Here is a 111,829-nt window from a genome sequence, read left to right on the forward strand (position 1 = left end):
AGCGCGGGACGGATCTCTGGGAGGTGGGCGGAGCGCTGTACGGATCTCTGGGAGGTGGGGGGAGCGCGGGACGGATCTCTGGGAGGTGGGCGGAGCGCGGGACGGATCTCTGGGAGGTGGGCGGAGCGCTGTACGGATCTCTGGGAGGTGGGGGGAGCGCGGGACGGTCGCTACGAGGTGGGGGAGCGGTACAGGCCGCGCCTACGCGGACCTGCTCTCCAACTTCCATGGCTTGCTGATGAGCCTACGGCCGAGGTCGGGGTCCGCAGGATGGGCCATCCCGACGCGGAGTCATGTTCGGCATACCTTCGGTATACCGCCGGACGATACTGTTCCCGCCTCGATGATCGTCGCCAAGGGAACCAAGCTCATGATTCGCTACATCGGTTGCGTGCTGTTACTGGTAGCGGCGCTGTTCGGCCCGGCAAGTCCGGCAAGCGCCGCCGCACTTCCTGGAGAGAAGGCGAACTACGTCGTCTCCTTCGGATCACTGCACGAAGCCTCCGGAAGCAGCTGGGTGCGTCTGGGCACCTACAGATTCACCTCCAACGGCCGGGTACGCAGCGACACCTGGGCCTGGAGCCAGACCGCACCGGCCGCCCGCGTCGGCACCGGCACCGTTCCCGGTGGAAAGTGCTCCGGCACGTCGACCACCGTAAGGCCGTGCGACATCAAGACCGCCAACGGGTTTCTCTCCCCTGCGACAGAGATCAGAGCGGGGTCCTTCACGATGCACGCCGACGCTTCCGGAGGTCAGTACGTCAACATCGCCTGGGACCAGACCGCGTGGCGCACCGAGGAATGGTGGGTCGAAACCGCGCCTGACGGTACGTACGCGCGCCTGACGTTCAAGTACGCCCGCGAGTTCACGCATGGTTACGGCTACGGCAGCAACGCCGGATTGACCGTGCGGCGGCCGATGGAGGCGGTGCTCGGGCATGACGCGCCGCTGACCATGACCTATCACCGCGCGACCAAGGGGAGCATCGCGTACGTCGACAGGACCTGGAACATGGGCCAGTACATCCGATGCACGAACACGACCTGGTGCCTGACCTACAAGACCGCATCGACGAGCAACTGCAGGTGCGCGGCGCCGTACGACAAGGACCAAAGCCTGCAGAACTACATCCAGCAGGTGACGAGCAAGGACCGCCGTGACACGCACTGGCACTGGTGCAGTTGCCTGGCGAAGGGCAGCCAGTGCTACAAGGGCAACTCCCATGTCTACCCGTTGCTGCAGATCATCGATGACAAGGCCAGGTGGCGTGGCTGGGTCGGAGCCGAGGCTTCCTTCTACCCGTACGACGACCAGGCGGATCCTCGTCGGCACGACATGCTCTCGGTCTTCCGCGTCACTGAGTGGGCTTGACGATGTCCGCAGGCGGCACCCCGATCAAGCAGGCGCGACCATAAAAGCCCAGCTCAGACACTCACCGAGGAGGAGCTGCATTCCGTGGGAACGGCCCACCGACAAGCTGGCCGCGTTCGCGCCCCGGCCGGCAATGGGTCGCCGAGGTCCCAGCCTCCCGGTTTGGTCGGCGAGCCTTCATCGATATCACGCCGGTCACCACTCCAGCCGACGCCCAAGCCCACCAGCAGGGTCGGAAACGAGCAGACCACTCCCGCACGCTCCGCCTGCAACCGCGGCGGCGGCACCACTGGTCAGGTTCGAGGACCCGGCACGCGAGGACCGCGCGTTCAGGATCCAGTCGTTGGCCGGTGACGACCAGTCCGAGCTCGTCGAGTCGGCAGAACGTAGTCAGATCGGGGCGGGCGAACGCATCTAAGCGCTCGCCGACGGTGGCGTCGGGCACGTCGAGGTCTTTCAGGATGAGCGTGTAGGAGCCTTTTCCTCGGGAGACCTCGACGCCTATCGGCTCATCGACGCGCCGGCTCCAGCCCCCCTTGATCTGGTGAAGAGCCGCTTGAGGCCGCGACCGTACCCTCAGCTGCTGGGAGTAGGTCGTCTGTCGAGGGATCCCGCGATTACGGCCGCTGGCGGAAGCTGATGCGCATCAGTCGGCTGTCGGCCCAGTCTTCGAGCCGTGTCGGCCGGATGGTGCCGGGGTCGTGGGGCTGATTGAGATCCGCGACGATCTCCGCCAGCACGGCCTGACGCTCGGCTGGGTCGGTGACCGGCGTGGCCCGTGCGGGCAGATCTGCGGGGACCCCGTTTTTGAGGTGGAAGGTGAAGTTGGGATTGGCGAGAAGGTTCGCATGCCAGTCGGTCGCAGCCCCGCCCGCGCCGCTACACAGGTAGGTTGTGCCCGCGGCGCGGTAGAAGAAGATCTCGATGCGGCGTGGTCGGCCGGTGCGGCGCCCCAGCGTCGTGATGTCGATGATCCGTTCTCTGGTGCCCGCGGCGGGGGTGATCTCGATGGCTCGCCGGATGGGATCGGGCAGATGGGACAGAGACGCGTCCCGTGCGGAGTCGTTCGATCCGGTCGTGTCTGGAGTGCTCATGCGGTCTCGTTCTGAAGAGCGGGGCCGAGGAGGAGTCCACCGTCGATGACGTACTCCGAACCGGTGATGAACGACGCGTCCGATGACGTGAGGAACAGGAGAAGACGGGTGACGTCGGTCGGCTCTCCGAGGCGGGGGATGGCGAACGGCTCGGGCGAGTAGAAGTCGGCGATTGCCGCGGTGGCGCCGGCTGCTGGTTCGTGGATGAAGGAGGTCGCGATCACGCCGGGGTGGATGGTGTTCACCCGGATGTGGTCGCGGCCGAGTTCGAGTGCTGCCGTTTGGGTGAGACCTCGTACCGCCCACTTGCTGGCGACGTACGGCGCGTAGTGAGCCGTGCCGCCCAGGCCCATGGTCGAGGCGATGTTGACGATGGCTCCCCCTGCCGCGCGGCGCAGAGCCGGGGCGGCGACCTTGATGCCGAGGAAGGTCCCTGTGAGGTTGATGTCGAGGATGCGCGACCACGTGGCCTGCTCCGTGTACTCGATCGGCGCCGGCGGGTTCTGGACGCCAGCGTTGTTGACGAGCACGTTCAGGGCGCCGAAGGCGCTTTCGGCGGCTAGCACAGCGGCGGACCACGAGCTCTCGTCGGTGACATCGAGGCGGGTGAAGTGAGCACGGGTCCCGAGTTCGTCGGCGAGAGCGGCGCCCCGTTCGGCGTCGATGTCGCCGATCACCACGTTCGCTCCCTCCGCGTGAAAGGCGCGTACGTGGCTCGAGCCCTGGCCGCCGGTCCCACCGGTCACGAGCACGGTCTGGTTGTCGAAGCGGTTCATCAGATGTTCCTTCGGTACGGGGTGACCGACCGGGATCTTCAGTGATGAACGCCGGCCGATGGTGAGCCGAGTGGCTCACCACTGCCCTGACACTAGATCGGTGGCAATGGTGAGTCAAGCCACTCATCTTGTATGCTCGGTCCATGAGCAGGGCCGTGACGACGTACCACCAGCGTGTCGCCCAGGAGAAGCGCGCGCTGATCGTGACGGCCGCGACCGCACTGTTCCTCGAGTTGGGCTACGACCGGACGTCGCTGGCGCGGATCGCAGAGCGCTCGGGCGTTTCGCGGGCCACCTTGTTCAAGCAGTTTCCGAGCAAGGCTGCCCTGTTCGACGCCATCGTCACCGAGTCCTGGGCAACCGCTGACGAAGAGGATCCTCCGCCGGCGGGCAACATCGTCGACGGGCTCAGCACCATCGGTCGCCGCTACGCCGAGCTGTTGAGCCGCCCCCAGATGACCGACCTGTTCCGAATCGTCATCGCCGAGCTGCCGCGATTTCCCGAACTCGCCAATGCGCAGTTCTCGCGCGGGAAGATGCCCTACTTCGAGTCCGTACGCGGCTACCTCCTTGCCGAGCAGGAGGCGGGAACGGTGCGGGTCGAAGACGTGGAGCTCGCAGCCACCCAGTTCCTGGGCATGATCTCCAACTACGTCTTCTGGCCGACGCTCCTCGTGCCGGGCTGGGAGGTGAGCGCCGAACGCGTCGCTCAAGTGGTCGACGAGGCCGTCCACACCATCGCCGCCCGGTACGCCGCGCCTGGACCAGGGCCGTCCACCCACGACTGACCCCGCCGACCGCGACTGAGTCCCACCGCCACCAAAGGAGCGGCTGCCTGAGCAACCGAGTCTGTCGGCTCCGAGGGCGTTCGCGGGGTATCCCCGGGGCGGACACCGAAGGAGGGAGTGCAGATGTGTTCACCCACCTTGACCAGCCTGGCACCAGCACGGCCCGACAAGAGTCTCAGCGGCGGGCCCACACCTCCACGGCTCCGCTCTGGGGTGGAAACTGTCAACGACATCATGAGGGGCTGCCCAAGACCCGCGGGCCCAGGCCCGCGGCTACACCCTCAGTTGTGAAGAGCCCGATGTCCGGCGTCGCCGATCATGACAGCGAGGCTTGAGGCCGGCCTGGGCACTGTCATTTCGATCAGCGTCTTGATCGACGATTTGGGCGATCAGGCCCATCCTGGTGAGGGCCCACCGCCGGGGAGCGATCGAGTACCAGGTTGTCGGTGGCGCATGGCATGCTGCCTGACATGGCGGGAACCGATCCAGCACCTGTGACCTTGATCCTCGGCGATGAGGAGTTGCTGGCCGACCGGGCAGTGAGTGGTGTCGTCGCGGCGGCGCGGGCGGCCGACCCCGGCTCGGACGTGCATGATCTTGTGGGGGGCAAGGTCACGACCGGTGAGCTCACGCAGCTCACCTCGCCTTCGCTCTTCGGGGATCGGTCCGTGGTGGTGATCCGGTCCGCTCAGGATCTGCCGAAGGACGTCATCACCGAGATCGTGGCCTATACCAAGCAGCCTTCCGACGACACTGTGATGGTGCTGTCCCATCCGGGTGGGGTGAAGGGGAAGGCGCTGGTCGATGGGGTGAAGAAGGCCGGGGCCAAGGTGGTCACGGTCAACAAGGTCACCAAGGCCGGGGAGCGGCTCGACTTCGTCAAGGGGGAGTTCAAGCGGGCGGGGCGGAACATCTCCGCCGACGCGGCCCAGGCGTTGCTCGACGCGGTGGGGAACGATCTGCGGGAGCTGGCGGCGGCGTGCAGTCAGCTGGCGTTCGACAGCGAGGACAAGACGATCGGTGCGGCGTCGGTCGCTCGCTATCACAAGGGGCGGGCCGAGGTCACCGGGTTCAACGTGGCCGACTCGGCGATCGAGGGGCGGCTGGCCGATGCTCTGGAGCAGTTGCGGTGGGCTCTGGGCACCGGGGTCGCGCCCGTCCTGCTGGTGAGTGCGCTGGCCGGTGGGCTGCGGTCGCTGGCGAAGGTCGGCAGCGCGCCGCGCAACCTCCGGGGTGGGCAGCTGGCCAGTCATGTCGGCATGCCGCCGTGGAAGGTGGACCGGGTGAAGCGGCAGCTCAACGGCTGGGGGCCGGAAGGGCTGTCCAGGGCGATCCAGGCCGTGGCCAGCGCCGATGAGCAGGTCAAGGGCGGGGGAGCGGATCCGGCTTACGCGTTGGAGCACACGGTCCAGGTCATCGTGGCCAACCGGACAGGCCGGTAGGCGAACGATCGCCATTTAGGCCGTTCCGACGAGTGTCGGCCGGGCTGGGTGCGTGGTTGGGCCGATGTTCGAGTCCGGGGTTGTTGAGTCTGCGGGCGGATATCGAGCTGAGGTATGTCGGGTGTGTGGGCAGGCGTCGGGCCGGGGTCGGTTGGGTGTGGCGGTAGGGGGCTGGTCGGCTTGCGCGCGGGGGTCAGGTCAGCTGGGGGTTTCCGCGTGGAGGAGCAGCCGTTTGAGGAGGCCGTCCAGGAGGGCCTGGTCTTCGGGGGGCAGGGCGTTGACGACGGAGGCCTCCGCCTCGGCGCGGATCGTCATCGCGTCCGTCCATAGTTCGTGACCCTTCGGCGTGAGTTCGATGTCCACCCGGCGCCGGTCATCCGTGCTGCGCACCCGCCGTACCAGTTCTGACCGCTCCAGCGTGTCCAGCCGGCCCGTCATCCCGGCCGGTGAGAGCAGCAGGTCTGCGGCGAGTTCGGACGGTGTGGCGGATCCGCCGCGCGCCACCAGGCGGTGCAGCGTCTCGAACTCGAAGTCCTGCATCCCCACCTCCGCCAGCGCTGCCTCCTTGGTGTGGGCCACGTGTTTCACCAGGAACTGCAGGCGGGTCACGATCGCCTCCACCCGCTCGTCGAAGGGCGCCTTGCCGCGCCAGCGGGCCAGGTGGCGATCGACGGAGTCGTCCATGGCCGGGATCATATGCCAGCAAGTATTTCGTTGACGAAACATTAGCTGGCGAAATATTGTCTCGAGGCATGACGTACCGGCTTCTGATTGGACGATGCCTGTCGGCTCTGGCCACGGCGCTCATCCCGACGACCCTGACCCTGGCGGTGTTGCGGGCCACCGGCGACGGTGGGGCGGTCGGGATCGTGCTGGCGAGTGAGCTGGTTCCGATGCTGCTGCTCCTGCCTGTCGGGGGTGTGCTGGCCGATCGGTTCAGGCCCGAGCGGGTCGTGCTGCTCGCGGACCTGACCCGGTGCGTGTCGCAGGCCGCCATCGCCGTTGAACTGCTCCTGGGGTTGAATCGCCTGCTCGACCTGGCGTTGTTGTCGGCCCTGGCGGGGGTGGCCATCGCGTTCGGGAGCCCGGCCGTTCCGAGGCTGGTGGTGGCGGTGGTGCCCGGTCCGGACAGGTTGCGGATGAACGCGCGCATCGGCGTGGTGACGAGCCTGTCGTCCGTGGCCGCCCCCGCGATCGCCGGCACGATCACCGTCACCGCCGGGCCCGGCTGGGCGGCGGGGGTGACGGCGGTGCTGTTCGCGTGCTCGGCGGTGACCCTTGGAGGGATCCGCACGGCAGGAGCGGCTCGCGCCGAGCGGGGTGCGGGCCACCGCCAGGCGCCAGAGGGTAAGGCTGTCGCGGGTCGGCGAGGGCCTGTCAGGGGGCGGGCGGTTTCGGCGTTCGGGCGGGATCTCGCCGACGGGTGGCGGGAGGTCAGGATACGGCCCTGGTTCCTGGCCTGTGTGCTCGGGCACGGGGTGTGGCACTTCATGGCCGGGTTGTTCCTGACGCTCGGACCGGTGACGGCCGTGCAGGGGCTGGGGGGCGAGGCGAGCTGGATGGTGATCGTGCAGAGCGGGACCGTGGGGATGGTTCTGGGGGTGTTCGCCGCTCCCCGGTTGCCGATCCGGCGGCCGCTGGTCGTGGTGCAGGTCGGTGCCGCGTGCTATCTGCTGCCCATGATGGCCCTGGCCGGGCCGGCGCCTGTCGTGGTGCTGGCCGGGGCGTATTTCGTGGCGATGTTCGGGCTGGGGGTGCTCAGCCCGCTGTGGGAGACGGTGGTGGCCGAGGAGATCCCGGAAGGTGCCCTGGGGCGGGTGCGGTCGTTCGATCAGCTCATCTCGTTCGCGGCGCGGCCGCTCGGGCTCGCGGTGGCGGCGCCGCTGGCCGGGGTGACCGGGGTGGCGGCGATGGCGTTGGTGGGTGGGGTGCTGGTCGCGGCCGCCAACCTGGCCGCGATCGCCTGGTCGAGGCCGCCGGCGACGGCCGGACCGCGATCGCCGGTTTCGAGCCTGAGGGATTGAGGACGCGCCTCGGGAGTGGGAGACAAGGGGGCCGGGTGGACATTGCGGGGGTGGGAGGGGTTGGGGCGGGGGTCAGGGTGGCGTAGTGGGAGGGGGTGGGGCGCGGGTCGGGGTGGCGTAGTGGGAGGAGTTGGGGCGCGGGACCGGGGTGGGGTTCGGGGAGTAGGGGTGCGGGCCCAACGGGTGCGGGTGGGTCAGGTGAGGGCGGCCTCGCGTACCACGCCGTCGCTGATCTCCAGCACCCGATCCGCCAGCGTCATCAGGCTCGGGTCGTGCGTCGCCACCAGCGCCGTGACCCCCTCACTCCGTACGAGCGCCCGCAGCAACTCCATGATCTGCCGCCCCGTCTGCGAATCCAGCTGCCCCGTGGGCTCGTCCGCCACCAGCAACCGGGGCCGGTTGGCCAGGGACCGGGCGATGGCCACCCGCTGCCGCTGCCCCCCGGACAGCTCGTACGGCCGCTGGTTGACGTGCTGTTCCAGCCCCACGAGGGCCAGCAGCATCCGTACGCGGGCCTCCCGCTCCTCCACCGGCATCCGCAGCAGCCGCATCGGCACCCCCACGTTCTCCGCCGCCGACAGCACGGGGATCAGCCCGAACGACTGGAACACGAACCCCACCACGTCCCGGCGCAGCGCCAGCAGCTCGTCCTCGGACATGGCCGTGACCTCGTGCCCGTTCACCACGACCCGCCCGGCGTCCGATTTGTCCAGGCCGCCGATCTGGTTGAGCAGGGTCGTCTTCCCCGACCCCGACCGCCCCCGGACCGCGACCAGCTCCCCGGGGAACACCGAGAACGACACGTCCCGCAGCGCCACGACCTCCTTGGGCCCGGTCCGGTAGACCTTGCGCAGCCCTTCCACCACGACCAGGGGCGAATCAGTCACTTGAGGGCTCCTCTCGGGCGGGCCACACGCCGATGTGGTCGGATTCGAGCTCGAGGCGCACCCGGCGCTCCATCTCGAGGGCGTTCATGAAGTCGCGGGGCAACTGCAGCCGCCCCACCCGGTCGAGCACGGCGTACTCCTCGGCGATGATCTGCCCCTCCGCGTCCTCGCGCCGCAGCGTCTCGCTGCTGGTACGCCCGTCGCGGATGCCCACCGTACGGTCCACCTGCTCCGACACCAGCGGGTCGTGCGTCACGATGACCACGGTCACCCCCAGCTCCCTGTTGGCCTTGCGCAGCGCGTCGAACACCTGCTCCGACGTCTCGCTGTCCAGCTCGCCGGTCGGCTCGTCGGCCAGGATGAGCTGCGGCGAGTTGGCGAGGGCGACGGCGATGGCCACGCGCTGCTGCTCCCCGCCGGACATCTCGGGAGGCTTGCGGCCGGCGCAGGAGGCGACGCCGAGCAGCTCCAGCAGTTGGTCGGCCCGTTCCCGCCGCTGCCTCGCGGTGCCGGTCCCGGACGAACGACCGCCGCCCGCCAGCTTCATCGGCAGCTCGACGTTCTCCCGGCCCGTCAGGTACGGCAGCAGGTTCCTGGCGGTCTGCTGCCAGATGAAGCCCACCACCGACCGCCGGTACCGCAGCCGGTCGCGCGCGCTCATCGACAGCAGGTCCATGCCCGCCACCCGGGCCACCCCCGCAGTCGGAACGTCCAGCCCGGACAGCACGTTGAGCAGCGTCGACTTGCCCGACCCCGACGCCCCGACGATGGCCACCAGCTCGCCCTCGTCGATCACCAGGTCCAGCCCCTGCAGGGCGACGACCTCGACGCCTTCGGTCTTGTAGATCCGTACGAGGTTGTCGCACACGATGTGCGCGTCGCCGCCGAAGGCGGCCTTCTTCCGCGTGGCCTTGGCTTCCAGCTCTGACAGGGTCGGGTTCATGTGAGGTCCCCCACTCGAAGGACGGCGCCGAGGCTGCTGCGGCGGCTGATGGCGGTGTGCGCGTACGCACCGAGCACGGCCACGGCGGCCAGCCCGGCCGCCAGCGCGCTCGGCAGGAACAGGTCGAGCGAGTAGTCGCCGACCGGCAGGTCACCGGCGTACGGCGACAGGTCCACGCCGGGCCCGAGCGCGGCCGGCAGGCCGAGGCCCAGGCCGAGCCCGACCAGCGCGGTGACGAGGATCATGGGCAGGATCTCCAGCACGGTCAGCCGTTGCGCCTGCCGCTCCGACAGGCCCAGCGTACGCAGGAACGACACCGACCTGGCCCGCTCGGCGGCCCCGATGACGAGCGACAGCACCACGGCGATCAGCGCGTACGCCGCCAGCGCCCCCGTCACCACGGCCAGCGTCCACCGGACGGTGCTGGTCAGCGGATCGTCCTGGATGGACCCCAGGGCCGCCTCCTGGGAGGTGACGGTGGCCGACGGGACCAGCCGTTCCAGCGCGGCGAGCGAGGCGTCCCCCTCGATCAGCAGGGTGTTCGGGGCGAGACGGAGTTGCACGCTGGGGGGCACGACCATGAACTTGCCCTTGGCGTAGAAACCGGGCACCGACTCGATCAGCCCGCGCGTGGCCAGCTTGAGCCGGGACTGCCAGCCGATCTCGAGCGTGCCCCGCCCCCGCAGCTCGGGCGAGACGAGAGCACCCCCGTCGGACAGCGCGGGCAGGCCGATGGGGGCGTCACCCAGGATCCGGCGCCACTGGGCCACGTCCACGGCGATGGCCTCAGCCCGCTCCGCGCCGTACCCGACTTGCACCCGGCCCGTCTGCGCGAGCACCACCTGCTTCACCCCGGGGAGCCCGCGGATCCGCTCGATCGCGGCGGGCGGGATCTCGACCTCCGAGGTGATCCTGATCGGCGCCCCCACCTCCTGCCAGGACGCCAGCCGCTGCGTGCCCGCGATCCCGTCGGACACGACCGCCGCGAACACCGACACGCCCAGCGCGGGCAGCAGGATCAGCACCGGCAGCACGCTGGCGGAGCGCGCCCTGGCCGCCCTGGTCAGCCCCAGGAACGGCACGGCCGCCCGGCCGCGCGAGGTCAGCCGGACGAGCAGCCGCAGCGGGTACGGGTAGCAGCGCAACGTGATCAGCGCCGCCGCGACCGTCAAGGCGATCGGCACCACCAGCAGGAACGGATCCTGCCCCGCCGAGGTGCTCAGCCCCCTGGCCCGCAGCAGGTACGCTCCCGCCAGCGCGAGCACCACGACCAGCACCTCCAGCGTGACTCGCCGGGCGGTGGGCCGGGCGGCGGCCACGTCGTCGCGCCGCTCGTGCAGCGGCCGGCGGTGGACCAGGGACGGCCGCACGGCGGCGAACCCGACGGCGACGACCACCACGATCACCGGCCCGGCGTGCACGATCGACAGTATGGGCCCGGGCACGAGGTACGACAGCGCGTACCCGGCCAGCGCCCCCGGCGCCACGGCCAGCCCGGTCAGCGCCGCCGCCGTGCCCGCCACCTGCCGCAGCGACCCGCCGCGCGCCCGCGTCAGCGACAGCGTGTGATCCAGCTTGTCGGCCAGGAGCTGCACGGCCAGCACGATCACGCCGAGCGCCACCGCCAGCAGCCCGCCGAGCACCAGGTACATCACGGTCTGGGCGGTGAACAGCTCGGCCAGGAAGTCGTGGAGCAATTCGGGCAGCCCGGTCTCGACGTGGTACCGGCTGGCGGAGCCCGCGGACTGCAGCGCCACGACCCGGTCGAACTCGGTCACCGCCGCCTGGAGGGCGGGCGCGGCCAGCGCGCCGGCCGCCTTCCCGTCGACGGGCAGGACCCAGCGATAGGTCAGGTGGCGTCCCTCGCCGCTGAGCTCGGTCAGCCCGGCGTCGGACATCAACGTGGTGATGTGCTTCACATGGTCCTGGCCGCCGGGTGGCTGCTGCTCGATGACGTGCAGGACGTCGGCGTTGTGAGACCAGTAGCGGTCGCCGGGGTCCTTGGCGCGGAAGACCCCGACGATCTTCACCGCGGCGTAGTCGTTCTCGCCGACGATCGTCGTCTGGCCCAGCCGCAGGTCCATCTCGCCCAGGGCCTCCTCGACGATCCCGACCTCGAAGACGGGGATCGTCTCGCCCTCGTGGCGCATCGTGGCGGGCGCGCCGGGCGCCTGTCCCCGGACCCAGTCCACGCGCCGGTCGGCGTCGGAGAGCCAGCCCAGGTTGATGAAGGCCCCGCCGCTGGTGCCGGCGATCGGCGTGAGCGTGGTCTTGGCGCTCATGTGGCCGGAGGCCCGCGTCAGCGGGCGCAGGTCCGGGGGCAGGATCTCGCGCCAGAGGCGCTCGCGGGAGTCGAACTGACTGCGTTCGCGCAGGTCCTCCTCGCGCGAGCCGGACGCCACGGCCACGGTCAGGTCGGCCTGCAAGGCGGGGGCGGCGGTCAGCGAGCGGCGCAGCGCCTCGTCGTACGACGCCTGCGTGGCCCTGGGCAGGCCCGCGACCAGCAGGCAGGCGCTCAACGTCAGCACGAAGAGCACGGCCACCGTGCCCAGGTGCACCCGCGCGAGCAGCCAGGTCCTCACTGTTCCTCCCGAAGGCCGAGCCCTTGCCTGCGCAGGTTGCGTGCCAGCCCGGCGACGATCGCGAACAGCACCCCGGCCACCAGCGCCAGCATCGCGCCGGTGACCGCCCACGGAATGTCCAGCACCACGTCCGGCGTGACGGCGGCGGCCTGGCCGGTCAGCACGATGTGCGGCACCACCAGCACGCCGACGACCACGGCCAGCCCGGTGCCCGCCGCCAGCGACAGCCCGATGACGAACGCCTGCTCCATGGCCAGCATCCCGAACACCTGCCTGGAGCTGACCCCGAGCGCCCGCAGGATCGCGAACTCGGCCATCCGCTCCCGCGCCGCGACGGCCGCGTTGACCAGGAACCCGAGCACCGCGAACACCAGCGCCGCCAGGAACCCCAGCATCAGCGCCCCCTGCAGCCCGCTGGCCAGCGGGTCGTCCCGCAGCGTGGCGGCCAGCTGCTGCTGGTCGAGCGCGGTGACGTCCCATTCGGGGTGGTCCTTGAGCGCCGCGGCGGCGGTCGAGGCGTTCCCCGCCGCCAGCCACCATTCCGTGGCCGGCCTGGGCGGTTGCGCGGCGGCCAGCTCGTACGCCTGCATCGTCCCCCAGTCGGCGAGCACGGCCTTCTGCCCGGCCGCGGTGGTCGGCATCGTGTCCACCACTCCGACCACCTTGACCGGCAGCACCCTGCGGTCGATGCTGGCCCGCCCGACCTGCCCGACGCCCAGCTTGAGCGAGGCGGCCAGGTCGGCGGTCAGCACCACGGGCATCGGCCCCGGCTCGGGGCCCCGGACGAAGGGGGCCGCCGTCGAGCGGGTCACGCTCATCGTGAGAGCGGGCACCGCCACGTCCTGGCCGTCGGCGCTCAGGCCGGTCACCTCCAGGTTCGCGGTGCCCTCCGGCGCGCCCGCGACCAGGCCGCGCAGCGACAGCGGGTACGTGATCGTGCCGCTCCGCCCGGCCAGCGGGCGCAGGTCCACCTCGACCCGGTTCTCGCCCGGCTTGAGCACGCCGAGCGACACGTCGCGCCAGACGCCGAGCGCGTCGGACACCACCAGCCGCAGCGACATCTCCGCGCTCGCCTCGGCGCGCAGGGTCAGCGTGGCCGGCCGTCCCGGCAGGTCCAGCCTGCCCGCCTGGTCGCCTGCCAGCGCTCTGGCCAGCTCCCCGACCGGCTGCGCCGACAGGTCGGGACGCAGGTGGAACAGCTCGCCCAGCTTGGCCGCGTCCAGCGCGAGCAGCAGCGCGCTCTCGCCGCTGACCTCGGTCTGCCCGCGGAATGCGGGGGAGGCGGCGGTGATGCCAGGCAGGGCGGTGAACGCCGTGCCGCGCCCGAGCGCCCCCAGCTCCGGCCCGTCCGGCGGCCCCGACAGCCGCAGGTCGGCGCCGGCCTGGTGGCGGGCCTGGTCGAGCTGAGAGGAACGCCAGGTGGACGCGGTGGCCAGGGACACGATGCCGATCGCGATGGCCATGGTGAGCAGCAGCGCCGGCCCGGCGTACTTGAGCGGCCGCCGGCTCACCTGCCACGCCCCGAGCGCGGGCGCGAGCGTGGGCCGGCTGGAGGTCAGCCGCTCGGCCAGCTTCGAGATGCGCGGCACCAGCCGCAGCCCGAGCATGCCGCCGGTGAGCAGGGCCAGGGCGGGCCCGGAGATGATGAGCGGGTCGATGCCGAGCCCGCCCGCCGCCGTCGCGGTCACGGGCGCGCCGTAGCGCTGGAGCTGCCAGATGGCCAGCCCGGCCACGACCAGCAGCGCCAGGTCGGCGCCCGCCCGCTCGATCAGGCCCCGGCCGCCGCCGCGCCCGCGCGCCGACTGCTCCTCCACGTACGTACGCCGCGCGCCGGCCAACGCGGGCAGCACCAGCAGCACGGCCGCGGCCAGTGCCACCCCGAACGACACGAGGTACGTGCCCACGTCCGCCTCGGGCGCCAGCCGCACCCCGGAGGACCTGATCCAGGGCAGCAGGTTGACCAGCGCGAGCAGCGGCGGCCCCAGGAACGGTGCCACGATCGCGCACGGGAGCGCCACGAGCAGCGCCTCCCCGCCCGCCAGCGCCGCCAGCCGCATCGTGCCCGCGCCACGGGAGCGCAGCAGCGCCACCTCCATCCGCCGGTGGTCGGCCAGCAGCCGCGCGGTGAGCATCAGCGCGTACGCGGCCAGCAGCAGGAGCTGCAGCACCGGGATCAGCATGGTGGAGCGTGCGACCAGCGAGGCGGTGTCGAGCTGGGTGAGCATCTCGGGCAGGTGGCCGGCGGCCACGCAGCTCGGGCAGCCGCCCGCCTTCAGCCGCTCCCCGATCCGGGCGATCGCCCCGGCCAGCGGCCGCAGCTGCTCGGGCGTGAGGGCGCGCAGGTCGGGCACGGCGGTCCAGGTCGCGTTGACGCTGGTCGCGAAGCGCGCGACGAACGTCTCGCGCGCCACCATGAGCGGCCCGTACGTGGTGAAGTCGCCGCGCTCGACCCCCCGGCTGAGCAGCTGCTCGCCGGCCCAGCGCTCGCCGAACGGGTCGTTGAGCTGGAAGACGCCCACCACGCGGACCTTGACCGGTCGGGGGTCGAGCCGGCCCCGCGTGGTGAACTCCTGTCCCACCTCGAACCCGGTCGCCGAGGCCGCCGACAGCGAGATCGCCGCCTCGACCGGCTCGTCACCCGGCTTCGGCCAGGCGCCGGCGACGAGCCGGGCCTGCCGGTCGAGCCCGTCGTAGCTGCCGAACCTGAGCAGTTCGGGCAGCTCGCGGCCCTCCTGGCCGGGCATGGTGTAGGAGTCGGAGCGGAAGCTGGTGGTGACGGCGGGCGGCTCGGTGTAGGCCCGGCCGAGCTCGGCGCGTACGGCCTGGTCGAACTTCGGGAAGGTCTCCGCCGTCACGGGCGCGCTGATGGTGGCCGCGGTCTGCCGGTACGAGGCCGTCTCCATCGTCCTGCGCACACCGGCGTCGGCGATCGAGGAGGCGTACATGGTCAGCGCGACCAGCGTGGTCGTGGCCAGCAGGATCGAGCCGAACGCGGCCAGGAGGAGCAGCGGCTCGCTGAACGCCCTCTTGACGACCAACGGCCCCCGCATGTGTCCCCCTTCGCCCGTTTAGTGCACCTTCGAGCACATCTTGGGCGAGGGGCAAGGCGATCTTTGTAACGGTGACGCACCCGATATGGCGGTGTGATATCGAAACCGTGACAAAAGAGCCGCAAAACCCAAAAACGCCGCACCCCCGTGGGAGTGCGGCGTTATCTGTCGCCGGGTTGCTGGGCTCGGCCTACTTGGCGGCCAGCGCCGCGGCCTGCTTGGCGATCGCGGACTTGCGGTTGGCGGCCTGGTTCTTGTGGATGACGCCCTTGCTGACGGCCTTGTCGAGCTGACGGGCGGCCACCCGCTGCAGCGCCACGGCCTGCTCGGTGTTGCCCTGCTCGGCGGCCTCGCGGAACTTCCGGACGGCCGTCTTCAGAGAGGACTTGACCGCCTTGTTGCGCAGGCGAGCCTTCTCGTTCTGCTTGTTGCGCTTGATCTGGGACTTGATGTTCGCCACGAAGAAGCCTCGGTGAAAGTCTGGTGATGGATGGGGCGCGCGGGCTCGAGAGAGGGCGCGCCACACGCAGTTACCCAGGGTACCAATAACTCAGGCGGCTGCTCAAATCAACGCCATAGTGTCATGTACTCGTGCCAATCCTCTTCCGTGGCCGCGAAGTCCACGTAGAGGGCGAGGCCGAAGAGCTCGCGCCGGCTGCCGTGGCCGGTCAGGGCCAGGCGGGCGCCCTCCGCCGCCATCGCCACGCTCTCGGCGTTGTCGAGCCATGGTACGCCGTGGTCGTGGTAGGCGGGTGCGCCGATGTACAGGGCTTTGGAGGCGGGGACCAGGTCGAGGGCGAGGCTCGCCTGGCGGGCCACGTAGCCGCCGTAGAGGGACTGCGTGGGGGTGAAGGAGTCGTACGTCATGATCGCGACCTGGTCCACGCGGTCCACGACCTGGCCGAAGTAGCCCTCGGACCAGTACTTGTCGTGGCCGAGGAGGGTCCGGGCGGTGAGGCGCATGCCGGCGTACGGCTCGATCTGCGGGACCGAGGTCGACAGGAGCTTCGTGTGCTGTCTGGTGCGGTCGAGGAGGTCGAGGAACTCGGTGTCGCCGTCGCCGATGGGCTCGAAGTTGTAGTGGATGCCGTCGTAGCCCTGCTTCATGATGGCGGCCACGCCGGCCAGGACGTTCTCGCGGGAGTTGGGGTCGTCCAGGTCGAGGCCGTTCTTGACGGCCTGGCCGAGCCAGGCGGAGACGCGGATGGCGGGGAGCTGCTTACGCATCCATTGAATGAAATTTCCGGCGTTGGGATATTTGGCGGGATCTAAGCGGCCATCCCACTCAAAAGGGCCCGAATGGACGTACACATCCTTGACGCCGGTGGCGCGGAGGCGTACCGCCAGCTGCTCGACGTCGCGCTCCGTGCGGCGGCCGTCAACCCAGGCGTGGCCCAGCCAGAGGGCGTCGTTACCGGTGCTCTTCGCCCAGGCTGCCGGGGCACCGGTAAACTGGAGGCGGAGCGCCGCGGCGAGGAGGCCGACCAGCGCGACCACGATGACCAAGGCAAGCGCGAGCAGGCGCAGGCCGCGGCGAATGACGGTTCGGGCAATCACCCGGGCATGTCACCATGAAAGACTGCTTGACCTCAACCCTGTCGAAACGGACTTCGGTGCGCACTCAGCCTGGCCAGACCGACCCCGCGTTGATCCGCAACTTCTGCATCATCGCGCATATCGACCATGGCAAGTCGACCCTTGCCGACCGGATGCTGCAGATCACCGGCGTGGTCGACGACCGTTCCATGCGTGCCCAATATCTCGACAGGATGGACATCGAGCGCGAGCGGGGCATCACGATCAAGTCGCAGGCCGTCCGGCTCCCGTGGGACGGCCACGTGCTCAACATGATCGACACCCCCGGGCACGTCGACTTCACCTACGAGGTGTCCAGGTCGCTGCAGGCGTGCGAGGGCGCGATCCTGCTGGTCGACGCGGCCCAGGGCATCGAGGCGCAGACGCTGGCCAACCTCTACCTGGCCATGAACGCCGACCTGCACATCATCCCCGTCCTCAACAAGATCGACCTGCCGGCGGCGCAGCCGGAGAAGTTCGCCGAGGAGCTGGCGGGCCTGATCGGCTGCGACCCCTCCGACGTGCTCAAGGTGTCGGGCAAGACCGGCGAGGGCGTGCGCGAGCTGCTCGACCACGTGGTCGCGACCGTGCCCGCGCCGGTCGGGAACGCCGACAAGGCCGCCCGGGCGCTGATCTTCGACTCCGTCTACGACACCTACCGCGGCGTGGTGACGTACGTCCGGGTCATCGACGGCCACCTGGGCAAGCGCGAGCGCATCCTGATGATGTCCACCAACGCCACCCACGAGACGCTGGAGATCGGCGTCATCTCCCCGGAGCCCAAGCCGGCCGAGCTGGGCCTGGGCGTGGGCGAGGTGGGCTACCTGATCACCGGCGTGAAGGACGTGCGGCAGTCGCGGGTCGGTGACACCGTCACCTCGTCGGTCAAGCCCGCCACGGACATGCTGGCCGGCTACGAGCACCCGAAGCCGATGGTGTTCTCCGGCCTCTATCCGATCGACGGCGACGAATATCCCGAGCTGCGCGAGGCGCTCGACAAGCTGCAGCTCAACGACGCCGCGCTGGTCTACGAGCCGGAGACCTCGGCGGCGCTCGGGTTCGGGTTCCGGGTCGGCTTCCTCGGGCTGCTGCACATGGAGATCGTGCGCGAGCGGCTGGAGCGCGAGTTCGGGCTGTCGCTGATCTCCACGGCGCCCAACGTGGTCTACCGCGTGGTCATGGAGGACGGCAAGGAGCTCACGGTCACCAACCCGTCGGAGTTCCCCACGGGGGGCAAGATCGCGCAGGTCTTCGAGCCGGTCACCAAGTCCACGATCCTGGCGCCGGCCGAGTTCATCGGCGCGATCATGGAGATCTGCCAGGGGCGGCGCGGCCAGCTCCTCGGCATGGACTACCTGTCGGAGGACCGCGTCGAGATCCGCTACACGCTGCCGCTCGGCGAGATCATCTTCGACTTCTTCGACCAGCTCAAGTCGCGCACGCGCGGTTACGCCTCGCTCGACTACGAGCCGGCCGGCGAGCAGGAGGCCGAGCTGGTGAAGGTCGACATCCTGCTGCAGGGCGAGCCGGTCGACGCCTTCAGCGCCATCGTGCACAAGGACAAGGCCTACGGCTACGGCGTCGACATGGCGAAGAAGCTACGCGAGCTGATCCCGAGGCAGCAGTTCGAGGTGCCGATCCAGGCGGCCATCGGCGCCCGGGTCATCGCCCGCGAGAACATCCGCGCCATCCGCAAGGACGTGCTGGCCAAGTGCTACGGCGGCGACATCTCCCGTAAGCGCAAGCTGCTGGAGAAGCAGAAGGAAGGCAAGAAGCGGATGAAGATGGTCGGCCGGGTCGAGGTGCCGCAGGAGGCCTTCGTCGCCGCGCTGTCCACCGACTCCGGCGCCGTCGACAAGGCCAAGAAGTAGCCGCCGCTACAGGTTGAGGACGGCCGGCGTCCGCGCGAGCGAGCGCCAGCGGCCCTTCGGGTCGTCGACCAGACGGCGGGCGTCGAGGTCCATCAGGCCGCCGACGCCCGTCAGCTCGGCGGCCAGCTCGCCGTCCGGCCTCCTGAACTCCTGCCGGACCCGATACGTCTTCCCCTCGCCCCACTCGAACGCGCACGTCACCTCCACCTCGTCGCCGCCGCGCAGCTCGCGGTGGTAGCGGATGGTGTTCTCCAGGGTGACGGGGCCGAGGCCGGTGCCGCGCAGGTCGTCGACGTCGATGCCGGCCGCGCGCAGGCACTCCCAGCGGGCGTGGTCGCCGTACTGGTGGTAGACGGCGCTGTTGACGTGGCCCTGCGTGTCGAGCTCGTAGCCGCGTACGGCGATGCGTACCGAGAAGGTCATGTCCGTTCCTCCAGCCAGGTGTGCGATTTGGCGGTGAGGTAGCGCAGGCCGTCGTCGCCGATCTCCACCCACTCGCCGCGGGCCCATCCGCCCGTCGTCTGCGGGGCGAACCCGTGCCGCTGGAACAGCGCCGACGCCTCCTTCTGGGTGAGGCCGCGCCGCCCCCACTCCTGGATGACCCGCGCTGTCCGCTCGTCCTCGCCCGCCTCCTGCTCGTCGCCCAGCGCGGCGGCCAGCTCTTCCAGCCCGCGCGCGATGAGCCGCAGGGAGGACTGAATCTTCGGGACGTCCATCTCATCGCCCATCGATCGGTAGCGATTGCCTTCCGATCGTAGCGACTACCCTGAAAGCATGGAAGTGGTGCAGACGGCGCGAATGGTCCTATCTCGGGTCACGGCCGACGACTTGGACGCGGTGCACGAGATCCATTCCGACCCGCGTACGAGCGTGTACCACCCCAGCGGCCCCGTGACCGACCTGGAGTCGAGCCGCGCCATGCTCGAACTCTGGATCGACGACTGGACCGAGCGGGGAATCGGCTACTGGGCCGCGCGGCCTCTGGGGGAGCCGCTCGTGCTCGGCTTCGGCGGGCTGCGGCGCGCGATCGTGGACGGGGACGAGGTGCTGAACCTGTACTACCGATTCCGGCCCTCGGCATGGGGGCACGGGTACGCGGTGGAGCTGGTTCAGGCCGCCCTCCAGATCGGCAAGGAGCTGGGGACGGTCGTGGCGGTGATCCGGGACATCAACGAGCCGTCGCGCAGGGTGGCCGAGCGGGCCGGGATGCGGAGGGACCGTACGATCCCGTACGGCGGGGTGCCGAGCGACGTGTACGTGGCCTGAGCTCCCGTAACCTCCCTTGCCTCCGTTACCTCGCCTTGCCCGCCGAACGCGCCCGCCACACGTAACCCGCCAGCACCACCGCGCTCACCGCTGCCTGGGCCGCCAGGAACGGGCCTGGAGAGGCGGGCTGGGAGGCCAGCGCCATGGCGGTCGGGAGGCATCCGAGCAGGGCCAGATCCGGCCCGGTGGCCGCCCAGAAGATCGGCCCGGTCGGGATGGAGCCGCCCGGGGTGTCGATGACCGGCATCGAATGGTCGACCGGGGCGCGCCTGGCCATCCGCAGGGCACCGGCGGCCAGCGTGGGCGCGGCCAGCGGCCCGAACAACCACCACGCTACGGGAAGGCCGGTTGCCGCGTCCTCGGTCAGGGCCGTCCCTGAGGACAGGTCGTGGACGACGGCCGGGGCGTGGGCCAGGGCTGCCCCCGATGACGCGTCGTGCGCCAGGGCCAGGCCCGCCAGCGCCATGGCCGCCCACGTCCCGCTGAGCAGCGCGGGCAGCACCGCCCGGGCCGCCAGCGCCGGGCGGTGGCCCACCCCGATGAGCCGGGCCAGGGCCGGGTTGTCCGCGTCCCTGCGCGCCCCGGACGTGCTCGTCGCCGCCACGGCCAGCCCGCCCGCCAGCACGGCCGCGCCGAGCACCGCCGGGGAGGCGCCCGCCTGGGCCAGGACCAAGGGCAGCGCGGCGGTCGCGGCGATGGCCGCCAGCCGGCCGGGCCTGCGGCCCAGGCGGCGCCAGTCGTGCCAGGCCAGCGCGAACGGCGCGGGCATCGACGGCCAGCGCCGGGAGCCCAGCTTCCTGGCCCGCCAGTGGTTGTCCTCGGCGATCCAGGTCAGCGCGCCGGGGTCGAGGGACATGGTCGCGCTCGCCACGTGGCCGGCCCGGGTCGAGGCGGTCACGAGGGTACGGGTGGGGATCCGGCCGAGCGAGGCCGACGCCTGCCGTACGAGCAGGCCGGCGGCCACGGCGGCAGCGGCCACGGCGGCGGCCAGAGCCGTCAGGGGCGCGCTCGCGGCGACCGCCAGCACCGTACGCAGCTGCCCGCTGACCGCCACCGCGGACAGCACCAGCAGCGCCGCGATCGCGCCGGTCAGCCAGAGCTGCCACGACTGGGAGACCTGCCCGAGCACGGCCAGCGCCATCCCGCCCACGCTCGCGGACACGCCGAGGGCCAGCGCGCCCAGAACCCGCCACACCAGGTGGTCGGGCGCGCCCAGCACTGCCAGCATCCCCATCCCGAGCAGCACGCCCATCGCCACGGCGACCGTGCACAACATCCGTGCCGGCCGGGCCAGCAGCAGCCGCCGATCCAGCGGGGACATCAGCAGCCAGGAGGCGTCGGGGGCGGGCAGCAGCACGGGCCCCGCCGAGCGGGCGACCGCCAGGAAACCGGCCACGGCCAGCGCCAGCAGCACCACCCCCGCACCCATGCGGGCGGGATCGACCGGCCCGGCCAGCCCGGCGAACACCCCGGACAGGGGCCGGCCCGCCACGGCCACGAACAAGACCAGGCAGAACACGGTGACGTAGCGGTCGAGCAGGCCGGCCGGGGCACGACCCTTGGAACGCAGGTAAGCCCGCACGGCCCGTACGCTGCCGACCGACTCGCTCATACGGCGGCCTCCCAGGCCGGGACGCGGCGGGACACGCTCACAGGGGCACTTCCCGGCCCCGGGATCCCGCGGAACGGGTGCCGGCCGGTCATGCGGGTCCTTCCCGGCTCCGGGATCCCACGGAACCGATCCCGGCCGGCCATGCGGGCACTTTCCGGCCCGGAGGTGCCACGGAACCGATCCCGGCCGGTCATGCGGGCACCCCGGACGGCGAGACCCGGCGGGCTCGGGTGGCCAGGCCCTCGTCGTGCGTGGCCATGACGACGGTGCCGCCCTCGTCGGCGTACTCGTCGAGCAGGTCGGCCAGGCGGGCGCGGAACCCGGCGTCCAGGCCGCGCTCCGGCTCGTCGAGGAGCAGCAGCGTGCTCGGCCTGAGCAGCGCGGAGGCCAGGGACAGACGCTGGCGCTGGCCGGTGGACAGGTTCAGCGGCGGTGCGTCGGCCCGCTCCACCAGCGCGAACTCCTCCAGCGCCGCGTCCACCGTCATCCGGGCCCTGGTGTGTACGGCCCCCATCAGCTCCAGATGCTCACGCGCGGTGAGCCCCGGATACCAGGCCGGCTCGTCGCCCAGCAGCGCGACCCGGCCCCAGAAGCCGGCGTCGTCGACCGGCGGCCGCCCGAACACGCGCACCTCGCCGGAGGTGGCGGGCTGGAGCCCGGCCAGGCAGCGCAGGAGCGTGGACTTGCCGGATCCGTTCGGGCCGACCACGGCCACGATCTCGCCCGGTGACACGGTCAGCTCCATGCCCTTGAGCACGGGATTGCCCCCGAGCTCGACCGTGAGGTCGTCAACGCGAATGATCGATTCGTACACCGTTCGAGCGTATCCAGCCACGAGCTTGATCGCGTACGGCGCGGTGGCGGCGGGCCCGGGAAGCCCGGCTGCGCAAGGGATTCTGTCGGTGCCACCGTCTACCTTCTGTTCCGAACACCTGTGCGACTGGAGGGTGACGTGATTGCTTCTGAGCGATTCGAGCGTGCCGCGGTGCTGGGGGTGGCTGTGGCCGAGGAGACTCGGCGGCTGCTGAAACTCCACCTGGGGGAGGGTGAGGAGGGCGAGGACGGCACGGTCCTCGTCGACGTGCCCTATCCCGACGCGGTCGTGGTGACGGCGCTGCTCGACGTGGCGGCCGAGTGCTTCGGCGAGCGAGGAGGCTCGGTCGAGGAGACCAGACAGGCGGCGTTGGAGACGTTGTTACAGCTGGCCGGCTTCGACGAGGAGTCCCAGCTCAACCGGGGTTGACCAGGCCGTGCCGATAGGCATAGGTGACGGCCTGGGCCCGGTCGCGAAGGTGGGCTTTGGCGAAGAGGTTGTTGATGTGGGTCTTGACGGTGGCTTCGGTGATGTAGAGGCGGGTGGCGATCTCGGCGTTCGACAGGCCCTCGGCGATGAGAGCCAGCACCTCGCTCTCGCGCGGCGTAAGCCCGTCGGGCGCCCCACCACGGCGTGCGTCCGGGACTGCGGGCGGACGCGGGTGCAGGGCCGGAGCCGGAGCCGGAGCCGGAGCCGGGCCGGGGCCGACGGTCGCGGACGGGCGCGGGTCAACGCTTGCGGAGGGGGCTGGCGATCGAGGGGCAGGCGATTGGGGCGGGGTGGCCCGGGTCGGCGGGGGTGGCGTGGTTGGGGGTGGGGACATCGTGTCGAGGAGGCGGCGTTGGACCGTGGGGTCGAGCTGGGCGTCGCCGCGCATCACCGTGGCCACGGCCGAGGCGATGTCGTCGGCGTCCGCGTCCTTGGTGAGGAAGCCCCGCGCGCCCGCCCGCAGCGCGGCGAAGACCGAATCGTCATCCGAATACGTGGTGAGCACGACGACCTGGGTCTCCGGGTACGCGGTGCGGATGCGGCCGGTGGCCTCCACACCGTCCATGCGGGGCATGCGCAGGTCCATGAGCACCACGTCCGGCCGCTCCGCGCCGACCAGCCGCAGCGCCGCCTCGCCGTCGCCCGCCGACCCGACCACCTCGATCCCCGGCACCAGGCCGAGCAGCAGCACCAGGCCCTCACGCACCACGGCCTGGTCATCGACCACGACCACCCTGGTCATACGGGCACCTCCTGAGGTTCGAGGGGAGCGGCCATCCGCCGGCTCCCGGGCTTGGCGGTGGGGGATGGCCGGCCGGTGGGCAGTCCGCCAGGCCGGCCGGTGGGTAGCCCGTCAGGGCGGCCGGTGGGCGGCTCGATGGGGTGGGGGGTGGGTTGCGTGCTGAGGTGACTGGTGGGCGGCTCCCCACGGTGGCGGGTGAGCTGTTCGTCCGGGCGGTGGGTGGGCCGTTCGCTGGAGCGGTGGGTGGAGGGGGACGGAGGTGTCGGAGACAGCGGTGCGGGCGTCGATGGGTGGGCTCGCAGGCGTCGGTGTGTGGCTTGCGCAGGTCGGGGGGTGGCTTGTGGGGATGGGTGTGTGGCTTGCGCAGGTCGGGGGGTGGGTTGGGGGGATCGGGGTGTGGCTTGGACAGGTCGGGGGTGGTTTGTAGGGGGCGGGGTCATGCTGGGACTCGCAGGTGGACCTGGAAGCCGCCGTCCCGCTCGCCTGCCGACAGCGTGCCGCCGAGGAGTTCTGCGCGTTCGCGCATGCCCACCAGGCCGTACCCACCGCCCGGTGAGCCCTTCTCGGCGGAGGCCGGGTTGGTGACGCGCAGGTCGCAGCCGGTCGGGTCGAAGTCGAGCTCGACCTTGGCCGGGCTGCCGGGCGCGTGGCGGCGGACGTTCGTCAGGGCCTCCTGGGCGGTACGGAGCAGGGCGAGCTCCGTTTCCGGCGGGAGGCGCTGCTCGGGACCCGAGATGCGCAGCGTGCAGGACTGGTGCGCCGTGTGCTCGAAGTCCTTCGCGAGGGTACGCAGCGCCACGGGCAGCGCGGGCGGGTCCTCGCGCAGCGCCGACACCGCCCGCCTGGCCTCATCGAGGCCCGACTTGGCCAGGTCGCGGGCGTGCGTGACGCGGTCGAGGGCCTCGGCCGTCCGCTCCGCGCGGAGCAGCAGCTTGGCTCCCTCCAGGTGGACGAGCTGGGCGGAGAGCGAGTGGGCGAGGATGTCGTGGATCTCCCTGGCGATCCTGGCTCGCTCCGCGAGCACGGCCTCCCTCGCCTCGGCGGCCCTGGTGGCCTTGCGCTGCTTCGCCGCGTACGTGATCAGGAAGATCAGGCAGACGCTGAGAACGAGGGTGAGGTCGTTCGCCGGGGAGCCGGAGAGCTCGGCGGCCACGACGAGCCCTACGACGGCCAGCAGCCCGACGATGAACGACTGGCGCAACGACAGGCGGCTCACCGCCAGGCTGACGCAGACGAGCAGGACGCCGATCGTCACCCCGCTGTGGGTGATCGAGTTGAGGGCGATGGAGAGGAGCACCGCCAGGCCGAGGGCGATCAGTGTGACGAGCTGTGAGGCTCTCCCCGACAGGCGGAACGCCTTCCTTGACGCGGCTTCTCGGTGCGGCTGTGCGGTGTCGACCGCCGTTGCTCGGCGAGAGGTCTCGTGTGGCGGGCGCGACAGAAGGGGTGCCGGGCGGGACATGAAGTGCGGCGGGCGCGGCAGGAGGTGTGGCGGGCGCGACATGAGGAGGAGCGCGAGCAGTGTGAGGGCGAGTGCCACGGTCAGGAGCGTGACGGCCAGGGCGACGCCGGTGAGGCCGGGTGCGGGGGTCGCCCGCACCTGGACCACGATCAGCAGCACGATCAACCCCAGCCGCAACGCGACGGGGACGACTCTGGACAATCCACGCATCACCTCATGAAAATATCCGGTTGCCGGTGAGCGCACGTCCCCGGCGGGCGACGAGGTACGCCTGGGTGCCGATGGTCAGGCCGAGGAACACCAGGACACTTCCGGTGGAGACGGTCAGGCCGGCGGCCACCCCGGCGAAGTAGAGGGCGACGCGGGTGGCCATCGAGGCCAGCCAGGCCAGCAGGGTCCAGCCGGTGGCCTTCGACCAGGCGACACCGGAGTCGTCGACCCACATGCGTACGGTCCTCGAGCGCCACACACCGAGAGCCACGGCGGCGACCGCCTCCACGGCGAAGAGGGTGACGCTGAGGGCGAGGTGCCCGGTGTCGATGAGCTCGCCCGAACCCCCGGAGTCGAGCAGGCCGCCCGAGACGAGGCCGAGGACGATCATGGCGCCGGCGGTGTACAGGCTGCCCGTCCCGGCGGCGGGGCGGGTCCGCGTCTGGCGGTAGATGACGAACACGACGGCGAGGAGGACGAGGAGGGAGATTTGCACAGTTTCCACAGGCCACGACCGTAGGGAGGCGGCGGTCGTACCGGATCGGTCTGCGGGTTGAGTGCCGCGATCTCCACCCTGGGGTGGAGGCGGGTCGCTGCCGGTGCGGATCCTCGGTTACCGTCCCCGTATGCGCATTCTCTCGGTGAACGTGGGCACGCCGGTCGACGCTGATTGGGCGGGGAACCTGAGGCGGACGGCGATCGACAAGCGGGCGGTCCCGCACCGGGTTCAGGTGCTGGCCGACGGGCTGGCCGGGGACGAGCAGGCGGACAAGCAGCACCACGGCTCGCCGGATCAGGCCGTCTACGCCTACGCCAGCGAGGATTACGACTGGTGGGAGGGCGAGCTGGGCAGGGAGCTGCGCCACGGGCGGTTCGGCGAGAACCTGACCACGTCCGGCCTCGACGTCAACGGCGCCCTGGTCGGCGAGCGGTGGCGGGTGGGCGGGGCCGTGCTGGAGGTGACCAAGCCGAGGACGCCGTGCGTGGTGTTCCGCAACTGGATGGACGAGACCGGCTGGATCAAGCGGTTCACGGCGGCGGCGCGGCCCGGGGCGTACCTGAAGGTGGTCGAGCTCGGCGAGCTGGGGGCGGGGGACGAGGTGGAGATCGTCTCGCGGCCCGGCACCGGAGTGAGCGTGGCCGACTGGTTCCGGGCCCGGCACGGGGACAGGGACGCGTTGCGCCGCATCCTGGCGGTTCCCGGACATGACGCCCGGTGGGACGAGATGGCCGAGCGCGTCCTCGCCTGAGGGGGGAGGCCGCGCCCGGCCGGGCGGTCAGCGCAGGACCGAGTAGAGCGCCGAGGTGAGCGAGGCGCGCGCGTCGTCCTGGTCGATCGACCACATCATCGACCCGCCGAGCCCCTTGAGCCGGATGTAGGCCGCCTTCTGCACCAGCATCGCCGGGTCGTCGTAGGACCAGAACTCGTTCCCGTCATAGAGCCACATGGCCCCGGTGCGCAGGTCGCGGTAGCGCTTGCCGGGCTTGCCGACCAGGTCCTTGTAGTCCTCCGCGCCGGGGGCCCACTTGCCGGGGGCCGGGCCGGTGGCGGGCGCGTACAGGCCGTCGCCGCCGCCGGTCACGCCCGTCCAGCCCTGGCCGTACGCGGGCACGCCGACCACGAGCTTGCGGGCGGGCGCGCCGCGCGAGAGGTAGTCGCGTACGGTCTGGTCCACGCTGTACTTCACCGGGTTCGGATCCCGCCGGTCGGTGAACAGGTTCCCGTTGTGGCCGGTCTGCGGCTCCCACGTACCGTGCAGGTCGTACCCCTGCACGGTCGCGAAGTCGAGCTGCCTGAACACCCTGCGCACCTCGAACCCGGCGTCGATCTTGGCCGCCGCGGCCGGCAGGAACGCCGTGAGCTGCGCCCTGGACGAGAACGCCTTGAGCTGCCCCCGCAGCTCCTCCACGAACAGCGTGAAGTTCCGCTTGTCCTCGGGCCTGATGACGTTGCCCTCGGCCCCGGCCGAGCCCGGCCACTCCCAGTCCAGGTCGATCCCGTCGAACACGCCGGCGCCCGCGCCCGGCTCCAGCCCCGGCAGGTTGCCGCGCAGCCACAGGTCGATGCAGGAAGTGGCCAGCGCGGCCCGGGACTCGGGGGTGAGCACGGCGTCGGAGAAGTACTTCGAGCCGGTCCAGCCGCCCAGGGAGATCATCGTCTTGAGCCCGGGGTGCTTGGCCTTGAGCTTGCGGAGCTGGTTGAGGTTGCCGTTGAGGGCCTGGCCGGGCGCGTCGGCGACCCCGTCCACGCTCTGCTCCGCCGGCACCGGCCGCTGCCAGTCGGCCCACGGGTCGGCCGAGTAGCAGCCGCTTTCGGCGTTCACGAAGCCGAACGCGTAGTTCAGGTGCGTGAGCTTGGCGGCGGCGCCCGAGACGTCCACGTCCTTGACGTGGTAGTTCCGGCCGTAGATGCCCCATTGGATGAAGTACGCGACCCGTTTGAACCCGGAGTGGGCCTCAGCGGGCACGGAGATCGCCGTGAGGCCGAGTAAGAGCGACAGTGCGAGCAGGATCTTCTTCTTCACGGAGCGGCTCCCGGGGACTGCGCCACTTATAGGAAACTTTCCTATAAGTTAGACGCGATCGTAGAGCCGCCGCCCGTCACCGTCAACGATCCGCGCGACCTCCGCCGGTACCGGCGGAGGTCCACGTCGTACGGGCCGCCCGCCACGATCGCGTCGGCCCCGATCCAGGCGCACTTCGAGCCCAGGTTCGCGCCCCGGCCGGTGATGGGTCGTCGGTGATCCAGGCGTCCCCGACGGCCGGCGCGATCCGGCCGCTCGGAGCAGTTGGATCGGAGCACTCTTGGGAGCCGGGCAAACTGGAGGCGTGCCATCGACCCTGCCTGACGGCGATCCCGCGCCCACCTCGGGCGAGCTGCCCGCCAGTGCCCTGAGCGGCCTCGGCGAGCGCCCGTTCGGCTTCTACGTGCACGTTCCGTTCTGCGTGACGCGCTGCGGCTACTGCGACTTCAACACCTACACCGCCGCCGAGCTGGGCCCGGGCGCGTCGCACCGCGACTACGCCGACACGGTGGTGGCGGAAATACACCTCGCGCGCCGCGTCCTGGGCGGCGCCGACCTGCCGGTGGAGACGGTGTTCTTCGGCGGTGGCACCCCCACCCTGCTGCCCCCGGAAGACCTGGCCAGGATCCTGGCCGCGATCGACTCGGAGTTCGGGCTGAAGCCGGGGGCCGAGGTCACCACGGAGGCCAACCCCGAGTCCGTCGACCCCTCCTACCTGGAGAAGCTGCGCCACGGCGGGTTCAACCGGATCAGCTTCGGCATGCAGAGCGCCCGCGAGCACGTGCTCCAGGTCCTCGACCGGCGGCACACGCCCGGCCGGGCGGCGGCGGCCGTGCGGGAGGCGCGGGCGGCCGGGTTCGAGCACGTCAACCTGGACCTGATCTACAGCACGCCGGGGGAGACCGACGACGACTGGCGGGCCTCGCTGGCAGCGGCGATCGAGGCCGGTCCCGACCACGTGTCGGCGTACTCGCTGATCGTCGAGGAGGGCACCCGGCTGGCGGCCCGGATCCGGCGCGGCGAGCTGCCGATGCCCGACGACGACGTCGCCGCCGACCGCTACCTGATCGCCGACGAGCTGCTGGCCGCGGCCGGGTTCAGCTGGTACGAGGTGTCCAACTGGGCCATCTCCGACGAGGCGCGCTGCCGCCACAACCTGCTCTACTGGACCGGCGGCGACTGGTGGGCGGCCGGCCCCGGCGCGCACAGCCACGTCGGCGGCACCCGCTGGTGGAACGTCAAACACCCGGCCGCCTACGCGCAGCGGCTGGCCGCCGGCGCCTCGCCCGCCCACGCGCGCGAGGTGCTCGGCCAGGACGACCGCGACGCCGAGCGGCTGATGCTGGAGCTGCGGCTGGTCTCCGGCTACCCGCTGGCCGAGGTGGCGCCCGCCGCGCGCACGGTCGTGGCGAGCGCCCTGGCGCGCGGGCTGCTGGAGCCCGAGCCGTTCAGGTCGGGGCTGATGGTGCTGACCCTCCAGGGGCGGCTGCTGGCCGACGCGCTCATCAGGGATCTCCTGGTCTAGGTGATCATCCGGATGGAGAACGGGTAACGGTACGGCTGGCCCTTGTTCGTGGCCATGGCGGCCTGGATGTGGAAGATCAGCGACAGGATCCAGACGATCGGCAGCAGCAGGATGCCGATGAAGACGACCGTCAGGATGCCGGCGATCAGGTAGCCGATGAACATGGTGATCTGGAAGTTCAGCGCCTCCGCCGCCTGGTCCCTGACGTAGGGGGACTCGTCCTTCTTCATCAGGTAGATGATCAGCGGGCCGATCCACGAGACCAGCAGGCCGAGGAGGTGCGAGAGCATCGCCATGGTGGTGTCGTCGGTGCCGGGGCGCGGGCCGAACCTGCCGGGGACGTACGGCTCGCCGGGGCCCGGGGGGTAGCCGTGTGCGCCGGGGCGGCCGTACGCGCCCGGCTGGCCGTAGCCGGGGGGCGGCTGCTGCCCGTAGTTCGGCTGGGAGCCGGACTGCTGGCCGTAAGGCGCCTGCTGACCATAGGGGATCTGCTGCCCGTAGGCGCCCGGCTGGCCATAGCCGGGCTGGGAGCCGGGCTGCTGGCCGTAGCCAGGAGGCGGCGGCTGGCCGTAGCTGGGCTGCTGCCCGTAGCCGGGCTGAGAGCTGGGCTGCTGGCCGTAGCCGGGCTGGGAGCTGGGCTGCTGGCCGTAGCCGGGCTGGGATCCGGGTTGCTGGCCGTACGGGTTCGGCTGGCCGTAGCCGGGTTGCTGGGGGCCGGAGGCCGGAGGGAGGTCGGCGGGGGTGACTCTGCGCGTGGCGTCGTCGTCGGGCGGTGGCTGGGGCGGGTCGTGGGTCATGGTGCCTCCGTAACGAAGTCGATCAGTTCCTCGACCCGGCCGAGCAGCTCCGGCTCCAGGTCCGTGTACCTCGAGACGGCGCCGAGAATGCGCCGCCATGCCTCCGCGGGCTCCATGCGCCAGCCGAGGGCGGCGATCACGCCCTCCTTCCACGGCACCCCGCGCGGCACGTCGGGCCAGGCGGGGATGCGCAGCACGGAGGGTTTGACCGCCTGCCAGATGTCGATGTAGGGGTGCCCCACCACCAGCACGTCCGGTGAGGTGATCTCGGCGGCGATCCTGCTCTCCTTGGAGCCGGGCACCAGGTGGTCCACCAGCACGCCCAGCCGGCGCCCCGGCTCGGGGCCGAACTCCGCCACGATGGCGGGCAGGTCGTCCACTCCTTCGAGATATTCGACCACGACCCCTTCGACCCGCAGGTCATGGCCCCAGATCTTCTCCACGAGGGCGGCGTCGTGCACGCCCTCCACGTAGATCCGGCTCTGCCTGGCCACCCTGGCCCGCAGCCCCTCCACGGCGATGGAGCCCGACGCGCTGCGCCTGGGGCCCGCGGGGGCCGCCGTGGGCCGGACCAGCGTCACGGCCTTGCCGTCCAGCAGGAAGGCGGCGGGTGCGAGGGGGAACAGGCGGCGCTTGCCGAACCGGTCTTCGAGCGTGACGGCCTCCTTGTCGCAGGCCACCACGGCGCCGCAGAAGCCGCTGTCCGCGTCCTCCACGACGAGGTCCGGCTCGGCGGGCACTTTCGGGATCTTGCCCTTGCCCGGCCGACGCCAATTTCCCGACAGAACATCGCCCTCGTACACACGGGGACCGTAGCAAATCACCCGCTGACCGCAAGGCGCTTACGGGCACCGCTGCGGCGTACGAGGACGGTGATGGTGCCGGCGATCGCGACGAGCAGACCCGCTCCGGGGACGAGCACCAGCGCGGCCAGCCCGCCGGTGATCCCGCCCACGGCGGACAGGGCGTCGCGGCCCACGCCGTAGCGCACGGTGGCCTGCTCCTGGTTGGTGCAGGTGAGCTGGTAGTCGCCCTTGGCCGGGGCGTTGATCACGAGGAACTGCTCCCAGACGGCCCCGTTCACCGTGACCTTCTGGGTTCCCGCGGTCTTGGCCAGCCTGGCCTGCCCGGGGCCGCCGGTGATGGCGCAGTCGTAGGTGACCTGAGTGTCACTGGCGATGTACACGGCGGGTTTGTCGGCCGGGTCCACCGGGACGGTGACGCTTTCGCCGGACGCGAACGTCCGTGTCGGAGCCAGGTCCGCCACGCTGCTCACCACCCCGCCGGTGAACATGAGCACGCCGACCACCGCGCACACCACGAACACGCCCCAGGCCGCCGCGAGCCACCACAGGCGGGGCTTTATCGCTTTGGAGTCGATTCGTGGCGGAAATTGGGGCTGTTGGCCGTATTGTCCGTACTGAGGTGGCGGGCCGAACTGGGTGGGCTGCCCGTACTGCGGCAGCTGCCCGTACTGCGGCGGCTGGCCGAAAGGCGGCTGTCCGTAGGGCGGCTGGCCGTGCGGTGGCTGACCCTGTGGTGGCTGGCCGGGGCCGGGCTGAGAGCCGGGCTGGGGGCCGTAACCGGGCTGGGATCCCGGTTGCGGGCCGTAGCCGGGCTGGGAGCCGGGCTGCGGGCCGTACTGAGGAGGTCGCGGCTGACCGTGGTAAGGACCCTGCCCGGGCGGGGGGCCGTACGACGGGGGCTGGGATTCGTCGGTCATATGGGCAAGTGTGAGGCCTGTCGCTTCCAGGAAGCTAGCAGCAGGATGGGACGCGGTGTTATCGCACCTTGTGGGCGAGAGCCGTACACTTGGCACTCGGGAACACAGAGTGCTAGACACCGCGTTCCTGATAAGGACAGAGGCAGGAGGTGAGCACGTGCTCGACGATCGGAAACTGGCGGTGCTCCGCGCCATTGTCGAAGACTACGTGTCCACCAACGAACCGGTGGGCTCCAAGGCACTCGCCGAGCGCCACAACCTGAAGGTCTCCCCGGCGACGGTCAGGAACGACATGGCCGCGCTGGAGGAGGAAGGCTACATCACCCAGCCCCACACCAGCGCGGGCCGCGTGCCGACGGACAAGGGCTACCGCCTGTTCGTCGACCGCCTGTCGCAGGTCAAGCCGCTGTCGGGGGCCGAGCGCCGGGCGATCGAGACGTTCCTCGCCGGCGCCGTCGACCTCGACGACGTGGTCACCCGCACGGTCCGGCTGCTCGCGCAGCTGACCAGGCAGGTGGCGGTGGTGCAATATCCGACGCTGACGCGCTCGACGGTCAGGCACGTCGAGCTGGTCCCGCTGAACGACCGGCGGGTCATGCTCGTGCTGATCACCAACACCGGCCGGGTCGAGCAGCGCGTGGTCGAGCTGCCCGAAGTGGTGGAGGACACCCGCATCGCGCACCTTCGGGCCGTGCTCAACGCCTGCCTCGACGGCTGCGGCCTGAGCAACGTCCCGGAGCTGGTCGCAGACCTGCCCGAGCGGCTGCCCGTCGAAGACCGGCCCGCCGTGGCCACGATCCTGTCCGTGCTGCTCGAGACGCTGGTGGAGCGGCACGACGAGAAGATCGTGTTCGCCGGCGCGGCCAACCTCGCCGGTGCCGACTTCACCGTCGGCCTGCGCGACGTGCTGGAGGCGCTGGAGGAGCAGGTGGTCCTGATGCGGCTGCTCGGCGAGACTTCATCAGACACCCCGTCCGCTCTCACCGTGCGCATCGGCTCAGAAAACCCCTACCTGCGCGGCACATCCGTCGTCGCGACCGGATACGGTTCTGGCGACAACCAACTTGCCCGGCTCGGCGTGCTGGGGCCGACCAGGATGGACTATCCCGTGACGATGGGCGCCGTACGCGCGGTGGCACGCTACGTCAGCCAGATCCTGGCTGCATCATAAGAGGTCGATAAGTGGCAAACAGCGACTACTACGCCACCCTCGGGGTGCGCCGTGACGCAAGTCAGGACGAGATCAAGAAGGCCTACCGCCGACTCGCCCGTGAGCTGCACCCCGACGTGAACCCCGATCCTGAGACCCAGGAGCGGTTCAAGGAGATCACGCAGGCTTACGAGGTGCTGTCCGACCCGAACAAGCGCCAGATGTACGACCTGGGTGGCGACCCCTTCGGCGGCGCGGCGGCGGGCGCGGGCGCCGGAGGCTTCGGAGCGGGCTTCCCCTTCAGCGACATCATGGACGCCTTCTTCGGCACGGCGGGTGGCGCCCGGGGGCCCCGCTCGCGCGCCCGCAGGGGTCGCAACGCCACCATCCGGGTGGAGCTCGACCTGCGCGAGACGGCGTTCGGCACCACCCGCGAGCTGGTCGTCGACACGGCCGTGCTGTGCGAGGTGTGCCACGGCGCCGGAGCCGCGGCGGGCACCCACCCCGACACCTGTGACATGTGCAACGGGCGCGGCGAGATCTCCCAGGTCACCCGCTCCTTCCTGGGCCAGGTCATGACCTCGCGGCCGTGCCCGCAGTGCGGTGGCTTCGGCACGATCATCCGCCACCCCTGCCAGGAGTGCTCCGGCGACGGCCGGGTGCGCACCCGCCGTACGATCAAGGTGCGCATCCCCGCGGGCGTCGAGGACGGCACCCACATCCAGCTCGCCGGCGAGGGTGAGGTCGGCCCCGGCGGCGGACCGCCCGGAGACCTGTTCCTGGAGATCGTCGAGCGGGCCCACGAGATCTTCGAGCGGCGCGGCGACGACCTGCACTGCACCGTGCAGATCCCGATGACCGCCGCCGCCCTCGGCACCATCCTGGCGGTGGAGACGCTCGACGGCTCCGAGGAGGTCGACGTCCGCCCCGGCACGCAGTCCGGCCAGGTCATCACCATGTACGGGCGCGGCGTGCAGCGGCTCAACGAGTCCGGCAGGGGCGACCTGCTGATCCACGTCAACGTGGAGACGCCGACCCGGCTCGACACGGCCCAGGAAGAGCTCCTGCGCGAACTGTCCAGGCAGCGGGGTGAGGAGCGCCCGCCTGGCAAGTTCGCACCGGGACAGCAGGGTTTTTTCTCCCGCCTGCGTGACGCCTTCAACGGCCGGTGACGTGACCGCACCCGTGTTCCTGGCCCACCGGCTGGACGGACCGGAGCTGACGCTCGACGGCCCCGAGGGGCGGCACGCGGCCTCCGTGCGCCGCCTGCGGGCCGGTGAGCGGGTCGATCTGACCGACGGGGCCGGCGGGGTGGCCGAATGCGTCGTACGCGAGACGCTGAAGGACACGCTCAGGCTCGACGTGCTGCGCCGCTACGACGTCGAGGCGCCCCGGCCCCGGATCGTGGTCGTCCAAGGGCTGCCCAAGGGCGACCGGGGCGAGCTGGCGGTCGAGATGATGACCGAGGCGGGGGTGGACGTGATCGTGCCCTGGGCGGCCGCGCGCAGCATCACGCAGTGGAAGGGCGACAAGGTCGCCAAGGCGCTGGGCCGGTGGCGCTCCACGGCCCGCGAGGCGGGCAAGCAGGCCCGCCGGTTCCACCTGCCCGAGGTGGCGGACCTGGCCTCGACCGCGCAGGTCGAGCGGCTGCTGTCGGAGGCGGCGCTGGGGCTGGTGCTGCACGAGGAGGCGGCCGAGCCGCTGTCCGGGGTTGAGCTGCCGGCCGGGGGCGACATCGTGGTCGTCGTGGGCCCCGAAGGGGGCGTCTCGGAGGAGGAGCTGGCCGGGTTCCGGGCGGCCAAGGCGATGCCGGTGCTGCTGGGGCCGACGGTCCTGCGCACGTCCACGGCGGGGGTGGCGGCGGCGGCCGTGCTGCTCAGCCGCACAGGGCGCTGGTGAGCTCCTAGGGCGTGGTCTGGTCGGTCTCCAGCAGGGGACTGGCCACGGTGGTGGGAGTCTCCGTCACGTCGTCGGGCGGGCATTCCTCAGGGGGACACGACGTCGTGGGCTGCGCTGTCGTCTGCTCCACGGTGGGCGTCGGCGAGATCACGGGGCAGTCGGCCGGCGGCTCGACCTGCTCGGCCTGGGGCGACGGGCAGTCGGTGGTGGTGGCGCTGGGCGACGGCGACGGTGACGGCCTGCTGGTCGAGTCGGCCTTCTTGGTGGGCCGCGGCGACGCCGGCTGCGTGGTGTCCGGGATCACGACCTTGGGCTGGTCGGGGCTCGGCTCCTGCGCCGGGGGCTGCTGCGAGCGGGTGGTGGAGGAGTTGGACGGGACTTCGGTGACCTCGTTGCCCAGCGGGGCGACGGGCTTCTGGTCGATGATCTGGGAGCGCAGCTCGGGGACGGCCATCACGATCGTTCCGGCCACCAGGATGGCACTGGCGGCGGCCGCGCCCGCTCGCCACCAGAACAGGTTGCGTACGCCACGCCGCTCGATGCGGGCACGGATGATCTCCAGTCCTTCCGGCGAGGGCACGACCGCGTCCGCCTCCGCGCGGAGCGCACGGCGCAGCAGATCGCCGTACTCGTCGGGGGGCTGGGTCATGACATTTTCTCCAGGACCGATCGCAAGGCGGCCATGCCACGTGCCGTGTGGCTCTTGACCGCGCCCTTGCTGATGCCCATGGCGTGGGCGATCTCAGCTTCGGACAGATCACCGTAGTAGCGTAGAACCAGTGCTTCTCTCTGTCGGGTCGGCAGGGCACGTAACGCCTCGATGACGGCGGAGCGTTCCAGCTCGCCGATCGCGCCGTTCTCGGCGCTCGGGGCGTCGGGCAGGCCCTTGGGAGCATACTTCTCGACGACCGCGCGGTGACGCAGCACGGACCTGGACCGGTTGACGACAGATTGACGCAGGTAGGCGAGTGCTTTGTCGGGGTCACGCAGCCTACGCCAGGCGCCATGGATGGCGACGAACGCATCCTGCACGACTTCCTCAGCTGTTGCTATGTCGCGCACCAGCAACACAGCGAGACGCACCAACGACCGAAAGTGCGCGCTGTACAGCGCGGTAACGGCCATGTCGGCATCCCACCCGACCGGCACCGCCCCCATCGACCTGTCGGCCAGAAGGGTTTCGGTGGTCACATCAGTGGGACGCGCGGCCTTCCCAGAGGGTTTACGCTCTTCCGGTTCTTGAGGTTTCCCCGGTTCCTTAGGGTGCATTACCCAGTCGTGTCCTCGCCAGGTGGCGCTCGCCCGACCCTGAATCGTCTGTTTTTACGCTGAAGTGTCGCACACTCACCCTAACCGCGTCGATCTTCGTACGCACGACACAGCCGATTACCGATTCGCAACGGACTCGCTGACGGCAGGCCTCTCGGTAGGGTGATCGGGTGAGCGATTGCCTCTTCTGCAAAATCGTCGCTAAGCAGATTCCCGCTGAGATCGTTTATGAAACCGGCCGGACCCTCGCGTTCCGCGACATCAACCCGCAGGCGCCCACCCACGCGCTGGTCATCCCGAAGGAGCACCACGCCGACGCGGCCGCGCTGGCGGCGGCCGACGACGGGCTGGCCGACGAGGTGCTGAAGTCCGCCCACGAGGTGGCCGTGCTGGACGGCGTGGCCGAGGGCGGTTACCGGGTCGTGTTCAACACCGGGCCCGGCGCCGGGCAGACCGTCTTCCACGTGCACGCCCACATCCTGGGCGGGCGGGATCTGAGCTGGCCGCCCGGATAACCGGACGCGGTGATATTGACGCGAGCAATCCGCCTGCTCCCGGATACGATGGGCGGAGAAGCACACCGAAAGAGACCGGGAGGCATCAGGCCGCTGGCCTGCCCATGTCCGAACTACACGAATCCCGACGCACGGCACCTCCCTCGCGCACTCAAGCGAAGGTGCTGATACCGGACGAATATCCGATGGTCAGCCTCCTGGGCTCCCGTGACGAGCTGCTGCGCGTCATCGAGGGCGCCTTCCGGGCCGACATCCACGTGCGGGGCAACGAGATCACCGTAACCGGCAGCCCCGACGAGAGCGGCACCGTGGTGCGGCTCTTCGAGGAGCTGGTCGAAGTCCTGCGCAGCGGCGGAGAGCTCACCCCCGACGCGGTCGAGCGCAGCATCGCCATGCTGCGCATGACCTCCGACCGCCCCGCCGAGGTTCTCTCCCTCGACATCCTGTCCTCCCGTGGCCGGACGATCCGCCCGAAGACGGTCAACCAGAAGCGCTACGTCGACGCGATCGACAAGCACACGATCGTGTTCGGCATCGGCCCGGCCGGCACCGGCAAGACCTATCTCGCGATGGCCAAGGCCGTGCGGGCGCTGCAGGAGAAGCGGGTCAACCGGATCATCCTGACCCGCCCGGCGGTCGAGGCCGGCGAGCGGCTCGGCTTCCTGCCCGGCACGCTCTACGAGAAGATCGACCCCTACCTGCGGCCGCTCTACGACGCGCTGCACGACATGGTCGACCCCGACTCGATCCCCAAGCTGATGGCGGCGGGCACGATCGAGGTCGCACCGCTGGCATACATGCGCGGCCGGGCGCAGCCGCTCGGCACCGGCGTGCTGACTCCTGACGGATGGCGCTCCATCGGAGAGCTCGAGGTCGGTGACCTCGTCATCGGGTCGAACGGCGAGCCGACCCCTGTGCTGGGCGTCTACCCGCAGGGGGAGAAGAAGATCTATCGGCTGTACAGCCAGGACGGTGCTTCGGTGCTCGCCTCCGAAGACCACCTCTGGACTGTCCGCACCCGTGACGACGCCAGACGCGAGAAGCCGTGGCGGGTGTTGGAGACCAAGGAGCTGATCGGCGACCTGCGGTCCTCTCACTACCACAAGTGGGAGCTGCCGCTGCTGAGCGCGCCGGTCTGCTTTCCCGAGCGCGAGGTTCCCATGGATCCGTACGCGCTCGGCCTGCTCCTGGGAGACGGGTGTGTCACCGGGACGACCACCCCGAGTTTCGCGACGGAAGACCCGGAGCTGGTCATGGCGCTCGAGCATGCCCTTCCCGGCGTGCGGGCGCGGTGGAAGGGCGGGCCGGACTACGTGCTCAACCGGGTGAGGCAGCCCGGGGAAAGCATGACGATCGCCAATCCGATCATCGACGTCATGCGGCGCCTGCGCCTGTCGGGCTGCAAGTCGAACACGAAGTTCGTGCCCGAGGTCTATCTGCGCAACACGGCTGAGACGAGGATGGCGGTCCTGCAGGGACTGCTCGACGCTGACGGGGGGCCTGTCACCCAGCAGGGGCGCACGTGCCGGATCCAGTTCAGCACCGTCTCGCCGCGGCTTCGCGAGGACGTGGTCTTCCTCGTCCAGTCCCTCGGAGGCGTGGCCTACTGGCGCACGCGTCCGGCGACAGGACGCACGCCCGGGTCGGCGCGGGGCAGGCAGATCCGCCACCGACACGACGCGTACATCCTGGACATCCGGCTTCCGGAAGGCATCGAGCCTTTCCGGCTGTCGCGGAAGGCCGAGGCCTACAACGCGTCCGGAGGCGGTCGCCCGATGCGCTTCGTGGACCGCATCGAACCACGTGGTACCGCGGAGTGCGTGTGCATCCAGGTGGCGGCGGAGGACTCGCTGTACGTCACCGAGGACTTCCTCCTGACCCACAACACCCTCAACGACGCCTTCATCATCCTCGACGAGGCGCAAAACTCCTCGGCCGAGCAGATGAAGATGTTCCTGACCAGGCTCGGCTTCAACTCCAAGATCGTGGTGACCGGTGACGTGACGCAGGTCGACCTGCCCTCGGGCACGGTCAGCGGCCTGCGGGTGGTGCAGGACATCCTCGACGGCATCCCCGACATCCACTTCGCCCGCCTGTCCAGCGCCGACGTGGTCCGGCACAAGCTGGTCAGCGACATCGTCGACGCCTACGGCCGCTACGACGCCTCGCGGGAGGCCCAGGAGCCGAAGGCCATCCAGCAGCGGGGGAAGCGGCGACCGTGAGCATCGAGATCAACAACGAGTCCGGCGTCGGCGTCGACGAGGAGAGCATCGCCGCCCTGGCCGCTCACGTGCTCGGCGAGATGGGCATCAACCCGCTCGCCGAGCTGTCCATCGTGGTGGTCGACGAGGACGCCATGGCCGAGCTGCACGAGAAGTGGATGGGCGAGCCCGGTCCCACGGACGTGCTGGCGTTCCCGATGGACGAGCTGCGTCCCGGCGGCGGCGCGCGGGGGGAGTCCGACGGCCCCGCCGACCCGGCGCTGCTGGGTGACGTCGTGCTCTGCCCGCAGGTGGCCGCCAGGCAGGCCGAGGAGGCCGGCCACAGCACCGCCGACGAGCTCGAGCTGCTGTGCACCCACGGCATCCTCCACCTGCTCGGCTACGACCACGCCGAGCCGGAGGAGCACAAGGAGATGTTCGGACTGCAGTCCCGGCTCCTCGAGTCGTGGCAGGAGGTGCGCAACCCGCGGTGAACGCCTGGTTGCTGTCCGTCGTCGCCCTGGTGGTCATCGGTGGCCTGATCGCCAGCGCGGAGACGGCGCTGACGCGCATCTCCCGGGTGCGTGCCGAGGAATACACGCGTGAGGCCAGGCGGGGGGCGGCGCGGCTGCAGGCGATCGTGACCGACCCGCCGCGCTATCTCAACCTGCTCCTGCTGCTGCGGCTGAGCTGCGAGCTGGTCGCCACGGTGATCGCGACCCTGCTGTTCATCGACCTCCTGCACGACCAGGGCTGGGCCTACGTCTGGGCCGCGGTCGTGATGATCCTGATCAGCTACGTGGTGGTCGGGGTCATGCCACGCACGCTGGGCCGCCAGCACGCGGAGCCGGTCGCGCTGGCCAGCGCCCCCATCGTGTACGGCCTGACCCGCATCTTCGGCCCCCTGCCCAAGCTCCTCATCCTGCTCGGCAACGCGCTGACGCCGGGCAAGGGTTTCCGCGACGGCCCGTTCACCTCGGAGGCCGAGCTGCGCGACCTGGTGGACCTGGCCGAGGAGCGCCGGGTGATCGAGCCCGACGAGCGCGAGATGATCCACTCGGTCTTCGAGCTGGGCGACACGCTGGTGCGCGAGGTCATGGTGCCGCGCACCGACATGGTCTACATCGAGCGCACGAAGACGATCAGCCAGGCCCTGTCGCTGGCGCTGCGCAGTGGCTTCTCCCGCATCCCGGTCGTGGGCGAGAACGAGGACGACGTCGTCGGCATCGCCTACCTCAAGGACATCGCCCGCAAGATCCACGAGTCCGGCGAGGGCGGGGGCAAGGAGCCGGTCGACACGATCATGCGTTCGGCCGCCTACGTGCCGGAGAGCAAGCCCATCGACCAGCTCATGCGGGAGATGCAGGCCAGGCAGATCCACATCGCCATCGTGATCGACGAATACGGCGGCACGGCCGGCCTGGTGACGATCGAGGACGTCCTGGAGGAGATCGTCGGGGAGATCACCGACGAGTACGACCAGGAGGCGCCCCGCGTGGAGCCCGTGCCGGGCGGCGGGCTGCGGGTGACGGCCCGCATGCCGGTGGACGAGCTCGGCGAGCTGTTCGACACGGAGATCGAGGTCGAGGACGTGGAGACGGTGGGCGGGCTGCTGGCCCACGCGCTCGGGCGGGTGCCGATCGCCGGGTCGCAGGCGGAGGTGGCCGGGCTCTCGCTGACGGCGGAGAGCCTGGCCGGCCGCCGCAACCGGATCAGCACGGTCGTGGTGCGGCGGGTCACGCCGCCGGAGGACGAGGTCGTCCCGGCCGCCGCCGAACGCGACTAGTCACCAGCAAATCCCGGATGTGGATAAAGGCGGACGGAAGCCGCAAGCGTTCTACAAGTCTTCTGCAAGCCGGGTCCGGCAATCTCTAACCACGACATCCAGTGCGGTGGGTGTCACGAGAGAAGCATCCGAACGCCGGGTGGGGTTCGCGGCCGGAGGATGTTTCTGGGGGGACGACAGCGTCTCGGCTGCTAGCCGGCTGTGACGCTGCTCGGCGTAAAGGGTGTTCTCGTCCGGAAACCGGGCGGGAGCACCCTTTTTGCGTGTTGGTGGACACTCCGGTGGATTGCCGCATTCGTCTGTGGGGCAGGCTGCGATCACAGGGGGGATCATGAAACGCAAACCGGGGATCATAGCCTGCGCGTTGCTGGCCGGCGTCCTGGCGGGATGCGGCGGCGGGGGAGCGGAGAGCTTCATCGACGCGCAGGCCATGGCACAGTTGCGCGAGGTGCTCAGCAAGGAGCCGCGCCTGCCGGACGGCTTCACGGCCAGGCCGGAGCAGGCGTGGCGGATGCCGTTCGGGCAGGCGGACCGGAACTGCCGGGCCCTGCTGGAGCCGGCCGGGGGGCGGGCACCGGGGCAGGCGCTGACCGCGCAGGCGGCCGTCAGCTACCACGGCGACGGGCTTGGGGAGCAGGCCGGGGTGGGACTGGCCCGATACGCGAACGAGCGGGCCGCGGGACACCTCGACGACCTGGCCAGGGCCATGGGGTCGTGCCGCGTCGTACGCACCTCCAGCGGCACCTACCTGCGGCTGCAGGAGCTCGAGGTACGGAACTCGGGGGACGAGTCCGTGGGCGCGCGGCTGCGCGGGCGGCTGCACGGCTACCCGTACGCGATGGACGTCGTGCTGTCGCGCGTGGGCGACACGCTGGTGTCCGTCGTGCACACGGGCATGAATGACGTGGACGCCGCTCGTACCGACGAGGTGGTCGAGGCGGCCATTTCCATGGTCAGCGCCTAACCTAGAGCCCGTGACTCTCGATCCTGAAGACAGCAAGATCATCACGCTGGCCCGGGCCGCTCGGGCGCGCAACGGCTCGGCGGAAGGCGCGGCCGTGCGGGATGAGACCGGCCGCACCTACTCGGCGACGAACGTGGCGCTGAGCGCGCTCACCCTGTCCGCGGTGCAGGTGGCGGTGGCCATGGCGATCTCCGGCGGCGCGCGGTCCCTGGAGGCCGTGGCGCTGGTGAGCGAGGGGGCGCCGAGCCCCGCCGACGAGGCGGTGGCCGCCGAGCTGGGCGTCAAGTCGCTGCTCGTGGCCGGTCCCGACGGAACGCTGCGGGGCTGACGTGCCGATGTCGCCGTTCCTGGCGAGACTGCGGGAAATCGTCGGGTCCGAGCTGCTCATGCTGCCGTCGGTGTCCGGGTTCGTGTTCGACGAGGCCGGCCGGCTGTTGCTGGCCCGGCACGGCGACGTGGGGCTCTGGGCGGCGCCCGGCGGCGGCGTGGACCCGGACGAGCGGCCCGAGGCGGCGGTGGTCAGGGAGCTGCGCGAGGAGCTCGGCATCGAGGTGGAGGTGCGGGGCCTGATCGGGGTCTACGGCGGCCCCGAGTTCCGCACCGTCTACCCCAACGGTCACCAGGTCGGCTACGTGATCGCGGCCTACGCCTGCGCGCTGGCCCCCGGTTCGGCCGGGCCCGAGCCCGACGGCGTGGAGATCAACGACTTCCGGTGGTTGTCGGAGCAGGAGCTGCCCGGCTACGACACGACCCCGTGGACGCCCGGCGTGGCGCCCCAGGCGTTCGCCTGGTGGCGTGAACACGCCCGCTGATGGGACAGAATGCAGTACGTGACTTCGCCAGACAACCATCGCGCCGGATTCGCCTGCTTCGTGGGGAGGCCGAACGTCGGCAAGTCCACGCTGATGAACGCCCTGGTCGGCACGAAAGTGGCGATCACCTCGTCCAAGCCGCAGACGACCAGGCGTGTCATCAGGGGCATCGTGCACCGCCCCGACGCGCAGCTCATCATCGTCGACACGCCGGGCCTGCACCGTCCGCGCACGCTGCTGGGCGAGCGGCTCGACAGCCTGGTGCTGTCCACGCTGACCGAGGTGGACGCGATCGGCTTCTGCGTGCCGGCCAACGAGCCCATCGGCAAGGGTGACCGGTTCATCGCCGACAAGCTGTCCGCGGTGAAGAAGACGCCCGTGATCGCGGTGGTGACCAAGTGCGACCTGGCGAGCCGGGATCAGATCGCCGAGCAGCTGGTGGCGGTGTCGCAGGTGGCGGAGTTCGCCGCGATCGTGCCAGTGTCGGCGCAGTCGGGCGAGCAGCTCGACGTGCTGGCGGACGTGCTGATCGAGCACCTGCCGGAGTCGCCGCCTCTCTACGAGGGCGGCCGGCTCACCGACGAGCCCGAGCAGGTGCTGGTGGGTGAGCTGATCAGGGAGGCGGCGCTGGAGGGCGTCCGCGACGAGCTGCCCCACTCGATCGCCGTGGTCGTCGACGAGATGGTGCCCCGCGAGGGGCGCGATGACCTGCTGGACATCTACGCCCACCTGTTCGTGGAGCGGCCCTCGCAGAAGGCCATCGTCATCGGGCACAAGGGCGAGCGGCTGCGCGACGTGGGCACCAGGGCCCGCAAGCAGATCGAGGCGCTGATGGGCACGCGGGTTTATCTTGACCTGCGCATCAGCGTGGCCAAGGACTGGCAGCGCGATCCCAAGCAGCTGCGCCGGCTGGGCTTCTACGACTGATCCGCGTCACGGGCGGCGGAAGAGCGCCAGGAGCGACAGCAGGACCACCGCCACCGCGCAGCCCAGCGCGCCGAACCAGCCGAACCTGATCACCGGCTCGATCGACAGCAGCTCGCCGAGGTCGATGGAGATCCGGTCCTGCAGGCCGCTGCCGTCGGTCACGAACAGCACCAGCACCAGCAGGGCCACCCCGCCGGGCACGACGGCCAGCGCGGCGAGCCTCGGGTGGGCGAGCGTGCCCACCAGGCCGCAGCCCAGCGCCACCAGCCCGGCCAGCAGGGTGTAGACGCCGAAGGTGTCGTCGATGCCGCGCACATCGCTGGCCACCCCGCCGCCGATGAGGCTGCTCGTGGCCTGCAGGCCGGCCCAGGGCAGGACCGCGCAGAACACCAGGAGCGCTCCGGCGGCCATCACGGCCAGCGGGTAACCGCGGCGGACTCTCGGTCGGGCGGGCGTGGGCTTGAGGTCGTCGGCCACACGATCACTGTAAGCCCGGCTCGCGCCGCTCACCACCGTACGCAACGGAGTCGTCACCAGGGCGCGGCCGGGTCCGGCGGCTCGCCCGCCACAGCCGTGCGCTCGCCCCACTCCAGCCTGGAGCGCAACCGCACCGCGTCGTCCGCCAGGGCGGACACCAGCGTGCCGGGGCCGGCCAGCGGGAGCACCGCGACGCCCTCGGCCACGGCCGGCTCCTTCGCGGCGGCCGTCAGGAACGTGGTGCCGACGCAGCGGGCGGAGCCGTACACGGCGGGGGAGGGGTCGAGGTCCGGGTCGCCGACCGTGAACTCCTGCCTGAGCAGCGGCAGGCCGTCGCGGGTGGCGTCGAAGCGGGCGTGACAGCGGCCCGGCGCCTCGCCGTGGCGGCCGAAGACGATCTCCTCCCGCCAGAGCACGTACGCGTCCGCCTCCAGCGCGAGGCGTACCAGGAGGCGGTGCCGGCTGCCGGCGGCGAGCACCGTCGGCTCCGGGGCGAAGCGCAGCGTGGCGCCGGCGCCCACGCGGGCGGTGACCAGCAGCTCGGACTCGCCCTCGCCGGGCAGGACCAGCGTGGCCGCGACCGAGCTCAGCTCCAGCGTGGTGCGGGGCGCGACGTACAGGTCCAGGGCCAGCCGGTCGCCGCCGAGCGGGCCCGCCGCGGTGGAGACCAGGTGCACGGTGGACGGGCCCGTCTGGCGCAGCGTCAGCGGCGGCGCCGAGGCCAGGCGGCTGACCACGGTACGGCCGTCGTCCCCCCGCGCGGTCGCCACGGCGGCGCTCGCGCTCATGGCGCGGGGCATTACGAGACGGGGGCCGCGTGGCTGTGGGACCAGGCGTGCACCTGTTCGGAGACCCAGGTGGCGACCGTGCCGGCGGTGGGGTCCTGCCGGATCGAGGTGAACAGCACCGGCCGCTCACCGCGTACGGCCGCCGCGTCGCGCGCCATCACGCCCAGGTCGGCGCCCACCATCGGGGCCAGGTCGGTCTTGTTGACGACCAGCAGGTCAGCCGTCGTCACGCCGGGGCCGCCCTTGCGCGGCACCTTGTCGCCGCCCGACACGTCCAGCACGAAGATCTGCCGGTCGGCCAGCCCCCGGCTGAACGTGGCCGTGAGGTTGTCGCCGCCGCTCTCCACGATCACCAGGTCCAGCGGGCCGAAGCGGTATTCCAGGGTCTCCACGGCGTCGAGGTTCGCGGCGATGTCGTCGCGGATGGCGGTGTGCGGGCAGCAGCCGGTCTCGACGGCCAGGATGCGCTCCTGGTCGAGCACGCCCGCCCGGCGCAGGAAGTCGGCGTCCTCGGTGGTGTAGATGTCGTTCGTCACCACGCCCAGGGACAGCGTCGGGCCCAGGGCCCGGCACAGGGCGGCCACCAGGGCCGTCTTGCCGCTGCCCACCGGGCCGCCCACGCCCAGGCGCAGCGCCCGGCCGCGGCCGTCGGGGGTGTGGTGGTGGTCGTCGTGATTGGCTCCCATGCAGGGTTCCTTCCTCAGGAGACGAAGAGCCGGACCTCGGCCTGAGCGTGTTGCTCGGCGAGAAGGTCCAGCGCGGGGGCTGAGTACGCGGGCAGGGTCTCCCAGCGGGGACCCGGAGTGGTCAGGGCCAGGCAGGACTGCGCGGCGACGGCGGTGAGGTCGGAGCTGAGACCGGCCAGCAGGGCGTGCACGGCCACCGGGTCGAGGCCCAGGAGCCGGACCGCCGCCGTGGCCGGCCCGCTGACCGCGTGGTACGCCGCCGCCAGCGCCGCCTCCTCCGGCGTGGCCCCGGCGGCGTGTGCGGCGGCGCCGAGGGCGATCGGATGATGAGGGCTCGGCGTGGCCCGGGCCAGTTCGTGCAGCACCGGTGACGGCCACACCCGGCGGGCGACCCGGAGCAGCAGCCTGCCCTGCGTGCGGGAGGCGTCCCGCTGCGCGGGGGCGGCGGTCCTGGCGTCCACCTCGGCGTCCAGCGCCGTCCAGCCGGCGGACGTGGCGTTCTGAGCGGCCTCGGCGCAGGCCGCCGCGGTCAGGGCCGCGGTGACCGCGCCCGCGGTGTGCAGGCGGCCGCGCAGGAACGACGCCAGGGACGGCACGTCGTGCACCGCCCCCGAGACGATGGCGCGTTCCGTGCCGCCCGAGTGGGCGTGCCCGCCGGCCGGGAGGCGGGAGTCGGTGAGGAGGAGCAGGGCGGGATGCATCAGAACAGGAAGTACCGCTGGGCCATGGGCAGGGTGGTGGCGGGGGCCGGTTCGATGAGGGTGCCGTCGACCCGGACCTCGAAGGTGTCGGGCGACACCTCGATCCGCGGCAGCGCGTCGTTGAGCGGCATCGACGACTTCCCCCTCCGCCGTACGTCCTCGACCGGCGCCAGGCGACGCCGGACCGCCAGCCGGTCCGCGATCCCCGCCTCCAGGGCGAGGGGCGAGACGAAGTGCAGCGAGGTGGCCGCGGCCGTGACCGGCGAGGCGCCGAACATGGGCCGGGGCAGCACCGGCTGCGGCGTCGGGATCGAGGCGTTGGCGTCGCCCATCTGGGCCCAGGCCACCACGCCGCCCTTGAGCACCAGGTCGGGCTTGACCCCGAAGAAGGCCGGGTCCCACAGGACGAGGTCGGCGAGCTTGCCGCGCTCGACGGAGCCGACCTCGGCGTCCAGGCCGTGGGCGATGGCCGGGCAGATCGTGTATTTGGCGATGTAGCGGCGGGCGCGGAGGTTGTCGGCCGGGCCCGCCGCCACGTCGCCGAGCGAGCCGCGGCGGGCCTTCATGACGTGCGCCGTCTGCCACGTACGGATGATCGTCTCGCCGATCCGGCCCATGGCCTGCGAGTCGGAGCCGATCATCGAGATCGCCCCCATGTCGTGCAGCACGTCCTCGGCGGCCATCGTCGTCGGCCGGATGCGCGACTCGGCGAAGGCCAGGTCCTCGGGGATCGACGGGTTGAGGTGGTGGCAGACCATCAGCATGTCGAGGTGCTCGTCGAGCGTGTTGACGGTGTGCGGCCTCGTGGGATTGGTGGAGGAGGGGAGCACGTTGGGGTAGGCCGCCACGCGGATGATGTCGGGCGCGTGCCCGCCGCCCGCCCCTTCGGTGTGGTACGCGTGGATCATCCGGTCGCCGATGGCCTTGAGGGTCGATTCGACGAAGCCGGCCTCGTTCAGCGTGTCGGTGTGGATCGTGACCTGCACGCCGGAGGCGTCGGCCACGCTCAGGCAGGCGTCGATGGCGGCCGGCGTGGTGCCCCAGTCCTCGTGCAGCTTGAAGCCGGAGGCCCCGGCCCTGAGCTGTTCGAGCAGGCCGTCGGTGCTCACGGTGTTGCCCTTGCCGAGCAGCGCGAAGTTCAGCGGGTAGGAGTCGAGCGACTCCAGCATCCGGGCCAGATACCAGGTCCCGGTGACGGTGGTGGCCTTGGTGCCCTCGACCGGTCCGGTGCCGCCCCCGACGATCGTGGTGACACCGGACCCGATCGCCTCGTCGAGGAGCTGCGGGCAGATCAGGTGCACGTGCGAGTCGACGGCCCCGGCGGTGAGGATCTTGCCGTTGCCCGCGAGCACCTCCGTGGACGGCCCGATGACCAGGTCCACGCCGTCCATCGTGTCGGGGTTGCCCGCCTTGCCGATGGCAAAGATGCGGCCGTCGCGGATGCCGACGTCGGCCTTCACCACGCCCCAGTGGTCGAGGATCACCGCGCCGGTGATGACCAGGTCGGCCGCGCCCTCGGCCCGGGTGGTCCTGGCCTGGCCCATGGACTCGCGGATGACCTTGCCGCCGCCGAAGACGGCCTCGTCGCCGGGCCCGGCCGGGCCCATGGACAGGTCCTCGGTGACCTCCACGAACAGGTCGGTGTCGGCCAGGCGGATCCGGTCGCCGGTCGTGGGCCCGTAGAGCGCCGCGTAGCGGGCGCGCGAGATGCGAGCTCCGTCAGTCATCGAGCGGCCCCGCCCACTCGGGCCGCAGGCCCGGCACCACCCGGTGGCCGGCCAGCGGCACCAGAGTCACGTCGCGCTCGACGCCCGGCTCGAACCTGACGGCCGTGCCGGCGGGTACGTCGAGCCGCATCCCCCAGGCCGCCTTCCGGTCGAACTCCAGCCCCGGGTTGGCCGCGGCGAAGTGGTAGTGCGAGCCCACCTGCACCGGCCGGTCGGCGGTGTTGACCACCCGCACCGTCACCCGCTCGCGCCCGGGGTTGAGCGCGATCGTCCCCTCGGGGTGCACGTATTCGCCGGGGATCACGGGATCGGCCTGTGCACGGTGACCAGCTTCGTGCCGTCGGGGAAGGTGGCCTCGATCTGCACGCTGTCCAGCATCTCCGGCACGCCCTCCATGACGTCGGCCCGGCCGAGCACCGAGCGCCCGGCCTCCATCAGGTCGGCCACCGTGCGACCGTCCCTGGCGCCCTCCATGAGGAACGACGCGATGATGGCGGTAGCCTCGGGGTGGTTGAGCCGAAGGCCCCGGGACTGGCGCTCGCGCGCCACCCCGGCGGCGACGTGGATGAGCAGCCGCTCCTGCTCGTGTGAGGTAAGCCGCATGGCCGGACCATAGGAACCGGCCGTTTCCTCGCTGTTGCCGGGGGATGTCGTGTTGGTTTCGCCACTTGGTGAATAACGACATGACGGGTTTTGTGCATTTGTGAACGTTTGGCAATAGCCAATTAACGTACGGGATCTTCCAGCGAAATGTCGCGGAGTCACCTTTCTCGCAGAACTGGTCGGCAGGAAGGAACGGCTGTGCGCATCTCCAGCCCGATTGTCTCCGCGCTCCTCGTCTTAGCCCTCGCGGCCTGCGGATCCGGCGCCGAACCCGCCGCCGAGTCCAACGAGATCAAGGTCGGCCTCCTGCACTCCCTCAGCGGCACGATGGCCATCAGCGAGGTCACCGTGCGCGACGCCGAGCTCCTCGCGATCGACGAGATCAACAAGGCCGGCGGCGTGCTCGGCAAGAAGCTCGTCCCCGTCGTGGAGGACGGCGCGTCCGACTGGCCCACGTTCGCGGAGAAGGCCACCAAGCTCATCCGGCAGGACAAGGTCGCCACCGTCTTCGGCGGGTGGACCTCGGCCAGCAGGAAGGCGATGCTGCCGGTCTTCGAACGGTACAAGGCGCTGCTGTGGTATCCGGTGCAGTACGAGGGGCTGGAGAGCTCGCCGTACATCTTCTACACCGGCGCCACCACCAACCAGCAGATCATCCCGGGCCTGGACTACCTGAAGGAGCAGGGCAAGAAGAAGGTGTTCCTGGTCGGCAGCGACTACGTCTTCCCGCGGACCGCGAACAAGATCATCAAGGCGTACGCGGCGGCGAACGGGATGGAGATCCTCGGCGAGGAGTACACGCCGCTGGGCCACACCGAATACTCCACGCTGGTCAACAAGGTCGTCCAGGCCAAGCCGGACGCCGTCTTCAACACCCTGAACGGCGACAGCAACGTCGCCTTCTTCAAGCAGCTCAAGAGCGCGGGAGCCACGGCCGAGAGCATGCCCGTCCTGTCGGTGAGCATCGCCGAGGAGGAGGTCACCGGCATCGGCGTGGACAACATCGTGGGCCACCCCGTCGCCTGGAACTACTACCAGACCACCGAGACCCCGGCCAACGAGGCCTTCGTCAAGGCGTACAAGGCCAAGTACGGGCAGAACAAGGTCACCAGCGACCCCATGGAGGCCGGCTACAACGCCGTCTACCTGTGGGCCGAGGCGGTCAAGAAGGCGGGCACGACCGAGGTCGAGGCGGTCAAGAAGGCCGCGCCGGGCATCGCGCTCGAACGCCCCGAGGGCCTGGTCACCATCGACGGCGAGAACCAGCACATGTACAAGACCGCCCGCATCGGCATCATCCAGCCGGACGGCCTGATCAAGCAGGTCTGGGACTCCGGCAAACCGATCAAGCCGGACCCGTACCTCAAGGGCTATCCCTGGGCGACCAGCCTGTCCGCGGGGCAGTGATGTCGGCCTTCGTCAACCAGCTCCCCATCGGGCTGTCGATCGGGGCGGTGCTGCTGCTCATCGCGCTCGGCCTGACGTTCACGTTCGGGCAGATGGGCGTGATCAACATGGCGCACGGCGAGTTCATCATGGCGGGGGCCTACACCGCGTTCCTGGTGCAGGACCTGGTGCTGGCCCTGCCGGTGGCGTTCCTGGTCGCCGGGGTCATGGGGCTCGTCCTGGAGCGGGCCGCGATCAGGCACTTCTACGGCCGGCCGCTGGACACGCTGCTGCTCACCTGGGGCGTCAGCCTGGTGCTGCAGCAGCTCGCCCGCGACCTGTTCGGCGCCCCGAACGTGCAGGTGACCGCTCCCTCCTGGCTGTCGGGAGGGGTGGGCATCCTGCCCTACAACCGGATGTTCATCATGGGGCTCGCGGTGGCCGGCGTGGTGGCGGTCTGGGTCTACCTCACGCGTACCGGGCTCGGCCGCCGGACCCAGGCCGTGGTGCAGAACCGGCAGCTCGCCGCCACCAGCGGGATCGACACCGGCCGGGTGGACATGCTGACGTTCTTCATCGGGTCGGGGCTGGCGGGCGTGGCCGGGGTGGCACTGACGCTCATCGGGCCCGTCGGGCCCGCGCTCGGGACGTACTACATCGTGGACGCGTTCCTGGTCGTCGTGGCCGGCGGGCTCGGGCAGCTGCGCGGGGCGGTGCTCGCGGCCATCGGCCTCGGCCTGCTGAACTCCTACGCCGAGTTCTGGTCGGACGCGTCGCTGGCCAAGGCGATCGTGTTCGCCGTGATCATCGCCTTCCTGCAGATACGGCCGCAGGGCATGTTCGTGCTGAGGTCGAGGGTGCTCACATGATCAAGCGACATCTGCCCTTCGCGACCATCGCCGTGATCGCGCTGGTGGCCGCGCCGCTGCTGCTGGAGCCGTTCCGGCTGGGGCTGCTGGCCAAGTACCTGTGCTACGCGATCGTCGCGCTCGGGATCGGGCTGGCCTGGGGGCAGGGCGGCATGCTCGCGCTCGGCCAGGGCGTGTTCTTCGGGCTCGGCGGCTACGCCATGGCCATGTACCTCAAGCTCACCGAGGCCGGATACGCCGACGGGGGCGGGCTGCCCGACTTCATGGTGTGGAGCGGGGTGGAGGAGCTGCCCGCCCTGTGGGTGCCGTTCGCGAACCCGGTCTTCGCGCTCGGCATGGCGGTGCTCGGGCCTGTGGCGCTCGCGCTGATCCTGGGCACGCTGGTGTTCCGGCAGCGGGTGCGGGGGGCGTACTTCGCGATCCTCACCCAGGCGCTGGCCGCCGCCATGGTCATCCTGCTCGTCGGCCAGCAGGGGCTGACCGGCGGCACCAACGGCATGACCAACTTCTTCGAGCTGTTCGGGCAGGACCTCGCCGAGGACTCCACGCAGCGCGGGCTCTACCTGGTGGTGGCGAGCGTGCTCGGGGTGCTCTACCTGGCCACCCGGCAGCTCGTGAACAGCCGGTACGGCCGCCTGCTCGTCGCCGTGCGCGACGGGGAGGACCGGGTGCGCTTCCTCGGCTACGACCCGGCCCTGGTCAAGACCGTCACCTTCGCCGCCTCGGCGGGCATGGCCGGGCTGGCCGGAGCCCTGTTCGTGCCGGTCGTCGGCATCATCTCGCCCGCGCTGCTCGGCGTCGTGCCCTCGCTGGAGCTCGTCGTCGCGGTGGCCGTGGGCGGGCGGCACGTGCTGGCCGGGGCCGTGCTGGGGGCCGTGGCCATGGGGTACGCCAAGACGGCGTTCAGCGAGCAGTTCGCCGACGGGTGGCTCTACCTGCAGGGGGCCCTGTTCATCCTGGTCATGACGCTGGCCCCGAAGGGGATCGCCGGCATCCTGGGGAGGTTGCGGCGTGCTCGAACTACGTGACGTACAAGTGGTGTTCGACGGCTTCCGCGCGCTCGACGGCGTGGACCTGACCGTGCCCGAGGGCGAGCTGCGCTTCCTCATCGGGCCCAACGGGGCCGGGAAGACCACGCTCATCGACGTCATCACCGGCCTGACCAGGCCGGCTGCGGGCAGCGTGCGGTTCGGCGAGCACTCCCTGGTCGGCCGGAAGGAGCACCAGATCGTCCGGCTCGGCATCGGGCGCACCTTCCAGACGTCGGTCGTGTTCGAGGCGCTCACCGTGCTCGAGAACCTGGACCTGGCCGCCAGCTTCCGCAAGCCGCTGTGGTCGCTGGCCAGGCGGCGCCGGGGCGTGTCGGACGCCGTCGAGGAGGCCCTGGCCAGGACCGGGCTCGAAGAGCTCGCCGAGCGTTCAGCGGGCGTTCTCTCGCACGGCCAGCGCCAGTGGCTGGAGATCGGGATGCTGCTGGCGCAGCGGCCCAGACTGCTGCTCCTGGACGAGCCGGTGGCCGGCATGTCCAAGGACGAACGCGAGCGCACGGGCGAGCTGCTCACCCAGATCGCCGACGACCACACGGTGATCGTGGTGGAGCACGACATGGAGTTCCTGCGGCGGCACGCCTCGAAGGTGACCGTGCTGCACGAGGGCAAGGTGCTCGTCGAGGGGTCGGTGGATCAGGTCAGCGCCGACCCGCGCGTGCAGGAGGTCTATCTGGGGAGGAGGGCCAGCGATGCTGTCGGTAACCGGCCTTGAGTCGGGGTACGGGAGGGCCCGCGTGCTGTTCGGGGTCTCGCTCGAGGTCGAGCCCGGGCAACTCGCGTGCGTCATGGGGCGCAACGGGGTCGGCAAGACCACGCTGCTCAACACGATCATGGGGGTGCTGCCCGCCACGGCGGGCACGGTGACGTTCGACGGCCGCGACGTCACCAGGCTCAAGCCGCACGAGCGGGTGCGCCTCGGCATGGGGTACGTCCCCCAGGGCCACCAGTGCTTCCCCCAGCTCTCCGTCATGGGCAACCTGCTGGTGACCGTGGAGGCCGCCAAGCAGCCCAGGTCGGCCATCGACGAGGCCCTGGACGTCTTCCCCGCGCTCAGGCCGCTGCTCAAGCGGAGCGCCGGGCACCTGTCGGGCGGCCAGCAGCAGCAGCTCGCCATGGCCCGCGCCCTGGTGACCAGGCCCAGGATGCTCATCCTCGACGAGCCGACCGAGGGCATCCAGCCGTCGATCATCCTGGAGATCGAGGCGGCCATCGAGCGGCTGCACGCCTCCGGGCTGGCCGTGCTGCTGGTGGAGCAGTATCTGGACATCGCGCTGCGGCTGGCGGACACCTTCGTCATCCTCGACGGCGGGCACGTCGTACGCACGGGGACGGCCGAGGAACTGCACCGCGAGGACGTCCGCCGCCTGCTGGCCGTCTAGGCGGTCGTCCAGGCACGGGCCGTCCGGACGATCTCCTCCAGGTGGTCGCTGTGCGCGCCGTGCCAGTAGATCTGGCCGCAGTTCGCGCAGCGGCCGTAGGCGTCGTAGTGGCGCCGGGTGCCGGCCTCCAGCAGGGGCTCGACCTCGTCCTTCGGAACGGGCACCAGCTCGCCGTTGCAGGCCGTGCAGCGCGTCCACGGGCGCAGCGGCGGGGCGAAGCGTTCGAGCAGGTCGCGGAGCTGGTCGGCGGGGGCGGAGCCGCGGACGTACGCGCCCAGCCACAGCGCGCGGCGGCGCAGCAGGCCGCGGTCCTGGGTGAGCAGCACCCGCCGCTCCTCGTTGGCCTGCACCACCAGCGCCGGGTCGTCCATGTCGTTGTGGTAGGCCGCGTCGATGCCCAGCAGGCGCAGCCGCCGCGCCAGCGTGCCCAGGTGCACGTCGAGCAGGAAGCGCGGCTCCTCCGGCAGCTGCTGGGGCCGGGGGACCGGGTGCACCTCGACCACGTCGCCGGGCACGAGCTGGTACGCCGGGGCCACGCCCCGCCCGTTCACCACCATGGGGCCGACCTCCGTCAGCGGGACGCCGATCGACTCGACGTGGTGGCCGAGCGTGGAGGTGCCGTCCGGGGTCACCTCCTGCCACTCCTGGCGGCGGCTCACGGGCAGGAACATCCTCAGCTCTGGGGAGATGCGCAGGCGTGCGGTCGTCACGCTGTCCATTCTGTTCCACCGGATAGCGTTAATTCATGTCCATATCGCGCCGCTCCTTCCTCGGGCTCGCCGTGCTGGCCGGTGGGTGCTCGGCGGGTGACGGCGGGCTGCCGGAGCTGCGGCTGGCGACGGGGCTGGCGGGCGGGCCGTACGGGCAGTTCGGGGACCGGCTGGCGGAGGAGTTGCGGCGTGGTGGGCTGAGGGTGCGGGTGCTGCGGACCGCGGCCAGCGTGCAGAACCTCACGATGATGGCCGACGGGCGCGCCGACGCCGGGTTCGCGCTGGCCGACAGCGCCGACGACGCGGTACGCGTACGCCACCAGCCCGTCTCCGCCCTGGCCCGGATGTACATGAACTACGTGCACCTGGTCGTCGCCGCCGGCTCCGAGATCGCCACGGTGCGGCAGCTGGCCGGGCGGGCCGTGTCCATCGGCGTCGAGGGGTCGGGCACGGCGGTGACCGCCACCCGGGTGCTGGCGGCGGCCGGGCTGGAGCGGCCGCCCGAGATCGCCCGGCTGGAGCTGGACGCCTCCGTCGCGGCCCTGCGGAGTGGCCGGATCGAGGCGTTCTTCTGGTCGGGCGGCGTGCCCACGCCCGCGCTGGCCGAGGCCGGCGGCATCCGCCTCGTGCCGCTGGAGCCGCTGGTGCCGGTGCTGCGGCGGGTGTTCGGCCCCTTGTACGAGGACGCGTCCGTGCCCACCGGCACGTACGGGGGCACCAGGCCCGTGCCGACCATCGGCACTCCCAGCTACCTGATGTGCCGGACCTCGCTCCCGGCCGACCTGGCGTACACGATCACCGAGACGCTCTTCCATGCCCGTGACCGCCTCCAGGCCCCGTCGGCCCCCGGCGGGCGGCTGGACGAGCGGTATGCCATCGGCACCGGTGTCGTGCCGCTGCACGCGGGCGCGGCCCGCTACTACCGCACCGCCTACGGCTGAGGCAGCCGGAGCTCCACCACGAGCCCGTGCGGTTCGGCGGGGAGCAGGCGCAGCGTGGCGCCGCATGATCGGGCCAGTTCGGCGGCGATGGCCAGGCCCAGGCCGCTGCCCGGGACGTTCGCGTGGGCGCCGGATCGCCAGAAGCGGCCCAGCGCCTCCGCACGTTCCTCCTCGCCCAGCCCCGGCCCGTCGTCGGCCACCCGCAGCACCCGGTCGGCCAGCGTGACGGTCACCGTGCCGCCCGGGGGCACGAACTTCTGGGCGTTGTCGAGGGCTATGTCGGCGATCCTGGCCGCCGTCTCGGGAACGACCGACGTTTCGGAAATGTCGGTCACCAGCCGCACTCCCTTCGCCCCGTACACCTCCCGCCACGCCGCCAGCCGCGGCCCCAGCTCGATCTCCTTGCCCTCGACCCCCGCGCCCGCCTCCACCCTGGCGAGCGCCAGCAGGTCCTCCACCAGCAGTGCCAGCCGGTCCAGCTCCGCCATCGCCTCCTCGTACTCGGCCGTGCCCTCGCCGCGCAGGTGCGGCTCCAGGTTCTCCATCCGCAGCCCGAGCACCGTGAGCGGGGTGCGCAGCTCGTGGGAGGCGTCGGCCACGAACGCCCGCTGCCGCTCCATCGCGCCCGCGACGGCGTCCGCCATCGCGTTGAAGCGCTCCTCCAGCCGCCGCAGCTCCGAGGGGCCCACGCCGGGATGCGCCCGCGCGTCCATCCGGCCCTGCGCGATGGCCTGCGTAGTGCGGTCGAGCTCGGTGACCGGCCGCAGGATCCAGCGGGCCAGCCGCCTGGCCACCAGCACCGCGTAGGCCAGCGTGACCAGCGCGCCCAGCGCCAGCGCCGCCCACACCAGCGTCACGTCCACCCGGGCGCGGTCCGCCGGGGCCTGGAGCAGCACCACGCCGGACAGCTGCGCGTCCCGGCCGGCCGGCTCGGCGAGCAGCACCGTGGCCGGGCCGAACGGGCTGATCGTGGGCAGGTCCTCGGTCGTGCGGCCGGACAACGCCAGGCGCAGCGCGTCGCGGTCGTCGGCCTCGAAGCGGCCGGCGGTGAGGAGGAGGGAGCCGTCGCGGTCGCGCACGCGCACGGCGGCGCCGTACAGGTCGGCGTAACGCGTGATCTCCGCCAGCAGCCCGGAGCGGTCCCCCTCCCGCGCGGCCTGGTCGGCCAACTCCGCGAAGCGGGTGGCGTCGGCGCGGCGGTCGAGGAGCAGCCGGTTCGTACGGTGGGAGGCGTAGGCCAGGCCCAGCGGCACCGCCAGCGCCGCGACCAGGACCACGATCAGCGTCGTGAACGTGACCACCAGCCGGGAGTTCACGCCGTCGAGCCCAGCCGGTAGCCGGTCCCGCGCAGCGTCTCCACCAGGCCGGGACGGCCGGTCTTCGAGCGCAGGTTGGCCACGTGCACGTCCAGCGACCGGGACGCCGACAGCAGCGGGTCGCCCCAGACCTCGTCGAGGATCTCCTCCCTGCCGCGCACCACGCCCGGCTCGCGCGCCAGCAGCGCCAGCAGGTCGAACTCCCGCCGCGTCAGCGTCACCGCCTCCCCGGCCACGGTGACCTGCCTGGACTCCAGGTCGATGCGCACGTCGCCGACGCTCACCACGTCGTCGCGCGGCGGGCGCGGCCGGGTGCCGCGCCGCACCACCGCCTCCATGCGGGCCATCAGCTCGACCGTGCGGAACGGCTTGACCAGGTAGTCGTCGGCCCCCGACCGCAGGCCGCGGAGCACCTCGCGCTCCTCGGTACGGGCGGTGACCACGATCAGCGGCACCGCCGACACCCGGCGCAGGCGGCGCAGCACGTCGAGCCCGTCCATGTCGGGCAGGCCCAGGTCCAGCAGGACGAAGTCGACGCCCCCCGCCAGCCGGAGGGCGTCGACGGCCAGCCCCGCCCGGGTGATCTGGTGGCCGTGCCGGGCGAGGGCCGTGGTGAGCGCTGAGGCGAGCCGATCGTCGTCCTCGACCAGGAGAACCCGCATGTCGCCAGGTTAGACGCGGGCGGGCACCGATTCCGCCGTGGCCTGCTCGGCCCGCGAGAGCGCGGCGTCCCTGGTCTCGCGCATGGTGAGGTAGACGACGAGGGACACCGCGGCGCAGCCCGAGACGTACCAGAAGAAGCCGGATTCGAGGCCGCTGTCCTTGAACCACAGCGCCACATACTCGGCGGTGCCGCCGAACAGGGCGTTCGCGATCGCGTAGGGGAGCGCCACGCCGAGGGCACGCACGTTCGTGGGGAAGAGCTCGGCCTTCACCACGGCGTTGATCGAGGTGTAGCCGGTGATGATGAGCAGCCCGGCGAGCGAGAGCACCAGCCCGCCGCCGAACCCGCTGACGCCGCCGAGCGCGGTCATGAGCGGCACCGTCCCGATCATCGACCCGATCCCGAACGTGATCAGCAACGGCCGCCGCCCGATCCGGTCCGACAGCGCCCCCGCCAGCGGCTGCAGGCACATGAAGACGAACAGCGCGCAGAAGCTCACCAGCGTGGCCGTCTCCTTGGCCAGGCCGGCGGTGTTCGACAGGTATTTGGTGAGGTAGGTGGTGTAGGTGTAGTACGCGACCGTGCCGCCCATCGTCAGGGCGATGACCAGCAGCGCCTCCCTCTTGTGGGTGAGCAGCTGCGCGATCGTGCCGCGGCCGGCGCTCGTGTCCTCGCGCTCCTCCTCGTCGTACGCCTCCGTCTCCAGGAGGCTGCGGCGCAGGTAGAACACGACGGCCGCGGCCGCCGCGCCGACCACGAACGGGATGCGCCAGCCGTAGGAGTTCAGGGCCTCCTTGGACATCGTGTTCTGCAGGATGATCTGCAGGCCGAGGCCGACGAGCTGGCCGGCGGTCATGGAGACGTACTGGAAGCTGGAGGCGAAGCCGCGGCGGCCGCGCGGGGTGGCCTCGGTGAGGTACGTGGCGCTGGCGGCGTACTCGCCGCCGACCGACAGGCCCTGCAGCAGGCGCGCCACGACCAGCACCAGGGCGCCGAAGTAGCCGACCGCCTCGTACGTGGGCGCGATCGCGATCAGCAGGGCGCTGGCCGACATCAGCGTGACGGTGAGCGTGAGCGCCGCCTTGCGGCCCTTCCTGTCGGCGTAGCGGCCGAGCAGCCAGCCGCCGAGCGGGCGCATGAAGAAGCCGACGGCGAAGATGGCGGCGGTGTTGAGCAGCTTCGCCGTGTCATTGCCCTCGGGGAAGAAGGCGGCGGCGAAATAGACGGCGAAACTGCTGTAGACAAACCAGTCGTACCACTCGACCAGATTGCCGACGGAACCGCCGATCACGGCCTTCCATGGCACGCGTGCCTTGCTCACGAAGCACCTCCGGGGGCTCTTGGGGGGAGTAGTGGCTGGTCAGAGCCTTACGCCAGAAGGATGTTCGGACAAGGGAGGAGGGGTCAGATCTAACGTCCGCTTAACATGAGGTTCTTACGCGTGCTTAACCTCAACGCAACGGCGGGTTGGCATTCTTCGCGCGTTCGAGCGCCAGCACGTCCCACCACTCGCCGCTCGGCGGGGACACCACGCCGCGCTCGGGGTCCTCCTGGCCGTCCGTGCCGCGCCGGCACCGGCCGTTGGAGGTGCCCGGCCGGGCGATCCACAGGTACGCGTCCACCAGCTCCTCGCCCGTTTCGGTGGTCGGCCGCTCGCCCACGCCCCTGCCCGGCGGGTTGCACCACGTCTGGGGGTCCTCGTAGTGCTTCTCCGGGGCCCAGGAGCCCTGGCCGTTCCTGCTGGTGTCCACCACGAAGTGCGGCATGGTCGCCGGGTCCACGTCGGCGTCCCGCGGGCAGGCCGTTCCGCCCGTGCTCAGCCGGATGCCGATGCAGGCGGACAGGGCCTTGCCGTACTCGACGCTCTTGTCCGTGCGCTGGTAGCCGCCCGTGTTGACGAAGAACCCGTCCGCCTTGTCGATCCCGGCGCCGATCAGGCGCTCGGCCATGATCTCGGTGCCGGGCCAGAAGTCCTGGCTGCCGTCCAGGTAGACGGCCGTGCGGGGGTTCGACTTGAGCGTCCGCACGGCCTGGCGGAGGTCCTTGTAGCGCTGGTCCGCCGAGCCCGGCATGGCGCACTTCTCGGTGCCGGGCATCCTGACCAGGCTGCCCGGCTCCAGGATGATCACCGATTTCGACCGGCCTATCTGGCGGGCGATGCCCGCGATCCACTCCTGGTAGGCGGGCATGGCCGACCCGGTCGTCGGGTGGCACTCGTTGCCCGGCAGGTAGCTGATCAGGAAGACCGGAACGCCGCCCGCCTGATCGGCCGCCGTGATCGTGCCGTCCACCTTGGCCCTGACCTCCGGCTGGTTGAGGCGGATGGCGAAGGGGACCTGGGCCAGCTTGCGCATGAGCTCGGCGTCTGCCGGGCGGTCGTCCTTCCACAGGTTCGCCTGGCGGGCGGCGCCCGGTTCTTCCGGGGCGTAGAAGGTCACCGGCTCGGGCGCCCTCAACGGGTTCTGCGGGGTGGCGGGCGGCGTCGTGGTGCCGTCACCGGTGGCGTCTCCGGCCCGCGCCGTGGTGGCGGGGAGGCCGGTGCCGCTCCCGCCACCACGCAGGACGACGGCCGCCGAGATGCCGGCCGCCACCACCGCCACGGCGGCGACGGCGGCCACGAGCCTGCGCCGCCCGGCCGTCGCGGGGTGGGTGGGGCCCGTGTTCCCGGTGCCGGTGACGTCGGAGGATTGATCAGGGGGCAGAGGCGGGGTGCCCGCGCTCAGGCGGTCCATCAGGTCCTGGGCCGTCGGGCGCTCCGACGGCTCCTTGGCCAGGGCCGACGCCACCAGGTCGCGTAACGGCCCCGACAGCCCGCGCAGGTCCGGCGGCTCGTTCACGATGCGGTACAGGACGTTCGGCACGGGCCCGGTGCCGAACGGCGGCGCCCCGCCGGCCGCGAAGGCGACCGTGCAGCCCCAGGAGAAGATGTCCGAGGCCGGCCCGATGTCGTTGCCCGACACCTGCTCGGGCGACATGTACGACGGCGTCCCCAGGACCGCGCTGCTCATCTCGGCGTCGGCGAGCTGCGCGACCCCGAAGTCGATGACCTTGGGCCCCACCTGCGAGAGCAGCACGTTCGACGGCTTGAGGTCGCGGTGCACGACGCCGGCCTGGTGGATGGCCCGCAGCGCCATCGCCATCGCGGCCGCCAGCCCGTCGAGGGCCGAGCCCGTCAAGGGGCCCGAGGCGCGCACGGCAGCGCCCAGGCTGAGGCCCTCGACGTATTCGGTGACCAGGTACGCGACGTCCCCCCGTACGTCGGCGTCGAGCACGGGCGCGGTGCAGAACCGGGCGACCCGCTTGGCGGCGGCCACCTCCCGGGCGAAGCGCCGCCGGAAGCCGGGATCGGTGTCCAGCCTGGCGTGGATCAGCTTGACCGCCACCCGCGTCTCGGACGAGTCCAGGCCCAGGTAGACGACCCCCATGCCGCCCTCGCCCAGCCTCCCGAGCAGGGTGTACGGCCCGACCTCGCGCGGATCGCCGTCTCTCAACGCCTCCAAGGTCATGGAACGTCAGGTTAGCCCGGGGGGCGACGGCCGTTCTATGCCTGGGGCGCCTGCACTTCCAGCCGCATCTCGCTCCACTCGTCGAAGAGCTCGAAGCCCATGGCCTCGTTGATGGCGAGCATGTGGGCGTTGGACGTGGCGTTCCAGGTGATGATCCGGTCGAGGTGGGGCTCCCGCTCGCGCAGCCAGAGCAGGTTGTCGACCTTGAGGAGCAGCCCCAGGCGGTGGCCCCGGTGCTCGCGCAGCACGGTCGTGTCCGCCTGGTGTCCCCAGCCGTCGGAGCGCTCCGCGTCGAGCAGGATGCGGGTGTAGCCGGCGGGGGCGCCGTCGGACGTACGCCGGGCGATCACCGTGTAGCAGGTGCGGCCGGTGATCAGGATGGCCTCCTCGCGGATGCGCAGGCGGTCGACGGAGAAGTTCATGTCCTCGATGTCCGCGTCGCGCGGGGCGTCGTTCATACCGCCCATCAGCGCGGACAGGTCGGGCAGCAGTTCGGGGCCCGCCGGGCCGACCCAGCGCTCCAGGTGGTAGCCGGCCGCCTCCGGCCGCATCCGCTCCAGGGCCGCCCAGTCCGCCGTACGCAGGTCGAGCGTGCGGCGGGCCTCCTTGAGCGCGACCGACATCCCGTGCGCGGTGGCGAAGCGGGCGGCCACGCCGGCGGCGGGCGTCTCGGTCAGGAGCAGCGTCCGGCCATGGGCGCGCATCCGGTCGAGGGCGTGCGCGAACAGCGCCGAGCCCAGGCCCCGGCCGCGCCGCTCGGGCCGCACCACGAGGGGGAACAGCCAGCCCATGTGCGTGTTGTCGTGCTGGGGCAGGGTCAGCGCGTAGCCGCCGGCCACCTTCCCGCCCTCCGTCGTCACCCACGCCTCGGACCGCTCGCCCGGACCGCCCGTCCTGACCAGGTAGGAGAACCAGGGGAGGGAGAGCATGGGCCCCGGGTCGTCGTCGCTCCCGGTCACGAACGCGTCGTACAGGCCCTCGATGAGGTCGCCCGGGTGATCGAGATCGATCGGCTGGATGCGCATACGCCCCAGCAAAACGTACGCGGGCCGCTGCCTGCCAGCGAATTTACGGCACGCTCACTGGCGGTAGTTCTCCACCTCGCCGACGGGGCGCGCGGCGGCGCCGTCGGGGTCCGCGCCCGCGCTGCGCCTGGCCCGGCGCTGCCTGAGCAGATCCCAGCACTGGTCGAGGGCCGTCTCCAGCTCCTTGATACGCGTGTGCTCCTGGTCGGAGGTGACCTGGCCGGCGGAGAGCCTGTCGCGCAGCTCGTGCTCCTCGGTGACCAGGGCACTGATCCTGGTGAGAATCTCGTCGTCCCGCATGCCCAAGACTCTAATGCTTGCGTGATAGAACACGCCCTATGTCTGGTATTGCGCTGGTAAGGAAGCCCGGCCCGCGGCTCGCCGAGGGCATCGTCACCCACATCGAGCGGGAGCCGGTGGACTGCGAACGGGCCGCCGCACAGCACGACGCCTACGTGCAGGCACTGGCCGGCGCCGGGTGGCGGCCCGTGTACGTGCCGCCCGCCGACGACCTGCCCGACGCGCCGTTCGTCGAGGACACGGTGGTGGTGTCGAGGCGGCTGGCGGTGCTGACCAGGCCGGGCGCGCCGGAGCGGCGGCCCGAGGTGGAGTCGGTGGCGGAGGTCGTACGCGAGCTGGGCATGAGATCGGTCAGGATCGCGCCGCCCGGCACGCTGGACGGCGGCGACGTGCTGCAGACCGGCCCCACCGTGTACGTGGGCAGGTCCGCCCGCACCAGTGCCGAGGGGATCACGCAGCTGACCGCCCTGCTCCCCGACCGCCGGGTCGTGCCCGTGGACATGAGCGGGGTGCTGCACCTGAAGTCGGCGGTGACGGCGCTGCCCGACGGGACGCTCATCGGGGACCCGCGCCGCGTGGACCTGCCCGGCCTGCTGGTGCCGGAGGAGGAGTCGGGGGCGCACGTGGTGCCGCTGGGCGGCGACCGCGTCCTGCTGGCCGCGTCGGCGCCGCAGACCGCCGCCATGCTCGAAAAGCGCGGATTTATCGTGACAAAGGTGGACATTTCGGAGTATGAGCGGCTCGAGGGTTGCGTGACCTGTCTCAGCGTCCTGATCGCGGACTGATGTTTCTCAGGATCTGAGATCCGGGGCGGTGCATCCCGAGGCGTCTGGTAGCGTTCATGGCATGCTGCGCGGGCTCCTTCTTAGCTGCCGCGGCGGGGGCCTCTAAGGCCGGCTCCCTCGCCGCGGAGCGAGCCATGCGCGTCGGCCGCTTTCTTCCGCAGACCGACGAGGAGCATCAGACATGACCGCCCAGCAGCCCAGCCGCATGCCGATCCATCGTTACCAGCCGTTCGAACCCATCCGGCTGACCGACCGCACCTGGCCCGATCAGGTCATCACCAAGGCGCCCCGCTGGTGCGCGGTGGACCTGCGCGACGGCAACCAGGCCCTGATCGACCCGATGGACTCCCACCGCAAGCTCCAGATGTTCGAGCTGCTGGTACGCATGGGCTACAAGGAGATCGAGGTGGGCTTCCCGGCCGCCTCGCAGACCGACTTCGACTTCATCCGGCAGATCATCGAAGAGGGCCGGATCCCCGACGACGTGGCCATCCAGGTGCTGACGCAGGCCAGGCCGGAGCTGATCGAGCGCACCTTCGAGTCGATCGAGGGCGCCAAGCAGGCCATCGTGCACCTGTACAACTCGACCTCCACCCTCCAGCGCCGCGTCGTGTTCGGCCAGGAGAAAGAGGGCATCACCGCCATCGCGGTCGAGGGCGCCAAGCTGGTCAAGAAGCTCGCCGACGCCACCGACGTGGACGTCCACTTCCAGTATTCGCCGGAGTCGTTCACCGGCACCGAGCTGGAATACGCGGTCGAGGTGTGCGACGCGGTCAACGAGGTGTGGCAGCCCACCCCCGACCGCAAGGTCATCATCAACCTGCCGGCCACGGTCGAGATGGCCACCCCCAACATCTACGCCGACCAGATCGAGTGGATGCACCGCAACCTCAAGCACCGCGACTCGATCGTCCTGTCGCTGCACCCGCACAACGACCGCGGCAGCGCCGTGGCCGCCGCCGAGCTGGGCTACATGGCCGGCGCCGACCGCATCGAGGGCTGCCTGTTCGGCAACGGCGAGCGCACCGGCAACGTCTGCCTGGTCACGCTGGGGATGAACCTGTTCTCCCAGGGCGTCGACCCCGAGATCGACTTCAGTGACATCGACGAGATCCGCCGCGTCACCGAATACTGCAACCAGCTGCCCGTGCACCCGCGCCACCCGTGGGGCGGCGAGCTGGTCTACACCGCCTTCTCCGGCTCCCACCAGGACGCCATCAAGAAGGGCTTCGAGCACCTCGAGCGCGACGCGGCCACGGCCGGCGTGCCGGTCGACGAGTTCACCTGGGCCGTCCCCTACCTGCCCATCGACCCGAAGGACATCGGCCGCACCTACGAGGCCGTCATCCGGGTCAACAGCCAGTCGGGCAAGGGCGGGGTCTCGTACATCATGAAGGCCGACCACCAGCTCGACCTGCCGCGCCGGCTGCAGATCGAGTTCTCCAAGGTCGTCCAGGCCCGCACCGACGAGCAGGGCGGCGAGATCAGCCCGGCCGCCATGTTCGAGATCTTCCGCGACGAATACCTGCCCAACCCGGCCAACCGCTGGGGTCGCCTGAGCCTCATGGCCCACCGCCACGAGTCCACGGTGGACGACAAGGACCGCATCAGCGCCGACGTACGCGTCGACGGTGAGATCCGCGAGATCGCGGGCACCGGGAACGGCCCGATCTCGGCGTTCATCGACGCCATCGCCGGGGTCGGCATCCAGGCGCGGGTCCTCGACTACGTGGAGCACGCGATGAGCGCCGGCAGCGACGCCAAGGCCGCCTCCTACCTGGAGTGCGAGATCGGCGGGAAGGTGCTGTGGGGTGTGGGCGTCGACGCCAACACCACGACGGCCTCCCTGAAGGCCATCATCTCCGCGGTCAACCGCGCTTCCCGCTGATGATGTGAGCGGTCCCCGCTCCTCCGCCCGAACTGTCTGATCACGGGCCTCCTCCCGCTCCCCTGCAAGGACCTTCGCCGAGGGCTTGGGGGAGCGGGGCCTCCCGTCGTTCGGACACGCCGCCCGACCGCGCGACTCCCGCGGCGGGAGTCGCGCTTCCCGCGCCCTCTCCTTTCGCGGCTCTTGCGCTGCGCGGCTCTTGCGCTGCGCGACCCCTGCGGTGTGTGGCCCCTGCGCATTGCGGCCCTTGCGCTTCGCGCCCCTGCGCTTTGCGGCTCTCGCCCTTCGCGCGCTCACGCTTTGCGGCCTTGCGCCCTATGCTTCCGCCTCACTCCCTCGCGGGCCCTGGCGGCTCGCGCGCCTTGCGCTCTCCCTGCCTCGCACCCGCCTTCCCCTGAAGGGCCTGTGCCGAAGTGCCGGGGGTGTGTGGTGGCGGTTCTCCCGGGCGGGCCTACGGGAGGTCACGTCCTTCCGCCGTCTCCGGCTCGCGCACCACACCCGTGCGGGCGCAGCGCGGGGCCGGTGTGCCGCCTGACCAGAGGGATCCCGCCACACAGTCGCCGCTCGCGTCCGTCCCCTCTGGCAGGACATGTGCCGGAGCGGGGGTCGGGTGTGGTGGCGGGGCGGAATGGGGTACGGCGAGGATCGTCGTGCCTCTCCCTTGTGTTAGTGAACGTTGCGTTTCTATGGAATGAACCCTATGCTCCTTAGAGAACGGTTCGTTCTCTAAGGAGCGGCGCCATGGGCTTCGTGCTGTCGGGTCTGATACTGGCGATGTTGCTGGGCGCGCTCGACCAGACGATCATGGCCCCCGCGCTCCCCGCCGTCGCCGGTGGGCTCGGCGGGCTGGAGCAGATGCCCGCCGTCGTCACCGCCTACTTCGTCGCCGCCACCGTCGTCATGCCCGTCTACGGCAAGCTCGGCGACCGGTACGGACGCAAGCCCACCATGCAGGTCGCCATCGTCGTCTTCGTGACCGGTGCCGTGCTGTGCGCGCTGGCCACGTCGATGCCGCAGTTCATCGCCTTCCGCGCGATCCAGGGGGTGGGCGGTGGCGGGCTGATGATCGGGGCGCAGGCGATCATCGGGGAGATCGTGAGTCCCCGGGACCGAGGGCGTTACCTCGGGTTCATCGGGGCGGCGTACGTCGTGGCCGCCGTGGGCGGGCCGCTGGTCGGCGGGTTCTTCATCGACCGGCTGAGCTGGCGGTGGATCTTCGCCATCTACCCGCCACTCGGACTGCTGGCGCTGGTCGTGCTGAGTCTCACGCTCAAGCTGCCGCGACCCCGGTCGCGGGCGCCGCTCGACGTCGCGGGGGCCGTCACGCTGGCCGTCGCCGTGGTGGGCGTGGTCATGGTGGGGCAGACCAGGAATCTCGCCTACCTCGCGCTGGCGGCGGCCGGGGTGGTGGCGTGGCTGGTCAGCGCGCGGTACGCCAAGGATCCGATCCTGCCGTTGCGGCTGTTCAGGGACCGGGCGTTCGCGGTGCCCGTGCTGATCAGCCTGGTCATCGGGTTCGCGCTGTTCGGGACGGTCACGTACATGCCGGCGTACGTGCAGATCGCCCACGGCACCAGCGCCACCCAGGCCGGGCTGCTGGTGACCGCGCTGATGGGCGGGGTGCTGCTGACCACCGTCGTGTCGGGGCGGCTCATCACCCGGACCGGCAGGTACAAGCCCTACCCCGTCGCGGGCACGGCCCTGGCGGCGGTGGGGCTCGGGCTGATCGGGCTGACCGCGGCCTCGACGGCCGGGCTCGTTCTCGCCATGTCGCTGACCGGGCTGGGGGTCGGGCTCGTCATGCAGGTGATGGTGCTGGCCGCCCAGAACGCCGTGGAGTATGCCGACCTGGGCACCGCCACCTCGTCGGTGACGTTCCTGCGCCAGATCGGGGCCTCGGCCGGGGTCGCGCTCGTGGGCGCCCTGATCACGCTGCGGTCGGGCATCTCCAGCACCTCGCCGTCGAACCTGCCGCCAGGCGTCCGCCAGGCGTTCGCCGAGGCCGCGCCGCCGGTGTTCGCCGCCATGGCGCCGCTGCTCGCCGTGGCGTTCGTCCTCGCGCTGGCGCTGCCCGCGCGGCCACTCCGCACCACCTCATACGTCGAGGAGAGACAGTGAAACTCGTCGCACCCCTGAACGCCTTCGGCCGGGGCGACCTGGCCATGGCCGGCGGCAAGGGCGCCAACCTGGGCGAGCTCGTCAGGAACTCCTTCCCGGTCCCCGGCGGGTTCGTCGTCACCACGCACGCGTACGAGCTGGTCGCCCAGGGCCGCAACACCCGGGCCGCCTTCGAGCGGGTCGAGCTGCCCGACGACCTGCGGCAGGAGATCGTCGTCGCCTACACCGCGCTCGGCGGCGGCCCTGTGGCCGTACGGTCGAGCGCCACCGCCGAGGACCTGCCCGGCGCCGCGTTCGCCGGCCAGCAGGACACCTACCTCAACGTCGTCGGCGAGGCGGCGCTGCTCGACGCCGTACGCCGCTGCTGGGCCTCGCTCTTCACCGACCGCGCCATCGCCTACCGCGCCAAGCTGGGCATCGACGACTCCGAGGTACGGATCGCGGTGGTCGTGCAGAGCATGGTCGAGGCGGACGTGGCGGGCGTCATGTTCACCGCGAACCCGGTCAGCGGCGACCGGGCCCAGATCGTGATCGACGCCAGCAGCGGCCTGGGCGAGGCCGTCGTGTCCGGCCTGGTCACGCCGGACCACTACGTGCTGCACCCGTCGGGGAGGGCCGACTTCACGCCCGGCCGCCGCGAGGTGGTCATCCGGGGCACGGCGGGCGGCGGCGTCACCCGCGAGAGCGGCACGGGCGAGGGCGCCGAGCGGCTGCCCGACGCGGTCCTGGCGGAGCTGGGCCGGCTGGGCCGCGAGGTGGCCGCGCACTTCGGCCGCCCGCAGGACATCGAGTGGGCGTACGCTGGCGGCCGCGTCCGCCTGCTGCAGGCCCGCCCGATGACCGCGCTGCCGCCGCCCCCGGTGGGCAGGCTCAACCCGGTGCAGCGCCGCCTGGCCACGGTCCTGCTGGAATACCTGCCCGAGCGGCCGTATCCGATCGACATGTCCACCTGGGTCCCGTACGGCCCGGCCGGGCTGATGGGCAAGGTCCTGGGCGCCTTCGGCGTGCGGCGCGCGTTCGAGGGTTTCCTGCGCGAGGAGGACGGCGTCGTCTACCAGCTCCTGCCGCCCGCCCCGCGACCCACGGTGAAGGTGCTCGCGACGCCGTTCCGGCTGCTGGCCAAGGCCAGACGGTACGACCCCGCCCGGTGGACGCGGGATCCGCGTTTCCGCGACTACCTGGCGGCGATCGAGGAGCTGGGCGCCCGCGACCTGGGCGCGATGTCGTGGGCCGAGCTGCGACGCGTGCCCAGGCAGGCGCTCGCCCTGGTGACGCCCGTCGCCGACCTGCGGGTGGACTACCTGCCGGGCTTCGGGCTGGCGATGCTGCGGCTGCTGGTGACGGCCCGGCTGCTCGGGCGGCGGGCGCTGTTCGGCGACCTGCTGCACGGGGCGCGTACCCGCACCACGGACACCAACCGGGCGCTGGAACACCTGGCCGAGGTGGCCAGGCGCACGGGAGCCCTGGACACCGAGCCGCCGCCCGCCGAGTTCGCGGACGCGCTGGCGGCGTTCCTGGCGGAGTACGGCCACCGCGAGACCGCGAGCCCTCTCCTCGTCACCGTGCCCACCTGGGGCGACGCCCCCGAGGTCGTCCTCGACCTGGTCAGGGTGCTGGCCGCCGGACCGCCCCCGCAGAAGGAGCCCGACGACGCCCTCGAACGCCTGCTCGCCCACCCCCTCCTGCGCTCGAAGCGCCGCCGCGCCAGGGTCGCGCGCTGGGTGGCGGCGGCCCGCGCGGGCGTCGCCTTCCGCGAGGACAGCCACTTCTACTTCATGATGCCGCAGCCCGTCCTGCGCAGGTCGTTGCTGGAGATGGGCCGCCGGCTGCGCGCGGCGGGCGTGCTCGGGCAGCCGGAGGACGTCTTCCACCTGCGGCTGGAGGAGCTGGAGGCGATCGCGGACGTGGCCGCCCTGCGCGGGGAGGAGGCCGACCGGCTGCGCGAGACCGTCAGGGCGCGGGCGGCCAAGCGGGAGGAGCTGACCGGGGTGCGGCTGCTCGATCCCGCCGCGGTCTTCCCGGCCTCCGATCCGGGGGACGCGCTGGTCACAGGGGCGCCGGCCGGCGGGGGCAGCGCGACGGGGCCGGTGAAGGTGATCAGGACCCCCGCCGAGTTCGGCCGGCTCGCCGCCGGCGACGTGCTCGTCTGCCCGTACACGAACCCGTCGTGGACACCGCTGTTCCAGCAGGCGGCGGCCGTGGTCGTGGACACCGGGGGCACGGCCTCGCACGCGGCGATCGTGGCCAGGGAGTACGGCATCCCGGCCGTCATGGGCACCGGCACGGCGACGTCGGTGCTGGTGGACGGGCAGGTGGTCACCGTCAACGGAGACACCGGCACGGTGACCGGGCAGGCGGTGACCGCCCACGACGGTGCGGTCACGGACGCTCCCTAAAATTGCCACCATGGTCACCGACCACCGCAAGCAGCCACGGCGCCGGGGCGAGGCGCTCAGCGCCGCCATCTACCAGGCCACGCTCGACGAGCTGGCCGAGGTCGGCTATGCCGGGCTGACCATGGAGCGCGTCGCCGAGCGGGCCAAGGCCAGCAAGGCCTCGCTCTACCGGCGCTGGCCCACCCGCATCGAGCTGGTGATGCAGGCGGTCTACCAGTCGCTGCCCAAGCCGGAGAGCTCGCCCGACATGGGCAACCTCCGCGACGACCTGGTGGCGATGCTCACCCGTACGGCGCAGGCCCTGTCCGGCCCGGCCGGAGAGGCGATGCGCGGGCTGCTCGGGGAGGCGCTCAGGGGCGAGTCGCCGCTCGGCAGCATGCGGCGGAACTCGCAGGGCGTCAGCAGGAAGCTGATGGAGGAGGTCGTCCGCCGCGCCGTCGAGCGCGGGGAGGTGGATCCGGCGGACGTCACCCCACGCCGGCTCGACGCCGGGCACGCCCTGCTGCGCCACCACTTCCTCTTCGAGGGGCCGCCCATCCCGGACCGGCTCGTGGTCGAGATCGTGGACGAGGTGCTCGTGCCCCTGCTCAAGCCGGCCCGAAGCTGACGGCCCCCGCCCCGCCGCGGCCGGACAAGCCTGGTCGGCGGGGTGGTCAGGCGAGGCTGAGCTCGCCCACGGTGGCGCGGCCCTGCCGGAGCGCGCTTCTCGCGACCAGCGCGGTCATCCCGATGCTGACCAGCACGCTGGCGGCCATGGCGATCAGGAACCGCGGCGACGCCTGGGTCAGGCCCATGGCCAGCAGGACCCCGATGGCCAGCCAGCCGATCGCGTTCAGGATGGCCGCCACCGCGAGCGTGTTGCCGCTCGCCCGCACGTCGGGCACGAGGGCGGGCGCCTTGGCCGCGATCGAGGGCAGCGGCAGCACCAGCGCCAGCACGATCGGCCCCATGAAGCCGCCGAGCATGGCGTGGCCCAGCGGCCCGACGGGAAACCCGAGGTCCTCGAAGGTCATGCCGTAGTACATGGCGCAGAACCCCCAGATCGGGAGCGCGAGGAGCGGAGCGGTCGCGACCACCCCACGCGCCCTGCCCCGGGTGACGGCACCGGCCGACGGCCGCCACGAGGCGGCCAACGAGGTGAGCAGCAGCGGCACCACCGAGAGCACGCCCATCGCGGCCGCCGCGATGAACAGCGACGTCGCCGCCTTGGCCAGCTGCTCGGCGATTGGCCCCAGGCTCGCCGCCTGGGCCCAGACGCCGTTGAGGCTGGTCATGTCGCGCACGCCGGGATTCCACAGATTGAGCAGCCCGTAGCCGGCGACGGGCAGCAGCAGCGGGAGCGGGATCCTGATGGGATTGGCCCCGGGGATGTGCCGCCGGTGCAGCCACGCGTCGGCGGCGCCGCCGGCCAGGTCGAGCACCGTGCGCGCGCGTACCGGCCGCGCGGCGACCAGGTCGGCGACCTCCTCGCCGTAGCGCTGCCTCCACACCTTCGGGTAGCAGGCCAGCACGACCTTCGCCAGCGTCCTCATCATGCCTGCCCCCAAGTCGTCACGTCCGCCCCTGAGCCACCCGCCTGACAAACCGTCATGCCTGCCCCCAGGAGACGCGTCTGACCCCCGCCTGCTCGACGCGGCGGAGCGTGGCGAGCTGCTCGCGCAGCGCCTCCCGCCCGCCCTCGGTGATCCGGTACGGCTTGCGCCGCTCCGCCGACCCCACCGGCTCGATCCAGCCCCGCTCCTCCAGCCGCATCAGCGCCCCGTAGAGCGTGCCCGGCTCCAGCGACGTCCCCGAGAACTCCTCGATGTCGCTGATCATCCGGTAGCCGTGCTTCTGCCCTTCCGCGAGGCTGATGAGCACCAGCAGCGCCACGTCCGTGAAGCGGCCGAGCTCCTGTGTCCTGCGTGCCATGTATTCAGTAAAACTTAGTAAGTCCTACTGAGCAAGCCCCATCGTGTCGCCCATCAGCCCCATGGCATGCCCGAACGCCGTGCCCCGGTCCTCGATCGCATTGTTGAACTGGCCGAACACCTCGAAGTTGACCCACCCGTACAACGTGGTCCACGCCGTGAGGGCCAGCCAGATCACGCTGTCGGGCACCTCGGGCATGAGTGCGCGGAAGTTGGCGGAGTCCGGCCCGAGCTCGGGCGGGGCCTCGGTCTCAGGGGTCCGCAGCGCACCCGCCCGCCAGGCGTCGGCGATGATGCGGCCCAGCACGGTGACGTCTCGTACGCGGGCCGCGATCGTGTCCTGCGGCGCCTGGTAGCCGGGCACGGGGGAGCCGTAGATGAGCGCGTACTCGTGGGGGTGGGCCACCGCCCAGTCGCGCACGGCGTGGCAGGCCGTCAGCCATCGCTGCCGGTGGGCCGCGCGCGGGCACGTGGCCTCGGCCCGCTCGACGGCCTCGCCGAGCGCGTTGTAGCCGTCGATGATCAGCGTGGTGAGCAGGTCGTCGCGGCTCGGGAAGTAGCGGTAGATGGCCGAGGAGACCATGCCCATCTCGCGCGCCACGGCCCGCAGCGACAGGCCGCCGGCCCCTTCGGTGGCGAGCTGGCGGCGCGCGATGTCGGTGATCTCCCTGGTGAGCTCGGCCCTGACGCGTTCTCTGGCGGTTCGGCTGGCTGTCATGTGAAGCAGATTATCAGAGCGGTGTAAAAAATCGAGAGCACTGCTCTTGACGATTGGTGCTCTTTTGAGAGAGCATTGCTCTCGTAAGCGAACACCACTCACGGAGGCCCGGCATGCTCGCCCTCGCCAAGAACGCCAACGCCCTGCTGATGTTCCTGCTCGAGCTGGGCGTGCTGGCCTCCGTGGCCTACTGGGGCTTCACGGTCAGCCCCAACTGGATCATCAAGCTGCTGGCGGGCCTCGGCGGCCCGGCGCTGTTCGTGGCAGCCTGGGCGCTGTTCGGGGCGGGGGGCGGCGCGAACGCCACCTACCCGCTGACCGGCCTGGCGCGGGCCGCGCTGGAGATCCTCTGGTTCGGCGGCGGCGCCCTCGCGCTCTACGCCTCCGGGCTGGTCACCTCCGCTGCCGTCTTCTCCGCGCTCTTCGTTCTCAACGCGGTTCTCCGCATCGTCTGGAAAGAGGTCTGATCATGGGTAAGCACGTCGTCGTGGGTTCCGGCCAGGTCGGTACGCATCTGGCCACCAAGCTCATGGCCCAGGGGCACGAGGTCGTCGTCGTGACCCGGTCGGGCAGCGGCCCGGCGGGTGCGGTCAAGGTGGCCGCCGACGTCGCGGACCGGGCCCGGCTGACCGAGGTCACCAAGGGGGCCGACGTCCTGTACAACTGCGTCAACCCGAAATACCACCGCTGGCTCACCGACTGGCCGCCGATGGCCGCGTCGTTCCTGGGCGCCGCCGAGGCCACCGGCGCCGTGTACGTGATGCTCGGCAACCTCTACCCGTACGGCCCCGTGCCGGGTCCGATGACCGAGGACCTGCCGCTCGCCTCCACCAGCCCCAAGGCCCAGGTCCGGGCCAGGATGTGGGCCGACGCGCTGGCCGCGCACGAGGCCGGCCGGATCAGGGCCACCGAGGTGCGCGGCTCCGACTACTTCGGCCCCGGCGCCACCGACCAGTCCTACCTGGGCGACCGCTTCCTCGTGCCGCTCAGGGCGGGCAAGACCATCCAGCTGGTCTGGCCGGCGGACATGCCGCACAGCTGGACGTACCTGCCCGACGTGGCCGACGCGCTGGTCGTCGCCGGGAGCGACGAGCGGGCCTGGGGGCGGCCCTGGCACGTGCCCACCGCCGAGCCGCTGACCTTCCGGCAGCTCGGGGAGCGCATGGCCGCGCTGCTCGGCCGGCCCGCGCCCCGGATGACGCAGCTGCCGTGGCCGGTGGTCAGGGCGGCCGGGCTGTTCTCGCCGATGATCGGTGAGATGCGGCACATCCGCTACCAGTTCGTCGCGCCCTACGTGCTCGACTCCTCGGCGTTCCAGAGCACGTTCGGCGTCGCGCCTACCCCGATCGCCCAGGCGCTCAAGGCTACGCTCGACGGGTGAAGACAGCGCTGATCGGCCTGGGCGACATCGCGGAGAAGGCCTACCTTCCCGTGCTCGCCGCCCAGCCCGCCCTTGACCTGCACCTCTGCACCCGCAACGAGACCCGGCTGGACCGGCTCGGCGACGCCTACCGGATCGCCGCCCGGTCCACCAGCGTGGACGAGGTGATCAAGGCCGGGGTCGAGGCGGCGTTCGTGCACGCCGCCACCGAGGCCCACCCGGAGATCGTCGAGCAGCTGCTCGACGCCGGGATCCACGTCTACGTCGACAAGCCGATCGCCTACACCCTGGCCGAGTCCGAGCACCTCGTACGCCTGGCCAGGGCCGGCGACAGGTCCCTGATGGTGGGCTTCAACCGCCGCCACGCCCCCGGGTACGCCGGGCTGGCCGCCCATCCCCGGCACCTGATCCTCATGGAGAAGAACCGCGACAACCACCCCGACACCCCCCGACGGGCGATATTCGATGACTTCATCCACGTGGCGGACACCTTGAGGTTCCTCGCCCCGGGCCAGGTCACCGGCACGTCCATCAGGACCCGCGTCAAGGACGGCCTGATCGAGCACATCGTCCTGGAGCTGTCGGGTGACGGGTTCACCGCCATCGGCGTCATGAACCGGATGAGCGGCGCCGGCGAGGAGAGCTGCGAGGCCATGGGCGACGGCGTCAAGCGCCGGGTGGTCAACCTCGGCGACGTCATCGACTACCGGGGCGGCGAGACGCTCGCCAGGCGGCCCGACTGGGTGCCGGTGGCCAGGCAGCGCGGCATCGAGCAGATCTGCCTGGAGTTCCTCGCGGCCGTGCGCGAGGGCCGCCGGATCGACGCCGGTGACGCCCTGGCCACCCACGCCCTCTGCGAGGAGATCGTCAGGGCGACGGAGTGAGCCGCATCGCGCGGTCGGCCCTGGCGAACATCCGCTCGAACGGCCGGCGCCCCAGCCGGGTCAGCACGGTGTAGCCCTTCGCGTCGCTCAGCGGGCTGGAGGAGGACACGACGCCCGCGACCGAGCCGCCGTACAACGCGGGGCCGCCGCTGCCGCCGGCGGCGGCGTGGCAGTTGCGCGTGACCATCAGGCCCGGCCCCTGCGAGATGCCCTCGACCGTGTCGCCCAGGCACCGGTACATCGTGGTGCCCGGATAGCCCTTGCCCACCGGATAGCCGAGCAGCTCCAGCCCGCGCAGCTCGGTGCCCCGGGAGGTGGGCATGGGCGACAGGCCCCGCCCGGTCACGTCCTCCAGCGGGCGCTTGCGGCGGACGACGCCGACCAGGCCCACGTCGTACGGCAGCAGGTCCGGCGAGTACGGCCGCGTGCGCCACCGGGCCGGCACCCACGTGCGCACGACCGGCCAGACCCCCAGCCGCGGCCGCCCGCGGTCGTACCCGGGCAGGAAGGCCAGGTGCTTGAGCAGCCGCCCGTCGTGGTACAGGCAGTGCGCCGCCGTCAGCACCAGGCTGCGGCTGCGGCTGCCGATCACCGTGCCCCCGCACAGCACGTCCGTCTTGGCGACCGGATCGTGGCCGAGCAGCACCCCCGCCAGCCGCCGCGCCCCCGTGTACGGGCGCGGGACCGGCGCGTAGCCCAGGCGGTCGCCCTCAGGGGTGAGCACGCGGGGAACGGGGACGTTTCGTTGGGACACCTCGGTGACGGCGGCTGGATCGAGCAGGACCAGAGACAGCACCAACCTGAGCACCTTCCCACTCTAGGACGAAGATGATCAGTGCTCTGACCTGCGACATCAATGTTTACCCTAACTTGTGTACGCGGAACCCAGCGCGCGCAGGCGAGCGTGCGCGGACTCGTAGACCGGTGCCCGCGCCACGTACGCCTTGGGCAGCTTGGCGACCATCGTGTAGTTGGTGTCGCACACGTTCCCGACCGGCGCCTGCCCGGCCTGGCTGACGAGCTGGTAGGCGTCGAGCGTGTCCAGCCCGGTCAGCTCCGAGGTCCAGGTGACCAGGTCGTGCTGGCTGATCCGGTACGCGTCCTCCAGCGGCCTGGCCGACCCCGTGGACATCAGGTGCAGGTCGTCCTCCAGCCGCGGCCACGGCGTGGCCACACCCTTGATCAGCTCGACCGCGACCACGGTGTTCATGGCCGACTCGACCGCCGTGCCGCACACCTCGCCGTGTCCCTGCAGCCCGTGTCCGTCGCCGATCGAGAACATCCCGCCCTCGACGTTGACACCCAGGTAGACGGTGACGCCCGCGCGCAGCTCGGGGGTGTCCATGTTGCCGCCGTGCGCGTCGGGGGTGATCGTCATGCGGGCCTCGTTCGCGCCGGGGGCGACGCCGACGGTGCCGTGCATCGGGTCCAGCGGCAGCTCCACGCTGAAGTCGCTGTTGCGGGCGTGGTAGACGGCCACGTTCCGCTCCAGGTCGATGTCGTAGCGCCAGACCCGCTCCTCCAGCGGCGGCTGGAGCATGGCCGTGGTGTGCGTCCCGGTCAGCGCGCCGAAGTGGGGGAACGTGGTGGACACCGCCCAGTCCCGGGCCGGCGTGATCTTGATGAAGTGCAGCGCCAGCGTGTCGCCGGGCTCGGCGCCCGCCACGTGGAAGGGGCCGGTCACCGGGTTGAGGTAGGGGAACTCGCACACCCGCGACGGCAGGTCGTCCACCGTACGGACCCGGCCGCCGAAGCAGTCCTCGGTGTACAGCTCCATGATCGTGCCCGGCCGTACCTTGCCGACGGCCGCGCGACCCCCGAAGGTGTAGCTCAGCTCTTCCGGCGAGGGATGGTAGGAGACGACGTTCACTTGACCTCCGACGGTAGGACGGGCCTGCGGCCCAGCAGATACGAGACGCCGAGGACGACCAGGCCGACGGCCAGCCAGACGCCGCCGACCCACTGGGCGGCGACGTTCTGGTTGATCACGACGGCTACCAGGACGCCGAAGCCGACCACGGGCGCGACCAGGTGCGCCCAGTAGTTGCGGCTGCGCTGCCTGACCGTGTAGTGGACGACCACGGCGATGTGCAGCAGCAGGAAGGCGGTCATCGCGCCGAAGTTGACCAGCGAGGCCAGCTCGGTGGCGCCGTTCTCCCTCGTGCTCATGAAGATGCCCACGACCAGCGAGATGGCGGCCACCACCAGCGTGGCGTTGACCGGCACCCGGTGCTTGTGGTCCACCTTGGCCAGGAAGCCCGGGAGTTGCCGGTCGCGGCCCATCGCGAACAGCAGGCGGGAGGTGGCCGCCTGCGCGACCAGCGAGTTGGCGAAGCCCCAGGCGATGGCGGTGGCCACGGCGGTGAGGACCCCCAGCCACGGCCCGCCGGCGAACGTGGCGGTGTCGTAGAAGGCGTTGCCCTTGAGGTCGCCCTGCGTGATCAGCTGTGCCCGGTTCGGGGTGAGCAGCGCCGCCACCCACGTCTGGACCACGAACAGCACGGCCGCCACCGCCAGCGCGGCCACCATGGAGCGGCCGAGGCGGCGGGCGTCCTCGCGGTTCTCCTCCGCCAGCGTGGAGATGCCGTCGAAGCCGAGGAACGACAGCACGGCCACCGACGCGGCCGCGAACGCCACGCTGAAGGTGAAGGAGGAGGAGTCGAAGAGCGGCGTCAGCGCGCCGGTCTGCGCCTTGCCCTGGGCCAGCGCGACGCCGCCGACCACGAGGAAGATCGCCAGCACCGCCAGCTCGGCCACCAGCATGATCCGGGTGATCCTGGCCGTCATCTGGATGCCCAGGTAGTTGATGACCGTGTTGAGCAGGACGAAGGCCACCAGCCACGCCCACACGGGGATCACCGGCACGAAGGTGTTCATGGCCATGCTGGCGATCAGGTAGAGCAGCGAGGGCACGAGGATGTAGTCCAGCAGGATCGCCCAGCCGGCCATGAACCCGACGGGGGCCGCGATGCCGCGCCCGGCATAGGTGTAGACCGAGCCGGCCATCGGGAAGGCCCGGGCCATGTGGGCGTACGACAGCGCCGTGAACGCCATCGCCACCAGCCCGATGACGTAGGCCAGCGCCACCATCCCGTGCGAGATGGAGAAGACGGAACCGAAGATGCCGAAGGGCGCGATCGGCACCATGAAGATCAGGCCATAGATCATCAGGTCGGCGAAGCCCAGGGAACGCTTGAGTTCCTGGCGGTAGCCGAACTGCTCGATTGTGCTCATGGACGGCTCCTAGCTGCTTGGGGGGCGATTCGCACCTTAGAGCCAAAGCTTTCTACTGAAAAGGTTTCTCTAGAAAGAAATCCAGGCCATCGGCCCGGCCGAGGTGGACGGGATGCCGTACCTGCCGATCGAGCAGCGTGAGCGTTCCGCGCGCGCTGGTGATCCGGGTGCCGTCGGCGACCGCGTCCAGCGCGGGCACCGCCAGCGAGCCGGCCCGCGCGCACAGGGCGGCCAGCATCGTGACCGCCTCGTAGCAGCCGTGCCCGTGGGCGTTGAGCATGGGGGCGTCCGCGCCGAACCGGGCCGCGTAGCGCTCGGCGAAGTCGAGGCCGGCCGAGGTGGGCAGGCCACGGAAGTAGCCCATGGACGAGTAGAGCTCGCCGGTGGCGTCGCCGCCGATGCCCAGCAGGCCGTGCTCCTCCAGCGCCCCGCACAGCCGGGCCGCCCCGAGCCCGGAGGCCGCGTACGCCCGGTTGAAGGCGATCAGGTCGCTGCCGATCAGCGTCAGCAGGATCGCGTCGGGCCTGGCGTCGGCCACCCGGTCCAGCCAGTTCACCGCCGCGCCGTACCGGACGAACCGCTCGCCCACCACGGTCGCGCCCGCCGCGCGCACCCGCATGCGGGCGCTGGCGTGCACCAGGCGCGGCCAGATGTAGTCGTTGCCCAGCAGGTACCACCGGCGCGCCCGTCGCGTGCCGATCAGCCACTCGATGCCCGGCGCGAGCTGCCGTTCCGGGGTCTCGCCGAGGAAGTAGACCCCCGGCGCGCGCCCCCCGCCCTCGTACGGCGGCGCGTACACGAACGGCACCCGCCCCGCGATCGCGGCCACCACCGCCACGCGCACGTCGCTCGCGTGGGCCCCGGCCACGGCCGCCACCGTGCCCGACCGGACCAGCCCGCCCACCTCGGCCCCCACCACCTGCGCGGGCCGGCCGCCGTCGACGAGGACCAGCTCGACCTGCCGCCCCAGCAGGCCGCCCCGGTCGTTGATCTCCTCGGCGGCCAGCACGGCGCAGTTGATCGCACACGGGCCCATCAGGCCGAGCACCCCGGACACGGGCACGACCAGGCCGATCCTGATCGAGTCAGAGGGGAGGAGCCGCGCTTCGAGAGGATCGACGGTCGCCGCCACGCCGACGAGTATCCTCCCTTCTAGCACCCCGACGAAAGGACCTTCTCCATGACCACCTCTGGGCTCGGGTCCTCACTCGCCTACCTGCTGAGCCGTGCGGAGCGCAGCGTCAACCGGGGGCTGGCGGCGGTGCTCTCCGGCGAGGACGTCACGGTCGAGCAGTGGCGCATCATGCGGGCGCTGGCCGACGGCCGGGGCGAGTCGATGGGCGAGCTCGCCGAGGCCGTGCTGATGCCGCACCCGACGCTGACCAAGGCCGTCGACCGGCTCATCGACCGGGCGCTGGTCTATCGGGGGCCGTCGACGGGGGATCGGCGGCGGGTGGCGGTGTTCGTCTCCGAGCGCGGGGCCGAGCTGCTCGCGCGGGTGGACGGGGCCGTGGCCGAGCAGCAGGGGGTGATCGCGCTGGCGTTCGGGCGGGAGCGGACCGATCAGCTCATGCGCGACCTGGAGAGCCTGGTGGAGGCGCTCGACTACGCCGAGCTCAGGGCCTGAGCTCGGCGTAGTCGAGCAGGCCCTGAACTCTTCGGCCGGGCGGCCGGCGCTCAGCCCTGCTCGCGCTTCTTGGCCACGTCCGTCCAGACCAGTGCCACCACCCCGGCCACCGCCACGCCCAGATAACCGGGCACGGGCAACTCCACCAGCCGGTGCAGGAACCCCCATTCGCGGTCGAACCACACCCGCCCGATGAACTCGCCCGACCCCTGAATGATCGCGATCACGGCGACGACGTTGATGAAACCTCTCATGCCGTTCAGGGTCCCAACGCGAGGCCCGCCCCGGCATCGAACCTTGGGCGGGCCCCGTGCTACTTAAGTCGCGCTCACGGGTAGAGGCCGCGCATCTGGTGCGCCTCGGCCACCCGGCCCACGCCGATGACGTGCGCCGCCTGCCGAAGCGTCAGGCCGCGCTCGGAGGCCAGCGACGTGACCTCGGAGAACGCCCCCAGCATGAGGTCGCGCAGCTTCAGCTCGACCTCGCCGGAGCTCCATGAGTAGGCCTGCATGTTCTGCACCCACTCCAGGTAGGACACGATCACCCCGCCCGCGTTGGCCAGGATGTCGGGCACGACCGTGGTGCCGTTGGCGGCGAGGATCTCGTCGGCCTCGGGCGTGGTGGGGCCGTTGGCGCCCTCGACGACCAGGCGGGCGCGGATCCTGGGCGCGTTGGCCTCGGTGATCGCGCCTTCGAGCGCGGCCGGGACCAGGATGTCCACGTCCAGCTCGAACAGGTCCTCGTGGGCCAGCACGTCGGCCTCCCGGAAGCCGCGCACGCCGCCGGTCTCGGCGACCCACGCGCGCAGCCGGGCGATGTCCAGACCTCGCGCGGAGTGAACGGCGCCGGTGGCGTCGGACACCGCCACCACCGTGCACCCGGCGTCGGACAGGAACTGCGCGGCCGGCCCGCCCACCTTGCCGAAGCCCTGCACGGCCACGGTCACGCCCTCCGGCGAGCGGCCGAGCGCGGCCAGGGCCGCGATCTGCACGCCGCGCGAGGTCGCGCCCGCACGTCCGAGCGAGCCGCCCAGCGTCGTCGGCTTGCCGGTGACCACACCGGGCACCGAGTAGCCGGCGTTGACGCTGTAGGTGTCCATGATCCAGGCCATGGTCTGCTCGTCGGTGCCGACGTCGGGCGCCGGGATGTCCTTCTCCGGGCCGATCAGCGGCAGGATCTCGTTGACGTAGCGGCGGGTCATCCGCTCCAGCTCGCGGGTGGTGAGCCCGGCCGGGTCCACGGCCACGCCGCCCTTGGCGCCGCCGTACGGGATGCCGACCAGCGCGCACTTCCACGTCATCCACATCGCGAGCGCGGTGACCTCGTGGATGTCGGTGCCGGGATGAAACCGGAGCCCGCCCTTGGCGGGGCCGCGCGAGACGTTGTGCTGGACGCGGAAGCCCTGGACGACGTCCAGGCGGCCGTCCTCGCGCCGCACCGGGACCGAGACGGTCAGCGAGCGGCGGGGCGTGGCCAGCATCGTGCGGAGCCCGTCCTCGAGCCCGAGATGCTCGGCGGCCTGGTCGAGCTGCTGGAGAGCGGAATCGAGGGCCTGACGGCCCGGGGTGATCAGGGCCGGCGTCTTTGACGGCACCATGATGCTCATGGAAGAAATTCCTCCTGTTATGTACGCCCTATTTGCGGAGAAAGCGCCATTGCCTTCCCCATTTGGGCGTTGTTGTCACGATCATCCTAGAGCGGGGCGTTTGACCTTGCCTAGTTGTTGGTAGAAATCCAAGCCGGTGATCGGATGCTGTGGACCGTGCCACTCTGGCAGGCTTGCGGGCGAGAGTATGCCGGAACGTCGAATCGGGGGTCGAATGCCCGCACTCGTGGTGGGACCGCTGTTGCGCTATGTCGACTCCGTCAGCGCCTCGATCTGGGTGGAGACCGCCGAACCCGGCACGGTCGCCGTCGAGGCGGACGGCAGGACTTACCGGTCGCCCACCTTCACCGTGCACGGTCACCACTACGCGATCGTGGATCTCGTTGAGTTGTCCCAGGATATCGCCTCGTACTCGGTGAAGCTCGACGGGGAGCAGGTATGGCCCCTGGCGGGTCGCCCGCCGAGCCGGATCCGGCTGCTGCCCGCCGAAGGGGCGCGGCGGCTGGCGTTCGGGTCGTGCCGCACCAGCGTGCCGCACGACGCCGCGCACGTACGCAGCCACGGCGACGACGTCCTGCGCGCCTACGGCGAGCACCTCGCGCAGACGGACGAGGAGGAGTGGCCCGACCTGCTGCTGCTCCTCGGCGACCAGGTCTACGCCGACAACCCCTCGCCGGAGATGCTGGCCTACATCCGCGCCCGCAGGACCACCGAGCCGCAGGGGGAGATCGCCGACTTCGAGGAGTACGCCGAGCTCTACCGCCAGGCGTGGACCGAGACGGAGATCCGCTGGCTGCTGTCCACCGTGCCGAGCGCGATGATCTTCGATGACCACGACCTGCGCGACGACTGGAACACCTCGCAGCCCTGGCGCGAGGAGATGGCCAAGGTGCCGTGGTGGCCCCACCGGGTGGTGTCCGGGCTCGGGGCTTACTGGATCTACCAGCACCTCGGCAACCTCTCGCCGGCCGAGCGGGCCGAGGACCCGGTGCTGGCCAAGCTGATGGCCGGTGACGGCGGCGCGGCGCTCGACGCGTTCGCCGAGCGGGCCGACGCCGAGCCGAGCAGCAGCCGCTGGAGCTACGCCCGCGACCTCGGGCCCGCCCGCCTGATCATGGTGGACACCAGGTGCGCCAGGCAGCTCACCCCCGGCGACCGCCGCATGCTCGACCCGGGGGAGTGGGCCTGGCTGGAGGAGCAGGTGCGGCGGCCGGCCGAGCAGCTGATCATCGGCTCGTCGATCCCGTTCCTGCTGCCCGAGGGCGTGCACGGCGTACAGAACTGGAACGAGGCCCTGTGCGACGGCAAGTGGGGCCCGCTGGTGCGGCGGTGGTCGGAGAAGTTCCGGCAGGCCATCGACCTGGAGCACTGGGCGGCGTTCCGGCGCTCGTTCGACGACCTGGCCCGGCTGCTGATCGGGCTGGGCAAGCCCGTGCTGATCCTGTCGGGCGACGTCCACTACTCCTACCTGGCCAAGGCCGACGGCGGGCCGGTCTTCCAGGTCGTCTGCTCGCCGATCCGCAACCCGCTCAGCCGGATGCTGCGCTGGGCCAACGTGTTCACCCAGTTCTCGATCGCCACCCTGGTCGGCACCCTGCTGGCGCGGCTGGCGGGCATCCCGCGCCCGCCGTTCCGGTGGCGCGTCACCAAGGGCCCCTGGTTCCAGAACGCGCTGGCCACGCTCACCCTGCCCGACCAGGTCACCTGGTACGGCTCCACCGGAGAGGTGGTCAAACCGATCGACTCCACGCCTCTACCCTGAAGTCCCATGTACGAGGACAACTACGCCGTCGCCGTGCCCTTCTACGACCTCTGGCACGAGGACGGCCACGTGCCCGAGATCCGCGAGCTGCTGCCCCCGCTGCTGGCGGACGTTCGGCGGAGCGTCATCGAGATCGGCGCCGGCACCGGCCTCATCACCGAGTTGATCGCCCGCGTGACCCCCGCCGAGATCTACGCCGTGGAGCCGTCGCTCGGCATGCGCTCGGTGCTGGTCTCGCGCCTGGCCCACGACCCGGACGCGTTGCGCCGCGTGACCGTGCTGCCGTGCGGGGCCCTGGACGTGGAGGTGGACGAGCCGGTCGAGGCCGTCGTGATGATCTCGGTGCTGCAGAGCTTCCCCGCCGCCGAGCGGGCCGAGCTGTGGCGGGTGCTGGCCAGGCAGCTCGAACCGGGCGGGCGGCTGGTGTTCAACTGGCGCGATCGGGGCGCGCGCGTGCCGGGTGAGCCGGCGGTCATGGGCTCGTACCAGGTGGGCAGGCACACGTACGAGATCGCCGGGCAGGTGCTCGACGTCGCGGGCGAGAGCGTCACCTCGCGGTTCGTCTACCGGATCAGGCAGCGCGGCGTGGTGATCAGCGAGGACGAGGTGACCGGCACCAGCCACTGGCCCGCGACGGAGGTGCTGGTGAGCGAGCTGAAGGAGGCCGGGTTCGCGGCCGCGGACGCCCCGGAGGGCATGCAGGTCTGGAGTACGACCGCTCAGGCGGTGACCGTGCGCCGGATCGGCGCGTGAACCGGAGGAGCGTTCCCCCGGACAGGGCCCGGCCACGTACGGTGGCCGGGCCCTCCTGCGCGGAGCCGTAAAGGCCGTGCCTAGCGGTTCCTGAACTCGTAGATGGCGTCGACGAGCTGGTCGATCGCCCAGAGCAGGTCGTCCTCGGAGACGACGATGGGCGGCGCCAGCCGGATCGTGGACCCGTGCGTGTCCTTGGCCAGCACCCCCCGCTTCATCAGCGCCTTCGAGATCTCGCGCCCGCTGGCCAGGTCGGGGTCGATGTCCACGCCCGCCCACAACCCGCGCCCGCGCACCTCGATCACGCCCTTGCCGATCAGCTCGCGCAGCCGCGTGTGCAGCACCTCGCCCAGCTTGGCGGCCCTGGCCTGGAACTCGCCGGTGTTCAGGATCTCGATGACCGCGTTGGCCACCGCGCAGGCCAGCGGGTTGCCGCCGAACGTGGAGCCGTGCTGGCCCGGGTGGATGATCCCGAGCACGTCCCGGTTCGCGGCGATCGCCGAGACCGGTACGACCCCGCCGCCGAGCGCCTTGCCCATGACGTAGATGTCGGGCACCACGCCCTCGTGGTCGCACGCGAATGTCTGCCCCGTGCGCCCCAGCCCCGACTGGATCTCGTCGGCGATCATCAGGATGCCCTCGGCCGTGCACAGCGCGCGCACGTCGCTCAGGAAGCCGTCCGGCGGCACCAGCACCCCGGCCTCGCCCTGGATCGGCTCGACCAGCACGGCGACCGTGTTGGCGTCCACGGCCTGCCTGATCGCCTCGGCGGAGCCGTACGGGACGAGCCGGAAGCCCGGCGTGTACGGGCCGAAGTTGTCGTGCGCCTCCGGGTCCGTGGAGAAGCTGACGATCGTGGTGGTGCGCCCGTGGAAGTTGCCCTCCATCACGATGATGTTGGCCTGGTCCGGCTCGACGCCCTTGACCTCGTAGCCCCACTTGCGCGCCACCTTGATGGCGGTCTCCACGGCCTCGGCGCCGGTGTTCATGGGCAGGACCATGTCCTTGCCCGTGAGGTCGCCGAGCCCGGTGCAGAACTGCGCGAACTGGTCGTGGTAGAAGGCCCGGCTGGTCAGCGTGAGCCGCTCGAGCTGCTCCTTCGCGGCCTCGATGATCTTCGGGTTGCCGTGGCCGAAGTTGAGCGAGGAGTAGCCGGACAGGCAGTCCAGATACCGCTTGCCCTCCACGTCGGTGACCCAGGCGCCGTGCGCCTCATGGATCACGACGGGCAGTGGATGGTAGTTGTGGGCGCCGCGGCGCTCGCTCACTTCGATCAGCTCTGCGCTGGTGGTCATGTCAGTTCTCCCCCCTGATCTCCAGTGTGCAGCACTTGGGGCCCCCACCCGCCTTACGCAGCTCCGAGAGGTCGACCGGGATCACCTCGTACCCTCGGCGCTTGAGTTCCAACTGGAGGTTGGAGGCTTCGGCGTTGATGACCACGTTCGTGCCGTCGCTGACCGCGTTGAGGCCGAGCACCTCGGCGTCCTCGGCGGTCGCGACCACCGCGTCGGGGAACATGCGGCGCAGCACCGCGAGGCTGCCCGGCGAGAAGGCGCCGGGGTAGTAGGCGACGTTGTGCCCGTCGAGCGGGAACAGCGCCGTGTCCAGGTGGTAGAAGCGCGGATCGACCAGCTTCAGCGAGATCACCGGGCGGCCCAGGTATTCCTGCGCCTCCTGGTGGGCCACCACGTCCGTGCGGAAGCCGGTGCCGGCCAGGATGACCTCGTCGAGCGTGAGGAAGTCGCCCTCACCCTCGTTGACGTGGGCCGGCTCGACCGTCGGGTAGCCGCGCTCGGCGAACCAGCGCAGGTAGGCGGGCCCCTCGGCGCCGCGCTGGGGATAGGTGAACCGGGCGCCGTAGACGCGGCCGCCCACGACCAGGGCGCCGTTCGCGGCGAAGACCATGTCGGGCAGCCCGTCGATCGGATCGATCAGGCTCACCTTGTGCCCGAGCTCCTCGTACGCCGACTTGAGGCCCTCCCACTGCCGGACCGCCACGTCGCGGTCGGCGCCCGCCTCGGGATGCATCCACGGGTTGATCGCGTACTCGACCGTGAAGTAGTCCGGACGGCACATGAGGAAGTGTTTGGGCATGCAGCGCTCCATCGAGTCCTTTAGCAGGGGAAATCCCCATTGAAGGGGCTGGAGACAGCCTAAGAATGTATGTTTATGCAGGCCAAGGGGTTGACATTGCGTGTTCGCGCGAATCTGTTGCGTCTCTCAGCCGGCGGCAGGCGATCCGTTGCGCGATTCCGGGACTGCCGCACCGGGAGGGGTGTCCACCAGCCTCGACAGCACGATCGAGCTCTTCGTCCGCACCACGAACGACTGCGCCGCGATGCGCTCGATCACCCGCTCCACATGGCGTACGTCCGTGGCCCTGATGTGCAGCAGCGCGTCCGCCTCGCCGGTGATCGTGGCCGCCGCCACCACCTCCGGGAACTTGGCCACGGCCAGCGCGATGTCCGACGGCTTGGTCTTGCCCTGGCAGAACAGCTCCACGTACGCCTCGGTCGTCCAGCCGAGCGCCTGCGGCGCCACCCGGGCGCTGAAACCGGTGATCGCCCCGCTCTCGCGCAGCCGGTCCACCCGCCGCTTGACCGCCGACGCGCTCAGCCCCACCTGGTGGCCGATCTCGGCGTAGGTCTGGCGGGCGTCGTCGACGAGCGCCGCGATGATGTCACGATCGAGCCGGTCCAGTTCCACGCGCTCTGTATACCGCCTGGCCAGGCTGGCGCGCGACGAGCGGCGCGCGGGAGACTGGGCGCGTTGAACAGTGACCGGAAGGTATCCGTAACCATGAGCACCGCGAGCTTCCCCGAAGGCTTCGTGTGGGGCGTGTCGACCTCCGCTTTCCAGATCGAGGGGGCCACGGCCGCCGACGGTCGCCGGCCCTCCATCTGGGACACCTTTTCCGCCGATCGGGCGGAGGCGTGCGACCATTACCACCGTTATCCCGAAGACGTGCGGCTGATGAAGGATCTGGGAATGGCCGCCTACCGGTTCTCGGTGAGCTGGGCGCGGATTCTCCCGGACGGGCGCGGCAAGCCCAACGCGGCCGGGCTCGACTTCTACGACCGGTTGCTCGACGAGCTGGGAGCCGCGGGAATCACCGCGTACGCCACCCTTTACCACTGGGATCTGCCGCAGGCGGTCGAGGATCTCGGCGGCTGGCCGGCCCGCGACACCGCCTCCCTTTTCGCCGATTACGCCGCGGCCGTGCACGAGCGGCTCGGCGACCGGGTGGACACGTGGTTCACGCTGAACGAGCCGTGGGTGGCGGCGTTCCTCGGGTACGGCTCCGGCATCCACGCCCCGGGCCGCAAGTCGGCCGCCGAGGCCTTCCGGAGCGCCCACCACATGCTGCTCGCCCACGGGCTGGGCGTGCAGGCCCTGCGCTCGGCCGGGGCCGCCAAGGTCGGCACGGTGCTCAACCTCTCGCCGGTCATGACACCCGCCCAGGTGAGCGACTTCGGCCGGACGCTGTCGGAGGAGGACGCCGAGGCCGTGGCCAGGATCGACGCGCTGGTCAACCGGCAGTTCCTGGAGCCGATGCTGCGCGGAGCCTATCCCGCCGAGCTGCTCCCGATCGTCGAGCGACACGGCGGGCTCGGCCACGTCCACGACGGCGACCTGGAGGCCATCGCCCAGCCCCTCGACCTGCTCGGCGTGAACTACTACACGCCGCTGGTCGTCCAGGCACAGCCGAGCGAGCCCGCCGATCCCGCCCATCCGGGCAGCGAAGGCATTCTCTTCTGCACCATTCCCACGGCGGTCACCGCCATGGGCTGGCCCATCGTCCCCAGTTGCCTCTCCCATCTCCTGGGCCGCGTTTCCCGCGAATATCCCGACCTCGACCTGATGGTCACCGAGAACGGCGCCGATTTCGTGGACGTGGTCACCGGCGACGGGATTCACGACGTCGAGCGCATCAGTTTCATCGAGGAGCACCTGCGGGCGGTGCGCGCGGCCGTCGAGGACGGCGCCCGGGTGCGCGGATATCTCGTCTGGACGCTGCTCGACAATCTCGAATGGGCCGATGGGTATCAGCGCAAGTTCGGCCTCGTCCACGTCGATTTCGCCACCCAGCGGCGGCGGCTGAAGGACAGCGCGCTGTGGTACCGCGACGTGATCCGCCGCAACGGCCTCACCGAGACGCGCCCCAAGCGGCCCACCCTGGAGACCGTGGCCGCCCGTTCCGGCGTGTCCCGGGCCACGGTCTCGCGGGTCGTCAACGGAGAGTCGTCGGTGAGCCCCGAGGTCAGGGCCGCCGTGATGCAGGCCGTCAACGAGCTCGGCTACGTCCCCAACCTGGCCGCGCGCAGCCTGGTCACCCGCCGCACCAACGCGATCGCGCTCGTCCTGTCCGTCCCCCGGCAGGGCGGCGACGCGCTGACGGCCGCCGTGGTCCAGTACGTCACGAGCCTGCTGGAGGGCGCGGGCAAGCAGATCACGCTCATGCTCGCCGACACGGCCGAGAGCCACCGGCGCATCGTCGCGCACCTGGAGGCCCGGCTGGCTGACGGGGTCGTGCTGCTGCCGCCCGACCGGGCCGACACGCTGGCCGAGCGGCTCTCGCGTACCGGGGTGCCGATCGTGCTGCTGGGCAAGCCGGCGATCGCGTCGCTGGTGCCGTACGTGGACGTGGACAACGCCGGCGGCGCGGCGGCGGCCACCGAGCACCTGCTCGCCCTCGGGCGCCGCCGCATCGGCATGGTCTGCGGCCCCACGGACCTGATCACCGTGCAGGACCGGCTGGCCGGGCACCGCGCGGCGCTCCAGCGCGCGGGCCTGCGGCCGCACCTGGCCCTGGCCGAGCTGACGCGCTCGTCGGGCGCGGCGGCCACCCGGCGGCTGCTCGGCGACGACCCGTCCCTGGACGCCGTCTTCGCGGCCACCGACCAGCTCGCGATCGGGGCGCTGCAGGCGGCGCGGGAGGCCGGGAAGCGGGTGCCGGAGGACCTGGCCGTGGTGGGCTTCGACGACATCGACGCCGCCTCGGCCACCACGCCCGGGCTGACCACCGTCCGCGTCCCGGTGGCCGACCAGGCCCTGGCGCTGGCCCGCCTGCTGCTCTCGCGGCTGGAGGGGCGGCACACGACGTCGGTCGTGCTCCCGACGCGGCTCGTGGTCCGCGAGTCGGCCTAGACCTGGCGCTCGAAGAGGCGGGGGAACACCTTGGAGACCTTGGACAGCAGGTACTCGCCGTAGGTGCCGGTGAAGTCCACCTGGCCGTCCCAGCGCCGCCCGGGGGCGTAGGGGAGGGGCGGGACCTCGCTGTCCCATCCGGGGTCGAAGAAGAACGGGAAGCTGAGGCGCTCGTTGCCGCTGCGGTTGCGTACGCGGTGCGGGGTGGAGCGGTACCGGCCGCCGGTGAGCTTGTCGAGCATGTCGCCGATGTTGCACACGAACGTGCCCTCCAGCGGCGGCGCCTCGACCCATCCCCGCCGCGTGTGCACCTGCAGCCCGCCGTTGGCGTCCTGGAGGAGCAGGGTGAGCAGCCCGTAGTCGGTGTGCTCGCCGACGCCCCAGGTGTCGGGGTCGTCGGGCAGGGCCGGCGGGTAATGAAATATCCGGAAAAGGATGGTCGGGTGAGCCGTGTACCCCGAGCGGAAGTAGTCCTCGTCCAGCCCGAGGCTCAGCGCGATCGCGCCCATGACCGCCTGCCCGACCCCCGTCATCGTCCGGAGGTACTCCAGCACCGCCTCCCGCAATTCGGGCACCTGGGCCGGGAACAGGTTCGGGCCGTGCAGCGGCAGCGGCCCCGGCGGCTCCTCGGCCCCGAAGTAGATGCCCTCCTTCAGGTCCGGCCGCCCCGACGTCAGCTCGCCGCCGACCGGGAAGAACCCCCGCCAGGCCCGGCCGCCCCGCTCCATCGAGATCTCGTCCTTGACGTGCTCGGGCAGCGCGAAGAACCGCCTGCTCGCCGCGTCGAGCCGCTCGATGAGCGCGGGCGGCACGCCGTGGCCGGAGACGTAGAAGAACCCGCTGTCCCGGCAGGCCGCCCCGATCTGGTCCGCGACGGCCTGCTTCCCGCGGCCCGCCGTGTCGTCGAGGAACGGGGCGAGATCGATCACCGGCAATTCGCTCACTCGCACCATTGTTCCCCAATTCGCCCGCACCACCATGGCTTTCCACGCCCGGGAATTAGCATCGAAGGCAGAACCCCGCCGGGGAGGTCCGATGCGCTTCATCAGCCTCAACCGCCTCAACCGCTCGAAACGGCACGCAGCCGTCGAGTCCGCCGATCCTGGCGACCAGGTCACCCGCATCGCGCCCGCGGTGGCGTACGAGGGAGACCTCTACCGCCTGCCCGACTGGGCGCAGCGCCGCCGTGAGGAGCGCGAGCTCGGCCGGGCGCACGCCGCCGACGGCCAGATCGACACGCTCACCCTCCAGACCGGCAGCGTGCCCCGCTTCCACGAGCTGGAGGACGAGCGGCTGGAGGAGCTGGCCAAGATCGAGGAACGCACCGAGCAGGAGGTCCAGCGGGCGCGGGCCGAGTTCGAGGGGCAGAAGATCCGGCTGGCGGAGTCGCAGCGCGCGTTCGGTGAGGCCAGGAAGGCCCTGGAGGACAGCCAGCGCCGGGTCACGGAGCTGGAGCAGCCCAGCAGGCGCCCCGGCGACGGACGGCCCAGCTCCATCGCCATCTCCGGCGGCCACTGGCCGGTCGTGCGCCGCTGGCTGCCCGCCGCCCTCCTGCTGCTGCTCCTGCTGATCGTCGAGGTGCCGATCCTGTACCAGGTCATCCTGAGCTGGGGCGACAGCGTGGCGATGACCGCGCTCCTCGCCGCGGGCGCCGCGCTGATCATGCTGGTGGCGCCGCACATGTACGGGCGGGCGTTCCGCTCCTGGCAGGAGCACGGGAGCTCGGCCAAGGGCCGCTGGCTGCTGATCGGCGTGGCGGTCGTGTGGCTCGGCCTGATCGTCGCCGTGGCCGTCCTGCGCCGCGACGCCCTGGTGCGACCCCTGATCGTCGACGGGGAGGAGATCGGGCCCACCTCGGACGGCGTCGGGCAGCTCCCCACCATGATCCTCCTGCTCGCCCTCCTCGTGGCCACCGCCCTCATCGCCGCCGACCTCGGCCGCCGCATGCACAACCCGAACGACCGCCGCCTCTGGGAGCTGCGCGCCAAGCGCGACGCCGAGGCCCGCACGTCCGCCACCGCCCAGGCGGCCTACCAGCGGGACGCGGGCTACGCGGAGAGCATCGCCCAGTACCTGCAGGGGGTGGAGCGGCGCCGGGCCGGCCGGGTGCGGCAGCTCGACAGCGGGTTCGACAGCCTGGCGACCGCGTACCTCGGGGGCGTGGTGGAGGGCCTGCGGGACCCGGAGGCGGCGAGCTGGGCCGAACGCATCGTGCTCCGCCGCCGCACCACCCGCTCGTGACGGGTGGTGCGGGGAGCACCGGTCAGGACGTGGCGAAGGTGAACCAGTTGACGTTGACGAAGTCGGCGGGCTGACCGGAGGAGAAGGTCAGGTACACCGTGTGCGTGCCCGTCACTCCCGAGATGTTCGCCGGCACCGTACGCCAGCTCTGCCATCCGCCCGTGTTGCCCAGCGCGAAGTCACCGATGGGCGTGGCCGTGGGGCTGTCCAGCCTGACCTGCACCAGCCCGCTCACCCCCGCGGCCGCCCCGGAGGCCACCCGCGCCCTGAACTGCGTGGCGGCCGTCGAGCCGAAGTCGACCCCGTCGAAGCGCAGCCAGTCGCCGTTGGCGATGGCGCCGACGTTCTGCCCGCCGCCGGTGTCCGTGGTCGGCTCGACGAAGGTGCCGGACTGCCCCTGGTACGCCTCCGCCTGGATGGTGGAGCGGGCGTCGACGCCGCCGGGAGGATCAGTCGGGCCGGGGCCGGAGCCGCTCTGCCACACCGCCACGTAGTCGACCGTCATCGGCCGCCCCGGCACGGTGGCCGCGGTCGGCGTCTGGCCGCCCAGCGCGTTGGGGAACGCCCCGCCCATCGCCACGTTGAGCAGCAGGAAGTAGCCCGCGTGACCGGTCATGTTGGCCCAGGTCGTCGCGTCGAACTGCGACTGGTTGACGCCGTGGAACTGCTGCCCGTCCACGTACCACCGCAGCTGGTTCGGGCTCACGCTCCGGTCCCACTCGAACCGGTAGGTGTGGTACGCCGCCTGGCACGTCGACCCCGGGCACGCCCGGCTGGCGCCCAGGCCGGTGGTCTCGTTGCACGGCCCGCCCGGGTTCACCCCGCAGTGCAGCACTCCCCACACGGAGTTGATCCCGTTGACGTTCTCCATGATGTCGAACTCGCCGATCGCCGGCCAGTTCCAGTAGTTCCCCCGGTACGGCGCCCCGAGCGCCCAGAACGCCGGCCAGTAGCCCAGGGCGGCGCTGCCGGTCACGTTCGGCATCTGGAGCCGGCTCTCGATGCGCAGGATGCGCCCGTCAGCCGGCTTGAAGTCGGCCCGCCTGGTCTCGATGCGCGCCGAGGTCCACTCGCCGGACGCGCTGCGCAGGGGCGTGATGCGCAGGTTGCCGGAGCCGTCGAGGCTGAGGTTGGAGGTGCTGGAGGTGTAGTTCTGGACCTCGCCGGTGCCCCAGTTGGCCGGGCCGCCGGGGTACGAGTGGCCGGTGTCGATGATCCAGTTGGACGATGAGGGGAGGGTGTTCGCGGCGCCGTTGAAGTCGTCGGACCAGACCAGCGACCAGCCCGACGGGGTGGGCGGGACGGAGGCCGAGGCGCTGACGGCCACCTGGACGAGCAGTCCGCACAGTGCCGCGAGCGCCACGGACACCGCCGCGAGGCGTCGTCGGAGCCTGTTTGCTGTTGTCATCATCGCTCCATGGGGGGTGCGGAGGCGTGAGAGAGAGCGCTCTCTCAGAGATGTGAACACAGCTGTGACTTCCTGTCAATATTCCGCACAGCACACTTGACACGGGTGTGAATCGGGCGACTGCCCAGGCGGGAGAGCGCTCTCAAGGGGCGCTCAGAGCAGGTCCACCGTGGTCGCGCCCGCCGCCTCGAACGCCTCCCGCCAGAAGCCCTCGAGCAGGGGGAACCGGTCCGGGCTCGACGTCTTCTCCCGCAGGAAGCCATGGACGACCACCGCGTACCCCGTCAGGTCCGGCAGCAGCCGCGCCGCCCGGAGCTCCTTCACCTTCTGCCGGCGCGCGTCCTCGTTCAGGTCGAGCTGGTTGATGTTCAGGTCGCCCCGGTTGTTGATCAGGTCGCTGAACACGATGATCTGGTGCGCCTTGTCGGGCTGCCGCTGCGCGCTGAGCTGCTTGACCAGGTAGCGCAGGGCGCCGAGCACGTCCGACCCCTCGCCCTCGGCCGGGCAGTCGAACAGATGGACCGCCCTGGGCAGCACCTCCGTGATGCGGTGCTCCCTGACGCGCTCCTCGACGACGGGGTTCTCGTTGGGGTTCTCCGCCCGGGTGGCGGCGATGGGGACCGGGTCCTGGCGGCAGGCGCTGCTCTCCGAGCTGCCGGTGACCGCCGCGAAGCCGATCCAGTCGCACTCCTGGGCGAAGGAGGGGAGCTTGGAGGTGACGTCGTTCCTGGAGGTGGCGGGGTCGGCGTAGCTGGTGGAGTCGACGATCACACCGCAGATCGCCTTCGACTCGGTGCCGCACGCCGTCAGTGGGGTCGCGACCAGCACCAACGCCGCCAGGGCCGGGAGCCGGCGGCGCGCCGTCCGCGAGCGGCCCATCAGACGTCGTCCCCGGAGCCTGTACGCCTGCCGTCCCTTGCCTGCCCGCCGCCCGCGTGGCCGTCCCTTTCCTGGCTGCCCGGCGCCTGGCTGCCGGGCACTTGGCTGTGCCGCGCCCGGCTTCCCTCCGCCCGGCTATCCCCCGCCAGACTGTCGCCTGTCGGGTCGCCCCCTGTCGGGCCGCCACCCGCCGGGCTGTCCTGATCGGGTAGGGGATCGGCTGAGAGGTCGGGTAGGGGATCGGCTGAGAGGTCGGGTGGGGAATCAGGCCGGGGGTCGGGCGGGTCCGCCAACGGGTCGGGGGCGGGGGGTGGGGAGAGCTGGGGGCGGAGGTGGTCGGGGGGTAGCTCCCTGGGCAGGACCTCGGCGTGCCACACCTCGATCCGGGCCTCCACCTCCCGCAGGATCCGCCCGATCTCCTCCCGCCCCGAGACCGCCGCCGCCGACTCCGACGTGGCGTCCATCGCGATGACCTCGCCCTTCCACAGGGACGGGATCTCCTCCTTGCGCGGATGGTTGCGCAACACTCCGCTCTTGTACGCGGCGATGAGCCGCTCGGCCCGGGCGTACACCGCCTCCACCTCGTGGTCGCGCTCGATCAGCGCGCTCTCCCACTTCTGGGTGAGGTGCTCGATGCGGGCCCTGGCCCGCTGCACGCCGGCGTTCGACTCCTCGACCACCGCCCGCCGCCGCGCCTCCGCCCGCCGCTTCCTTGACTCCGCGATCGTGATGAACGGGTCATCGGAGGCGTCCGGACCCGTCCCGGCGGTGTGCCCGTTCGCGTACGCGGGCGGCTCCGGCCGCGTGTCGCTTCTGCCCAGCTCCCGCAGGATCGCCTCCCGCTCCCCGAGCGCCCGCTCCAGCAGTGCCGTACGCGTGGCCGCCAGCCGCCGGTCGACCTCCGTGATCTCCTCGCGGGCCCGCGCCCGGATCTCCGTCACGTACGCGGGCTGGAACTGCGGATCCGTGAACTCTCCCAGGGGATGCCGGCGGGCGTCCCGCATCCCCTGCCGGTGCGCCTCCTCCCGCTCGGCCAGCGGGTCGTCCCGCCTGAACAGCCGCGACAAGAACGCCATCCGCGTCTCCTGGCTCCGTCCGGACCGGCACCCCGGCCCGAGTGACCCTGCACCCAGACTAAGCGGTCAGTTCCCGCGATGGCGGTGATGTCACCTGATGTCGGGCACGAGCCCCCGGCCGTCCGGGAGCCGGCCGGGCCCGCGGTCCAGCCCGACCACCGCGGCACCGGGACCGCGCCGGCTCGCGGCCGACGCGGTCATGGCCCGGGTGAGCAGCGTGCCGGGGAGCAGGGTGACCGTGGTGACCATCCCGCCGAGCCGTTCGCGCTCGGCCCACGGCACGAACGCGCCCACCGGCGGGAGCACCTCTCTCCGCTCCATGGCGGTGACGGGGATCGGCCGTCCCGCCTCGACGAGCCGCGAGACGCCGATCACCTCGGTCCGCTTGTCGGCGTACACCATGATCAGGCCGGCGGCGATGACCCCGGAGAGGAAGACCAGGAGGCCGATCGCGGCCAGGACCGGCCGGCGCTCCCGTGCCGCATGGGCTGGGGACGGCTGCCGGTAGGCCGGCTCTCGCCGGTGCCCGGACTGATCGTTCGCGGGGGTCTCCCGATCGTTCCACATGGCTCGCAACGATGCCGGAGATCACTTGGACCCCGCTTGATCTGCGAAAACAGGAGCTCCAGGAAGTCGTACGGCGCCGCACGGAGGTGCGGCGCCGCGGTGACTCGGGAGCGAGAGGGAGCTACCCCTTCTCGGCCTCGCCGGTGGCCTGTTCGAGCGCGTCCTCGGGGGAGGCCTCCAGGTCCTGCTCGGCGTCCGCGCCCGCCTGGGCGGAGGCCTTGTCCAGGCGCACCCAGCTCGTCACGCTCTCCACCGCGAACAGCACGAACAGGTACGCCGTCAGCACCGCCAGCACCGGCGTCAGCACGCCGAACGCCGCCCCGGCACCGATGATCAGCAGCCGCAGCTCCCACCCGAGGCCCGCGTGGAACACCCAGGCGGGCGGCCAGATGCTCTGCCGCGTCCGGTAGACGGTGTCGTAGGTGTGGTAACCCACGACGTACACCAGCACGAACAGCAGCCACTTCGGCGCGTCCGCCGCCAGACCGACCGCGATCACCGTGAAGAACTCCGCGCCGCGCAGCAGCGGCGGGGTGAGCCAGTCGAAGCGGCCCAGGTGGTTGCGCGGCGTCGTGGGCAGCACGAGCAGCAGCATGATCGCCACGGGCAGGAGGAGGATGGGGCCCGGCTTCAGCAGCCCCGCGACGGAGATGCCGACCACGGCGAGCAGGGCCACGAGCGTGGCGGGGACGGGGGGCACGCCGGCGCCGATCCTGCCGGACAGGGCATGGGCGAGAGGGCCGTCGTCCCGGTAGGCGAGGAGGCGGGCGGTCTGGATGCGGCGGCGTTCCTCGTCGGGGTCCGGCGTGGGGGTGGCCATGGCCTGCGGTTGGGTGATCATACGAGCGACCTCATGAGGCGTCCGGTGAGCGTGTAGGCGGCGGCGACGGAGCCCCAGATCACCAAGGTGAGGAAGGTGATCCGGGCGTCGAAGAGGGCGGCGGTGATCGCGATGGCCGCGAAGCGCTCGCCGATGGGGAAGACGATCATCTTACGCGCCCAGTGGACAGCGCGGTACTTTCCGGCCTTCGTCCACATCTTCAGTACACCGCGAAGGCCCTGGCTGCGCTCCACCTTGCGGCGCACGAGAGCCTGGCGCAGCTCCCGGTCGTCGGGGGCGTCCAGCGGGGTCGTGGGCAGCGAGGACGGGGGCTTGCGGCGGTTGGAGATGCCGAAGGAGAAGTCGAGCAGGTGACGAACGGACTGCAGGCCCAGCGCGGCCAGCGCCAGGATCCAGATCTCGTCGCCGTTGCCGGAGACCACCCAGCCGACGGCCAGCCCGGCGAAGACCACATATTCCTTGAACCGGTCGAACGTGGCGTCCAGCCACGCCCCCAGCACGCCGAACTTGCGGGCGTAGCGGGCGACCTGCCCGTCGACGCAGTCGAAGACGAAGGCGAAGTAGATCAGCACGCCGCCCAGCACCATCCAGGGGCGGTCGCCGGTGGCGAAGCAGGCGGCCGCGGCCACGCCGAGGACGATCGAGATCAGCGTCACCTGGTTGGGCGTCAGCCCGCGCCGGGCGGCCCAGCGGGCGATGAAGCGGGAGTAGGTGGAGACGAAGAACGTGGTGAAGAAGCCGTCGGCGCCCTTGACCGCGTGGTTGAGCCGGGCGCGGTCCTCGTCCATGCCGGCCATCTCGGCGCCGGCCTCGTTGATCTCCTCCTGGGTGGTGACCCGGCGGTAGAACAGGTCGCGGCGGCCCCGGATGCCGACCGACACGCCGTTGCGCACCAGGCCGAACACGATGAGCTGCACCAGGTCGTCGTCGGCGCCGAACCGGTCGGCGATGTCGGCCAGCTCGCGGCAGGTCTGGGCCAGCACCGGCGCGTTGCGCGCGCTCACGTGGAGCGGGCCGAGCAGCACCGCGTTGGGCCGGGTCACGGCGTGGCTCGCGGTGCCCACCGACACCACGCGCGACTTGCCGACGCGGGCGCGCACCGGCAGCCCCTCGACGCGGTTCTGGCCGATCTCGGGGTCGGCCTCGTCGATCGGGATCCGGTCCTCGGCGCCGTTGTCGTCCTGGCCGTTGTCCTCCTGCTCCTCCGTCACCTCCGGCCGTGGCTCTTTCGCGACGAGCGCCAGCGCACCGCGCTTGGACTTGGTGATCTGGTAGATCAGCTCGTCGTGGACGACCGAGTTCTCCGGGATGATGAACAGGCTCTCCGTTGCTGACTCGGCGACGTCGGCCAGAGCGCGGAGAGCGGCGGCCACATCGCCTGACTGGACCGTGGCGAAACGCGGATCCATCGAAGTGAGCTGGCTGCGTAGGCGTTCGGCCACGGTGGGGTTGCCGGGCAGCGCGGCCAGCCTCAGGCCGGTCGGAGAGGTGTCGGGGCCGGGCGAGGCGCCCAGCAGGACCACGCGGGTCATGACTCCCTTTCGAGGCGGTATCGGGGGGTTGAACAACGGGTAATGCGGGGACAGACGTCAAAGTCTAGTGAGAGTGACGCAAAGTCGCGTCATCAGAGCATGCCCGTAACGTCCCGTCCGTCGGTATAGAGACGGCCGTAAGATGTGCGAGTGAGTCTCTACCGTGACGAAGGCGTGGTCCTGCGCACCCAGAAGCTCGGTGAGGCAGATCGCATCGTCACCATCCTGGCCAAGCGCACCGGCAAGGTCCGGGCGGTGGCGAAGGGCGTCCGCCGCACGACCTCCCGCTTCGGGGCCAGGCTGGAGCCGTTCACGCATGTCGACGTGCAGCTCCACACCGGCCGCACGCTCGACGTCGTCACCCAGGCGGAGACGATCAGACCTTACGGGGAGGCGCTGGCCGCCGACTATCCCCGCTACACCGCGGGCAGCGCGATGCTGGAGACCGCCGACCGGCTGACGCACGGGGAGAAGGAGCCGGCGCTGCGGCAGTTCCTGCTGCTGGTGGGCGGGCTGCGCACGCTCGCCGACCGGGGTCACGAGGCCCGGCTGGTCCTGGACGCCTACTTCCTGCGCTCCCTGGCCGTGGCCGGCTACGCCCCCGCGCTGGAGGCGTGCGCCAAGTGCCAGGCCCCGGCGATCAGGGCGTTCGCGATCGTCGCCGGGGGCGTGGTGTGCGGGGCGTGCAAGCCGGCGGGCTCGGCCGTGCCCGCGGGGGAGACCATCGGGCTCATGACGGCGTTGCTGCGCGGCGACTGGGCCACCGCTGACGCCTCGGAGTCACGCCATCGCAGTGAGTGCAGCGGCCTGGTGGCCGCATATCTGCAATGGCACCTCGAACACGGAATACGCTCTCTTCGACACGTCGAAAGGGAGCCCGCGTGAACGTACGACCCCCGTCCCCGCACCCGTCCGGGGCCACCCCGCCGCCGATCCCGCGCGACCTGGTGCCGCGGCACGTCGCCATCGTCATGGACGGCAACGGCCGCTGGGCCAAGGCCCGCGGGCTGCCCCGCACCGAGGGGCACAAGGCGGGTGAGTCCTCGCTGTTCGACGTCATCGAGGGCGCTCTCGAGCTGGGCGTTCCCTACCTGAGCGCGTACGCGTTCTCGACGGAGAACTGGAAGCGCTCGCCCGACGAGGTGCGCTTCCTGATGGGGTTCAACCGCGACGTCATCCGGCGGCGGCGCGACGAGCTCAACGCCATGGGCGTGCGCGTGCGCTGGGCGGGCCGGCCCGGGCGGCTGTGGAAGAGCGTCATCTCCGAGCTGCAGACGGCCGAGGAGATGACGGTGTCCAACCGGAAACTCACGTTGCAGTTCTGTGTCAATTACGGCGGTCAGGCCGAGATCGTCGACGCGGCGGTCCGGCTGGCGGCGGACATCGCGGCCGGGCGGGTCAAGTCGTCCAAGGTCAACGAGAAGGTGTTCGCCCGCTACCTGGACGAGCCGGAAATCCCGCCGGTCGACCTGTTCCTGCGCTCGTCGGGGGAGCAGCGCTTCTCGAACTTCCTGCTGTGGCAGTCCGCGTACGCCGAGATGGTGTTCCTCGACCGGCTGTGGCCCGACTTCGACCGCCGGGACCTGTGGGAGGCGTGCGAGATCTACGCCAAGCGCGACAGGCGCTACGGCGGAGCCGTCCCCAACCAGGTCTAGCCCGCTTCCCGGATGCCGTCGGCCCCGCTCCGATAACGTCCGGGAGCCGTGCCGAACTCCCGCTTGAACGCCTTGGGGCCGGGTGCTGGTGGATGGCCCGCAGCGCCGCCGAGACCGCCGGGTCGCGCAGCGCCGCTCCTCAGCCGGTGGCCGGCTCCGCCAGCAGCGGGTGGATCCTGGCCTGATCAAGCCGGTACGACCGCGCGATCGATGGCGGCGGTGTCGGCCGTCACCGGCTGCCAGCGGAGGACGGGACCGCCCAGGCCCCCGCTTGCCCGGTTGCTATACGCAGGTATAGCCTCCTATTCTGACGAACAGTCAGCTATACCGACGAATAGGAGCTGGTCGCGGTGAGAAACGTACCGCTCGACCGCCGGGAGGCCCGATGAGCGCCTTCCCGGGCACTGCCGCCCTGGCCCGCCTGGCGCTGCGCCGCGAGCGGGCCATCGCGCCCTGGTGGCTGCTGCTGATCGTGGCCCTGGCCCTGGTGATGGTCTCCTACATCAACACGAACATGGGCACGTACCAGCTGAAGCTCTCCTACCTGGAGGTCATCGACGCCAGCCCCTTCCTGCACGCGCTCGGCGGCGGCGTCGTCGAGCCGCGGCTCGAGGTGCTCGCCACCTGGCGCAGCGGCGGCTTCCTCTACGTGGCCAGTGCCTTCGCCGCGCTCATGTCCGTCGTCCGGCACACCCGCAGGGAGGAGGACGCGGGCCGGAGCGAGCTGGTCCTGTCGGGCACGGCCGGCCGTCCCGCTCCCCTGACCGCGGCACTGCTGGTCGCGGGCGGGATCAGCCTGACCGGCGGTGCTCTGACGGCCGCCGTGCTGATCGGGATCGGCCTGGAGCCGACCGGGTCGCTCGCGTACGGCGCCGCCATCACGGTCGCCGGCTGGGTGTTCGGCGGTGTCGCCGCAGTCGCCGCCCAGCTCGCGCGCAGCGCCCGCACGGCCACCGCGATCGCCCTCACCGTGCTCGGCGCCGCCTACATGCTGCGCTTCGCCGCGGACGCGAGCGGGCAACTGTGGATGAAGTACCTGTCGCCGGTGGGCTGGAGCCACCTGGTTCAGCCGTACCAGGACGAGCGGTGGTGGATGCTCGGGGTCCCGGTGCTGACCGCCGCGATCCTGTACGCGGTCGCGTACCGGCTGCTCGACCACCGCGACCTCGGCTCCGGCCTGCTGCCGGAGCGCCTGGGGCGGGAGTCGGCACCCGAGCTGCGCGGCCCGGTCAGCCTGGCCTGGCGGCTGCATCGCGGGCTGCTGGCGAAGTGGGCGGCGGGGGTGACGGTGTTCGCCGTGGCGGGGGGCTCGCTGGGGCCGCTGACGCGGGACCTGCTCTCCCGGCCCAGCATCGTGGTCGACAACATCACGCGGTTCCTCGGCGTCCCGATGGGCGCGACGCAGCTGGCCGGGTACTCGTGGTACCTGATCCTGATCATCGCGTACGCCGTCGCGCTCTACCCGGTGCTCATGACGCTGCGGCTGCGTTCGGAGGAGAGCTCGGGGCGGGCGGAGGCCCTGCAGTCCACCCCGATGACCCGCCTGCGCTGGGCGGCCGGCCACCTGGTCGTGACCGCCCTCGGGACGGCGGCCCTGATGGCCGTGGCCGGCCTCGCCTTCGGCCTGGTCTACTCGCTACTCGTCGGCGACCTGAGCACCGACCTGCCGCGCTTCCTGGCGGGCGCGCTGAGCACCGTACCCGCGGCCTGGTGCGTGGGGGCGGTATGCGTGCTCGCGTACGGTCTGCTGCCGCGGGCGAGCGTGGCGATCTCATGGCTCGTGTGGACCCTGACCGCCCTCCTGGGCCAGGTCGCCGGTCCCCTGTACGGGCTGTGGGGCGGGAGCCCGCTGGAGCCGTTCCACTACGTCGGGAACGCGATGACCGAGCCACCGTTCGCGCTCCTGCCCACGGCGGGACTGGTCGCGATCACGGCACTCCTCGCCTCCGGCGGCCTTCTCGCCCTGCGCCGCCGCGACTTCGGCTGCTAGCCGGGACCCCTTCGTGAGGGGGCCGGAGGGGACAGGACGCGGTCCTCCGGCCGAGCGCTTCAGCCGGGCGCCCGAGGGCGGGGCGATCAGACGGGCGGGGTGGCTCCCGGGGTGGAGGCCTGGTCAGGCGCGGCGGCGGGCGCGGTAGGCGGCTACGTGCATGCGGTTCCCACACGTACGGCTGTCGCAGTACACCCGGGAGCGGTTGCGGGACTCGTCCACGAACACCCGGTCGCAGTCCGGGGCCGAGCAGGTGCGCAGGCGCTCCGCCTCCCCCTCCACCAGCAGGTGGGCCAGGGCCACCCCGCAGTCCGCCGCCAAGTGCTCCGCCAGCGTCGCGTCCGTCGCGAAATAGTGCACGTGCAGCGGGTGCCCGTCGTGTTCCGTCAGCCGGGGCGTGATCCGTGTCTCCGCCAGCAGCGCGTTCAAGGTGCGTACGGCCGTCGGCTGGTCCGGGGCCGTGAAGACGCGGTGGAACGCCTCCCGCACCATCCGCACCTGCCCCAGGTCGCGGGCCGTGAGCGTGCCGATGCCGCTGACCTGGCGGGATTCCACGAATGCTTGCAACTCGGACAGGCCCGGCAGGCCCTCTTCCCCGCCGGTCGACGGCGAGGTGTTGACCAGCTCGACAACGGTGGCCAATGAATGCACCATGTCATGGCCAAACGGCATGTTGACTCCTGTCCGGGCCGGGTTCTAGCGTGGTCGCAGCGTATCTCTTGCATGGAGGTCGGGGGGTTTCCGTGAGTGCACATCGCCGTATCGTGCTGATCGCGATCGTCGGTGCGCTCATCATCTCCACCTCCGCTCCATTGGTCAGGCTTTCAGATGTATCGCCTGCGACGTCGGCGTTGTTCCGCTGTGCGTACGCGGTGCCGCCGATGCTGCTCCTCGCCTGGCTGGAGCGGCGCAGGCTCGGGCCGCTGCCGCGCAAGGCGCTGCTGCCGGCCTGGGCGGCGGGCGTGGTGTTCGCACTCGACCTGCTGTTCTGGCACCACGCGATCGACTACGTCGGCGCCGGGCTGGCGACCGTGCTGGGCAACCTGCAGGTGTTCATCGTGGCGTTCGCCGCCTGGGGGCTGTTCAGGGAGCGGCCGTCCACCCGGTTGATGATCAGTACGCCGGTCGTGTTCGCCGGCGTCGTGCTGATCTCCGGAGTGTTCGACAGCGCCGCCTACGGCAGCGATCCCATGATGGGGGTGCTGGCGGGGGCGGCGACGTCCATCTCCTACGCGGCGTTCCTGCTGCTGATGAAGGGCGGGTCCGAGCGGGCCGCCGGGCCGCTGGCGCACGCGACCGTGGTGGCCACGCTGACCATCGCGCTGCTCAGCCCGCTGTTCGGAGGCGCGGACTTCGTACCGAGCTGGCCGGAGCACGGGTGGCTGGTGGTGCTCGCGCTCGGGCCGCAGGTGCTGGGATGGTCGTTGATCACGTTCACGCTGCCGCGCCAGCCGGCCGCGCTCACCGCGCTGCTGCTGCTGATCCAGCCCATGACGACGGTGGCGATCTCCGCGTTGGGGCTCGGGGAGCGTCCGTCGGCGTTGCAGTTCGCCGGGTGTGCGGTGATAGTGCTGGGCGTCCTGTACGGTTCCCGCCGCGCCCAGCCTCCGGTGGACGTCGCTCCGGAGGGTCTCCCCGCGGTCTCCGCGGAGGGCATGCGGCCGCGGCGGTAGGAGGTGGGGGAGAGGGCGGAGTGCGGGCGGCTGTGCCGTCCCAAGGCCCCTCGGCCGGCGAGCGCCCTCCCGGCTCGCGAGCGCCTCTTCGGCTCGCGAGCGATGCGAGCGCCCTTCCCGTCCCCGGAGTGCCCGCTGAGCGGCCCTTGGCCGGTCTCAGCCGGTTTTGGCCGGGGTCGAGCAGGACGAGCAGGTGCCGAAGACCTCGACCGTGTGGGTGATCTCGGTGAAGCCGTGCTCGCTGCCCACCATCTCGGCCCACCGCTCGACGGCCGGGCCGGCCACCTCCACGGTGCGGCCGCAGCGGCGGCACACCAGGTGGTGGTGGTGGGTGTCGGTCGCGCACGCCCGGTAGACGGACTCGCCGTCGTCGGTGCGCAGGACGTCGACCTGGCCCCCGTCGGCCAGCGCCTGCAACGCGCGGTAGACGGTCGTCAGACCGATCTTCGCCCCGTGCAGGCGCATCTCGGCATAGACGTCCTGCGCGCTGCGGAAACCCTCGCTCCTGCGCAGGGTGTCGTGCACGGCATCGCGCCTTGTCGTCATGCGACCTCCTCGACGCGCAGCGTTGGTCGCTCGCTCATTGTCGACTCCTGGGTACGGCCTCGCCGTACGAATTTACCGACACCGAGCGCCAGGACGAAGCCGGCGAGCGCAAGAAGCACGATCGCGGCCCCCGGAGGGACCTTTGCGGAGTACGTGGAGGCGAGCAGCCCGCCCACGGAGGCGAGCACGCCGAACAGCATGGCCAGCCCCATCGTGGTACGGAACCCGCGCGTGAGCTGCTGGCTGGTGGCCACCGGGATCACCATCAGCGCGCTGACCAGCAGCAGGCCGACCACCCGCATGGCGATGACCACGGTGAGCGCCGCCGTGACGGCGATGAGCAGGCTCAGGAAGCGCACCGGCAGGCCGCTGGCCCTGGCCATCTCCTCGTCCTGGCAGAGCACGAACAGCTCCCTGCCGAAGATCACGACGACCGCGATCACGAGGACGGCCAGCGCGGCGATGACCCAGATGTCCTGGGGCGTGACGCTGGCGATGGCGCCGAACAGGTAGGAGTTCAGCTTGGCGTTGCTCCCGCCGGGCGCGATGCCCATGAGCATGACACCGCCCGCGATCCCCCCGTAGAACAGCAGCGCCAGGGCCACGTCGCCGCTGGTGCGCCCGCGTGCCCTGACCAGCTCGATGGCCACCGCGCCGGCGATGGACACGAGGACGGCGGTCAGCACGGGCGTGGTGCCGGTCAGGAAGCCCAGGGCCACGCCGGTCAGCGCCACGTGCCCGATGCCGTCGCCCAGGAGCGCCAGCCGGCGTTGCACGATGAACGTGCCGACCGCGGGCGCGCACAGGCCCACCAGCAGCGCCGCGACCAGCGCGAGCTGGAAGAGCTCTTCCTGCAGAAGTTCGAAGATCACCTTGGTTCCCCCTGCCACCCGGTGAGCGGGCCCACGACGGGCCCGGCGACATGCTCCGGGGCGTGCGGGTGCTGGTGCTCGTGTCCCGGGCGGGCGCAGTCGCCTTCGGGGCGCGGCGGCCGGCCGTCGTGGGCGACGCGGCCCTCGCGGATCACCACGCCGCGCGTGATGATCGGCTCCAGCGGGCCCAGCTCGTGTGCCACCAGCACCACGGTCTTGCCGTCGAGGACGAGCCCGGCCAGCGTGTCGGCCAGCAGCCGCTGGGTCTCGGCGTCGACGCCCGCGGTGGGCTCGTCCATCACGTACGTGTCCGGCTCCCCGGCCAGCGCGCGGGCGATGAGCACCCGCTGCTGCTGCCCCCCTGACAGCGACTGGACGGGGTCGTTGGCGCGGTCGGCCAGCTTGACGGCCTCCAGCGCGGCGGCCACGGCCGCCTTGTCGGCCGCGCTGGTCCTGCGCAGCCTGCTCTGCCTGGCGATCCGGCCCGAGGCGACGACCTCGCGCACGGTCGCGGGCACGCCGCCGCCGACCTGGAGCCGCTGCGGCACGTAGCCGATGCGCCACCAGTCGCGGAACTTGCCCGGCGGGGTGCCGTACACCATGGTCTTGCCGCTGGTCAGCGGCGTGAGGCCGAGCAACGTGCGGACCAGCGTCGACTTGCCCGACCCGTTGGCGCCCAGGAGGGCGACGACCTCCCCGGGACAGACGGTCAGGTCGATCCCTCGGAGGACGGGCTTGCCGTCGAAGGAGACCCGGCCGTCGGTCATCGCGAAGGCCGTTTCGTTCATGCCGTACACCCCAGTGCTGTTTGTAGGGTTTTGAGGTTATCGCGCATGGCGGACAGGTAATCGCCCGAGGGCTTGCTTTCCAGCGGGTCCAGCACGGCGGTCTTGGCGCCGACCTGGCTCGCGAGCACCTCGGCCACCTTCGGGCTGACCAGGGACTCGGTGAAGATCGTGGTGACGCCCTCGGCCTTGGCCAGCTTGGCGACCTCCGACAGGCGGGCGGGGGACGGCTCGGTCTCCGGGTCAAGCGTGATGCCGACCTGCTTGAGCTTGTACCGGTCGGCCAGGTAGCCGAACGCCTCATGTGCCGTGACCAGCGTCTTCGTCTTGCAGGTGGTCAGGCCCTGGGTGAGCTCCTGGTCGAGCGTGCCGAGCGTGGCGGCCGTCCTGGCGGCGCGGTCCTTGTAGCCCTGGGCGTGCGCGGGGTCGGCCGTGGCCAGGCGCTCGCCGAGCTTGGTGGCGACGGTGGCCAGGCGTGAGGGGTCGAGCCAGAGGTGCGGGTCGTACGAGACCTCCTCGTGGCCGTGCTCCTCCTCACCTTCCGCGTGCTCCTCCTCGGCGTGCTCGCCGGCGGGCAGAGTGGTGACGGCGGTGGCGGCGTCGAAGCTCTTCGCCGGGTCCACGGCGTCGTCCACGGCCGGCTGGACGCCCTTGATGTAGACGGTGAGCGCGGCGTTCTTGATCTCCGTCACCTGCTGGATGCCCAGCTCCAGGTCGTGCGGCTCGACGCCGGGCGCGGTCAGCACCTTCACCTGCGCGTCGGATCCCCCGACCTGCTCGCTCAGCCACTGCAGCGGGTAGAAGGCCGCGACCACCTCGGGCTTCGCGCCCGCGGTCGGAGTGGAGGTCTGCGCGGTGCCGGAGCCGCAGGCAGTGGCGGTGAGCAGGGACGCTGTGGCCAGTAGACCGACAGCACACGACCGGGAAAATCCTGACATCATGTGAGTCAGTATGCGCCAAAATGAAAATGGTTGTCAAAACGCACCGTGATCGCGCAGTGGGATGCCGACGGCGGCTGGGGGCCAGGCGCGCCGTGCGGCATCCCGTCATCACCCCGGTGATCGTGCGCCGGCAGAGCCGTTGCCGACGCCCGAGGTGACGCTTTCACCCGCGCTCTCGCCCGCGGTTTCCGTTGAGCGCGGCCGCCGCCCGCCGGTGTAGACGCTCATCGAGTCGCCGTCACCCGCGCTCCGGCGAGCCACCGTGCGTACGGCCTCCAGCGACGCCTTGCCGCAGGCGCCGCGGGAGGGGGTGGTGTGGAAGTTGCGGGGTTCCGGCGCGGGTCGTCGACGGCCGCGCTCCTCTTCCGGCGGCTCGGAACCGCGGAATCTCAGATCCAGGCGGTCATGGCTCCACGATCCCTCCATTCGGTATACGGTATTCCAGCTAGACCGCTCGGACAACGTTCTCGTTCAGCAGATCGCTCACCGCGTGGATCGCGCGCAGCGTCGGCACCTCGGCTCCGGTGAGGTCGGCCAGCTCGACCACCGCGGCCAGCAGCACGTCGAGCTCCAGCGGTTTGCCCTTCTCCAGGTCCTGGAGTGTGGACGTCTTGTGCTCGCCCGCCTTCTCCGCGCCCCGCAGGCGGCGCTCGATGGAGATCCCCGGATCGCAGCCCACCCGCCTGGCCACGTCCACCGTCTCCCTCATCATGGCCACGACCAGCTCCCTGGTGCCGTCGTGGCGGCAGATCCCGGCCATCGTCGCCCTGGCCAGCGCGCTGATCGGGTTGAAGGCGATGTTACCCATGAGTTTGATCCAGACGTCCCGGCGGAGGTCGCGCTCCACCGGGCACTTCAGCCCGCCCGCGACGGCGGCCTGGCTGAACTCGGCGCACCGCTCGGTCAGCTCGCCGTTGGGCTCGCCGATGGAGAAGCGGGTGCCTTCGAGGTGGCGGATCACGCCCGGTTCCTCGATCTCGGTGGCGGCGTAGACGACGCATCCGATCGCGCGGTGCAGGGGCAGTGCGGACGTCACCGCGCCCTCCGGGTCGACGCTCTCGATGCGGTAGCCCTCGTACGGGCCCTTGAGTCCGTGGAAGTACCACCACGGGATGCCGTTCTGCGCGGCGATGATGCTCGTGGTCTCGTGCAGGAGCGGCTTGATCATGGGGCCCGCGGAGGCGTAGCTGTTCGCCTTGAGGCCCAGGAAGATGTGGTCCACCGGACCGACCTGGGTGGGGTCGTCGGTGGCATGGGGATGGGCGGTGAAATCGCCCCTGGGGGTGAGCACCCGCACACCGGCACTGCGTATCGCCTGGAGATGCTGGCCTCTCGCGATGAGGTGCACCTCGGCTCCCGCCCTGTGGAGGGCGGCCCCCACGTATGCGCCGATGGCGCCGGCGCCAAGAACAGCGACCTTCATGCTCGCGCTCCGTTCTCGCGTCGGGTTGTAAGCACGGGGCCCCGTAGCTGCGGCGGCCGCGTGATGCGAACCGCCGTAAATACGGGGCCCCGGTGCTTGCGGCGAGTCGCTTGACGAGACCCGCCGGTGCATTCGGTATACAGTATGGAAAAACGCGGGTCAAGGAGTGTCCTTGTGACCGTTTTGCGGCTTGTGCCGGTGATGGAAGCGATGCCATGGGGCTCCGCGCGAGCCCTCGCGGCGGCGGCGGCGTGCCCGTTGAAGCCCACGTCAGTGCCGTCGGCGCAGGCGCCCGGGCGCCGGTCGGCCGAGCCGCCGGCGGCGCCGGTGGCGCTGCCGGGGTGGAAGTTCGGCAGGGGCCCGTTCCGGTGGGGCGCGACCGGCCCGGGTCGTTGTGGGGGCCGCCCTGGCGGTCGTGCCGCCGGGGTGCGCCGGGGAGCGGATCGAGCTGATCGACTTGCCACCGAGCTGATCGAGATAGCGCCGGGGGGCTAGACAGGCCGAACGAGAGGGAGTAACCATTGCGTTCATACGGTATGCAGTATGCGGAAGACAGAGAGCTTCGTCGCCGGGAAAGGGTGGCATGATGTCCGAAACGATCTCGGGTGGTCATCTCGTAGCCAAGGCACTGAAGGCCGAGGGTGTGGACGTGATCTACACGCTCTGCGGTGGCCACATCATCGATATCTACGACGGCTGCGTCGATGAGGGCATCGAGGTCATCGACGTACGCCACGAGCAGGTGGCCGCGCACGCCGCGGACGGCTACGCGCGCATCACCGGCAAGCCCGGCTGCGCCGTGGTCACCGCCGGGCCGGGCACGACTGACGCGGTAACCGGCGTGGCCAACGCCTTCCGCGCGGAGAGCCCGATGTTGCTCATCGGCGGCCAGGGCGCGCTGAGCCAGCACAAGATGGGCTCGCTGCAGGACCTGCCGCACGTGGACATGATGACCCCGATCACCAAGTTCGCCGCGACGGTGCCCAGCACGGAACGGGTGGCCGACATCGTGTCGATGGCCTTCCGTGAGTGCTACCACGGGGCACCCGGGCCGGCGTTCCTGGAGATCCCGCGTGACGTGCTCGACGCGAAGGTGCCGGTGGAGAAGGCCCGCATCCCCGCGCCGGGCCACTACCGCGCCTCCACCCGCCAGCAAGGCGACCCCGAGGCCATCGAGCGGCTGGCGGACCTGCTGGCGCACGCCGAGAAGCCGTGCATCCTGCTCGGCAGCCAGGTCTGGACGTGCCGGGCGACCGACGCGGCCATCGACTTCGTCAGGTCCCTGAACGTGCCGGCGTACATGAACGGCTCGGGCCGCGGCACGCTCCCGCCCGGCGACCCGCACCACTTCCAGCTCAGCCGCAGGTACGCCTTCACCGAGGCCGACCTCATCATCATCGTCGGCACCCCGTTCGACTTCCGGATGGGCTACGGCAAGCGCCTGTCGCCGACCGCCAAGGTCGTCCAGATCGACCTCGACTACCGCACTGTCGGGAAAAATCGGGACATCGACCTGGGGATCGTGGGCGACGCCGGCCTCATCCTCTCGGCGGTGGCCCAGGCCGCGAGCGGTCGCATCGAGAACGGCGCGGCCCGGCGCAAGGAGTGGCTGGAGGAGCTGCGCGCCGTCGAGACCCAGGCGTACGAGAAGCGCCTGCCCCGCCAGCTCTCCGGCGCCCAGCCCATCGACCCCTACCGCCTGGTCCACGAGATCAACGAGTTCCTCACCGAGGACACCATCTACATCGGCGACGGCGGCGACATCGTCACCTTCTCCGGGCAGGTCGTGCAGCCCAAGTCCCCCGGCCACTGGATGGACCCGGGCCCGCTCGGCACGCTGGGCGTCGGCATGGCCTTCGCGATGGCCGCCAAGCAGGCCCGGCGCGACAAGGAGGTGCTGTGCCTGTTCGGTGACGGCGCCTTCAGCCTCACCGGCTGGGACTTCGAGACGATGGTCCGCTTCGACCTGCCGTTCATCGGCGTCATCGGCAACAACTCCTCGATGAACCAGATCAGGTACGGCCAGGCCGCCAAGTACGGCGAGGAGCGCGCCCGCGTCGGCAACACCCTCGGCGACATCCGCTACGGGGAGTTCGCCAAGCTCCTCGGCGGCTACGGCGAGGAGGTGCGCGACCCGGCCGAGATCCGCCCCGCGCTGGAGCGGGCCCGGCAGTCCGGCAAACCCTCGCTGATCAACGTCTGGGTCGACCCAGAGGTCTACGCCCCCGGAACCATGAACCAGACCATGTACAAGTAGGGGAACTCCGACATGAAGGCTCTCGAAGGTGTCCGCGTCCTCGACATGACCCATGTCCAGTCCGGCCCGTCGGCCACCCAGCTGCTCGCCTGGCTGGGCGCCGACGTGGTCAAGCTGGAGGCCCCCACCGGCGACATCACCCGGCAACAGCTCCGCGACGTGCCCGATGTCGACAGCCTCTACTTCACGATGCTCAACTGCAACAAGCGCAGCATCACCCTCAACATGAAGAGCGAGCGCGGCAAGGAGATCTTCACCGAGCTGGTGAAGAGCGCAGACGTCCTCGTGGAGAACTTCGGCCCCGGCGCGGTCGACCGCATGGGCTTCTCCTGGGAACGCCTCCAGGAGCTCAACCCCCGCCTGGTCTACGCCTCGATCAAGGGCTTCGGCCAGGGCCGGTACGCCAAGTTCAAGGCGTACGAGGTGATCGCCCAGGCCATGGGCGGCTCGATGAGCACCACGGGCTTCGAGGAGGGCCCGCCGCTGGCCACCGGCGCCCAGATCGGCGACTCGGGCACCGGCATCCACGCGGTGGCCGGCATCCTGGCCGCCCTCTTCCAGCGCAACCAGACCGGCCGCGGGCAGCGCGTACAGGTGGCCATGCAGCACGCCGTGCTGAACCTGTGCCGCGTCAAGCTGCGCGACCAGCAGCGCCTGGCGCACGGGCCGCTGCGCGAATACCCCAACAAGACGTTCAACGACGAGGTGCCGCGCTCGGGCAACGCCAGCGGCGGCGGCCAGCCCGGCTGGGCGGTGCGCTGCGCCCCCGGCGGGCCGAACGACTACATCTACGTCATCGTCCAGCCGGTCGGCTGGAAGCCGATCGCGAACATCATCGGCCGGCCCGAGCTGGCCGAGGACCCCGAGTGGGCGACGCCGGAGGCCCGGCTGTCCAAGCTGGACAAGATGTTCCAGCTCATCGAGGAGTGGACGATCCGGCACGACAAGTGGTCGGTGCTCGACCGGCTCAACGCCGAGAACATCCCGTGCGGCCCGATCCTGTCCACCAAGGAGCTGGTGGAGGACGAGAGCCTGCGCGAGGAGGGCATCGTCGTCTCAGTGGAGCACCCGGAGCGCGGCGAGTTCGTGACCGTCGGCAGCCCGCTGCAGCTGTCCGACTCGCCGGTGGACGTCCGCACCCCGCCGCTGCTCGGCGAGCACAACCAGGAGATCTACGGCGAGCTCGGCGTGAGCGCGGACGAGCTGAACGACCTCAAGACGAACGGAGTCATCTAGTGGCCGCCAGGGAAGTCATCGAGAAGGCGCTCGCCGAAGGGCGCACCGCCCTGACGGCTCCCGAGGGCCGCGAGCTGTGCCAGGCGTACGGCATCGCCACCCCGGGCGAGGGCCTGGCCACCTCGGCCGACGAGGCCGCGCGGCTGGCCGGGGAGATCGGGCTCCCGGTCGTGCTGAAGATCGTCTCGCCCGACATCCTGCACAAGACGGACGCCGGCGGCGTGCTGGTCGGCCTGAAGACCGTCGAGGAGGTGCGGGAGGGGTACGACACGATCCTGGCCAACGCCCGCGCCTACAACCCCGACGCGAAGATCGACGGCATCCAGGTGCAGCAGCTCGTCGGCGGCGGCCACGAGGTCATCGTGGGCGCGGTCACCGACCCCACCTTCGGCAAGATCATCGCCTTCGGTCTGGGCGGTGTCCTAGTTGAAGTACTTAAGGACGTGACCTTCCGGCTTGCCCCGGTTTCGGGTGATGATGCGCTTGGGATGCTGGACGACATCAAGGCGGCCGAGATTCTGCGCGGGGTACGGGGCGCCGAGCCCGCCAACAGGGACGCGCTCGCGGCCCTGATCGAGCGCGTCGGCCGGCTCGTCACCGACATCCCCGAGATCGTCGAGATCGACCTCAACCCGGTCTTCGCCGACGCGAACGGGGCGGTCGCCGCCGACGTGCGCATCCTCATCGGCGAGCCGCAGCCCGAGGTCGTCCGGCTGTCGCGCGAGGAGATCCTGCGGCAGATGACGCGGATCTTCAAGCCGCGCTCGGTCGCCGTGATCGGCGCCTCGGCCGAGTCCGGCAAGATCGGCAACTCGGTCATGAAGAACCTCATCAACGGCGGCTACCGGGGGCAGATCTTCCCGATCAACCCCAAGGCCGACGAGATCATGGGGCTGACGGCGTACAAGAGCATCGGGGACGTGCCCGGCGACGTGGACGTGGCCGTGTTCGCGATCCCGGCCAAGTTCGTGGCGTCGGCGCTGGAGGAGGTCGGCGAGAAGGGCGTGGCGGGCGCGGTCATGATCCCGTCCGGGTTCGCCGAGACCGGGAACGTCGAGGGCCAGAAGGAGATCGTCGAGATCGCCCGCAGGCACGGCGTGCGCATGCTCGGCCCGAACATCTACGGCTACTACTACACGCCGGAGAACCTCTGCGCGACGTTCTGCACGCCGTACGACGTCAAGGGCAGCGTGGCGCTGACCTCGCAGAGCGGCGGCATCGGCATGGCCATCCTGGGCTTCAGCCGCACGACCAAGATGGGCGTCTCGGCCATCGTCGGCGTCGGCAACAAGGCCGACGTGGACGAGGACGACCTGCTCACCTTCTTCGAGCAGGACGACAACACCAAGGCCGTGGCCATGCACCTGGAGGACCTCAAGGACGGGCGCGGCTTCGTCGAGGCCGCCCGCCGGGTGGTCAAGGAGAAGCCGGTCATCGTGCTCAAGGCCGGGCGCACCGCCATGGGCGCGCGGGCTGCGGGCTCGCACACCGGGGCGCTGGCCGGCGACGACAAGGTGTACGACGACATCCTGCGCCAGGCGGGCGTCGTGCGCGCGCCGGGGCTCAACGACATGCTCGAGTACGCCCGCGCGCTGCCGATCCTGCCCGCGCCCAAGGGCGAGAACGTCGTCATCATCACCGGTGCCGGCGGCTCGGGCGTGCTGCTCTCCGACGCCATCGTGGACGCCGGGCTGACCCTCATGGACATCCCGGACGACCTGGACGCGGCATTCCGCGCCTACATCCCGCCGTTCGGCGCGGCGGGCAATCCCATCGACATCACCGGCGGCGAACCCCCCTCGACCTACGAGAACACGGTCCGCCTCGGCCTGGCCGACGAGCGCATCCACGCGCTCGTCCTGGGCTACTGGCACACGATCGTGACGCCGCCGATGGTATTCGCCGAGCTCATCGCGCGTGTGGTGGCGGAGGAGCGGGCGAAGGGCAACGTCAAGCCGGTGGTGGCATCGCTCGCCGGCGACACCGAGGTTGAGGAGGCCAGCGAGTACCTGTTCGAGCACGGCGTGGTCGCGTACCCGTACACGACAGAGAAGCCCGTGGCGGTCCTCGGTGCGAAGTACCGCTGGGCCAGGGCGGCCGGGCTGCTGGGCTAAGAGCCGAGCCACAGCAGCGCCAGGCGAGGGGGCTTAATTCGGGGCGCACGAGGAAGGCAACAACCCCCCAGGAGGTCCGTAGGTGGACACATCGAACACACCACCGGCGACGGCCACGCCGCCGGTCGAGGATCAACGAGTATGGAAAGCGGGCCGGCTTGAGCCGATGCCCATCAGGAAGCTCCCCGACGCACCTCCCTCGGTGCACATTCTCGGGCCGACGGTCTTCCTCGTCGCGCTGGGCGTGGGCATGGGCGAGTCGTACATGTGGCCCAGGCTGGTGCTGCTGTTCGGGCCCGAGATCAGATGGCTGTTCCTGATCGGCGTCACCCTGCAGGCCGTGGTGATGCTGGAGATGGCCCGG

The 111,829-nt window shown here is 71.1% G+C and carries 109 protein-coding genes and 4 pseudogenes (1 of these 113 cut by a window edge); 50 read left to right on the forward strand and 63 right to left on the reverse strand.

Going from position 1 to position 111,829, the window contains the following annotated elements:
- The first annotated feature begins 343 nt into the window (after positions 1–343).
- Positions 344–1,372 (forward strand): hypothetical protein, encoded by a 1,029-nt coding sequence (locus tag AB0J69_RS29050; RefSeq protein WP_364123381.1) that lies wholly within the window; start codon positions 344–346, stop codon positions 1,370–1,372.
- A 271-nt stretch (positions 1,373–1,643) separates the two neighbouring features.
- Here the strand turns inward: AB0J69_RS29050 and AB0J69_RS29055 are convergent.
- The 3 genes and pseudogenes from AB0J69_RS29055 to AB0J69_RS29065 all read right to left on the reverse strand — a co-directional run.
- A pseudogene (locus AB0J69_RS29055) lies at positions 1,644–1,817 on the reverse strand (ISL3 family transposase); the annotation flags it as partial.
- A 172-nt stretch (positions 1,818–1,989) separates the two neighbouring features.
- The gene (locus tag AB0J69_RS29060; RefSeq protein WP_364123383.1) at positions 1,990–2,466 is read right to left on the reverse strand and encodes a nitroreductase/quinone reductase family protein; all 477 of its coding nucleotides are present in this window, start codon (positions 2,464–2,466) and stop codon (positions 1,990–1,992) included.
- Positions 2,463–3,242 carry a glucose 1-dehydrogenase gene (locus tag AB0J69_RS29065; RefSeq protein ID WP_364123385.1) on the reverse strand — a complete coding sequence of 260 codons (780 nt, stop codon included), beginning with the start codon at positions 3,240–3,242 and terminating at the stop codon, positions 2,463–2,465. Before AB0J69_RS29065 ends, AB0J69_RS29060 begins: the two co-directional genes overlap by 4 nt.
- Positions 3,243–3,385: 143 nt before the next feature.
- Here AB0J69_RS29065 and AB0J69_RS29070 point away from each other — a divergent pair, with 143 nt between their 5' ends.
- Both AB0J69_RS29070 and holA read left to right on the forward strand, forming a co-directional pair.
- Positions 3,386–4,030 (forward strand): TetR/AcrR family transcriptional regulator, encoded by a 645-nt coding sequence (locus AB0J69_RS29070; RefSeq protein WP_364123387.1) that lies wholly within the window; start codon positions 3,386–3,388, stop codon positions 4,028–4,030.
- A 458-nt stretch (positions 4,031–4,488) separates the two neighbouring features.
- Positions 4,489–5,472: a DNA polymerase III subunit delta gene (holA, locus tag AB0J69_RS29075; RefSeq protein WP_364123389.1), complete on the forward strand. Its 984-nt coding sequence runs from the start codon at positions 4,489–4,491 to the stop codon at positions 5,470–5,472.
- A gap of 198 nt (positions 5,473–5,670) precedes the next feature.
- On the opposite strand, the gene AB0J69_RS29080 is transcribed toward holA, so the two are convergent.
- Positions 5,671–6,156: a MarR family transcriptional regulator gene (locus tag AB0J69_RS29080; protein WP_364123391.1), complete on the reverse strand. Its 486-nt coding sequence runs from the start codon at positions 6,154–6,156 to the stop codon at positions 5,671–5,673.
- A gap of 68 nt (positions 6,157–6,224) precedes the next feature.
- On the opposite strand from AB0J69_RS29080, the gene AB0J69_RS29085 reads away from it, so the two are divergent.
- Positions 6,225–7,496 (forward strand): MFS transporter, encoded by a 1,272-nt coding sequence (locus AB0J69_RS29085; RefSeq protein ID WP_364123393.1) that lies wholly within the window; start codon positions 6,225–6,227, stop codon positions 7,494–7,496.
- Positions 7,497–7,690: 194 nt separating this feature from the next.
- On the opposite strand, the gene AB0J69_RS29090 is transcribed toward AB0J69_RS29085, so the two are convergent.
- The 6 genes from AB0J69_RS29090 to AB0J69_RS29115 all read right to left on the reverse strand — a co-directional run bounded on the left by AB0J69_RS29090 (position 7,691) and on the right by AB0J69_RS29115 (position 16,185).
- Positions 7,691–8,383: an ABC transporter ATP-binding protein gene (locus tag AB0J69_RS29090; RefSeq protein WP_364123395.1), complete on the reverse strand. Its 693-nt coding sequence runs from the start codon at positions 8,381–8,383 to the stop codon at positions 7,691–7,693.
- Positions 8,376–9,326, reverse strand: coding sequence for an ABC transporter ATP-binding protein (locus tag AB0J69_RS29095; RefSeq protein ID WP_364123397.1), 951 nt, complete (start codon positions 9,324–9,326; stop codon positions 8,376–8,378). The genes AB0J69_RS29090 and AB0J69_RS29095 overlap by 8 nt, the downstream gene beginning before the upstream one ends.
- On the reverse strand, positions 9,323–11,908 hold the full coding sequence (locus tag AB0J69_RS29100) for an FtsX-like permease family protein (protein ID WP_364123399.1): 2,586 nt from the start codon (positions 11,906–11,908) through the stop codon (positions 9,323–9,325). Before AB0J69_RS29100 ends, AB0J69_RS29095 begins: the two co-directional genes overlap by 4 nt.
- Positions 11,905–14,958: an ABC transporter permease gene (locus AB0J69_RS29105; protein WP_364123401.1), complete on the reverse strand. Its 3,054-nt coding sequence runs from the start codon at positions 14,956–14,958 to the stop codon at positions 11,905–11,907. The genes AB0J69_RS29100 and AB0J69_RS29105 overlap by 4 nt, the downstream gene beginning before the upstream one ends.
- Positions 14,959–15,148: 190 nt before the next feature.
- Positions 15,149–15,418, reverse strand: a complete 270-nt coding sequence (gene rpsT, locus AB0J69_RS29110; RefSeq protein ID WP_364123403.1) for a 30S ribosomal protein S20 — start codon at positions 15,416–15,418, stop codon at positions 15,149–15,151.
- Positions 15,419–15,525: 107 nt separating this feature from the next.
- The gene (locus AB0J69_RS29115; protein WP_364123405.1) at positions 15,526–16,185 is read right to left on the reverse strand and encodes a hypothetical protein; all 660 of its coding nucleotides are present in this window, start codon (positions 16,183–16,185) and stop codon (positions 15,526–15,528) included.
- A 72-nt stretch (positions 16,186–16,257) separates the two neighbouring features.
- On the opposite strand from AB0J69_RS29115, the gene AB0J69_RS29120 reads away from it, so the two are divergent.
- Both AB0J69_RS29120 and lepA read left to right on the forward strand, forming a co-directional pair.
- Complete coding sequence (locus AB0J69_RS29120; protein WP_364123407.1) at positions 16,258–16,533, forward strand: hypothetical protein; 276 nt, start codon at positions 16,258–16,260, stop codon at positions 16,531–16,533.
- Entirely contained in the window at positions 16,530–18,404 is a 1,875-nt protein-coding gene (gene lepA, locus AB0J69_RS29125; protein WP_364123409.1) for a translation elongation factor 4, read from the forward strand. The genes AB0J69_RS29120 and lepA overlap by 4 nt, the downstream gene beginning before the upstream one ends.
- Positions 18,405–18,410: 6 nt before the next feature.
- On the opposite strand, the gene AB0J69_RS29130 is transcribed toward lepA, so the two are convergent.
- Positions 18,411–18,827, reverse strand: coding sequence for an acyl-CoA thioesterase (locus AB0J69_RS29130; protein ID WP_364123411.1), 417 nt, complete (start codon positions 18,825–18,827; stop codon positions 18,411–18,413).
- Positions 18,824–19,132: a hypothetical protein gene (locus AB0J69_RS29135; RefSeq protein ID WP_364123413.1), complete on the reverse strand. Its 309-nt coding sequence runs from the start codon at positions 19,130–19,132 to the stop codon at positions 18,824–18,826. The genes AB0J69_RS29130 and AB0J69_RS29135 overlap by 4 nt, the downstream gene beginning before the upstream one ends.
- A gap of 46 nt (positions 19,133–19,178) precedes the next feature.
- Between AB0J69_RS29135 and AB0J69_RS29140 the strand changes: the two genes are divergently transcribed.
- Positions 19,179–19,670, forward strand: coding sequence for a GNAT family N-acetyltransferase (locus AB0J69_RS29140; RefSeq protein WP_364123415.1), 492 nt, complete (start codon positions 19,179–19,181; stop codon positions 19,668–19,670).
- Between the two features lie 25 nt (positions 19,671–19,695).
- On the opposite strand, the gene AB0J69_RS29145 is transcribed toward AB0J69_RS29140, so the two are convergent.
- Positions 19,696–21,282 carry a DUF6297 family protein gene (locus tag AB0J69_RS29145; protein ID WP_364123417.1) on the reverse strand — a complete coding sequence of 529 codons (1,587 nt, stop codon included), beginning with the start codon at positions 21,280–21,282 and terminating at the stop codon, positions 19,696–19,698.
- 190 nt (positions 21,283–21,472) lie between these two features.
- On the reverse strand, positions 21,473–22,096 hold the full coding sequence (ccmA, locus tag AB0J69_RS29150; protein WP_364123419.1) for a heme ABC exporter ATP-binding protein CcmA: 624 nt from the start codon (positions 22,094–22,096) through the stop codon (positions 21,473–21,475).
- 138 nt (positions 22,097–22,234) lie between these two features.
- Between ccmA and AB0J69_RS29155 the strand changes: the two genes are divergently transcribed.
- On the forward strand, positions 22,235–22,525 hold the full coding sequence (locus tag AB0J69_RS29155; protein WP_364123421.1) for a hypothetical protein: 291 nt from the start codon (positions 22,235–22,237) through the stop codon (positions 22,523–22,525).
- Here AB0J69_RS29155 and AB0J69_RS29160 read toward each other — a convergent pair.
- The 3 genes from AB0J69_RS29160 to AB0J69_RS29170 form a co-directional block, all read right to left on the reverse strand.
- Complete coding sequence (locus AB0J69_RS29160; RefSeq protein WP_364123423.1) at positions 22,512–23,327, reverse strand: response regulator transcription factor; 816 nt, start codon at positions 23,325–23,327, stop codon at positions 22,512–22,514. The genes AB0J69_RS29155 and AB0J69_RS29160 overlap by 14 nt on opposite strands.
- A 436-nt stretch (positions 23,328–23,763) precedes the next feature.
- Positions 23,764–24,990, reverse strand: a complete 1,227-nt coding sequence (locus AB0J69_RS29165; RefSeq protein ID WP_364123425.1) for a histidine kinase — start codon at positions 24,988–24,990, stop codon at positions 23,764–23,766.
- Positions 24,991–25,003: 13 nt separating this feature from the next.
- Entirely contained in the window at positions 25,004–25,504 is a 501-nt protein-coding gene (locus AB0J69_RS29170) for a hypothetical protein (RefSeq protein ID WP_364123427.1), read from the reverse strand.
- Positions 25,505–25,625: 121 nt separating this feature from the next.
- Between AB0J69_RS29170 and AB0J69_RS29175 the strand changes: the two genes are divergently transcribed.
- Positions 25,626–26,249 (forward strand): MOSC domain-containing protein, encoded by a 624-nt coding sequence (locus AB0J69_RS29175; RefSeq protein WP_364123429.1) that lies wholly within the window; start codon positions 25,626–25,628, stop codon positions 26,247–26,249.
- Positions 26,250–26,276: 27 nt separating this feature from the next.
- Here AB0J69_RS29175 and AB0J69_RS29180 read toward each other — a convergent pair whose 3' ends face one another.
- Positions 26,277–27,524, reverse strand: a complete 1,248-nt coding sequence (locus tag AB0J69_RS29180) for a glycoside hydrolase family 18 protein (protein WP_364123431.1) — start codon at positions 27,522–27,524, stop codon at positions 26,277–26,279.
- 304 nt (positions 27,525–27,828) lie between these two features.
- On the opposite strand from AB0J69_RS29180, the gene hemW reads away from it, so the two are divergent.
- Entirely contained in the window at positions 27,829–29,049 is a 1,221-nt protein-coding gene (gene hemW, locus AB0J69_RS29185; protein ID WP_364123433.1) for a radical SAM family heme chaperone HemW, read from the forward strand.
- Here hemW and AB0J69_RS29190 read toward each other — a convergent pair.
- From AB0J69_RS29190 to AB0J69_RS29200, 3 genes are read right to left on the reverse strand one after another with little or no spacing between them, the layout of a single operon-like run.
- The gene (locus tag AB0J69_RS29190; protein ID WP_364123435.1) at positions 29,046–29,846 is read right to left on the reverse strand and encodes a DUF4870 domain-containing protein; all 801 of its coding nucleotides are present in this window, start codon (positions 29,844–29,846) and stop codon (positions 29,046–29,048) included. The genes hemW and AB0J69_RS29190 overlap by 4 nt on opposite strands.
- Positions 29,843–30,649, reverse strand: a complete 807-nt coding sequence (locus AB0J69_RS29195) for a DUF3097 domain-containing protein (protein ID WP_364123437.1) — start codon at positions 30,647–30,649, stop codon at positions 29,843–29,845. The genes AB0J69_RS29190 and AB0J69_RS29195 overlap by 4 nt, the downstream gene beginning before the upstream one ends.
- A 17-nt stretch (positions 30,650–30,666) precedes the next feature.
- Entirely contained in the window at positions 30,667–31,569 is a 903-nt protein-coding gene (locus tag AB0J69_RS29200; RefSeq protein ID WP_364123439.1) for a hypothetical protein, read from the reverse strand.
- Between the two features lie 157 nt (positions 31,570–31,726).
- On the opposite strand from AB0J69_RS29200, the gene hrcA reads away from it, so the two are divergent.
- From hrcA to AB0J69_RS29215, 3 genes are read left to right on the forward strand one after another with little or no spacing between them, the layout of a single operon-like run.
- Positions 31,727–32,740: a heat-inducible transcriptional repressor HrcA gene (gene hrcA / locus AB0J69_RS29205; protein ID WP_364123441.1), complete on the forward strand. Its 1,014-nt coding sequence runs from the start codon at positions 31,727–31,729 to the stop codon at positions 32,738–32,740.
- An 11-nt stretch (positions 32,741–32,751) separates the two neighbouring features.
- Positions 32,752–33,891 (forward strand): molecular chaperone DnaJ, encoded by a 1,140-nt coding sequence (gene dnaJ / locus AB0J69_RS29210; protein WP_364123443.1) that lies wholly within the window; start codon positions 32,752–32,754, stop codon positions 33,889–33,891.
- Between the two features lies 1 nt (position 33,892).
- Entirely contained in the window at positions 33,893–34,618 is a 726-nt protein-coding gene (locus AB0J69_RS29215; protein ID WP_364123445.1) for a 16S rRNA (uracil(1498)-N(3))-methyltransferase, read from the forward strand.
- A gap of 4 nt (positions 34,619–34,622) precedes the next feature.
- Here the strand turns inward: AB0J69_RS29215 and AB0J69_RS29220 are convergent, their stop codons facing one another.
- Complete coding sequence (locus AB0J69_RS29220; RefSeq protein ID WP_364123447.1) at positions 34,623–35,267, reverse strand: hypothetical protein; 645 nt, start codon at positions 35,265–35,267, stop codon at positions 34,623–34,625.
- Positions 35,264–35,776 carry a SigE family RNA polymerase sigma factor gene (locus AB0J69_RS29225; RefSeq protein ID WP_080047132.1) on the reverse strand — a complete coding sequence of 171 codons (513 nt, stop codon included), beginning with the start codon at positions 35,774–35,776 and terminating at the stop codon, positions 35,264–35,266. Before AB0J69_RS29225 ends, AB0J69_RS29220 begins: the two co-directional genes overlap by 4 nt.
- A 281-nt stretch (positions 35,777–36,057) precedes the next feature.
- On the opposite strand from AB0J69_RS29225, the gene AB0J69_RS29230 reads away from it, so the two are divergent.
- The 10 genes and pseudogenes from AB0J69_RS29230 to era all read left to right on the forward strand — a co-directional run bounded on the left by AB0J69_RS29230 (position 36,058) and on the right by era (position 43,092).
- Positions 36,058–36,402, forward strand: coding sequence for a histidine triad nucleotide-binding protein (locus tag AB0J69_RS29230; RefSeq protein WP_364123449.1), 345 nt, complete (start codon positions 36,058–36,060; stop codon positions 36,400–36,402).
- 104 nt (positions 36,403–36,506) lie between these two features.
- Positions 36,507–37,211, forward strand: a pseudogene (locus AB0J69_RS29235) (PhoH family protein); the annotation flags it as partial.
- A 651-nt stretch (positions 37,212–37,862) separates the two neighbouring features.
- Positions 37,863–38,024 (forward strand): annotated as a pseudogene (locus AB0J69_RS29240) (LAGLIDADG family homing endonuclease); the annotation flags it as partial.
- Between the two features lie 264 nt (positions 38,025–38,288).
- Positions 38,289–38,624 (forward strand): annotated as a pseudogene (locus tag AB0J69_RS29245) (PhoH family protein); the annotation flags it as partial.
- Complete coding sequence (gene ybeY / locus AB0J69_RS29250; RefSeq protein WP_364123451.1) at positions 38,621–39,097, forward strand: rRNA maturation RNase YbeY; 477 nt, start codon at positions 38,621–38,623, stop codon at positions 39,095–39,097. The pseudogene AB0J69_RS29245 and the gene ybeY, both read left to right, overlap by 4 nt.
- On the forward strand, positions 39,094–40,389 hold the full coding sequence (locus tag AB0J69_RS29255) for a hemolysin family protein (RefSeq protein WP_364123453.1): 1,296 nt from the start codon (positions 39,094–39,096) through the stop codon (positions 40,387–40,389). The genes ybeY and AB0J69_RS29255 overlap by 4 nt, the downstream gene beginning before the upstream one ends.
- Positions 40,390–40,720: 331 nt before the next feature.
- On the forward strand, positions 40,721–41,353 hold the full coding sequence (locus AB0J69_RS29260) for a hypothetical protein (protein ID WP_364123455.1): 633 nt from the start codon (positions 40,721–40,723) through the stop codon (positions 41,351–41,353).
- A gap of 10 nt (positions 41,354–41,363) precedes the next feature.
- Positions 41,364–41,681: a cytidine deaminase gene (locus AB0J69_RS29265; RefSeq protein ID WP_364123457.1), complete on the forward strand. Its 318-nt coding sequence runs from the start codon at positions 41,364–41,366 to the stop codon at positions 41,679–41,681.
- A gap of 7 nt (positions 41,682–41,688) precedes the next feature.
- Positions 41,689–42,165, forward strand: coding sequence for an NUDIX domain-containing protein (locus AB0J69_RS29270; RefSeq protein ID WP_364123631.1), 477 nt, complete (start codon positions 41,689–41,691; stop codon positions 42,163–42,165).
- Positions 42,166–42,174: 9 nt separating this feature from the next.
- The gene (gene era, locus AB0J69_RS29275; RefSeq protein WP_364123459.1) at positions 42,175–43,092 is read left to right on the forward strand and encodes a GTPase Era; all 918 of its coding nucleotides are present in this window, start codon (positions 42,175–42,177) and stop codon (positions 43,090–43,092) included.
- Between the two features lie 6 nt (positions 43,093–43,098).
- Here the strand turns inward: era and AB0J69_RS29280 are convergent, their stop codons facing one another.
- The 7 genes from AB0J69_RS29280 to AB0J69_RS29310 are packed head-to-tail and all read right to left on the reverse strand — an operon-like array spanning position 43,099 to position 48,074.
- Positions 43,099–43,569, reverse strand: coding sequence for a hypothetical protein (locus AB0J69_RS29280; protein ID WP_364123461.1), 471 nt, complete (start codon positions 43,567–43,569; stop codon positions 43,099–43,101).
- A 53-nt stretch (positions 43,570–43,622) separates the two neighbouring features.
- Positions 43,623–44,357, reverse strand: coding sequence for an urease accessory protein UreD (locus tag AB0J69_RS29285; protein ID WP_364123463.1), 735 nt, complete (start codon positions 44,355–44,357; stop codon positions 43,623–43,625).
- Positions 44,358–44,368: 11 nt separating this feature from the next.
- Entirely contained in the window at positions 44,369–45,043 is a 675-nt protein-coding gene (gene ureG / locus AB0J69_RS29290) for an urease accessory protein UreG (RefSeq protein WP_364123465.1), read from the reverse strand.
- A 14-nt stretch (positions 45,044–45,057) separates the two neighbouring features.
- Positions 45,058–45,744, reverse strand: coding sequence for an urease accessory UreF family protein (locus tag AB0J69_RS29295; RefSeq protein ID WP_364123467.1), 687 nt, complete (start codon positions 45,742–45,744; stop codon positions 45,058–45,060).
- Entirely contained in the window at positions 45,744–47,471 is a 1,728-nt protein-coding gene (locus AB0J69_RS29300) for an urease subunit alpha (RefSeq protein WP_364123469.1), read from the reverse strand. The genes AB0J69_RS29295 and AB0J69_RS29300 overlap by 1 nt, the downstream gene beginning before the upstream one ends.
- Entirely contained in the window at positions 47,464–47,775 is a 312-nt protein-coding gene (locus tag AB0J69_RS29305) for an urease subunit beta (protein WP_364123471.1), read from the reverse strand. Before AB0J69_RS29305 ends, AB0J69_RS29300 begins: the two co-directional genes overlap by 8 nt.
- Positions 47,772–48,074 carry an urease subunit gamma gene (locus AB0J69_RS29310; protein WP_364123473.1) on the reverse strand — a complete coding sequence of 101 codons (303 nt, stop codon included), beginning with the start codon at positions 48,072–48,074 and terminating at the stop codon, positions 47,772–47,774. Before AB0J69_RS29310 ends, AB0J69_RS29305 begins: the two co-directional genes overlap by 4 nt.
- A gap of 198 nt (positions 48,075–48,272) precedes the next feature.
- On the opposite strand from AB0J69_RS29310, the gene urtA reads away from it, so the two are divergent.
- The 5 genes from urtA to urtE are packed head-to-tail and all read left to right on the forward strand — an operon-like array spanning position 48,273 to position 52,757.
- Positions 48,273–49,481, forward strand: coding sequence for an urea ABC transporter substrate-binding protein (gene urtA, locus AB0J69_RS29315; RefSeq protein ID WP_364123475.1), 1,209 nt, complete (start codon positions 48,273–48,275; stop codon positions 49,479–49,481).
- Entirely contained in the window at positions 49,481–50,329 is an 849-nt protein-coding gene (gene urtB, locus AB0J69_RS29320) for an urea ABC transporter permease subunit UrtB (protein WP_364123477.1), read from the forward strand. The genes urtA and urtB overlap by 1 nt, the downstream gene beginning before the upstream one ends.
- Positions 50,326–51,357 carry an urea ABC transporter permease subunit UrtC gene (gene urtC, locus AB0J69_RS29325; protein ID WP_364123479.1) on the forward strand — a complete coding sequence of 344 codons (1,032 nt, stop codon included), beginning with the start codon at positions 50,326–50,328 and terminating at the stop codon, positions 51,355–51,357. The genes urtB and urtC overlap by 4 nt, the downstream gene beginning before the upstream one ends.
- Positions 51,341–52,090 (forward strand): urea ABC transporter ATP-binding protein UrtD, encoded by a 750-nt coding sequence (urtD, locus tag AB0J69_RS29330; protein ID WP_364123481.1) that lies wholly within the window; start codon positions 51,341–51,343, stop codon positions 52,088–52,090. Before urtC ends, urtD begins: the two co-directional genes overlap by 17 nt.
- A complete protein-coding gene (urtE, locus tag AB0J69_RS29335) occupies positions 52,068–52,757 on the forward strand; it encodes an urea ABC transporter ATP-binding subunit UrtE (protein ID WP_364123483.1) in 690 nt (229 codons plus the stop codon). The genes urtD and urtE overlap by 23 nt, the downstream gene beginning before the upstream one ends.
- Here urtE and AB0J69_RS29340 read toward each other — a convergent pair.
- Positions 52,754–53,476 (reverse strand): Mut7-C RNAse domain-containing protein, encoded by a 723-nt coding sequence (locus AB0J69_RS29340; RefSeq protein WP_364123485.1) that lies wholly within the window; start codon positions 53,474–53,476, stop codon positions 52,754–52,756. The genes urtE and AB0J69_RS29340 overlap by 4 nt on opposite strands.
- Positions 53,477–53,502: 26 nt before the next feature.
- Here AB0J69_RS29340 and AB0J69_RS29345 point away from each other — a divergent pair, with 26 nt between their 5' ends.
- Positions 53,503–54,408, forward strand: coding sequence for a TAXI family TRAP transporter solute-binding subunit (locus AB0J69_RS29345; RefSeq protein ID WP_364123487.1), 906 nt, complete (start codon positions 53,503–53,505; stop codon positions 54,406–54,408).
- Here the strand turns inward: AB0J69_RS29345 and AB0J69_RS29350 are convergent.
- From AB0J69_RS29350 to AB0J69_RS29375, 6 genes are all read right to left on the reverse strand, one after another.
- Complete coding sequence (locus AB0J69_RS29350; protein ID WP_364123489.1) at positions 54,399–55,724, reverse strand: HAMP domain-containing sensor histidine kinase; 1,326 nt, start codon at positions 55,722–55,724, stop codon at positions 54,399–54,401. The two genes, AB0J69_RS29345 and AB0J69_RS29350, sit on opposite strands and share 10 nt — an antisense overlap.
- Positions 55,721–56,386, reverse strand: coding sequence for a response regulator transcription factor (locus AB0J69_RS29355; protein ID WP_364123491.1), 666 nt, complete (start codon positions 56,384–56,386; stop codon positions 55,721–55,723). The genes AB0J69_RS29350 and AB0J69_RS29355 overlap by 4 nt, the downstream gene beginning before the upstream one ends.
- Before the next feature lie 9 nt (positions 56,387–56,395).
- The gene (locus AB0J69_RS29360; RefSeq protein WP_364123493.1) at positions 56,396–57,709 is read right to left on the reverse strand and encodes an MFS transporter; all 1,314 of its coding nucleotides are present in this window, start codon (positions 57,707–57,709) and stop codon (positions 56,396–56,398) included.
- A gap of 130 nt (positions 57,710–57,839) precedes the next feature.
- Positions 57,840–59,894 (reverse strand): glycoside hydrolase family 6 protein, encoded by a 2,055-nt coding sequence (locus tag AB0J69_RS29365; protein ID WP_364123495.1) that lies wholly within the window; start codon positions 59,892–59,894, stop codon positions 57,840–57,842.
- A 35-nt stretch (positions 59,895–59,929) separates the two neighbouring features.
- The gene (locus AB0J69_RS29370) at positions 59,930–60,919 is read right to left on the reverse strand and encodes a GNAT family N-acetyltransferase (protein WP_364123497.1); all 990 of its coding nucleotides are present in this window, start codon (positions 60,917–60,919) and stop codon (positions 59,930–59,932) included.
- 54 nt (positions 60,920–60,973) lie between these two features.
- Positions 60,974–61,219 carry a DUF2630 family protein gene (locus tag AB0J69_RS29375; RefSeq protein ID WP_364123499.1) on the reverse strand — a complete coding sequence of 82 codons (246 nt, stop codon included), beginning with the start codon at positions 61,217–61,219 and terminating at the stop codon, positions 60,974–60,976.
- Positions 61,220–61,257: 38 nt separating this feature from the next.
- Between AB0J69_RS29375 and ddaH (AB0J69_RS29380) the strand changes: the two genes are divergently transcribed.
- The 5 genes from ddaH (AB0J69_RS29380) (at position 61,258) to AB0J69_RS29400 (ending at position 69,013) form a co-directional block, all read left to right on the forward strand.
- Positions 61,258–62,004, forward strand: a complete 747-nt coding sequence (gene ddaH, locus AB0J69_RS29380) for a dimethylargininase (RefSeq protein WP_364123501.1) — start codon at positions 61,258–61,260, stop codon at positions 62,002–62,004.
- Between the two features lie 181 nt (positions 62,005–62,185).
- The gene (gene leuA / locus AB0J69_RS29385) at positions 62,186–63,892 is read left to right on the forward strand and encodes a 2-isopropylmalate synthase (protein ID WP_364123503.1); all 1,707 of its coding nucleotides are present in this window, start codon (positions 62,186–62,188) and stop codon (positions 63,890–63,892) included.
- A 741-nt stretch (positions 63,893–64,633) separates the two neighbouring features.
- Positions 64,634–66,010, forward strand: coding sequence for an MDR family MFS transporter (locus tag AB0J69_RS29390; protein ID WP_364123505.1), 1,377 nt, complete (start codon positions 64,634–64,636; stop codon positions 66,008–66,010).
- The gene (locus AB0J69_RS29395) at positions 66,007–68,406 is read left to right on the forward strand and encodes a PEP/pyruvate-binding domain-containing protein (RefSeq protein ID WP_364123507.1); all 2,400 of its coding nucleotides are present in this window, start codon (positions 66,007–66,009) and stop codon (positions 68,404–68,406) included. Before AB0J69_RS29390 ends, AB0J69_RS29395 begins: the two co-directional genes overlap by 4 nt.
- 10 nt (positions 68,407–68,416) lie before the next feature.
- Positions 68,417–69,013 carry a TetR/AcrR family transcriptional regulator gene (locus tag AB0J69_RS29400; protein WP_364123509.1) on the forward strand — a complete coding sequence of 199 codons (597 nt, stop codon included), beginning with the start codon at positions 68,417–68,419 and terminating at the stop codon, positions 69,011–69,013.
- Between the two features lie 46 nt (positions 69,014–69,059).
- Here AB0J69_RS29400 and AB0J69_RS29405 read toward each other — a convergent pair whose 3' ends face one another.
- The 3 genes from AB0J69_RS29405 to AB0J69_RS29415 are packed head-to-tail and all read right to left on the reverse strand — an operon-like array spanning position 69,060 to position 71,034.
- A complete protein-coding gene (locus tag AB0J69_RS29405; protein WP_364123511.1) occupies positions 69,060–69,941 on the reverse strand; it encodes a hypothetical protein in 882 nt (293 codons plus the stop codon).
- A gap of 52 nt (positions 69,942–69,993) precedes the next feature.
- Entirely contained in the window at positions 69,994–70,317 is a 324-nt protein-coding gene (locus AB0J69_RS29410; protein WP_364123513.1) for a PadR family transcriptional regulator, read from the reverse strand.
- A 24-nt stretch (positions 70,318–70,341) separates the two neighbouring features.
- On the reverse strand, positions 70,342–71,034 hold the full coding sequence (locus tag AB0J69_RS29415; RefSeq protein ID WP_364123515.1) for a TetR/AcrR family transcriptional regulator: 693 nt from the start codon (positions 71,032–71,034) through the stop codon (positions 70,342–70,344).
- Between the two features lie 113 nt (positions 71,035–71,147).
- Between AB0J69_RS29415 and AB0J69_RS29420 the strand changes: the two genes are divergently transcribed.
- From AB0J69_RS29420 to AB0J69_RS29430, 3 genes are read left to right on the forward strand one after another with little or no spacing between them, the layout of a single operon-like run.
- A complete protein-coding gene (locus tag AB0J69_RS29420) occupies positions 71,148–71,501 on the forward strand; it encodes a YrdB family protein (RefSeq protein ID WP_364123517.1) in 354 nt (117 codons plus the stop codon).
- 2 nt (positions 71,502–71,503) lie between these two features.
- On the forward strand, positions 71,504–72,415 hold the full coding sequence (locus AB0J69_RS29425) for an NAD-dependent epimerase/dehydratase family protein (RefSeq protein ID WP_364123519.1): 912 nt from the start codon (positions 71,504–71,506) through the stop codon (positions 72,413–72,415).
- The gene (locus AB0J69_RS29430) at positions 72,412–73,299 is read left to right on the forward strand and encodes a Gfo/Idh/MocA family oxidoreductase (protein ID WP_364123521.1); all 888 of its coding nucleotides are present in this window, start codon (positions 72,412–72,414) and stop codon (positions 73,297–73,299) included. The genes AB0J69_RS29425 and AB0J69_RS29430 overlap by 4 nt, the downstream gene beginning before the upstream one ends.
- On the opposite strand, the gene AB0J69_RS29435 is transcribed toward AB0J69_RS29430, so the two are convergent.
- From AB0J69_RS29435 to AB0J69_RS29450, 4 genes are all read right to left on the reverse strand, one after another.
- Positions 73,283–74,095 (reverse strand): hypothetical protein, encoded by an 813-nt coding sequence (locus tag AB0J69_RS29435; protein WP_364123523.1) that lies wholly within the window; start codon positions 74,093–74,095, stop codon positions 73,283–73,285. The genes AB0J69_RS29430 and AB0J69_RS29435 overlap by 17 nt on opposite strands.
- A 69-nt stretch (positions 74,096–74,164) precedes the next feature.
- Positions 74,165–75,169 (reverse strand): acetamidase/formamidase family protein, encoded by a 1,005-nt coding sequence (locus AB0J69_RS29440; protein WP_364123525.1) that lies wholly within the window; start codon positions 75,167–75,169, stop codon positions 74,165–74,167.
- Positions 75,166–76,533 (reverse strand): APC family permease, encoded by a 1,368-nt coding sequence (locus tag AB0J69_RS29445; RefSeq protein WP_364123527.1) that lies wholly within the window; start codon positions 76,531–76,533, stop codon positions 75,166–75,168. Before AB0J69_RS29445 ends, AB0J69_RS29440 begins: the two co-directional genes overlap by 4 nt.
- A 52-nt stretch (positions 76,534–76,585) precedes the next feature.
- A complete protein-coding gene (locus AB0J69_RS29450) occupies positions 76,586–77,665 on the reverse strand; it encodes a substrate-binding domain-containing protein (RefSeq protein WP_364123529.1) in 1,080 nt (359 codons plus the stop codon).
- Positions 77,666–77,713: 48 nt separating this feature from the next.
- Between AB0J69_RS29450 and AB0J69_RS29455 the strand changes: the two genes are divergently transcribed.
- Positions 77,714–78,160, forward strand: coding sequence for a MarR family transcriptional regulator (locus AB0J69_RS29455; protein WP_364123531.1), 447 nt, complete (start codon positions 77,714–77,716; stop codon positions 78,158–78,160).
- A gap of 50 nt (positions 78,161–78,210) precedes the next feature.
- Here AB0J69_RS29455 and AB0J69_RS29460 read toward each other — a convergent pair whose 3' ends face one another.
- Both AB0J69_RS29460 and AB0J69_RS29465 read right to left on the reverse strand, forming a co-directional pair.
- On the reverse strand, positions 78,211–78,414 hold the full coding sequence (locus AB0J69_RS29460; RefSeq protein ID WP_364123533.1) for a hypothetical protein: 204 nt from the start codon (positions 78,412–78,414) through the stop codon (positions 78,211–78,213).
- A 74-nt stretch (positions 78,415–78,488) separates the two neighbouring features.
- Positions 78,489–79,766, reverse strand: coding sequence for a Glu/Leu/Phe/Val dehydrogenase (locus tag AB0J69_RS29465; protein ID WP_364123535.1), 1,278 nt, complete (start codon positions 79,764–79,766; stop codon positions 78,489–78,491).
- Positions 79,767–79,980: 214 nt separating this feature from the next.
- Between AB0J69_RS29465 and AB0J69_RS29470 the strand changes: the two genes are divergently transcribed.
- Complete coding sequence (locus AB0J69_RS29470) at positions 79,981–81,528, forward strand: alkaline phosphatase D family protein (protein WP_364123537.1); 1,548 nt, start codon at positions 79,981–79,983, stop codon at positions 81,526–81,528.
- Positions 81,529–81,534: 6 nt separating this feature from the next.
- Positions 81,535–82,281, forward strand: coding sequence for a class I SAM-dependent methyltransferase (locus AB0J69_RS29475; protein ID WP_364123539.1), 747 nt, complete (start codon positions 81,535–81,537; stop codon positions 82,279–82,281).
- A gap of 80 nt (positions 82,282–82,361) precedes the next feature.
- Here the strand turns inward: AB0J69_RS29475 and rocD are convergent, their stop codons facing one another.
- The 3 genes from rocD to AB0J69_RS29490 all read right to left on the reverse strand — a co-directional run bounded on the left by rocD (position 82,362) and on the right by AB0J69_RS29490 (position 84,987).
- Positions 82,362–83,576 carry an ornithine--oxo-acid transaminase gene (gene rocD / locus AB0J69_RS29480; protein WP_364123541.1) on the reverse strand — a complete coding sequence of 405 codons (1,215 nt, stop codon included), beginning with the start codon at positions 83,574–83,576 and terminating at the stop codon, positions 82,362–82,364.
- Between the two features lies 1 nt (position 83,577).
- Positions 83,578–84,375 (reverse strand): dimethylargininase, encoded by a 798-nt coding sequence (ddaH, locus tag AB0J69_RS29485; RefSeq protein ID WP_364123543.1) that lies wholly within the window; start codon positions 84,373–84,375, stop codon positions 83,578–83,580.
- 126 nt (positions 84,376–84,501) lie between these two features.
- On the reverse strand, positions 84,502–84,987 hold the full coding sequence (locus AB0J69_RS29490) for an Lrp/AsnC family transcriptional regulator (protein WP_364123545.1): 486 nt from the start codon (positions 84,985–84,987) through the stop codon (positions 84,502–84,504).
- Between the two features lie 93 nt (positions 84,988–85,080).
- Here AB0J69_RS29490 and AB0J69_RS29495 point away from each other — a divergent pair, with 93 nt between their 5' ends.
- The gene (locus tag AB0J69_RS29495) at positions 85,081–87,429 is read left to right on the forward strand and encodes a GH1 family beta-glucosidase (protein ID WP_364123547.1); all 2,349 of its coding nucleotides are present in this window, start codon (positions 85,081–85,083) and stop codon (positions 87,427–87,429) included.
- On the opposite strand, the gene AB0J69_RS29500 is transcribed toward AB0J69_RS29495, so the two are convergent.
- Entirely contained in the window at positions 87,426–88,373 is a 948-nt protein-coding gene (locus AB0J69_RS29500; RefSeq protein WP_364123549.1) for a 2-oxoglutarate and iron-dependent oxygenase domain-containing protein, read from the reverse strand. The genes AB0J69_RS29495 and AB0J69_RS29500 overlap by 4 nt on opposite strands.
- Before the next feature lie 91 nt (positions 88,374–88,464).
- Here AB0J69_RS29500 and AB0J69_RS29505 point away from each other — a divergent pair, with 91 nt between their 5' ends.
- The gene (locus AB0J69_RS29505; protein WP_364123551.1) at positions 88,465–89,670 is read left to right on the forward strand and encodes a hypothetical protein; all 1,206 of its coding nucleotides are present in this window, start codon (positions 88,465–88,467) and stop codon (positions 89,668–89,670) included.
- A gap of 22 nt (positions 89,671–89,692) precedes the next feature.
- Here the strand turns inward: AB0J69_RS29505 and AB0J69_RS29510 are convergent, their stop codons facing one another.
- The 6 genes from AB0J69_RS29510 to AB0J69_RS29535 all read right to left on the reverse strand — a co-directional run bounded on the left by AB0J69_RS29510 (position 89,693) and on the right by AB0J69_RS29535 (position 95,973).
- The gene (locus AB0J69_RS29510) at positions 89,693–91,078 is read right to left on the reverse strand and encodes a glycoside hydrolase family 16 protein (RefSeq protein ID WP_364123553.1); all 1,386 of its coding nucleotides are present in this window, start codon (positions 91,076–91,078) and stop codon (positions 89,693–89,695) included.
- A gap of 153 nt (positions 91,079–91,231) precedes the next feature.
- Positions 91,232–91,957, reverse strand: coding sequence for a hypothetical protein (locus AB0J69_RS29515; protein WP_364123555.1), 726 nt, complete (start codon positions 91,955–91,957; stop codon positions 91,232–91,234).
- Positions 91,957–93,033, reverse strand: a complete 1,077-nt coding sequence (locus AB0J69_RS29520; protein WP_364123557.1) for a hypothetical protein — start codon at positions 93,031–93,033, stop codon at positions 91,957–91,959. Before AB0J69_RS29520 ends, AB0J69_RS29515 begins: the two co-directional genes overlap by 1 nt.
- Before the next feature lie 90 nt (positions 93,034–93,123).
- Positions 93,124–93,600, reverse strand: coding sequence for a hypothetical protein (locus AB0J69_RS29525; protein WP_364123559.1), 477 nt, complete (start codon positions 93,598–93,600; stop codon positions 93,124–93,126).
- A 121-nt stretch (positions 93,601–93,721) separates the two neighbouring features.
- Positions 93,722–94,441: a DUF5941 domain-containing protein gene (locus tag AB0J69_RS29530; RefSeq protein ID WP_364123561.1), complete on the reverse strand. Its 720-nt coding sequence runs from the start codon at positions 94,439–94,441 to the stop codon at positions 93,722–93,724.
- Positions 94,438–95,973 carry a CDP-alcohol phosphatidyltransferase family protein gene (locus AB0J69_RS29535; protein WP_364123563.1) on the reverse strand — a complete coding sequence of 512 codons (1,536 nt, stop codon included), beginning with the start codon at positions 95,971–95,973 and terminating at the stop codon, positions 94,438–94,440. The genes AB0J69_RS29530 and AB0J69_RS29535 overlap by 4 nt, the downstream gene beginning before the upstream one ends.
- Positions 95,974–96,123: 150 nt before the next feature.
- Here AB0J69_RS29535 and recO point away from each other — a divergent pair, with 150 nt between their 5' ends.
- The 3 genes from recO (at position 96,124) to AB0J69_RS29550 (ending at position 99,618) form a co-directional block, all read left to right on the forward strand.
- Positions 96,124–96,858, forward strand: coding sequence for a DNA repair protein RecO (gene recO, locus AB0J69_RS29540; protein ID WP_364123565.1), 735 nt, complete (start codon positions 96,124–96,126; stop codon positions 96,856–96,858).
- Positions 96,855–97,628 carry an isoprenyl transferase gene (locus AB0J69_RS29545; RefSeq protein ID WP_364123567.1) on the forward strand — a complete coding sequence of 258 codons (774 nt, stop codon included), beginning with the start codon at positions 96,855–96,857 and terminating at the stop codon, positions 97,626–97,628. The genes recO and AB0J69_RS29545 overlap by 4 nt, the downstream gene beginning before the upstream one ends.
- A gap of 385 nt (positions 97,629–98,013) precedes the next feature.
- Positions 98,014–99,618: a polyketide antibiotic transporter gene (locus tag AB0J69_RS29550; RefSeq protein WP_364123569.1), complete on the forward strand. Its 1,605-nt coding sequence runs from the start codon at positions 98,014–98,016 to the stop codon at positions 99,616–99,618.
- A 123-nt stretch (positions 99,619–99,741) separates the two neighbouring features.
- On the opposite strand, the gene AB0J69_RS29555 is transcribed toward AB0J69_RS29550, so the two are convergent.
- Positions 99,742–100,290, reverse strand: coding sequence for a CGNR zinc finger domain-containing protein (locus AB0J69_RS29555; RefSeq protein ID WP_364123571.1), 549 nt, complete (start codon positions 100,288–100,290; stop codon positions 99,742–99,744).
- Positions 100,291–100,382: 92 nt separating this feature from the next.
- Here AB0J69_RS29555 and AB0J69_RS29560 point away from each other — a divergent pair, with 92 nt between their 5' ends.
- On the forward strand, positions 100,383–101,291 hold the full coding sequence (locus AB0J69_RS29560) for a DMT family transporter (protein WP_364123633.1): 909 nt from the start codon (positions 100,383–100,385) through the stop codon (positions 101,289–101,291).
- Between the two features lie 156 nt (positions 101,292–101,447).
- Here the strand turns inward: AB0J69_RS29560 and AB0J69_RS29565 are convergent, their stop codons facing one another.
- The 6 genes from AB0J69_RS29565 to AB0J69_RS29590 form a co-directional block, all read right to left on the reverse strand.
- Positions 101,448–101,837: a transcriptional repressor gene (locus tag AB0J69_RS29565; protein ID WP_364123573.1), complete on the reverse strand. Its 390-nt coding sequence runs from the start codon at positions 101,835–101,837 to the stop codon at positions 101,448–101,450.
- A complete protein-coding gene (locus AB0J69_RS29570; protein ID WP_364123635.1) occupies positions 101,834–102,706 on the reverse strand; it encodes a metal ABC transporter permease in 873 nt (290 codons plus the stop codon). Before AB0J69_RS29570 ends, AB0J69_RS29565 begins: the two co-directional genes overlap by 4 nt.
- The gene (locus tag AB0J69_RS29575) at positions 102,706–103,497 is read right to left on the reverse strand and encodes a metal ABC transporter ATP-binding protein (protein ID WP_364123575.1); all 792 of its coding nucleotides are present in this window, start codon (positions 103,495–103,497) and stop codon (positions 102,706–102,708) included. The genes AB0J69_RS29570 and AB0J69_RS29575 overlap by 1 nt, the downstream gene beginning before the upstream one ends.
- Entirely contained in the window at positions 103,494–104,435 is a 942-nt protein-coding gene (locus tag AB0J69_RS29580) for a metal ABC transporter substrate-binding protein (RefSeq protein ID WP_364123577.1), read from the reverse strand. The genes AB0J69_RS29575 and AB0J69_RS29580 overlap by 4 nt, the downstream gene beginning before the upstream one ends.
- Before the next feature lie 108 nt (positions 104,436–104,543).
- Positions 104,544–104,861, reverse strand: a complete 318-nt coding sequence (locus AB0J69_RS29585; protein ID WP_364123579.1) for a hypothetical protein — start codon at positions 104,859–104,861, stop codon at positions 104,544–104,546.
- 19 nt (positions 104,862–104,880) lie between these two features.
- Positions 104,881–105,858 (reverse strand): 2-dehydropantoate 2-reductase, encoded by a 978-nt coding sequence (locus AB0J69_RS29590; protein WP_364123581.1) that lies wholly within the window; start codon positions 105,856–105,858, stop codon positions 104,881–104,883.
- A 583-nt stretch (positions 105,859–106,441) separates the two neighbouring features.
- On the opposite strand from AB0J69_RS29590, the gene AB0J69_RS29595 reads away from it, so the two are divergent.
- The 4 genes from AB0J69_RS29595 to AB0J69_RS29610 all read left to right on the forward strand — a co-directional run.
- Complete coding sequence (locus tag AB0J69_RS29595; protein ID WP_364123583.1) at positions 106,442–108,115, forward strand: thiamine pyrophosphate-binding protein; 1,674 nt, start codon at positions 106,442–106,444, stop codon at positions 108,113–108,115.
- 12 nt (positions 108,116–108,127) lie between these two features.
- A complete protein-coding gene (gene frc, locus AB0J69_RS29600) occupies positions 108,128–109,351 on the forward strand; it encodes a formyl-CoA transferase (RefSeq protein ID WP_364123585.1) in 1,224 nt (407 codons plus the stop codon).
- Positions 109,351–111,465 carry an acetate--CoA ligase family protein gene (locus tag AB0J69_RS29605; protein ID WP_364123587.1) on the forward strand — a complete coding sequence of 705 codons (2,115 nt, stop codon included), beginning with the start codon at positions 109,351–109,353 and terminating at the stop codon, positions 111,463–111,465. The genes frc and AB0J69_RS29605 overlap by 1 nt, the downstream gene beginning before the upstream one ends.
- Positions 111,466–111,631: 166 nt before the next feature.
- A protein-coding gene (locus AB0J69_RS29610; RefSeq protein ID WP_364123589.1) for an Nramp family divalent metal transporter crosses the window boundary here: on the forward strand, positions 111,632–111,829 show its 5' end (the start). 1,209 nt of this gene lie beyond the right edge of the window; only the first 198 of its 1,407 coding nucleotides appear in the window; the start codon lies at positions 111,632–111,634; its stop codon lies off the right edge, out of view.

Origin of the sequence: Nonomuraea sp. NPDC049709 (genome assembly GCF_040674815.1) — a bacterium.
Classification (GTDB): Bacteria; Actinomycetota; Actinomycetes; order Streptosporangiales; family Streptosporangiaceae; genus Nonomuraea.

Coding starts and splice junctions, on each gene's coding strand:
- AB0J69_RS29070 (WP_364123387.1), top strand. CDS start 3,386: ATGAGCAGGGCCGTGACGACGTACCACCAGCGTGTCGCCCAGGAGAAG.
- AB0J69_RS29400 (WP_364123509.1), top strand. CDS start 68,417: ATGGTCACCGACCACCGCAAGCAGCCACGGCGCCGGGGCGAGGCGCTC.
- AB0J69_RS29425 (WP_364123519.1), top strand. CDS start 71,504: ATGGGTAAGCACGTCGTCGTGGGTTCCGGCCAGGTCGGTACGCATCTG.
- AB0J69_RS29575 (WP_364123575.1), bottom strand. CDS start 103,497: ATGAACGAAACGGCCTTCGCGATGACCGACGGCCGGGTCTCCTTCGAC.
- lepA (WP_364123409.1), top strand. CDS start 16,530: ATGAAAGACTGCTTGACCTCAACCCTGTCGAAACGGACTTCGGTGCGC.
- AB0J69_RS29530 (WP_364123561.1), bottom strand. CDS start 94,441: ATGATCACCCAACCGCAGGCCATGGCCACCCCCACGCCGGACCCCGAC.
- AB0J69_RS29370 (WP_364123497.1), bottom strand. CDS start 60,919: ATGCGCATCCAGCCGATCGATCTCGATCACCCGGGCGACCTCATCGAG.
- AB0J69_RS29050 (WP_364123381.1), top strand. CDS start 344: ATGATCGTCGCCAAGGGAACCAAGCTCATGATTCGCTACATCGGTTGC.
- frc (WP_364123585.1), top strand. CDS start 108,128: ATGAAGGCTCTCGAAGGTGTCCGCGTCCTCGACATGACCCATGTCCAG.
- AB0J69_RS29270 (WP_364123631.1), top strand. CDS start 41,689: ATGTCGCCGTTCCTGGCGAGACTGCGGGAAATCGTCGGGTCCGAGCTG.
- ddaH (WP_364123501.1), top strand. CDS start 61,258: ATGTCTGGTATTGCGCTGGTAAGGAAGCCCGGCCCGCGGCTCGCCGAG.
- AB0J69_RS29460 (WP_364123533.1), bottom strand. CDS start 78,414: ATGAGAGGTTTCATCAACGTCGTCGCCGTGATCGCGATCATTCAGGGG.
- AB0J69_RS29200 (WP_364123439.1), bottom strand. CDS start 31,569: ATGACCGACGAATCCCAGCCCCCGTCGTACGGCCCCCCGCCCGGGCAG.
- AB0J69_RS29410 (WP_364123513.1), bottom strand. CDS start 70,317: ATGGCACGCAGGACACAGGAGCTCGGCCGCTTCACGGACGTGGCGCTG.
- urtB (WP_364123477.1), top strand. CDS start 49,481: ATGTCGGCCTTCGTCAACCAGCTCCCCATCGGGCTGTCGATCGGGGCG.
- AB0J69_RS29300 (WP_364123469.1), bottom strand. CDS start 47,471: ATGACTGACGGAGCTCGCATCTCGCGCGCCCGCTACGCGGCGCTCTAC.
- AB0J69_RS29310 (WP_364123473.1), bottom strand. CDS start 48,074: ATGCGGCTTACCTCACACGAGCAGGAGCGGCTGCTCATCCACGTCGCC.
- AB0J69_RS29595 (WP_364123583.1), top strand. CDS start 106,442: ATGATGTCCGAAACGATCTCGGGTGGTCATCTCGTAGCCAAGGCACTG.
- AB0J69_RS29340 (WP_364123485.1), bottom strand. CDS start 53,476: ATGGACAGCGTGACGACCGCACGCCTGCGCATCTCCCCAGAGCTGAGG.
- AB0J69_RS29455 (WP_364123531.1), top strand. CDS start 77,714: ATGACCACCTCTGGGCTCGGGTCCTCACTCGCCTACCTGCTGAGCCGT.
- AB0J69_RS29415 (WP_364123515.1), bottom strand. CDS start 71,034: ATGACAGCCAGCCGAACCGCCAGAGAACGCGTCAGGGCCGAGCTCACC.
- era (WP_364123459.1), top strand. CDS start 42,175: ATGCAGTACGTGACTTCGCCAGACAACCATCGCGCCGGATTCGCCTGC.
- leuA (WP_364123503.1), top strand. CDS start 62,186: ATGACCGCCCAGCAGCCCAGCCGCATGCCGATCCATCGTTACCAGCCG.
- AB0J69_RS29260 (WP_364123455.1), top strand. CDS start 40,721: ATGAAACGCAAACCGGGGATCATAGCCTGCGCGTTGCTGGCCGGCGTC.
- AB0J69_RS29225 (WP_080047132.1), bottom strand. CDS start 35,776: ATGGGGGCGGTGCCGGTCGGGTGGGATGCCGACATGGCCGTTACCGCG.
- AB0J69_RS29585 (WP_364123579.1), bottom strand. CDS start 104,861: ATGGAGGGATCGTGGAGCCATGACCGCCTGGATCTGAGATTCCGCGGT.
- rocD (WP_364123541.1), bottom strand. CDS start 83,576: ATGACCACCAGCGCAGAGCTGATCGAAGTGAGCGAGCGCCGCGGCGCC.
- AB0J69_RS29495 (WP_364123547.1), top strand. CDS start 85,081: ATGAGCACCGCGAGCTTCCCCGAAGGCTTCGTGTGGGGCGTGTCGACC.
- AB0J69_RS29095 (WP_364123397.1), bottom strand. CDS start 9,326: ATGAACCCGACCCTGTCAGAGCTGGAAGCCAAGGCCACGCGGAAGAAG.
- AB0J69_RS29555 (WP_364123571.1), bottom strand. CDS start 100,290: ATGCCGTTTGGCCATGACATGGTGCATTCATTGGCCACCGTTGTCGAG.
- AB0J69_RS29550 (WP_364123569.1), top strand. CDS start 98,014: ATGAGCGCCTTCCCGGGCACTGCCGCCCTGGCCCGCCTGGCGCTGCGC.
- AB0J69_RS29120 (WP_364123407.1), top strand. CDS start 16,258: ATGGACGTACACATCCTTGACGCCGGTGGCGCGGAGGCGTACCGCCAG.
- AB0J69_RS29190 (WP_364123435.1), bottom strand. CDS start 29,846: ATGACCCACGACCCGCCCCAGCCACCGCCCGACGACGACGCCACGCGC.
- AB0J69_RS29445 (WP_364123527.1), bottom strand. CDS start 76,533: ATGAGCACAATCGAGCAGTTCGGCTACCGCCAGGAACTCAAGCGTTCC.
- AB0J69_RS29580 (WP_364123577.1), bottom strand. CDS start 104,435: ATGATGTCAGGATTTTCCCGGTCGTGTGCTGTCGGTCTACTGGCCACA.
- ddaH (WP_364123543.1), bottom strand. CDS start 84,375: ATGCCCAAACACTTCCTCATGTGCCGTCCGGACTACTTCACGGTCGAG.
- AB0J69_RS29525 (WP_364123559.1), bottom strand. CDS start 93,600: ATGTGGAACGATCGGGAGACCCCCGCGAACGATCAGTCCGGGCACCGG.
- AB0J69_RS29405 (WP_364123511.1), bottom strand. CDS start 69,941: ATGATGAGGACGCTGGCGAAGGTCGTGCTGGCCTGCTACCCGAAGGTG.
- AB0J69_RS29160 (WP_364123423.1), bottom strand. CDS start 23,327: ATGACCAGGGTGGTCGTGGTCGATGACCAGGCCGTGGTGCGTGAGGGC.
- AB0J69_RS29470 (WP_364123537.1), top strand. CDS start 79,981: ATGCCCGCACTCGTGGTGGGACCGCTGTTGCGCTATGTCGACTCCGTC.
- AB0J69_RS29145 (WP_364123417.1), bottom strand. CDS start 21,282: ATGAGCGAGTCGGTCGGCAGCGTACGGGCCGTGCGGGCTTACCTGCGT.
- AB0J69_RS29390 (WP_364123505.1), top strand. CDS start 64,634: ATGGGCTTCGTGCTGTCGGGTCTGATACTGGCGATGTTGCTGGGCGCG.
- AB0J69_RS29140 (WP_364123415.1), top strand. CDS start 19,179: ATGGAAGTGGTGCAGACGGCGCGAATGGTCCTATCTCGGGTCACGGCC.
- AB0J69_RS29105 (WP_364123401.1), bottom strand. CDS start 14,958: ATGCGGGGGCCGTTGGTCGTCAAGAGGGCGTTCAGCGAGCCGCTGCTC.
- AB0J69_RS29465 (WP_364123535.1), bottom strand. CDS start 79,766: ATGAGCATCATGGTGCCGTCAAAGACGCCGGCCCTGATCACCCCGGGC.
- AB0J69_RS29345 (WP_364123487.1), top strand. CDS start 53,503: ATGTCCATATCGCGCCGCTCCTTCCTCGGGCTCGCCGTGCTGGCCGGT.
- AB0J69_RS29285 (WP_364123463.1), bottom strand. CDS start 44,357: ATGAGCGCGAGCGCCGCCGTGGCGACCGCGCGGGGGGACGACGGCCGT.
- AB0J69_RS29130 (WP_364123411.1), bottom strand. CDS start 18,827: ATGACCTTCTCGGTACGCATCGCCGTACGCGGCTACGAGCTCGACACG.
- AB0J69_RS29590 (WP_364123581.1), bottom strand. CDS start 105,858: ATGAAGGTCGCTGTTCTTGGCGCCGGCGCCATCGGCGCATACGTGGGG.
- AB0J69_RS29510 (WP_364123553.1), bottom strand. CDS start 91,078: ATGACAACAGCAAACAGGCTCCGACGACGCCTCGCGGCGGTGTCCGTG.
- AB0J69_RS29355 (WP_364123491.1), bottom strand. CDS start 56,386: ATGCGGGTTCTCCTGGTCGAGGACGACGATCGGCTCGCCTCAGCGCTC.
- holA (WP_364123389.1), top strand. CDS start 4,489: ATGCTGCCTGACATGGCGGGAACCGATCCAGCACCTGTGACCTTGATC.
- AB0J69_RS29060 (WP_364123383.1), bottom strand. CDS start 2,466: ATGAGCACTCCAGACACGACCGGATCGAACGACTCCGCACGGGACGCG.
- AB0J69_RS29375 (WP_364123499.1), bottom strand. CDS start 61,219: ATGCGGGACGACGAGATTCTCACCAGGATCAGTGCCCTGGTCACCGAG.
- AB0J69_RS29535 (WP_364123563.1), bottom strand. CDS start 95,973: ATGACCCGCGTGGTCCTGCTGGGCGCCTCGCCCGGCCCCGACACCTCT.
- AB0J69_RS29135 (WP_364123413.1), bottom strand. CDS start 19,132: ATGGGCGATGAGATGGACGTCCCGAAGATTCAGTCCTCCCTGCGGCTC.
- AB0J69_RS29220 (WP_364123447.1), bottom strand. CDS start 35,267: ATGACCCAGCCCCCCGACGAGTACGGCGATCTGCTGCGCCGTGCGCTC.
- AB0J69_RS29080 (WP_364123391.1), bottom strand. CDS start 6,156: ATGGACGACTCCGTCGATCGCCACCTGGCCCGCTGGCGCGGCAAGGCG.
- AB0J69_RS29115 (WP_364123405.1), bottom strand. CDS start 16,185: ATGCGTAAGCAGCTCCCCGCCATCCGCGTCTCCGCCTGGCTCGGCCAG.
- ureG (WP_364123465.1), bottom strand. CDS start 45,043: ATGGGAGCCAATCACGACGACCACCACCACACCCCCGACGGCCGCGGC.
- AB0J69_RS29365 (WP_364123495.1), bottom strand. CDS start 59,894: ATGACCTTGGAGGCGTTGAGAGACGGCGATCCGCGCGAGGTCGGGCCG.
- AB0J69_RS29565 (WP_364123573.1), bottom strand. CDS start 101,837: ATGACGACAAGGCGCGATGCCGTGCACGACACCCTGCGCAGGAGCGAG.
- AB0J69_RS29420 (WP_364123517.1), top strand. CDS start 71,148: ATGCTCGCCCTCGCCAAGAACGCCAACGCCCTGCTGATGTTCCTGCTC.
- AB0J69_RS29505 (WP_364123551.1), top strand. CDS start 88,465: ATGCGCTTCATCAGCCTCAACCGCCTCAACCGCTCGAAACGGCACGCA.
- AB0J69_RS29295 (WP_364123467.1), bottom strand. CDS start 45,744: ATGCATCCCGCCCTGCTCCTCCTCACCGACTCCCGCCTCCCGGCCGGC.
- AB0J69_RS29085 (WP_364123393.1), top strand. CDS start 6,225: ATGACGTACCGGCTTCTGATTGGACGATGCCTGTCGGCTCTGGCCACG.
- AB0J69_RS29515 (WP_364123555.1), bottom strand. CDS start 91,957: ATGGGCCGCTCGCGGACGGCGCGCCGCCGGCTCCCGGCCCTGGCGGCG.
- AB0J69_RS29475 (WP_364123539.1), top strand. CDS start 81,535: ATGTACGAGGACAACTACGCCGTCGCCGTGCCCTTCTACGACCTCTGG.
- AB0J69_RS29175 (WP_364123429.1), top strand. CDS start 25,626: ATGCGCATTCTCTCGGTGAACGTGGGCACGCCGGTCGACGCTGATTGG.
- urtC (WP_364123479.1), top strand. CDS start 50,326: ATGATCAAGCGACATCTGCCCTTCGCGACCATCGCCGTGATCGCGCTG.
- urtE (WP_364123483.1), top strand. CDS start 52,068: ATGCTGTCGGTAACCGGCCTTGAGTCGGGGTACGGGAGGGCCCGCGTG.
- AB0J69_RS29065 (WP_364123385.1), bottom strand. CDS start 3,242: ATGAACCGCTTCGACAACCAGACCGTGCTCGTGACCGGTGGGACCGGC.
- AB0J69_RS29520 (WP_364123557.1), bottom strand. CDS start 93,033: ATGGCGTTCTTGTCGCGGCTGTTCAGGCGGGACGACCCGCTGGCCGAG.